Origin of the sequence: Aliiruegeria lutimaris (assembly GCF_900099935.1) — a bacterium.
GTDB lineage: Bacteria > Pseudomonadota > Alphaproteobacteria > Rhodobacterales > Rhodobacteraceae > Tropicimonas > Tropicimonas lutimaris.
Genome location: NZ_FNEK01000001.1, coordinates 166,385 through 254,497 on the forward strand (window position 1 = coordinate 166,385; position 88,113 = coordinate 254,497).

The window sequence follows — 88,113 nt, forward strand, 5'->3', positions numbered from 1 at the left end:
GCCGCCGATATCCGGCTGGCACTGAACCTGATCCGCGTCTACGCGGTGATCTCCGCGCCCTTCCTGCCGGATGCCTCGGCGACATTACTCGAAGCGCTCAGAACGGATGCAACCGACTGGCCAAAAGACATGGAAACCGCGCTGTCCACCCTGCCCGCGGGCCATGGCTTCGCCGTCCCGGACACCCTCTTCGCCAAGATCTCGGATGAGGATCGCGAAGCCTGGGCCGAGAAATTCTCGGGCGTTCGCACCTGAAGTCTGGCGGTTTTGCGCCGCCACTGACGTTCAAGGGGGGCTTTGCCCCCTGCGCTCTTGCGAGCGCTCCCCCCAGGATATTACTGGAAAGATGATAAAGGTGCTGCATGCATTCATCTTTCCAGCAAATATCCCCGCCGGAGGCACGATCCGCAGGATCGTTCAAGCGCGCGGAGCGCGCGCCCTCGAATGGCCGCTTTGCTTGCAATTCCTTCCGCTGCGCCCTCCGCTCTTTTACTCCCGTCGCCACCGGGCTAGGTCTTGCCTCGCGCAACCCGGCGAGGCCCCATGCTCATCGACGCCCGTGACCTGACCAAGACATTCACAACTGCCGACGGCAAACTGCCCGTGCTGAACGGTATTTCACTGCAACTCCAACCTGGAGAAACACTCGCACTGACAGGCGAGTCTGGCTCCGGCAAATCCACGCTGCTGCACCTTCTGGCCGCATTGGATACGCCGGACTCGGGAACGATCCGACATCAGGACGACGACATCACATCGGGAAATGATACAAGCCGTGCGGCGGTCCGACGCAACCGCATCGGGCTGGTTTTCCAGCAGTTCAACCTCATCCCGTCACTCGATATCGCCGCCAATCTCGCATTCCAGGCGCGGCTGGCCGGACGCTATGACGCTGACTGGTGCGCAGTCCTGAGCCAGCGCCTCGGCCTCTCCGAACTTCTGTCGCGTTACCCCGAGCAACTTTCCGGCGGACAACAGCAGCGCGTCGCCATCGGCCGTGCTCTGGCACCACGCCCGCCCGTCCTGCTGGCCGATGAACCGACCGGCAATCTCGACGAGGCCACCGCCGACAGCGTGCTGGAAATGATGCTGGAACTGGTGGACGAAACCGGCGCGGGGCTGCTGATGGTGACACATTCGACAAGGCTGGCCGGGCGCCTCTCCCGGCGTCTGCATCTGAGCCAGGGCCGGGTGGCATGAGGCGGGCCGCCCTTGCCGCGCTGGTCTCGCATTGGCGCCGCCAACCGCTGCAATTCTTCACCCTGATTGCCGGGCTGGCGCTGGCAACGGCGCTCTGGTCCGCGGTGCAGGCAATCAATGCCGAGGCGCGCCGCTCCTATGCCGCCGCCGAGGGTATGCTGGGTCTAGGAAGTTACGAGACCCTGGCCGATCCCGCCGGGCGCATGCCGCTGGAGACATTCGCCAGGCTGCGCCGGGCCGGCTGGCAGGTCTCGCCGGTGCTGGAGGGGCGTGCTCTGCTCGGCAACCAGCGGATCGAGCTGCTCGGGCTGGATTTCATCTCCGCGCCGCAAGCGAACCTGCCGGGAAACCCGCAATTGCGGGAGACGCTTTCCCCAAACGAGATATTCCTGCCGCCCGGCATCGCCTTTGTTGCCCCCGACACCCAGCGCGCATTACGCGACATTGCGGGCCTGCCGCACCTGATAGCGGATACGTCCCTTCCGCCGGGGCGTCTTGTCACCGATATCGCCGTCGCGGACCGCATCCTGGAGGCGGGCGGCGGGATCGACAGCTTGATCCTTCTGAAAGGCGCGCCGGATGGAACGCCCGGAGCGCTGGCGCCACAATTGCAACGTTTCGACCGGCAATCGCAGGGAGAAATCTCCCGCCTGACCGACAGTTTCCACCTCAACCTAACGGCTTTCGGCCTGCTCAGCTTCGCGGTCGGGCTCTTCATCGTCCATGGCACGATCGGGCTCGCCTTCGAACAGCGGCGTCCCGTCTTCCGCACCCTGCGCGCGGTTGGGCTGCCACTGCGCGAACTGCTGGGCCTTCTGATGGCCGAAATCATATTGCTGGCGCTTCTGGCCGGCGGTCTCGGGATCCTGCTCGGCTATCTGATCGCCGCAGCCTTGCTGCCCGATGTGGCCGCAACCCTGCGCGGCCTCTACGGGGCATCCATTCCCGGCAGCCTTGCCTTCGACCCGGGCTGGGCCGCCTCCGGGCTAGGTGTGGCCCTGATCGGGGCCTTGGTCGCCGCGACCCACGGGCTGAACTCCATCCGCAAGATGCCGCTTCTGGCCAGCGCACGCCCCCGCGCCTGGGCGGTCGCCTCGACGGCCTCGCTGCGCCGGCAGGCGCTGGCCGGGCTGGTGTTGCTCCTCGCCGGCATCGCCGCCCCCATCCTTGCCGACGGACTGCTTGCCGGGTTCGCGTTGATGGGCGGGCTGCTACTGGGTGCCGCGCTGCTCTTGCCGCTCGTGCTCGGCGCGGCGCTCTCCGCTGGCGCCGCCCTGGCACGCGGCCCGGTCGCGCAATGGTTCTGGGCCGACACCCGCCAGCAACTCCCCGGCCTGTCACTGGCCCTGATGTCGCTCCTGCTGGCGCTGGCAACCAATGTCGGGGTCTCGACCATGGTCTCCTCCTTCCGGCTGACCTTCACCGGCTGGCTCGATCAGCGGCTGGTCTCCCAGCTCTACGTTACCGCCCCGAGCGAGGCCGAAGGCGAACGCCTGCGCGCATGGCTCGCGCCACGGGCCGAGGCCATCCTGCCGATCTGGAAGGTGGACACCCCCCTCTATGGCACACCGGGCGAGATCTACGGCATCGTCGATCACCAGGTCTACCGTTCGCACTGGCCGCTCCTGGCGTCCAGCGACACCCCGTGGGAAGATTTCTATGCCGGCCGCGGCACGCTCATCAACGAACAGCTGGCCTATCGGGAGGATCTCTCGCCCGGCGATTCGGTCACGCTCGGCCCCGGTTGGACACTTCCGGTCAGCGCAATCTATTCCGATTACGGCAATCCCGCAGGACAGGCGATCGTGCATCTGCCGCTTCTGTTGACCCAGCACCCCGAGGTACCCCGCCTCCGCCATGGCATCCTGACAGAGGATCCCGAGGGCCTCGCCCGCGCCCTTCACGAGGAGTTCGGCCTGCCCCGCGCCAACCTGATTGACAATGGCAGCCTCAAGGCGATATCGCTCCAGATCTTTGAACGCACCTTCACGGTCACAGGCGCGCTCAACGTGCTGACGCTCTCGGTCGCCGGCTTCGCGATCCTCACCGCGCTGCTGACGCTGTCCAGCATGCGCCTGCCGCAACTCGCTCCGCCATGGGCGCTCGGGCTGACGCGGGCACAATTGGCGCGTCTGGAAACCCTGCGCTCGCTTGCGCTCGCCGCTCTGACCTTCGCGCTGGCGCTGCCAACCGGGCTGGTGCTGGCATGGTCCCTGCTCGCGGTGGTCAATGTCGAGGCCTTTGGCTGGCGGCTGCCCATGTTCCTCTTCCCGGCCCAGTGGCTCTGGCTGCTGGCGCTTTCGCTCATCGCCGCGCTTCTCGCCGCCTACCTGCCGGTGCGCCGCCTGGCTCGCACCGATCCGTCGCAATTCCTCAAGGTCTTTGCCGATGAACGCTGACCGCCTCGCCCTCCTCCTCTGGCTCGCCGCCAGCGCCGCCAGCGCACAGGGCTTTGCCGGCCTCGGCACGGAGGCCGAGGGCTTCGCCATCCCATCCCCGGAAGCCGCCCTCACCTTCCCCGCCGATCACGGGCCGCACCCGGATTTCCGCATCGAGTGGTGGTACCTGACCGCCAACCTCTCCGATGCGAACGGCACCGATTACGGCATCCAGTGGACGCTCTTCCGCTCCGCCCTCGCCCCGTTTGAGGCCGATGGCTGGGACTCGCCGCAGATCTGGCTCGGCAATGCCGGGCTGACGACGCCGGAAGCCCATTTCGCCGCCGAACGCCTCGCCCGTGGCGGCATTGGACAAGCCGGCGTGACCACGGCGCCCTTCGAGGCCTGGATCGACGACTGGCACATGACCAGCACTGCCCCCTCCGGCGACCCGCTCGACAGCCTCAGCCTCGCCGCCAATGGCGAGGGCTTCGCTTATGACCTGACCTTGCAGGCAACCCGCCCGCTCGTGCCTCAAGGCATCGATGGCTATTCGGTCAAATCCCCCGAAGGCCAGGCCAGCTATTACTACTCCCAACCGTTCTACGAGATCGAAGGCACGCTTTCCCTGCCTTCCGGCCCGGTCGAGGTCACCGGGCAAGGTTGGCTCGACCGCGAGTATTCCTCCCAACCGCTCTCGGAAACGCAGGACGGCTGGGACTGGATCTCGCTCCACCTCGACGGAGGCGAGAAGCTCATGGGCTTCCGCCTGCGGGACCGCGAAGGCGCGCCCTTCACCTCCGCCACATGGATCGCCGCCGACGGCACGCCCACGCCCTACCCGAACGGCGCGCTCACCATGACCCCGCTCGAAACGACCGATGTGAACGGCGCCCCCATCCCTACCCAATGGCAGATCGACCTGCCTGCGCAGTCTCTCTCCCTCCGCCTCGACGCGCTCAACCCGAATTCCTGGATGGACCTCACCTTTCCCTACTGGGAAGGCCCAGTTACCATTTCCGGCAGTCACACGGGCAAGGGCTACCTCGAAATGACCGGCTACACCGCTCCTTGATGTATCCGCTTGGGTGGGTCCGTGTCCTCACCGCGCGAAGCGCTGAAAGACAACGCGCCGAAGGCGCACAACTGAATAGCCGCTCCCACACCCTTCCCCTTCGCTTCCCGCTTCTGTAAACGATCCCCCGACCCGTTCGAGGACCGTGACACATGCCAATGGAAAAGACATTCGACGCCCAAGAGGCCGAATCCCACATCTACGCCGCCTGGGAACAGGCCGGCGCCTTCAAGGCCGGCGCCAATGCCAGCCGCGATGAAAGCTTCTGCATCATGATCCCGCCGCCCAACGTGACGGGCGTCCTCCACATGGGGCACGCCTTCAACAACACGCTGCAGGACATCCTGATCCGCTGGCACCGCATGCGCGGCTTCGACACGCTCTGGCAGCCCGGGCAGGACCATGCCGGTATCGCCACGCAAATGGTCGTCGAACGCCAGCTTGCCGCCGAAGGCCTGCCCTCGCGCCGCGAACTCGGCCGCGAGAAATTCCTCGAAAAAGTCTGGGACTGGAAAGGCAAGTCCGGCGGCACGATCATCGAACAGCTGAAGCGCCTCGGATCCTCCTGCGACTGGGACCGCAACGCCTTCACCATGGCCGGCGCCCCGAACGACCCGCGCACCGGCCACGAGAACAGCCCCGATTTCCACGAAGCCGTCATCAAGGTCTTCGTCGACATGTATGAAAAGAGCCTGATCTATCGCGGCAAGCGGCTGGTCAACTGGGACCCGCATTTCGAAACCGCTATTTCCGACCTCGAAGTCGAGCAGATCGAGGTCAACGGCAACATGTGGCGTCTGCGCTACCCGCTGGAAGGCGGCGAGAGCTACGAGCATGTTGAAAAGGACGAGGACGGCAACGAGATCTTCCGCGAGACGCGGAACTACCTCGTCGTCGCCACCACCCGGCCCGAGACGATGCTGGGCGATACCGGCGTCGCCGTTCACCCCGAGGATGAACGCTACAAGGGCCTGCTGGAACGCGGCGCCCGCGTGAAGCTGCCGCTCTGCGGCCGTTCGATCCCGGTTGTCGCCGATGAGTATGCCGACCCGACCAAGGGCACCGGCGCGGTGAAGATCACCCCTGCGCATGATTTCAACGATTGGCAGGTCGGCCAGCGGGCCGGGCTCGACGTGATCAACGTCATGTCCACCACTGCGACCATGTTCCTCAAGGGCAACGCCGAGTTCGAAGCCGGCTGCGACCCCGAAATGCTCGCCAAGACCATCGAGCGGCTCGACGGTCAGGACCGTTACGAGGCGCGCGACGCCATCGTCACCGAGGCGCAGGACAATGGCTGGCTCGACGGTATCGACCCGGACCGCCACATGGTCCCGCATGGCGACCGCTCCAAGGTCGTCATCGAGCCCTACCTGACGGACCAGTGGTTCGTCGACACCGACAAGATCGTCGGCCCTGCGCTCGACGCCGTCCGCAACGGCACGGTCAAGATCATGCCGGAGAGCGGCGAGAAGACCTATTACCACTGGCTGGAGAATATCGAGCCCTGGTGCATCTCGCGCCAGCTCTGGTGGGGGCATCAGGTCCCGGTCTGGTACGCGCCGGCGCTCATGGACCACGAAGGCGAGCCGGAGGCGGTCTGGCGCCCCTTCTGTGCCGCCAACCAGGAAGAGGCCTTCGCAAAAATGGCCGACTACTATGGCCATAGCGACTTCAAGATCGTCACCGAACGCGCAGAAGCCGAACAAATGCTGAAAGCCGCCGTGGGCCGCACCCGCACCGAGGGCCGCATCCGCTCGCCGCAAGAGCCTTCGGCCCTGCCGGTCTATCGCGACCCCGACGTGCTCGACACCTGGTTCTCTTCCGGTCTCTGGCCCATCGGCACGCTGGGCTGGCCGAACTGGACCGAGGAAACGCAGAAATACTTCCCGACCAATGTGCTCGTTACCGGTCAGGACATTCTCTTCTTCTGGGTTGCCCGGATGATGATGATGCAGCTTGCCGTCGTCGATCAGATCCCCTTCGACACCGTCTATCTCCACGGCCTCGTCCGCGACGCCAAGGGCAAGAAGATGTCGAAATCGACTGGCAACGTGGTCGACCCGCTGGAGATCATCGACGAATACGGCGCCGACGCGCTGCGCTTCACCAATGCCGCCATGGCCTCGCTCGGCGGCGTGTTGAAACTCGACATGCAACGCATCGCCGGCTACCGGAATTTTGGCACCAAGATCTGGAACGCCGCGCGTTTCGCCGAGATGAACGGCGTGTTCGAGCCGTCAGTCACACCCATCGACCCCGCTTCCAAGCCCTCCGCCACCGTCAACCGCTGGATCATCGGCGAGACGGCCAAGGTGCGCGAAGACGTGGACAAGGCGCTCAATGCCTATCTCTTCAACGACGCCGCCAACGCGCTTTACGCCTTCACCTGGGGCAAGGTCTGCGACTGGTACGTCGAGTTCGCCAAGCCGCTGCTGCAAGGCGACGACGAGGCGCTGAAGGCCGAGACCCGCGCCACCATGCGGTGGGTGCTGGAGCAGGCCTTTACCCTGCTGCACCCGATCATGCCCTTCATCACCGAAGAGCTTTGGCAGGTACTGGGCAACGAAGGCATGATCGTCCATGCCGACTGGCCGAGCTATACCGCCGCCGATCTGGTCGATCCGGAGGCCGATGCCGAGATGAACTGGGTCATCACGCTCATCGACGGCGTCCGCTCCGCCCGCGCGCAGGTCCGCGTGCCGGCCGGCCTGCAGGTGCCGATGGTCCATACCGGCCTCGAGGCCAATGCGCAGGCTGCCTGGGACAATAACGAGGCGCTGATCACGCGCATCGCCCGCATCGCCTCCCTGCAAGGTTTCGACGACATGCCCAAGGGCTGCATCACGGTGCCGGTTCCGGGCGCAACCTTCGGGCTGCCGGTGGCCGATATCATCGACGTTGGCGAGGAGAAGGCGCGGCTGGAGAAATCCATCGCCAAGCTCGACAAGGAAATCGGTGGCCTCAGCAAGCGGCTGAACAACCCCAAATTCGTCGCCTCCGCGCCCGAAGACGTTGTCGAGGAAGTGCGCGACAACCTCGCCGAGCGGACCTCGGAGCAGGACCGCCTGAAAGAGGCGCTGCAACGTCTGGCCGAGATCGGCTGACACGCGCAGTCGGAACGCCGCCTGACAGGGCGGCGTTTCCTCTCAAATGATTAGGTATCCGTTCCGGGCCGCGTTAGCCTCATGGCACCGACTCGCCGGAGGAGATGCCATGTTTCGTTCGACCGCCCTCGCTTCTGCCGCGCTACTGGCCCTGATGGCTCCGCCTGCGCAAACGCAGACCGCCGACACGCCCCCGCCCGATGCCACCGAAACCGCGGCGCAGCCCGCTGATGTCGCTTCGGTCGATATGGACGCGATGCAGACCGAAGACGGACTGCTGACGCCGGCACAATTGCAGACGCTCGTGGCCCCCATCGCCCTCTACCCGGATTCGCTGCTGGTGCAGCTACTGGTGGCATCGACCTATCCGCTCGAAGTGGTCAAGGCCGACCGGGTCGTGCAGCATAACGCCGAACTGGAACAGGACGCACTCCAGGCCGAGATCGAGGCGCAGGGTTTCGACCCGTCGGTCGAGGTGCTGGCCATGGCCTTTCCCACCGTTCTGGCCGGCATGGCCGAGCATATCGAATGGACCGAGATCACCGGCAACGCCATGCTCGCCCAGAGCGACGACGTGATGGACGCCGTGCAGGTCATGCGCAAGCAGGCGATCAATACCGGCGCGCTGGTCACTTCCGAGGAACAGACGGTCACGGTGGTCGAGGAGGAGCTGGACGCGACGCTCTCCACCCAGAACCCGGAAACCGTCATCATCCAGCCCACCAACCCGCAGCAGGTCTACGTGCCCACCTATGACCCGAACGCGGTCTATGGCGGCAATTACTATTCGCCCTATTACGCGGGCTCGGGCTTCCGCTGGCAGGATGCGGCAGTGGGCGCGGCGGTGGTCTATGGCACCGTGGCGCTGATCGACGCCATTTTCGACAATGACGACGACTGGAACGATTACTGGGGCTGCCGCTATTGCGGCGGCTGGAACGGACGGCCGATCATCCGCGACCCGAACATCAAGTTCGACGGCAACATCATCATCGGCAACGACATCAATATCGACCGCGACACGATCCGCAAGGGCATCGAGGCCGGCGATATCCAGATCGACCGGGACAAGATCAAGAATATCGACCGCGGCCAGTTCGACCCGGCCAAGCGCGACGAGATGCGGACGAACCTTGAGAACAAGGGCTGGAAGCCCGATGCCGGGCGCCAGCAGGAAGCACGCAACAAGATCTCCGAGAAACGCCAGGCCGGCGGCGCCACCACCCTGCCCGCCCAGGCGCGGCCCGATCGCGGCGACGAGTTGCGCCAGCAGGTCTCCAAGGGCTTGGGCACCGGCGACATCTCCCGTCCGGGCAATAACGACGCGCTGCGCGATGCGGCCATTGCCGCGGGTGCGGCCGGTGGTGCGCTGGCCGGGCGCGAGGCGCTCAAACGCTCGGGCGAGCGGCCCGATGTGAAGGTCAACCGCCCCGCCACCACGCAGAAGCCCGCCCAGCGCCCGCAGACCGGACAGGGGCAGGTCAAGCAGCAGGTCCAGCAGAAGAAGGAAACCCGGCCGGCGACCGCCAACACCGCGCGCCAGCAGATCCAGCAGAAAAGCGCCGGACAGAAGATCCAGCGCCCCACGAGCGGCACCTCCCGGCCCGCGATCCAGAAGCAATCCAGCGGCGCCCGCACCAAGGCAGCTTCGCAACGCGGCCACAGTGGCGCCAAACTGAAAGGGCGGAGGTAATTCCATGAAACGCATGTCTCATTATGCCGCCGTTGCGGCTTTCGCGGCCCTTCCCCTTGGCGCCCACGCACAGGAGGCAATGTTCTACCCCTCGCCGCAGGACGCACTCGAAGCGCTCGTTGCGGCGCTGGATGCCGGCACCGCCGATGCGGTCATCGCGGCGCTCGGACCGGACTCCGCCGCGCTCATCCGCGACGACCAGTCCCCCGAACGGGCCGAGAACTGGGCAACGATCGTCGCCGTCTACAAGCAAGGCTACCGTTTCGTGCCGGTGGAAGACGGCCGGGTGTCCATCGAACTCGGCTCCGATAGCTGGCCCTTCCCGTTCGAGCTCGCGCGGGGCGATGCGGGATGGGCCTTCGATATCGTCTCCGGCAAAGAGGAGATCGTCGCCCGTCTGATCGGGCTGAACGAGCTCGACGTGATCGATATCCTGCAGGCCTATGTCGAGATCCAGCGCGAATTCCGCGAGGTGGACCATGACGGCGACGGGGTGCTGGAATTCGCCTCCTACCTGATCTCTTCCGCCGAGGCGCGGGACGGGCTCCACTGGCCCGGCGACGACAGCCCCGTCGGCGCGGCGGCGGCGCGCGCAAACCTCGACGGTTTCTCCGAAAACGGTTCGGATATACCGGCGGAACCGTTTTTCGGCTATTACTTCCGGCTGCTGAACGCGCAGGGACCCGACGCGCCGGGCGGCGCGCTGGACTACGTGATCAACGGCAACCAGCTAGCCGGCCATGCCCTGCTGGCGGTCCCCGCAATCTACGGCGAAACAGGGACTTACAGTTTCCTCGTCGGAGAGAACGGCCTTGTCTACGAGGCCGATCTCGGAGAGGACACATTGGAATCGGCGTTGGAAATCACCACATATAACCCCGATGCCCGATGGAGGGCGATGGAGTAGAAAGATGCTTCGCTGGGACCGTTTTGCCGAACGCCGCATGCGCAAGGCCGAGTTGGACGGAACGCTGCGCGGGCTCGCCGGGGAGGGTGAACCGCTTCCCGAGCACCCCGAGCACGCCCATATAGACCCCGGAACCGCTATCGCCTACCGGATCATGGCCGAATCTGGCGCGCTGCCGCGCGAGGTTGCGCTGCACAAACGCATTGCCGAACTGCACGAGATCTATGCCGCGGAGACGAACCCCGAGCGCCGCCGGGAGATCATGGCAGAGCTCGCCGACGTCGAAATGCGCCACGCGATGGAGCAGGAGGCGCGCAAACGCTTCATTGGATAGGCAGCACCGGCCCGGACATCGCCAAATGGCCGGAAAATCTGGCGAGCCCGCGCATTAGCGGCTAAGGGGCACGGGCAACTCCTCCCGAGGCCCGCTCCATGCCCCAGCCGAACTCATCGCCCTTTTCACGCACCGACGCGGTCATCTTCATGGGTGGCATCACCGCGCTCACGGCGATGTCCGTCGACGTGGTCCTGCCCGCGACCGGCGTCGTCGCCCGCGCCTTCGGACTGGAAGAACGGCTTGGCGCGATGCTGGTCGGCGTCTATTTCCTCGCCTTTGCGGTGGGGCAGCTTTTCTGGGGGCTGTTCTCGGACGCATTCGGACGCAAGCTGGCGCTGAAACTGACGCTGACCGGCTTCACGCTGGCCAGCCTTGCCTGTGCGCTTGCCCCGAGTTTCCAGTTCCTGATCGTGGCGCGTTTCGCCCAAGGCTTGATGGGCGGTACCCCGGTCATTGCCCGCGCGATGGTGCGCGACGTTTCTTCCGGCAACGAAGCGGCACGCATGATGACCGTTCTGGGCGCGATCCTGACGGTGGCCACGATGATCGCGCCAGTCGTCGGCTCCGGCATGCTGGTGCTGTTTTCCTGGCGCGCGATCTTCGGCGTGCTCGCCCTGCTTGGGCTATGCTTCCTGGCCTACACATTTCTTGTGCTCGGGCAGAGCGACAGCAACCGCCGTCCCGAGCGTTTCAGCCTGCATTTCCTGCGCGGCGCGGTGCGGATCTTGTTCTCGACCCGCGACTTCCTGGCGCCGATGGCCTGCGGCAGCCTGACATTCGCCGGCTATGTCGCGCTCGGCGCGGTGGGCGCGATCACGGTCGAGGCCAATTTCGGCGTCGGCCCGGAGGCTTTCGGCCCGCTCTTCGCCATTGCCGCGCTGATCAATACCGTCGGCGCATTGCTCGCCGGGCAAATGCTCAAGCGCCACAGTCTCGAATTCGTCGGTATCATCGGCTTTTCCACCCTCGCCCTCGCAGGGCTCGTCAATCTGTTCATGGCCTTCTCGATGCCGGGCCTGCAGCTTTTCTGGGGCGCGATCTGCCTCTATGTTCTGGCCTTCGGCATGATCTACCCGACCGCCATCGCCGCCGCGATGGAACCCGCCGCCGACATGCCCGGCTTTGCCGCCTCGCTGATGGGCGCGATCCAGATGGTCGCGGGCGCGCTCGGCGTCTGGGTCGCCTCCACGCTCTTCGACGGATCGACCTCGGCCATCAACCTGAACATGGCGCTGTTCGGCATTGCCACGGCACTGCTCTACCTGCTGCACCGGATCTTCCCGCAAAAGCCCTGACTGGCCAGTGGGGAGCCGACATCGCCACTTCTTCTGACCCAAAATACCCTCGCCGAAGGCACGGTCCGCAGGACCGTCCCCGCTCAGCGCGCGCGCCAAAAGAGCCGCACGCCTCTTCACCCTTCCGCCCTTGACTTCGGACAAAGCCAGGGGCATGCAGCCCCCGCAAACCATATCCTGCAACCGGGCGTTCCGTGGGCGCCAAACCGACGAGGAGAGCCAAGATGGCCGATATTTCCCTCACATTCCCCGATGGCGCGAGCCGGGATTTCCCGCAGGGCACAACACCCGCCGAAGTCGCCGCCGCCATCTCCACCTCCTTCGGCAAGAAGGCGATCTCCGCTCTGGTCAACGGCCAGCACTGGGACCTGCAATGGCCAATCGAAGCCTCGTCGAGCATCGCCATCAACACGATGAAGGACGAGGCGCCGGCGCTGGAACTGATCCGGCACGACCTCGCCCATATCATGGCCCGCGCCGTCCAGGAGATCTGGCCGGAGATCAAGGTCACGATCGGACCGGTCATCAAGGATGGCTGGTACTACGATTTCGACCGCAACGAACCCTTTACCCCCGAGGATCTCGGCCAGATCGAGACCAGGATGAAGGAGATCATCAACCGCCGCGACCCGGTGACCACCGAGGTCTGGGAGCGCGAGCGGGCGATCAAGTATTACAAGGCCAATAACGAGCCCTACAAGGTCGAGCTGATCGAGAGCATCCCGGGCAACGAGCCGATCCGGATGTATTGGCACGGCCACTGGCAGGATCTCTGCCGCGGCCCGCACCTGCAGCATACCGGGCAGGTGCCCGCGGACAGCTTCAAGCTGATGAAGGTGGCCGGGGCCTATTGGCGTGGCGACAGCAACCGAGAGCAGCTTCAGCGGATCTATGGCGTTGCTTTCCAGAACCGCCAACAGCTCAAGGACTACCTGCATTTTCTCGAAGAAGCCGAGAAGCGCGACCACCGCCGCCTCGGCAAGGAGATGGAGCTCTTCCACTTCCAGGAGGAAGCGCCGGGCATGGTGTTCTGGCACCCCAACGGCTGGACCATCTATCGCGAGATGGAAGACTACATGCGCCGCAAGCTCGGCAATGCCGGCTATCGCGAGATCAAGACGCCGCAGGTTGTCGACCGCAAGCTCTGGGAGGCCTCCGGACACTGGGACAAGTATCGCGAGAACATGTTCATCACCGAGATCGATGAGGAACATGCCAACGAGAAGCGGATGAACGCGCTCAAACCCATGAACTGCCCTTGCCACGTGCAGGTATTCAACCAGGGCATCAAGAGCTACCGCGACCTGCCGCTAAGGCTGGCCGAATTCGGCTCCTGCCACCGCTACGAGGCGCATGGCGCACTGCATGGTCTGATGCGGGTGCGCGGCTTCACGCAGGACGACGCGCATATCTTCTGTACCGAGGACCAGATCGAGGCGGAATGCGCGGCCTTCATCGACCTGTTGTCGGATATCTACCGCGACACGGGTTTCACCAAGTTCGACATCAAGCTCTCCACCCGTCCGGAGGTCCGCGTGGGCTCGGACGAGGTCTGGGACAAGGCAGAAGCGGCGCTCGAACAGGCCGTGCTCAAGGTCCGGAACGATTTCGAACTCGATCCCGGCGAAGGCGCTTTCTACGGCCCGAAGCTTGACTTCAAACTTACCGACGCGATTGGCCGCGAATGGCAATGCGGCACCTTCCAGGCCGATTTCAACCTGCCTGAGCGGCTGGATGCAAACTATGTCGGCCAGGACGGCGAGAAGCACCGCCCCGTGATGCTGCACCGCGCGATCCTCGGTTCCTTCGAGCGGTTCATCGGCATCCTGATCGAGAACTATGCCGGCCGAATGCCGATGTGGCTGGCGCCACGGCAGGTCGTGGTGGCGTCGATCGTCTCGGATGCGGATGAATTCGTGCTGGAAGCGGTCAAGATCCTGCAGGAGGCCGGCCTGCGCGCGGAAGCCGATATTCGCAACGAGAAAATCAACTACAAGGTGCGTGAGCACTCGGTCGGCAAGGTTCCGGTGATCCTTGCCATCGGCCAGCGCGAGGTTGAGAACCGCACCGTGACCGTGCGCCGCCTGGGCGAGAAGAAGACTGAAACGGTAGCACTCGACGAAATCGTGGCGAGCCTTGCCAAGGAGGCGCTGCCGCCCGATCTCGCCTGACGACGACAGCCTGGGGGGAGCCCAAGGCTCTCTCCACAGCAGTTGGTTTGGGCTGAGGGCTTTGGCCGCGGTGGTGGGGGCTTTGCCCCCCGCGCTCTTGCGAGCGCTCACCCCAGGATATTTGAGGAAAGAGGAAGTGGCAGCTTCCGCATTCATCTTTCCCAAAATACCTCCGCCGGAAGCACGATCCACAGGATCGTTCACGCGCGCGAAGCGCGCGCCCTCGAATGGCAGCTCGCTCTGCAAGATGGAGCAGACATACTGCACCAGCTCCTGTTCGAGAGGTGCCGCATGACATCCTGCCCTGTTTCGCGTTGCCATGTCGGGGCGTATCGGGGGGCGTTCCCGGGCGAAGACCTGTAACATTCTGTGAGCAACGGTCGTTCCGGCGTAATATCCCCTCCTTTGCTGCACCTTCCTTGAAACATTGATACCGGCCATGCCGCAACGCAGCTTGCAACATTTGCGGACAACTTATTGAAATTATGCCCTGATCGCCTCACGGAACCGTCATCTTGCGGCCCGTTGTTCAAGGTATCTGACGCACGCGTGAATGACGCCCGTGTGAATGGCAATTTATCCTTCCACCCACCTAGATTTGGCTCATGCCCCGCAAGACAGCGGAGGCAAAGCGAACATGAGACCAGGAAAAGGGAAACCCATGTCCAAGCAAATCAAGACTCTCGCCCTTGTCGGTGCCGTAGCCGCGGCGATTTCCGGCGCTGCCGCGACGACCGCCAGCGCTGACAATCATCAGGAAAAATGTTTCGGCGTCGCGATGGCTGGCCAGAATGACTGCGCCGCCGGCCCCGGCACCACCTGTGCCGGCACCGCCTCCGTCGATTACCAGGGCAATGCCTGGAAGCTCGTCGAAGTCGGCACCTGCGAGCAGATGGAACTGCCCGAGGGCCGCATGGGCTCGCTTGAAGCGCTCGACCGCGACCTGCCGGCGTAAACCGCCGCAAGGCAGCGCCCGGTGGGATTTCTCACTTGAGGACACCCGGAGGAGGCTCCCGGCGCGCTCTCCGCTTTACCCAGTCATTTCAAACCTTCAGATCAAGGAAGCAAATTACATGTCCAGAAATGTAAAAACTCTCGCCCTCATCGGTGCCGTCGCAGCAGCGGTCTCCGCGACCGGCATGGCCACCACCGCCGCCGCCGATAACCACAAGGAAAAGTGCTTCGGCGTCGCGATGGCTGGCAAGAACGACTGCGCCGCCGGTCCCGGCACCACCTGCGCCGGCACGTCCACCGTCGACTACCAGGGCAATGCCTGGTCGCTGGTCGATGCCGGCACCTGCGCAACGATGGAACTGCCCGACGGCCGCATGGGTGCGCTTGAGGCGCTCGACCGCGACCTTCCCGTCTAATCATTCCGTCCCGGACCAACGCGCCCTGCGGACCCTCCGCCGGGCGCGAATTATCCACGAAGGAGGCCAGGATGCTCGACGCCACGTCCCAACGATCCCTTCCGCTTGCGCCCGGTATTGGCTACAAGCCGCAGCATTTTGCCGAGATCCTGCGGGATTCCGGCCCGGTTCGCTGGCTGGAGATCCATGCCGAGAACTACATGGGCGATGGCGGACGTCCGATCGCGCAGCTGCGTCACTTGGTCGAGCGTTTTCCCATCTCCGTGCATGGCGTGGGCTTGTCCATTGGCGGCGAGGCGCCGCTGGATGCCGAACACCTCGCGCGGCTGCGCCACCTCGTCGACTGGCTGAACCCCGCGAGCTTCTCGGAGCATCTCGCCTGGTCTAGCCACGAGGCAGCCTTTCTCAACGACTTGCTCCCCCTGCCCTACACGCAAGCCACGCTGACCCGTGTCGCCGATCATATCGACCAGCTGCAGGAAGCGCTTGGCCGCCAGATGCTGCTGGAAAACCCCTCCACCTACCTAGCCTTTGCCGAGAGCGAGATGGAAGAGACCGATTTCCTGCGCGAGATCGCGCAACGCACCGGTTGCGGGCTGCTGCTCGACATCAACAATGTCTTCGTCTCCTGCACGAACCAGAAGCTCGACCCGCGCGGCTATATCGCCGATTTTCCGCTGGACCTCGTGGGCGAGGTGCATCTGGGCGGCCATGACGAGCAGGAAGACGAGCACGGCGCGCCGCTGCTGATCGACAGCCACGGCGCCGAAGTGGTGGACCCGGTCTGGACACTTTATGCCGAGACCATCGCCGCCATGGGCCCGCGCCCCTCGCTGATCGAATGGGACACGGATGTGCCCGAATGGCCGGTGCTGGCCGCCGAGGCCGAACGCGCGGCCCACATCCTTGCGCAGGTCGCGCCATGAGCGTCGGGCAGGCAGAATTTCGCGCGGCGATCTTCGACCCCGCCCGCGACGTGCCCGACGGGCTGGTCGACCCCGAGGGGCGGCCTGCCGGCAAGCGCTTCGATGTCTATCGCAACAATGTGGTCGTGAGCCTGTGCAACGCGCTGGCCGAGGCGTTCCCGGTGATCCAAAAGCTGCTGGGCGCGCATAATTTCGGCATCCTCGCCGGGCATTTCGTTCGCCAGCACCCGCCGAGTTCGCCGTTGATCGCACATTACGGCTCGGCGCTGCCGGGGTTCCTCGAAGGCTTTGCGCCGGTGCAGAACCTTGGCTACCTGCCCGATATCGCGCGGCTGGAGCTTGCCCTGCGCCGTGCATATCATGCAGCCAACAGCACGCCGGCGGATGCAACGGCGCTTCAGGCAATGCCCCCCGAGCGGCTGCTGGTCACGCGCTTTACCCTCGCGCCCTCGGTTCAACTGGTAGCGTCGGACTGGCCCATCGCCGCGATCTGGCGGTTCAATGCCGAAGACGGCCCGAAACCGGAGATGCGTGCTGAAACCGCCCTGCTCACCCGTCCGGAATTCGACCCGGTGCTGACCGCGCTGACACCGGCCGGGGGCGTCTTCGTCGAAGCCCTTCGCAACGGTCAGAGCCTTGGCGAGGCGCTGGAAGCCGCAGCCGCGATCGAGCCGGAATTCGACCTTTCCCCGGCGTTTTCCGCCCTTGTCTCGGGCGGCGCCATCACAGAAATTTCCGAGGATCCGCTCCCATGACCGATCTTTCCGCTTCAACCGAACACGGCTCTGCCCGTGGCAAGGCGTTCGGCGCCATCATCTCGATCCACAACGCTATCTTCTCCCGTATTGACGCAGCGCTCTCCTCCTTGGCCATCCCGACGCTGGCGCGCTTCGCCTTTGCCGCCGTGCTGCTGATGTATTTCTGGGGCTCGGCCATGACCAAGTTGGGCGACGGTATTTTCGGCCTGTTCTCGCCCTCGGTGGGTGCCTATGCGCAGATCTTCCCGCAAAAGGCCGAAGCCGTCGTCTATGACACGACACAGTTCTCGATCTTCGAGAAGCTCATTATCCTCGCGGGCACCTGGGCCGAGTTCATCCTGCCCCTCCTCATCGTTATCGGCCTGTTCACCCGTCTGGCCGCGCTCGGCATGATCGGCTTCGTCACCGTGCAGTCGCTCACCGACATTCACGGCCACCACGCCGATGCCACCACGGTAGGTGCCTGGTTCGATCGTGCCTCCGACAGCCTGATCATGGACCAGCGCGCCTTCTGGATGTTCGTGCTCATAACGTTGGTTTTGCGCGGCGCCGGACCGTTTTCCGTGGACAAATTGCTCGGAATTGATCGCCAAAACAGCAAGTGACAGATTGTCAGGGGTTGTTTTGTCACAAAACTCCGGCACCATTAGTGCCGTGACGATGCCACACACGACTCACTGGCCCTGCCTCGAATGAAGTCCGGCGACGTGACCACGCCGCCGCAATTCTGCGGGCGGAACAGAGACCAGACGAAGGAGACGCGGGATATGCCGACCGGCACCGTGAAGTGGTTCAATACAACCAAAGGTTATGGGTTTATCGCCCCCGATGAGGGCGGAAAAGACGTTTTTGTTCATATTTCCGCCGTGGAACGCGCAGGAATGACCGGCTTGGCCGACAACATGAAGATCGAATACGAGATTCGTGAAGGTCGCGATGGTCGGGCGTCGGCGATAGAGTTGAAGGTAATCTGATTACAGATCAGTTCCAGGATCGCAGCCGTCCGCATTTCCGGGCGGCTGCGTGATTCTCGGCCACGCACATCCTCCAGCCGCCCTTTTTTCGATCTTTTCCGCCCATTTTGGTAGCGCCGCCGCCCCCTGACAGCGGGTTCACGGCGTGGCCGGGCGCCAGAGTTTCTGCGACGGAGCATCTGAAGCTTATCCTTGGGACGGGCAGTGCAGTCGCTCTGCCGAAAACAGGGAGGCAGGACCGTTACCGCGCGGTCGCCCTCCTGTCGCGCGGAGCTCCTTTTTCGGATCGGCTCTGTCTCCTCCCCAAGATGGGAGCAAAGAATGACGGAATTTCTGACGGTCCTCGCCTTTACCTACCTGTGCAACAGCACCGCCGAGCTTCGGGTGGTCAGCTATGACGAGGCGAGCGACTGCACCTTCGCCTATGAACAGGTCAAACGGCATTTCCATCCCGAATTCGGGATCGCCCCCGCCGGGACCCGGCATCGGCAGGAACAGAACATCGTTGCCTATTTGGCTTTCAAGCAGTGGGAAAAGGACAATGCGGAGTTCGTGACCGGAATGAAAACCGAAGCGGCCCGACTGGCGCGAGAAGCGATGTTGCCCAACAGGTGAGGCTCAGCTTTCACTTTTGTCGATGATGGGTTGCCAATGCTCGCCCATGGCAACGATACAGCTGCGCCCCGAGGCACAGGTCATCATCAGCGTCCAGTCGCCCCGCTCGCCGGCCCACAGTTCCATGATTTGATCGGGACCGCGAAACCCGGTGCGGCCTGTAGCAGAATGGCACTGGCAAGAAGTAGCGGGCGGAAAGGAACATGGCCTCTGAACTGTTGAACCAAAATCAGTGTAACAGATCCATGCCCCCTCCAAAAAAACCTGAATTTATAGGTGGCGTATCGCTTCCTAGCCGATCCAAGCTGATTGCGCCTTGGAGTCCCAACCGAGGGTCAGCTGGGCTCCATCGCTGAGAACCGGTCGTTTCATAAGGGTCGGATGCGCCGCCAGAAGGCCGTCCACCTCCCCTTCCCGTTCGTCCTCAGAGAGCTGACGCCAAGTCGTTGACCGACGATTCAGAAGCCCGTCGCCAAAAGCCTCGATGAAACGCGCGCGTTCCTCTGCCGTGAGCGGCTCGGCGCGGACATCGCGAAATCGCACATCCTGCCCCGCCGCTTCCAACGCCTTGCGCGCCTTGCGGCAGGTATCACAGGTGGGAATGCCGTAGAGGATCATGGCCGGTCTCCAATGCAGATTTGCGTTGCCGACCGAGATGGCACGGCCTGCCCGCGGCGGCAAGGCCCGGGCTCAGGTGCCGCGGGTGCAGTCGGCGCAACGGGCAATTGCCGGGTCCGTGGCCAGACGCGCGGCGGCAATCTCTTCGCCGCAATCGGTACAGAAGCCGTATTCGCCCTCCGCCAGCCGCTCCAGCGCCGCGCGAATGCGCAACCGCTCGGCTGCACGGCGACGCTGCTGCGCCTGTGCCATCGCCTGGTGCTGAAGCGCATCCATCCGCGACAGCCGTCCCGTCGCGCTCTGATCCAGCTCGACGACAGATCGTGCGCCGGCACTGGCCGCATCCTCTGCGTCAAGCTCGACCAGCAGATCGTTCAATCTTCTATGAATATCGGCCTCCGTCATCCCGCAACCCTGTCAGAGCCACCGCGCAACGGCAAGCGCAACGGCGCAACGTTCGCTCAAACGCCCCATTGCGCAACACCGACCGCACGCATGGCATAGTCTCCCTGCAGCGAGGCGCGAAATGATGCAGCTGGCTCCTTCACCGTGTCGCGTCTCGCCTGCTCTTCCCACAAAACCCGACCCAACGTGGACCACGGCACGCTGAGCCGGTGACACTCGTGGCGCAAAGGATCCATGCAGCGCGCACTTGCAGCCGCGCCCCACCGGCCCTAGTTTCTTGACGAGACCAGAAAACAGGAATTTGCCCATGGCCATCGAGGCCCAGGAAATCGAGACCCTCCTTCGAGAGGCCTTCCCCGACGCCGTCATTATCGTCAATGACATAGCCGGCGATGGCGCGCATTTCGCCGCCGAAGTGATCGACGAGAGCTTCCGCGGCATGAACCGCGTGCAGCAGCAGCGTTCCGTCTATGCCGCGCTAAAGGGCAAGATGGATGGCACGAACGCCGATCTCCATGCACTGGCATTAACCACGAAAGCACCGGAATAACCCGGCAAGACCCTCCGGGCGGTTGACCTCGCACGTCCCCAAGTGCAGATGACCGCAGTTTCGCCAAAGAGCGCGGCCCCTTGAAGAGGCCGACCCAAGGAATGAAAAGGAATTCGCCATGTCTGCGAAGGACAATATCAAGCAAACCGTGACTGAAAACGACGTCGTCCTCTACATGAAGGGCACCAAGATGGCGCCACAATGTGGCTTCTCCCAACGGGTGGCCGGCGTTCTGAACTACATGCAGATCGACTACACCGACGTGAATGTGCTGGCAGATGACGAGATCCGCCAGGGCATCAAGGAGTATTCCGACTGGCCGACCATCCCGCAACTCTACGTGAAGGGCGAGTTCGTCGGCGGTTGCGATATCATCACCGAGATGACGCTTTCGGGCGAGTTGGACAAGCTGCTGGAAGAGAGCGGCGTTTGCTTCGACAAGGCCGCAGCCGAGAAGATCCGCGAAGCCAACGGCTGACGCCAAGGGGCGGCCGGTCGGAAACCCGCTTGCGCGAACCGGCCCGCCGTCGATCCAGTGCGCTCCCTGCAACAGGTGCGTCCGGCAATGGTCAGGCGATAAAGATCTCCTGATTCCGGGAAAGTATGCGTTTAAAGGGGGCGCGCTTCGGGCGCTTGAACGATCCTTCGGATCGTGCCTCCGGCGGGCGTATTTCTTCCAACAAGAAATTGCGCGTGGCGATCTGTCTTCTTCTGACTTCAAATATCCTGGGGGGAGCGCTCGGATGAGCGCGGGGGGCAAAGCCCCCTTTTCCAGAAGCGACAAGTGGCTTACCGTGCCGATCTTTCCTCGGCCAGCGCCGCGAGCGCCTCGGCCCGGGCGGCCAGTTCCGCAAGCGTATCCGTCACTTGCGACGGGATCACGGCGACTTCCACCCGCTCCGGCTCCGGCGCGGGCATTGCCTCCATCTCCTCGATAAGCCGCTCTTGACGGGCCAGTTTTTCCTCGGCCGCAGCGGCTTTCTGCTCATACGCCGCCGTCCGGTCCGCCAGCATCAGCCCGGCCATCAGCAACATGCGCGATTCCGGCATCCGGCCGATCTGGCTCACCAGCCCACGCGCCTCGCGATCCAGCATCGCGGCCGCATCGCGCAGGTATTGTTCTTCGCCATCCTGGCAGGCAACGGCGAATTCCTTGCCGCCGATCTCAATCTTCACCTCAGGCATCGGTCTGCTCCCTCACCAGTGGCTCCAGAACGGATATCAACTCGTCAAGCTCGCCGCGGTCGGCACTGCACTGTTCCGCCACCGCCCTCAACTCGGCCTCGAGTTCGGTAATGCGCTCCTGCTGGCGGTCCTTCATCGATTTCAAGGAACCGACCCGTTCGCGCAACTGCGCCCCGGCTGTTGTCTCGGCTTCCAGCGCCTGCTGGAGGCGCAGAACCTCGGCTTCCGCCGTTTCGGCGCGCTGAACTGCCTCGCATGCCGATTTCCGGGCCTGTTCCAGTTCCTCGGCCGACACGGCCGCTTCCGGTTCGCCTGCACTGAACGCTTCGATCGCATTCCCGATCCGCGTCATGGCAGCGGCAAGCCGGCTCTCAAGCTCGGTGATCTCGCTCATCCCGCTCTCCCCGTTCTTGTTGTCCACCTGTCCGGTTCCGGACCAATTGCGGCCGAGCAAGCCGCGAATCGCCCGCCGGGCAGTTGCGGCCAAGTTTACGCAACTGTTTCATGAAATGCGCCCCCTATTGTGCTCAGCCACTTACGCGGCATTCTTCACGTGGCCGACAGTCCTTGACGCTACCGCCCCTCGCTCCTACACCGCCTTGAACGTCAAAAAGACGGCCGTGCAGAGTGCGACCGCCTCCTGCCGCAAAATCGAAAGGAAAGAACCTTGGACATTGCAGCCCTCAGAGACGCCCATCCCGAGCACTGGAAAAAAGCCTGCGCCATCCGCACGCTGACGCTCGATGCGGTCGCTGCCGCCAATTCCGGCCATTCCGGCATGCCGATGGGCATGGCCGATGTCGCCACCGTGCTCTACGAGAAGCACCTCAAGTTCGACGCCTCGAACCCCGAATGGCCCGACCGCGACCGCTTCATCCTGTCGGCCGGCCATGGCTCGATGCTACTGTACTCGCTGCTCTATCTCACCGGCTCGCCGGATATGACGATGGAAGAGGTCAAGAACTTCCGCCAGCTCGGCGCCATCACCGCCGGCCACCCCGAATACGGCCATGCCCGTGGCGTCGAAACCACCGCCGGCCCGCTCGGCCAGGGCATCTCCAACGCCGTCGGCTTCGCCATGGCCGAGGAGCACCTGCGCGCCGTCTGGGGCAAGGGCATCTATGACCACTACACCTATTGCATCGCCGGCGACGGCTGCCTGATGGAAGGTGTAAGCCAGGAGGCGATCGCCCTCGCCGGCAAGCAGAAGCTCGGCCGCCTGATCGTGCTGTGGGACAACAACGGCATCACCATCGACGGCAAGGTCTCGCTCTCCGACATTACCGACCAGAAGAAGCGCTTCATGGCGTCCGGCTGGCAGGTGATCGAATGCGACGGCCACGACCCCGAGGCCATCGACGCCGCCATCGTCAAGGCCAAGACCTCGCGCAAGCCTTCGATGATCGCCTGCAAGACACATATCGCCCTCGGTTCTTCGGCGCAGGACACCTCCAAGGGTCACGGCGCACTGACCGATGCGCAGCTCATCGCCGATACCAAGGCTGCCTATGGCGCGCCCGCCGGCGCCTTCGAGGTTCCCGCCGAGGTCAAATCCGCCTGGGAAGCCATCGGTGCGCGTGGCGTTGCCGAGCGTGAGGCCTGGGAAGGACGCCTGGCCGGCCTGTCCGAGGGCCGCCGCGCCCGTTTCGAGCGTGCTCTCTCCGGCGACATGCCCGAAAAGCTTGGCCGCCAGATGAAGTCCTATCGCAAGCAGCTGGTCGCCGACGCGCCCAAGGTTGCCACGCGCAAGGCTTCCGAGATGGCGCTCAACGTCATCAACAAGATCGTGCCCGAGACCATCGGCGGCTCGGCGGACCTCACCGGCTCGAACAACACCAAGTCGGCCGACATGACCGTGTTCGACGCCTCCAACCGTCGTGGACGCTTCGTGCATTATGGCATCCGCGAACATGGCATGGCGGCAGCGATGAACGGCGTGGCGCTGCATGGCGGCCTGCGCCCCTATAGCGGCACCTTCATGTGCTTCACCGACTATGCCCGGCCCTCGATGCGCCTCTCTGCGCTGATGCGCCTGCCGGTGGTCTACGTCATGACGCATGACTCGATCGGTCTTGGCGAGGACGGCCCGACCCACCAGCCGGTGGAGCACCTGGCCATTTCGCGCGCCACGCCGAACACGCTGGTCTTCCGTCCGGCCGATGCGGTGGAGACCGCTGAAGCCTGGGAGCTGGCCCTGGCACAGAAAGAAACGCCCTCGGTGCTCGCCCTGTCGCGCCAGAACCTGCCGACGGTACGGACCAAGCACAAGAACGACAACCTGTCCGCGCAAGGCGCCTATGTGCTGGCCGAGGCGACCGGCAAATGCCAGGCCATCCTGATGGCCACCGGCTCGGAGATCGAAATCGCTCTCAATGCCCGCGAAGCGCTGGAAGCCGAGGGCATCGGCACCCGCGTCGTCTCAGTGCCCTGCATGGAGCTGTTCGCGGCAGCCGATCCGGAATACCGCGCCAAGGTGCTGCCCGCCGGTCCGGTCCGTGTGGCCATCGAGGCTGGCGTCCGGCAGGGCTGGGATCGCTGGCTCTTTGGCGAGGGCGGCGATGCGGCCAAGGCCGATTTCGTCGGCATGACCGATTTCGGTGCCTCGGCGCCTGCGGAAGTGCTCTACGAGCATTTCGGCATCACCGCCGATGCAGCAGCCGCCAAGGTCAAGGCGCTGCTCTGAAGGCACGTCTCTCAGGATTGAAGAAAAGACCGGCCGTTCCCTCTCGGGGCGGCCGGTTCTCGTTGGAGCCCTGCGATGCAGGCAAGTTTCAGATCACGAACTCGGATGACGCCGCGCCGGCCTTGTAGACATCGTAGAGCCTGCTGCCTAGAGCCGTGACCTTCTTTGACGCGCCCTTGATATCGGAGAGGCGCCCGACGAGGTAGTCGGGCGCACCATTGAACTGGTTGCACGTGATGTCACAGATCACCTTGGTCCCGCCAATGTCGGAAACGACGAAGTAATGATTGCTGCCGGACCCATCACCGTTCCTTTCGGCAAAGAACATATGAGAGTTGAGCGCGTGGTTGCGCAACACGCAAAACTTCGTAGCCACCACGGATGCCCAGATGCAAAGACCACTCATCATGTCACCACCCGGCAACGGTATATTCATAGCGCGGCATTTCGTACGGGTCAGGTCTATCAGGTCGTTCCAGACTACATCGTTGACACCATAATGACCGTTCGCGGCGGGCAGGTCTTCGTTCTTTACCGCGTTGTAAAGCATATAGGAATTCTGAACGAACACAGCATCGGGCTTCTTTATGACAATGGCCATTGGATGATTTGCTTTCTTGGCTGGAATGCACGAAAGGTCCCCGGACCACGCAGCGATCCGGCGATCAAAGGCGAAATTGTAAACCTAAGCTTAGTTTGCCCTCCGGCGCTTTGGCAATCCTCGCGCCCGCAATGCGCTTTATCCCGCCTTGCTCTCCGCCTTCACCTCCCAGCGGCCGCTCTCTTCGGACCAGTATTGCGCCGCCGCCCCCGCGCCTGTCAGCCCCTTCCACTGGCCGCGCGCATGTTGCACCGCCGCCGGGTCGTGGCCGTCAAACAGGATGCAGACCCGTTCCAGCGCCTCGATCTCGGCCGCCGTCACCGCCGCCCCATCGATGGACATCAGAACAGTCGCGCCATTGGGCATCTCTACCCCCGCCGTCAGCAGCACCGGTTGATCGGCATCCTGCGGCCCGCCAGCGAGGCCGTGCGGCAGGAAGCCTTCCTCCGGGCCGAGCCAGAGTTTCTGGTCGAGAAGTTGCAGGCGCCCCGCATCCGACCCACGCACCACGACGCGCCAGTCCCGTTGCAGGGATTTCTCCAGCAGCATCGCAAGCGTCACCTCGAGCGGGTGCCGGGTCAGGTGGTAGAAGAGCGCCTGCCCCATCGGTTCAGCCCGCCTCGTAGCCGTCGCGGATCATCCGGTCGAGCGCCATCACGCCCCAGCCGGACGCGCCCTTGGGCGCCCATGCCGGCGGCTTGGCGGGCTGGGCTACGCCGGCGATATCGAGATGGATCCAGGGCGTACCTTCCTTGACGAAGCGATGCAGGAACTCGGCGGCGGTGATCGAGCCACCGGCGCGCGTGCCCACATTCTTCAGGTCTGCCTTCTCGGATTTCAGAAGTTCGGCGTAGCTCGCCCCGATCGGCATGCGCCATGCGCCCTCGCCCTCGGCCCCGGCCGCATTCAGGAAAGCACCTGCGAAAGCATCGTCATTGGAGAAAACGCCGGCATTGTCATGGCCGAGCGCCAGAATGATCGCGCCGGTCAGCGTGGCCAGATCAATCATGCCGCAGGGGTTGAAGCGTTCCTGCGTGTACCACATCACGTCGCCCAGAACGAGCCTGCCCTCGGCATCGGTGTTAATCACCTCCACCGTGTCGCCCTTCATCGAGGCGACAATATCGCCCGGCCGTTGGGCCTTGCCGTCCGGCATGTTCTCGACAAGCCCGACAACGCCAACGACATTGGCCCTGGCCTTGCGCAGCGCCAGCGTCTTCATCACGCCGGAGACGACACCCGCGCCGCCCATGTCCATCGTCATGTCTTCCATGCCGGCGCCCGGCTTCAGCGAGATGCCACCCGTGTCGAAGACCACACCCTTGCCGATCAACGCCAGCGGGGCTTCCTCGCCGCCGCCATTCCAGCGCATGACGACGACCTTGGAGGGGCTCTCGGAGCCCTGTCCGACGCCGAGCAGCATGGTCATGCCCTGCTTCTCCAGCTCCGCCTCGTCGAGCACCTCGACCTTGACGCCCAGTTCGCCAAGCGCCGCCAGCTTCTCGGCGAAGCTCTCTGTGGTCAGGTAATTCGCCGGCAGGTTGACAAGGTCGCGCGTGAAATAGACGCCCTCGGCCACCGCCTCGACCGCTTCCATCTGTGCATTGAGTCCGTCGGGATCTGTCACCATGAGCGTGAAGGAACCGGCGGCCTGCTCCGCGGCCTCGCCCGTGCGGCACTCCTTGAAGGCGTAGCTGCGCAGTGACGCGCCGAGCGCCAGATCGCCGAGCGCCTTGCGCGCACCGCCCAGGACCAGCACGTCGCCCTTGCCGCGCGCGGCACCGATGGCGGCGCCAGCCTTGCGCAGATCGACCGGCGAGGACTTGGCGTCAAGCCGCACCACCTGCACCGCGCTCGCGGCCATCCCCACGGGCCAGGCCAACTCCACCGCCTCGCCATTGCCGAGCTTGCCGAAGGCGTCGCTCTCGGCGAAACGCGCCAGTGCGCCCTTGGTCAACCGGTTCACCCGCCGCGCTGCCTGATCCAGCTTGCCGCCTTCGGGCAGGAAGACGGTGACGCGCCCCTCGAAGCCGGCAATGGCGTCGAGGTCGAGCGGCAGGATGTCGATGACGGGAGGGGTGGTCATTGGGGCTGTCTCCATAGCTTGTTTGCCTTCCTACCTAAGTGGCGGCGCGGCAATGTACCAGCACCCGCAAGCGCCTTTGGCCCGGATCTGCGGTTTCCCCAAGGACATGGGCGCATTAGGCTGAGGTCGGGCGCCCTGATCAAGAGGCGTCTGCCATGCGCTTTGGGAGGAGCCATGAAAGACGACAGCAAGAACGCCCGCGAGTTCACCGCAGCCGAAATGGGTGCCCTGGCGCATCTTTATCGCGGCGAGGTCTATCGCTCGACCATCTGGCGCACCCGGCTCGACACCACGACCAACTGGTCCATCGTCTCGCTCGGCGCCGCGCTTTCGATCTCCTTCTCCAGCTCCGAAGCATCTTCCTTGCCACTTTTGCTGGTCGGGTTGCTGATTTCGACCATGATGGTGCTGGAAGCCCGCCGCTATCGCTACTTCAATGTCTGGCGCGCGCGGGCCCGTTACCTGGAGGTGCATCTCTATGCGCCCATGCTGCAAGACGGCGACCTGCACACCGAGAAGGACTGGCAGAAGGTCCTGGCGGAGGACTACTGGCGGCCCGATTACCATGTCTCGTTGCTGACCGCGATGGGGCGGCGGATCCGGCGGAATTACCTGTGGATCCTGACCGTGCAGATGGTCGCCTATATCGGGAAACTGGTCATTCATCCGACCTCCGCAACCTCGATCCGCGAAGTGATCGACCGCGCCGATACCGGCCCGATACCCGGCGAATTGATTCTCGGCGTGGGAGTTGCCTATCTCAGTGCCTTCCTCGTTATCGCCCGTGTCACCGGCCGGCGCGACGCTCGCCGTTCCGCCTTGCGCGATCGCGGTCGTTCGCTGGGTTGACCCCGAATCTGATAGGCTTTCCACGCGGACCAAAGCGGCCCGGAACAGAACGAGAGGCGCCTGACGCATGCCGAAACAGAACCGTGTCCTGCCGACGGGCGAGATCGTCGCGCTGACCGAGCGCGGCGGTTTCATGGGCAATCGTGGCGTGCTGCATGACGATGCCGGCAGGCTTGGAACCCGCCGCTGGACGCATCGCCGCTGGATCTGCTGCCGCCTTTCCTTTCGCGGCCGACAGCGGCAGGTCATGGCGCCCGGCGCCTATACCGAGCTGTTCTTCCTCGACGAGGCTGTCGCGCTGGCGGCCGGTCACCGGCCTTGCGCGGAATGCCGTCGCGCCGCCTACGACGCATATCGCGCCGCATGGGAGCGCGCGCATGGCCAAGCTGCCCGGGCGGACGAGATCGACCGCGAGCTCCATCGCGACCGGCTCCTGCCAAACCGCGGCCAACGCCGACTCACCGCCGAAGCAGGCAGGCTGCCCGACGGCACCTTCATTCTGCATTGCGGCCGTCCCGTTTTGCTGACCGCCGGGCGGGCGTATTCTTTTTGCCCGGGCGGCTACGAGGTCACCGAGCGCCCCTCCCCGCGCACGCCCGTTAAAGTGCTCACGCCAGCGTCGAGTCTCGCGGTGCTGGCCGCGGGCTATCATCCAGAACTTCACCGGACTGCGGCGGTGTGACCATTCCACCGGCGACGCCGGCAAGGTAGCCTCGGGTTGGAACGATTGCCGAACCGGAACCGATGGTCGCCTTCAAAACGGAACCGCCCCTTCAGAGTATTCTGCATGCGTTGGCCGACACCATCGGCACACGCGAAAAGGTGCTGCTCGGCGAGTTGACCGATTCTCTCGGACGGCGGGGATTCGGCCCCGTGATACTGCTGGCTTCCGCGATGATGGTTCTGCCGACCGGCATGGTGCCGGGCGTGCCGGCCTTCATGGGGGTTATCCTGCTGCTGGCCGGCGGGCAGATGCTCAGCGGGCGGCACGAGCTCTGGCTGCCGCCGAAGATCTACGGAATCGTTCTGCCCGGACCGGCACTTCGGCGCGGAATCGCACGGGCCGTGCCGCTGGCAGGGCGCTTGTCCCGTTGGCTGCGGCTGCGCTGGCTCTTTCTTGTAAACGGATTTCTCTCGCGCTGGATGATAGCGCTGATCCTGATCCTGACAAGCGGCGTGATCATCGTCATAGGGGCGATTCCCGGCCTGCCATTCCTGCTCGCTCTGCATTTGGTCGCCTTCGGCCTCGGCCTGACCGTCGGCGACGGGGTCTTTGTTGCCGCCGGATATGGAATCTTTCTGCCGGCCGCGACGCTGGCCGCGCACCTTTCGGGCTTTCTATGAGGGGTATTTGCCCCTGATTCTCGAAAAATGTGTGAAATTGCGTGTATTTTGCCCGAGAGATAGCGCTCTCCCCGCCGGTCGCGTTGACCCGGCAGCACCTGTGCGCTAAACGGCCCATGCCCGCGATGCGCGCGAGGCATTCCGCAGGGACGTCCAGATATAACGTCCCAAACATCCGCGACTTCTGCCCGTCGCCAAGATTGGACGTACATGACGAAATTTTCCGACCTGAACCTGGACCCGAAGGTCCTCAAAGCCATCGTGGATACTGGCTACGAAACGCCGACTCCGATTCAGGCCGGGGCGATTCCACCCGCGCTCGAGGGCAAGGACGTGCTGGGCATCGCCCAGACCGGAACAGGCAAGACCGCTTCCTTCACCCTGCCCATGATCACGCTGCTCGGCCGTGGCCGCGCCCGTGCCCGGATGCCGCGCAGCCTCGTGCTGGCGCCGACGCGCGAGCTGGCCGCCCAGGTGGCGGAGAATTTCGACGCATACGCGAAATACACCAAGCTGACCAAAGCGCTGCTGATCGGCGGCGTCTCCTTTGGCGAACAGGACAAGCTGATCGACAAGGGCGTCGATGTGCTCATCGCGACGCCGGGCCGCCTGCTCGACCATTTCGAGCGCGGCAAGCTGCTCTTGACCGGCGTTCAGGTCATGGTGGTGGACGAGGCCGACCGGATGCTCGACATGGGGTTCATCCCCGATATCGAGCGCATCTTCCAGCTCACCCCCTTCACCCGCCAGACACTGTTCTTCTCGGCCACCATGCCGCCCGAGATCGAGCGCATCACCAACACCTTCCTGCATGCGCCGGTCAAGATCGAGGTCGCCCGCCAGGCGACGGCCTCGGAGACGATCACGCAAGGGCTGTGCCAGTTCAAACCCTCGCGCCGGGACCGCACCGCGCAGGAGAAGCGCACCATGCTGCGCGAATTGATCAAGCGCGAAGGCGCGGAATGCCGTAACGCGATCATCTTCTGCAACCGCAAGGTCGACGTGGATATCGTTGCCAAGTCACTGAAAAAGCACGGGCTGAATGCCGAACCGATCCATGGCGACCTCGAACAATCGCACCGCACGCGGACGCTGGACGGTTTCCGCGACGGCTCCATCCTCTTTCTCGTGGCCTCCGACGTGGCCGCGCGTGGCCTCGACATTCCCAATGTGAGCCATGTCTTCAATTTCGACGTGCCGAACCATGCCGAAGACTACGTGCACCGGATCGGCCGGACCGGACGGGCCGGGCGCGAAGGCCGGGCCTTCACCATCGCCACCCCTGCCGACGACAAGCAGCTTGCCGCGGTGGAGAGCCTTCTGGAGCATGAAATCCCGCGCATCGAAGCGCCGGAGCTGCCCAAGCGGGAAATCCGCCCGCGCCGGGGCGAGGAGCCCCGCGCAGAGCCGGAGGCCAAGCCGGTTCAGGCCGAGGCCAAACCGGAACAGGAAACTGGCCGTCCGCGCCGCACCCGTGGCCGTCGCGGCGAGCCGCGCGACAACGGCCAGGTCGTTGGCATGGGCGATCACGTGCCGGACTTTATCCTGCGCTCTTTCTCCTGACCCCGCCTTCTGGGGAAGCAAATCGGCCTGCGCGACGTCTCGCAGGCCGAAATGATGGATTTTCTCACCAATTCGTGCAATCGAATGGTTAATTTGGTGAAAAGATCCAAAATCACATGCAATGGCTCGTCTATCTTAGCGAGGCCCGCGTAGGGCCGAAATCGGCGGACGCGGCGCAGATTTATCTAACGGCCCGGAAACGGAACCGGGAGCTTGGACTGACGGGCTACCTGCACCGGGAAAACGGCTGTTTCCTGCATTATGTCGAGGGGCCTGCAGAGGGGCTCGAGACGCTCTTGGTGAGCCTGCGGCGGGACTGGCGTCATCAGAATATGCAAATTTTCGGACGCGGCCCGCTGAAATCCCGCCGTTTTCCCGACTGGGACATGGCCTTCACAGAAACGCCGGATGCCAGCTTTGCAATGTGGCTTGGCGTCTCGGCCGGAGACGGACCCTGCGCACAAGCGCTTGCCGAAGCCAGCTCCGAAACGGTGCTGGCCTTTTTCGACAGCTTGCGCGATGCGGGCTAGATCTCCGGCCGCGATGTTTTCGACCTCGATCAGGCCAGCCGCGAAATCACCACCGTAACTTCGGGCTTCTTACCGATCTCCTCGACTGAAACCTGGCGCACCACGCGGCGCAGGCCGGATTCGAGCTTCTCGTCATCCGTCAGCAGCTTGTCATTAGCCCGCGCAAGAAACTGCGCCGCCTCGGCCTCGACGAGCTCTACCAGCGGCGCGTTGGAGCGCCCCGTCTCGACAAGGCCCATCGTCTCGGCCCAGGGCTCGCCCAAAGGTTCGTCCTCTTCGTCGAGGATGACGTTCAGCATGACATGGCCGTTGAGCGCCATGCGGATCCGGTCGCGCACGACACCATCCAGCGCACCGACCTTCTGCGCGCCGTCGAGATAAACGCGCCCCGTCTCCACGTGTTCGCAAACAACAGGGTACTCCCCGGTCAGGTCGAGCATCGTGCCATTGGTGGCGACCTTGGAAGTGATCCCCTTGGCCTCGCCCGCCTCGGCATGGCGGCGGAGCATGCGGTGTTCGCCATGCATCGGGATCAGCATCTGCGGCCGCATCAGCTCATGCACCGCCTCAAGGTCCGGCCGATTGGCGTGGCCGGAGACATGGTAGAGCGAGGAGGAATCGTCGACCACGTTCACGCCCATTTCCGAAAACGCATTCACGTTGCGCAGAACGCCCCGCTCGTTGCCGGGAATGGTCTTGGAGGAGAACAGGAACGTATCGCCCTCGGCCAGTTCCAGCCCGAGATATTTCCCCCGCGAGAGCTGCGCGGTGGCCGCGCGGCGTTCGCCCTGGCTACCGGTCACGATCAGCATCAGGTTCTCGCGCGGAATATCCTCGGCCTCTTCGTGGCTGATCACCGGCGGGAAATCGGTCAGCACGCCGGTCTCCACCGACGCCTGCACCATGCGCAGCATCGCACGGCCCATGAGGCAGACCGAGCGCCCCGCCTCTCGGCCCGCTTCGGCCAGCGTCTTCACCCGCGCCACGTTGGAGGCAAAGGTGGTAGCGACGAACATGCCGGAGCTTTGCAACACCAGGTCGCGGATATTGTTGGTCAATGTCGATTCCGAGCGGCCCGGATTTTCGACGTGAACATTGGTCGAGTCGCAGACCAGCGCCTTGATGCCGTCCGCGGCGATGTCATGCCAAAGCTCGGCATCGAAGGGTTCGCCCACGACCGGCGCGCCATCGAGCTTGAAATCGCCGGTATGGACGATGCGGCCCACCGGCGTGTCGATCACCAGCGCCGAGCTTTCCGGGATGGAATGGGAAACCGGCAGGAAGGAAATCTGGAACGGCCCGGCTTCGATCGTCTCCGGGAAGGCCTCGACGACATGGACCTGCTCGGGATCGTTGCCCCGCTCCTCCATCTTGCGTTGAGCCAGATGGCCGGTGAACCGCCGGCAATAGACCGGCGCGCGCAGATCCCGCCAGAAATGGCCAATACCGCCGATATGATCCTCGTGACCATGGGTAATAAGGATGGCTTCCAGCCGGACGGCCCGCTCGATCAGCCAGGACATGTCCGGAAAGATCAGGTCAACGCCGGGGGTTGTCTCCATGTCGGGGAAAGTCACGCCGAGGTCCACCAAAATCAGGCGTTCCTTGCCGGGCTTTCCCCAGCCATAGACATAGGCATTCATGCCCACCTCGCCGGCCCCGCCCAAAGGCAGGTAGATCAGTCGTTCCGCACCGCTCATTTACTGGTTTTCCTTATTGTAGCGATGGATGACCGTCAGGCCGTGCATCGTCAAATCATCTTCAATCACGTCAAACAGTACATCGCCCTGGCTGAACAGAGGTGCAAGCCCCCCGGTGCCGATGATCTTCATCGGACGCTCACGCTCCTCCAGGATCCTGTCACAAACGCCCCGGACAAGCCCGACATACCCCCAGAACACACCGGATTGCATACAGGCGACCGTATTCGTTCCTATCACATGCTCTGGCTTGGTGATATCGACATGCGGCAGCGCCGCGGCCGCAAGGTGCAGCGCCTCCAGCGACAGGTTCACCCCCGGCGCGATGACGCCGCCGATATAGGCCCCGTCCTTGGACACCACGTCGAACGTCGTCGCGGTGCCGAAATCCACCACCACGAGGTCGCCACCATGCCGGTCGAAGGCGCCGGCGGTGTTCACGAGCCTGTCGGGACCGACCTGAGCGGAACGGTCCACCCGCGGCGGGTTCGGCAGCAGGCAGTCTGGCTTGCCGACCACGAGCGGACGACAGTTGAAATAGCGATCCGCCAGGACACGAAGGTTGAAAACCACGCGCGGCACGGTCGAGGAGATGATCACCTCGTCGATTTTTACGTCGAGCCCGTGATGTTGCATGAGCGTCGAGAACCAGACGAAATACTGGTCCGCCGTTCGTTGGTGCTCAGTCGCCGTGCGCAGCATGGTCAGGAATTTCTCACCATCCCAGACGGCGAAGACGGTGTTGGTGTTGCCGGTATCGATGCACAGAAGCATGGGCTGAGCCTATCGAGCTGGGGATGAGTAAGACGAGACGCGGGAAAGCCACGCACCGTTGAAGCGGCCGGACGGGGGGTGCTCCCCCCGGAGTATTTCGACCAGGAAGACGGTGGAGTGCTTTTTGGCACAAATACTGCCGTCGAAGGCGCGACCCGCAGGATCATAACGCCGAATACGCTTCGAATTATCCCTGTTCCTCGGCACGGTTGCCCCTCCTCTCGTCAAAAGAAAATATCTGCTGCGGGTATGGTACGCTGCTCCGTCGCGTTCCGCAGGACGATATTGCCATGATCGTCGATGGTCTCGAAGGTACCAGAGATTTCTTCCGCAGCCGTCCGGGCCGTGACGACCTCACCGAGGCGTGCGGCCCGCGACAGCCAGGCTTCGCGGACCGGTGCGAAACCATAGGTCGATAGTTGAAGTTCGTGGCGTGCATAGGCAGGGGCCAGCGCGTTCAGGAAATCCAACGGGTCAACCGAAAGGCCGGTCTCGGCAGCCAGGGAAACGGGCCGCAAGGCGCGCGTTTCGAGCTGCGCCGCAGCCGGCGCGGCGACGAGATTCACGCCAATGCCAATGGAAAGGAAGGAGACATCCCCCCCCTGGCCGGCGGATTCGAGCAGGATTCCGGCCACCTTGCCGCCATTGAGCAGCACGTCATTGGGCCATTTGAGCGCAAAGGGTTCAGTCCGGCCTGTCGTTGCCACGAAGGCATCGAAGAGGGCCAGCGAGGCGGTGAAGCTCCGCAGCGCGGCAAGACCCGCCCCAAGCGCGGGACGCATCACCAACGTCGCTGCGAAGTTTCCCTTGGGGTTGACCCATTCCCGGCCACGGCGGCCACGTGCGGCGGTCTGGTTGAATGCGAGGATCCAGGTCGGGCCAGAGAGCTCTGGCACCCTGCGTTGTGCCTCGGCCATGGTGCTGTCAGTTTCCGGCAGGATGACGCGATCATAGCCGGTCGGCCAATCCGTCGGGAGGGTAGTGGTCATGGGGCCATCCCCTTCGCTGCGTCGGGAACAGGCGCGGCTGCTCCTAAAGGAACGGCCCGGGCTCAGCGCCCGGGCCGGAATTCGGGGCCTTTGCGCGGATCAGTTGATCACGAGCGAGGCGGCGGCATTGGCGGCCAGACCGTCGATGCCGAAGAGGTTGATCACGCCCAGCACCATGATCGCGGCGCAGGCCATGAGCACGGACCACTGGATCGGGGACATGGTGCCGTCGATCTGATCGGCCTCGTCGGAGCCGAAATACATGTAGTAGACGATCCGCAGGTAGTAGAAGGCCGATATGACGGAGGCGATGGCGCCGGCCACGGCGAGCCAGACCAGGCCCGCGTCCAGCGCGGCCATCAGCACGGCGAACTTGCCGAAGAAGCCCACCAGCGGCGGCACACCGGCCAGCGAGAAGAGCAGCACCAGCATCGCCAGCGCCTTCACCGGCTCTTTCTTGGAGAGCATGTTCAGGCTGTCGATCCGGGTGATGTGCTGCCCGTCGCGTTCCATCGACAGGATGAAGGCGAAGGTACCGATATTCATGGTGACATAGATCGCCATGTAGATCAGCATCGCGCTCACGCCGGTCTGCGTGCCGGCGGCAAGGCCGATCAACGCGAAGCCCATATGCGAGATCGACGAGTAGGCCATCAGCCGCTTGATGTCGCGCTGGCCGATCCCGGCGATGGCGCCGAGGATGACCGAGAGCACCGCCATCAGCGCCACGATCTGCTGCCAGTCGGCGACGGCATTGCCGAAGGCATCGTGCATCGCGCGGGCAAACATCGCCATGGCGGCCATCTTGGGCGCGGAGGCGAAGAAGGCCGTTACCGGGGTCGGCGAACCTTCGTAGACATCGGGTGTCCACATATGGAAGGGGACGGCGGACACCTTGAAGGCGAGGCCCGAGATGATGAAGGTCAGGCCGAGCAGCAGGCCGAAGCCGACATGGCCATCGGTCGCGGCGGCGAAGATATCCTTGAACACGGTCGAGCCGGCATAGCCATAGGCGAGCGAGGAGCCGTAGAGCAGCAGGCCCGAAGAAAGCGCGCCGAGGATGAAGTATTTCATGCCCGCTTCGGTGGAGCGCAGGCTGTCGCGGCGGATCGAGGCGAGCACGTAGAGCGAGAGCGATTGCAACTCGAGGCCCATGTAGAGTGCGATCAGGTCGCCAGCGGAGATCATGACCATCATGCCGACTGTCGAGAGCACGATGAGGATCGGGTATTCGAAGACCAGCGCGCCGCGGCGACTGAAGAAGCCCTCGGAGAGGATCAGCACGAAACCGGAGGCCAGAAGCAACGTCACCTTGGCGAAGCGGCCAAAGGCGTCATCGACGAACATGCCGCTGAAGGCGACGCGGGTTTCGCCGCCCGAGAGCATGATCCAGATCGCCGTGGCGATGACCACCGCCGCCGAGATCCAGGTCAGCAGCGAAGCCACCTTGTCCTTGCCGGTCCAGACCGCCACGAGCAGCGCTACCATGGCATAGAGCGCGAGGAAGATCTCGGGCAGGATGATTGCGAGGTCGGAAGAACTCATCGTCAGTGGTCTCCAGCCGAGGCCAGCTCGGTCGCCGGCGCATAGTCGTTCAGGGCAACTTCGTAGTTACCGATAAGGGCCTCCACGGAGGGGCCGATAATGTCGGTGACCAGCGCCGGGTAGACCCCCAGCAGCAGGGTCATGACCACGAGCGGGGCAAAGATCGCCTTCTCGCGCTTGTCCATGTCCTTTATGGACTTGAGGCTCTCCTTGATCAGCTGGCCCAGCATGACCCGGCGATAGAGCCAGAGCCCGTAGCAGGCCGAGAAGATCACACCCGAGGTCGCTACAACCGCCACCCAGGTATTGACCTGGAAGATGGCCATCAACGTCAGGAACTCGCCGACGAAGCCCGAGGTGCCGGGCAGGCCGACATTGGCCATGGTAAAGAGCATGAAGATCAGCGCGTAGACCGGCATCCGCTCCATCAGGCCGCCATAGGCTGCGATATCGCGGGTATGCATCCGGTCATAGACCACGCCGACAACAAGGAAGAGCGCGGCGGAGACGAAGCCGTGGCTGATCATCTGGAAGATCGCGCCGTCGAGCCCCTGCTGGTTTACCGTGAAGATGCCCATGGTGACATAGCCCATATGGGCGACAGAGCTGTAGGCGATGAGCTTCTTCATGTCCTCCTGCGCCATGGCGACGAGCGAGGCGTAGACGATGGCGATGGCCGACATCCAGAGCACGAAGGTGGACATCACCTCGGATCCGACCGGGAACATCGGCAGGCTGAACCGCAGGAAGCCGTAGCCGCCCATTTTCAACAGCACCGCGGCCAGGATGACCGAACCGGCGGTCGGTGCCTGCACGTGCGCGTCCGGCAACCAGGTATGGACCGGCCACATTGGCATCTTCACCGCGAAGGAGGCGAAGAAGGCGAGGAAGAGGAGCGTCTGAAGCCCGCCGACGACCTGGATCCCGAGGACGGGGAAGGTCTCGGAGGCGAAGGTGTGGTTCATCAGCGTCGGAATGTCGGTCGTGCCGGCATCGACATACATCGCGATCATCGCCACCAGCATCAGCAGCGAGCCGAGGAAGGTGTAGAGGAAGAACTTGAAGGCCGCGTAGATGCGTTCCTTGCCACCCCAGATGCCGATGATAAGGAACATCGGGATCAGGCCTGCCTCGAAGAAGAGATAGAAGAGCACCAGGTCCAGAGCGGTGAAGACGCCGAGCATCAGCGTTTCCAGCATCAGGAAGGCGATCATGTATTCCTTCACCCGCGTGGTGACGCCCCAGCAGGCGCCAATGGTCAGTGGCATCAGGAAGGTCGTCAGCATCACGAAGAGGATCGAGATGCCGTCCACGCCCATCTTGTATTTCAGCCCCAGCAGCCACTCGCGGTCTTCGACGAACTGAAAGCCCGTGTCGGTGGAGTCGAAGCCGAAGAAGAGGAAGAGCGAGATGAAGAGCGTCGCGGAGGTCGCGATCAGTGCCAGCCACTTGGCATTGCGCTGCGCGGCCTCATCCTCGCCGCGCAGGAAGAGCGCGAGGATCAGCGCCGCGATCAGCGGCAGGAAGATGATGATGGAGATCAGGTTCTGCATTGTCTCAGTTCCCCGCAATCGTCATCCAAGAGACAAGGATCACGATGCCTATCACCATGGCGAAGGCGTAGTGGAAGATGTATCCGCTCTGTGCGCGCCCGGCGAGGCGGGTGAACCAGGGGATGATCCCCATTGTCAGCCCGTTGATGGCGCCGTCGATCGTCGCCCCGTCGCCCTTCTTCCACAGGAAGCGGCCGAAGGCACGGGCCGGGTTCACGAAGACCGCGTCATAGATCTCGTCGAAATACCACTTGTTGAGCAGGAAGTTGTAGAGAGGCCGCTGGTTCTCGGCCAGTTTTGCCGGCCAGTCGGGACGGCGGATATACATCTGGTAAGCAAGGCCAAGGCCCAGCAGCATGGCGATGAAGGGCGAGACCTTCACCCAGATCGGCGAAGCGTGCGCATCGTCGAGAACGTGGTTGTTCTCGCCGAAATAGATCGCCCCGTCGCCCGGATTGCCGCCAAAGGCCGCGTGATGCTCGCCCTCGGTCGCATGTTCCTCCGCGGCCTCGGTGGCGTGGGCCGTGGCAGCCTCCTCGCCATGCTCGGCCTCGGCGGTGCCGTCAGCCATGTGCGTGGCATGGGTCTCGTCCGTGTGGCCCTCCACCGAGGCTTCGGCATGAACCTCCTCGCCCTGAAGCGGGATGCCGTAGAAGCTGGCAACCTTGTCTGTATGGCCGAAGAAGGAGCCGTAAAAGAGCATGCCGGACAGGATCGCCCCTGCGGCCAGCACGTAGAGCGGGACCAGCATGGTCATCGGGCTCTCATGGGCGTGCTCATGGGTGTGCTTGTCGCCGCGCGCCTCGCCGTGGAAGGTGAGGAACATCAGGCGCCAGGAGTAGAAGGAGGTCATCAGCGCCGCGATGACCAGCATCACGAAGGCGAAGCCGGAGGCTTGCGTGCCACCCGCCCAGGCGCTCTCGATGATCGCGTCCTTGGAGAGGAAGCCGGCAAAGCCGATCCCCGTCAGCGGGATGCCGACACCGGTGATGGCCAGCGTGCCGATCATCATGATCCAGTAGGTGACCGGGAACTTGCCCTTGAGGGCACCGTAGTTCCGCATGTCCTGCTCGTGATGCATGCCGTGGATCACGGAGCCTGCGCCGAGGAAGAGCATGGCCTTGAAGAAGGCGTGGGTCAGCAGGTGGAACATGGCGGCCGAATACATGCCGACACCGGCGGCGACGAACATGTAGCCGAGCTGCGAACAGGTCGAATAGGCAATAACGCGCTTGATGTCGTTCTGCACCAACCCAACCGTCGCGGCGAAGAAGGCCGTGATCGCACCGATATAGACGATGAAGGTGGTCGCGCCCGGCGCGAATTCGTAAAGCGGCGACATCCGGCAGACGAGGAACACGCCCGCTGTCACCATGGTGGCAGCGTGGATAAGGGCCGAAACCGGGGTCGGACCTTCCATCGCGTCCGGAAGCCAGGTGTGGAGCAGGAACTGGGCCGATTTGCCCATCGCACCAACAAAGAGCAGGAAGCCGAGCAGGTTGGCGGCGTTCCAGTCGGTCCACAGGAAGCTGACCTGCGTTTCCGCCAGCATGGGAGCGGCCGCGAACACGTCGTCCAGCGCGACACTGTCGACCAGGAAGAAGAGTCCAGCGATGCCGAGGGCAAAGCCGAAATCGCCGACACGGTTGACGATGAAGGCCTTCATGGCCGCCTCGCCCGCGCTCTCCTTCTTGTAGTAGAAGCCGATGAGCAGGTAGGAAGCCAGACCCACGCCCTCCCAGCCGAAGAACATCTGAACGAGGTTGTCCGATGTCACCAGCATGAGCATGGCGAAGGTGAAAAGCGACAGAAAGGCGAAGAAACGCGCGCGGTAGGGCTCGTCCTCGGGGAAAGCATGGTCATGCGCCATGTAGCCGAAGCTGTAGAGATGGACGAAGGCCGAGACCGTCGTCACCACCACCAGCATGATCGCGGTCAGCCGGTCCAGGCGGATGGCCCAGTCGGCCACGAGCGAGCCGCTGTCGATCCAGCGCATCAGGTGGATCTGCTCGGTCACGCCGTCATGGGTGAGGAACACGATCCAGCTGAAAAAGAAGGACAGGAACAGCAGGCCCGTCGCGGTGATCTGGCCGGCTTTCTCGCCGATCACCCGCCAGAAGAAGCCGCAGATGATGGCGCCGATAAGCGGGGCGAAGAGGATGATGCTTGCCATGTGCCCTTAGCCCTTCATGTTGGAGACGTCTTCGACCCGGATCGTCCCGCGGTTGCGGAAGAAACAGACCAGGATCGCGAGGCCGATGGCCGCCTCGGCGGCGGCAACGGTCAGGATGAACAGGGTGAAGATCTGCCCCGTGAGATCGCCCAGATAGGCGGAGAAGGCGACGAGGTTGATATTGACCGCCAGCAGCACGAGTTCGATCGACATCAGGATGACGATGACGTTCTTCCGGTTCAGGAAGATGCCGAAAATGCCGATGACGAACAGCGCCGCCGCGACAGCCAGGTAATGTTCCAGTTGAACCATTCCGCGGTCCCTCGATCCTTCTTGGCCCTTTCGGGCTTTGCGTTGCGCGGCAAAGCGCGCTTCGTTCAAACGGGCGCCCCTCCTCCCCGAGGGGCGCTCGGCGGGCAGGTTACTTGAGCCCCTCGCCCGGCTTGATATCGACCAGCTCCAGCGTTTCGGCCGGGTCGCGATACATCTGTACCAGGATGTCCTGGCGCTTGATGTCGCGGCGGTGGCGCATGGTCAGCACGATGGCGCCGATCATGGCGACGAGCAGGATGAGCCCGGCAACCTGGAAGAGCAGGAAATACTTGTCATAGAGCAGCAGTCCGAGCGCGGCAGTGTTGTGCGCGCCAGCGCCCTCCGGCGTGCCCACCGGTGTATCAAGGATCGCAACGCCACCGCCCAGCTCCCAGGAGCCGAAGGCCATGGCGAGCTGCATGATCAGCACCAGCCCGATCACGAGGGCCAGCGGCAGTTGCTTGGCCATTTCGGCGCGCAGCTCGGCAAAATCCACGTCCAGCATCATGACAACGAAGAGGAACAGCACCATGACCGCGCCGACATAGACGATGATCAGCAGCATGGCGACGAATTCCGCGCCCAGAAGCACCATCAGGCCCGCGCCCGACAGGAAGGACAGGATCATCCAGAGCACAGAATGGACCGGTTGCCTGGAGATCACCGTGAAGACAGCGCCCACGAGCAGGCACAAGGAAAACAGGTAGAAGACGAAATCGACGACTGTCACGTTACTTTCCTTCCTCGTGCTCGGCGATCACGGCCTGCGCCAGTTCCATCGCCTTCGTCATCGCGGGCACGCCCCCGAAAACGGACATCTGGCCGATCACCTCGGCGATTTCCTGGGCCGTTGCCCCGACCTCCAGCGCGTGGCGCACCGTGAGCTTGATCTGCGGCTCGAGCTGCGAGCCCTGCGCCACCAGCCCGCCCAACGTCACGAAGAGCCGGGTCTTCGCGTCCAGCCCGCCGGGGTTGAACGTGTTGCCGAAGGCCATCTCCATGGCGTCCTTCGGCATTGTCGGCATCATCGAGGTGAAATCGGGGAACTGGAATTTCTCCAGCGCAGGGTTCATGGCTTTCGCCATCTCCTGCGACTGTTCGATCATCGACTGGAATAGCTTGGTGAAATCACTCATCTGTAAGGTGCATCCAGTTCGATATTGCGGGCAATCTCGGCTTCCCAGCGGTCCCCGTTCTCAAGGAGCTTCTCCTTGTTGTAGTAGAGCTCTTCGCGGGTCTCGGTGGTGAACTCGAAATTCGGGCCCTCGACGATCGCATCCACCGGGCAGGCTTCCTGGCAGAAGCCGCAATAGATGCATTTCGTCATGTCGATGTCGTAGCGGGTCGTCCGCCGGGAGCCGTCCGCGCGCGGCTCGGCGTCGATCACGATGGCCTGTGCGGGGCAGATCGCCTCGCAGAGCTTGCACGCGATGCAGCGCTCTTCCCCGTTGGGATAGCGGCGCAGCGCATGTTCGCCACGGAAGCGCGGGCTCAGCGGGCCCTTTTCATGCGGATAGTTCAGGGTGGCTTTCGGCGCCATGAAATACTTCATGCCGAGCTGAAAGCCCTTCCACATGTCCATCAGCAGGAAATACTTGGTCGCGCGGGTCCAGTCGATTGCCATACCCATCGATCAGCCTCCCATTCCCAGCATTGCCCAGCGAGCCCAGAAGGCGCCGAGGATTTCGAACTTGGCCATAAAGGCGATGAAGACGACCCAGCCCAGCGACAAGGGCAGGAAGACTTTCCAGCCGATGCGCATCAGCTGGTCGTAGCGGTAGCGCGGCACGATGGCCTTTACCATCGCGAAGATGAAGAAGAAGAAGGACATCTTCAGGATCATCCACATGACGCCATCGGGCAGGCCCGGGATCGGCGACAGCCAGCCACCGAAGAACAGGATGGTGACCAGCGCGCACATCAGCACGATCGCGATCAGCTCGCCCATCATGTAGAGCAGGAAGGGCGTCGAGGAATACTCCACCTGGTAACCGGCGACGAGTTCCGATTCCGCTTCCGGAAGGTCGAAGGGCGGGCGGTTGGTCTCCGCCAGTGCCGAGATGAAGAACAGGAACACCATCGGCAGGTGCGGCAGCCAGTACCAGTTGAAGAAGCCGAAATTGCCTTCCTGTGCGCGCACGATATCGGTCAGGTTCATCGAACCGGTGGAGATGATCACACCGATGATGATCAGGCCGATGGAGACCTCGTAGGAGATCATCTGCGCCGCGGAACGCAACGCGCCGAGGAAGGGGTACTTGGAGTTGGAGGCCCAGCCGCCCATGATCACGCCGTAGACCTCGAGCGAGGACATGGCGAAAACATAGAGGATCGCGACGTTCAGCGAAGCGATCTCCCAGCCATCGTTGAAGGGCACGACGACCCAGGCGATGAGCGCGAGCACGAAGGAGAGCATCGGCGCAAGGAAATAGACGAATCGGTCGGCCCCTGCCGGCACGATGATTTCCTTGGCTATGTATTTGACGAAATCCGCGAAGGATTGCAGCAGGCCGTAAATCCCGACGACATTCGGTCCCCTGCGTTGCTGGACCGCGGCCCAGACCTTGCGGTCGGCATACATCAGGAACGCGAGCGCAACGAAGAGGATGATGGTGAACAGGAGACATTGCGCTGCGACCAGCACGACGATCCCAAGGTTGGTTTGCAGAAATCCTGCCAGAAATTCAGCCATGGTGCCTCATCTTCCTCAGACCGTAGGTATGCCCCGCAAGGCGCAATCTTCCACCGTCACTTCGGCGTCGATTGTCTGCGACCCTTGCGGGAGCGCTGGCGAGACCGTGTAAACCGCATCCGCGCGCCAAACGCCAGACTCTAGTGCAACTCTTGTGCGGACATGTCGCGCAAAGCCATATCCGCGTATCAACGTGTATTGGGCAACAGCACATGTGGCATAATCTTCCACATCGATGGCGTCGCGCGCGCCTTCCATCTCGACGATGAAGCCGACAAGGTCATCGCCAAGCAATTGGGTCTCGATTCCCTTGTATACGGGCTCGAATGGCAGATCGTCACGATCCACCGCCTCCTCTGCCGTGCATGCCCCCAGAGTGGCGATCAGCGCTGCCGCCACTCCCTCTCGCGCCGCCACGCGCTTACTCCGCGGCCAGCGGGGTGTTGGCGCGCGCCTTCGCCTGTGCCGACAGTTCGGCCATGAGCGCGCTCGCACGGGCAATCGGGTTGCTCAGGTAGTAATCTTGGATCGCCAAACGGAAATCGGCCTTCCCCAGTTCGCGCGGCTCCAACGCCGCGCCCTCGTTCACGGGCAAGGCATCCAGCGCCCGCATATGCGGCACCTGCTTGATCAGCACCTTGCGCAGCTGAAGCTGGGTGTCCCAGGGCTGCGTCGCGCCAAGCTCGGCCGAGAGCGCCCTCAGGATGGCCCAGTTCTCCTTCGCCTGGCCCGGCGGGAAGGAGGCCCGCATGGCCATCTGCACGCGACCTTCGGTGTTCACGAAGAGCCCCTGCTCTTCCACCCAGGCCGCCGCCGGCAGAATCACGTCGGCGCGGTGCGCGCCGCGGTCGCCATGGCTGCCCTGGTAGATGACGAAGGGACCTGCATCGATCTCCACCTCGTCGGCGCCGAGATTATAGACAACCTCCGCCCCGTCGATAACGGCTTCAAGGCCGCCCTCGGTCACTGCTCCGACATCCATCGCGCCAACGCGGGAGGCTGCCGTGTGCAACACCAGCAGCTTGCTGTCGGTCTGTGCACAGATCTTTTGCGCGGCGGCCAGCACCGCTTCGCCATCAGCTTCGCGAAGGGCACCCTGACCAACGATCACAATGGAAGGCTTGGAGCGAATCTCGTCGGAGCCGCCCATGTCCACCACTTTCTGAAGCGCAGCGCGATCCGTTCCGGCGTGGAAATAGTCGAATGTCAGATCGACCTTTTGTCCAACCAGGGCGACATCCGCCCCCGCGATCCAGGCCTTGCGGATGCGGGCGTTCAGAACCGGTGCTTCGGTACGCGGGTCGGTGCCGATAAGCAGGATTCGCTCGGCGCTGTCGATATCCTCGAGAGCGGCTGTGCCGACATAGGCGGCACGATTCGCAATCGGCAGGCGCGCGTTGTCGGTCCGGCATTCCACCTTGCCGCCCTGCCCTTCGACCAGTTGCTTGAGCGCGAAGGCCGCTTCGACCGGGGCCAGATCGCCCACGAGACCGGCAATCTTCTTGCCCTTCATCGCGGCAGCGGCGGCAGAGAGCGCCTCGGCCCAGCTCGCGGGTTTCAGCTTGCCGTCCACACGCACGTAAGCCCTGTCGAGTCGCTGGCGCTTGAGCCCATCCCAGACGAAGCGCGATTTGTCGGCCAGCCACTCCTCGTTGATGGCGTCGTTGTTGCGCGGCAGGATCCGCTTCACTTCGCGCCCCTTGGTGTCCACGCGGGTATTGGAGCCAAGCGCGTCCATCACGTCGATGGTTTCGGTCTTGGTCAGCTCCCAGGGCCGCGCGGTGAAGGCATAGGGCTTGGAAACCAGCGCACCGACCGGGCAGAGGTCGATGATATTGCCCTGCAGGTTCGAATCGAGCGTCTGGTTGAGGTAGGAGGTGATCTCCGCATCCTCGCCCCGGCCCGTCTGGCCCATCTGGGTGATGCCGGCCACCTCGGTGGTGAAGCGCACGCAGCGGGTGCAGGAGATGCAGCGCGTCATGTGAGTCTCGACAAGCGGACCGAGATCGAGATCTTCGGTCGCCCGCTTGGGCTCGCGGAAACGGCTGAAATCGACGCCATAGGCCACGGCCTGGTCCTGCAGGTCGCATTCGCCGCCCTGGTCGCAGATCGGGCAGTCCAGCGGGTGGTTGATGAGCAGGAATTCCATCACCCCCTCGCGGGCCTTCTTGACCATAGGGGAATTGGTACGCACCTCGGGCGGCTCGCCATTGCGGCCGGGGCGCAAGTCCCTGACCTGCATCGCGCAGGAGGCCGCCGGCTTCGGGGGGCCACCAACCACTTCCACCAGGCACATCCGGCAATTGCCGGCGATCGACAGGCGCTCGTGGTAACAGAATCGCGGAACCTCGATACCAGCCTGTTCGCAGGCCTGAATCAGGGTCATCGCGGGGTCGCATTTCACTTCGATGCCGTCGATGATGATGGTGCGTAGGTCACTCATGCGCTGCCTCCAGCTCCTTCTTGGGGGTACTCCCCTTCAAGACCGGAGGTCTAGGCGCACTCCGGGGTCCCTCTTCGGACCCTCTCTAGCGTCTTCTTTGGCCAAGGCCAATCAGCGATTTCGCCGCGATTTCGGGCGCAGCGCCGCAGGGAGCCGCACTCAATGCAGGGCGAGTCCCTGGCTGGCCGAAACAAGCAAGGTGAAGACAACCAACGTGGCCGTGGCGATGGAAAGAAATCTGAACATGCGCGTTTCCTTCTGAAATGGGGGCGAGAAAATCGCCCTTTCCTTCCAGATGGGGAGGCCGTGGCTTTGTTTTCAACAAGGATCGCGTAATTGCGCGGCCTCTGCTGCGATGCAGCAGTTCTTCGCTCAAATCCTGACCGAGCCCGGCGGCTCTTCGCCCAATCACGGAGCCTTTATTGGACGTGGAGAAGCGATTTGCCGCACGATATTCGGCCTTATCGACCGCAAGGGTTCAAGGGGGGCGTTGCCCCCCGCGCTCTTACGAGCGCTCCCCCCAGGATATTTGGCGAAAGAGGATGGAAAACCCGTTCCGGCTTCCTCTTTCCTGAAATATCCCCTCCGGAGGCACGGTCCGAAGGATCGTTCCTGCGCCTGACGTGACAGGTGGATTGGTTCGCAACGTGTAAGACGGGCAGGTTCAGCCGCCTTGACCGTCCTTTGTGGGGTCCACGGCACCCTCACCGGTGATCTCGGCGAGAAAGGACCCCACCTGCGTGGACTCCTTGATTTCGGCGAAGCCTGCCATGCAGACGCGGATAAAATCCGTTTCGTCCTTGGCCAGCTTGTGCTTTTCACGAAAGGTCGCCTGTTTGCCGCGTACCGCGTCACCCGGGTCGGCCATTGTCCCTTCGAGATTCTCGGCATCGAATCCATCGGCGGCGAGCTTCTCCATAACCTCGGCGGTTGCATCGGACGCCGCGACCGCGTTGAAGGTGAGGTTTGGACAGGCTGTAGCGATGTTTTCTGCGGTGGTGATCGAGACCATGGCATCGACGAAATAACCGGGCGCCGGGCGCAGCTCCTGCGCAGTGGCTCCAGAAGCGGCCATTGAAATCCCCATGGCCGTCAAGGCGAGTATCTTCATCGCGGCGTTCCCCAATGATCTCTATCTGTAGAACATTACAGCCAGACTGGCAGACGAGCCAGACCATCGCCAGAGGCTATTTCCTGCCTGCCTGTTCGCACCCGCCCCCATCCGGAGGAACATGCAAAACAAACCCGCTGCCAGAGGGCGCGCAGACGCCCCTTTAGGCTATTTCGGGTTAACGATAAGCGGCGATTACTCCGCGGCAATCCCCGGCTTGTTCTTAATCCGGTACTCGATCTCGCCACGGAAATGCCGGATCAGGCCCTGGATCGGCCAGGCGGCAGCGTCGCCGAGCGCACAGATCGTGTGGCCCTCGACCTGCTTGGTGACATCCATCAGCATGTCGATCTCTTCGATCTCGGCCTCGCCCTTCACCAGCCGGTCCATGACCCGCATCATCCAGCCCGTGCCTTCACGGCAGGGGGTGCACTGGCCGCAGCTCTCATGCTTGTAGAACTTGCTCAGCCGCCAGATCGCCTTCACGACATCCGTGGACTGGTCCATCACGATCACCGCCGCCGTGCCGAGGCCGGAGCGCTGCTCGCGCAGCCAGTCGAAATCCATGATCGCTTCCCTGGCGATATCGGCGGGCAGCAGCGGCACCGAGGAGCCGCCGGGGATGACGGCCTTGAGGTTCTTCCAGCCGCCGCGAATGCCGCCGCAATGCTTGTCGATCAGTTCCTCGAAGGGGATCGACATGCTCTCCTCGACCACGCAGGGCTTGTTGACGTGACCCGAGATGGCGAAGAGCTTGGTGCCGGTGTTGTTCGGACGGCCGAAGCCCGCGAACCACTCGCCGCCCCGGCGCAGAACGGTCGGCACAACGGCGATGGATTCGACGTTGTTCACCGTGGTCGGGCAGCCATAGAGGCCCGCGCCCGCCGGAAACGGCGGCTTCATGCGTGGCATGCCCTTCTTGCCTTCTAGGCTTTCCAGAAGGGCGGTTTCCTCGCCGCAGATATAGGCGCCGGCGCCGTGATGCACGAAAAGGTCGAAATCCCAGCCGGACCCGGCGGCGTTCTTGCCAAGGAGCCCCGCGTCATAGGCTTCGTCGATGGCGGCCTGCAGCGCCTCGCGTTCGCGGATGAACTCGCCGCGGATATAGATGTAGCTCTCATGCGCGCCCATGGCGAAGGAGGCCAGCAGGCACCCCTCGATCAGGGTATGCGGGTCGTTACGCAGGATCTCACGGTCCTTGCAGGTGCCGGGCTCCGACTCGTCTGCGTTTACCACAAGATAGGACGGACGCCCGTCGCTTTCCTTCGGCATGAACGACCACTTCAGACCGGTCGGGAAGCCTGCCCCGCCACGGCCGCGCAGGCCGGAGGCCTTCATCTCGTCCACGATCCAGTCGCGGCCCTTCTTGATGATGTCTGCGGTGCCATCCCAATGTCCGCGGGCGCGGGCACCGGCGAGCGTACGATCCTTCAGACCGTAGATGTTGGTGAAGATCCTGTCCTTGTCCTGCAGCATCTCTTATCCTCTCATCCCTCGTCGCCGGAGCGGGAGCGCCACATCCGGACCGCCACCACCAGCGCCCAGACAAAGGCCGCCAGCGAGGCGAAATAGAACAACATTTCATAACGCGCGGGAAGCCCCGTAAGGGCCACCAGCGCCGGTGCGAAAATCGCCAGCAAACCGCCAAGCGCGATCACGACAGCCACCACGCGGCCTTGTCGGGCAAAGGCCCGGTCCTGTTCGCTGGGTCGGGTCATTGCCGGCGCCATCCGCTCACTTCTTCTTGGCCGAGAACTCGGTCTCGCCACCATCCGCGAGGATCTTTGCCTGCGCCACCCAGTCGTCGCGGGTCACGCGACCCTTGAAACCCTCGAGGTTCTGGTCGACCCAGGCGACCTCCTCGGCGGTCCAGTTCGCGATCTGGTCGAAATGGTAGAAACCGAGGAAATTGCACATTTCCTCCAGCTTCGGCCCGATGCCCTTGATCTTCTTGAGGTCATCCGCCTTGCCTTCGCGCGGCCCGTCGATCCATTGCGGGCGCGTACCGGAGATCTCGGCCGCGGTTTCCGGATCGGGTTTCGCGGTCGACTTCGCGGGGGCCTCCTGAACGGTCGTACCGGTCTCGTCGACAGGCTGCCCTGCGGCCGGGCGCGGCTCCTTGGCGGGCGCGGCACCAACCGCACGCCCGCCCTGGTCGGTCCAGGGCTTGAGCAGCGGCACCTCGGTGCCGTCGATCCGTTTGACGGTATCTCCGATCGTCACCGCCAGTTCGACCGAGGCGTTGTACTTGGCGGCATTCTCATTGCCATCCGTGAGCGTCGTCGGACCGCCCAGTGGCTCGGCTCCGTAACGGCCGTTCTGCGGGCCCGGCACCGGCACCGTGCCAGCGGCCAGCTCGTCGAGAATCTCGGCGAGGCGCTCGGCGGTGAGGTCTTCGTAGAAATCCTTGCCGATCTGCACCATCGGCGCGTTGCCACAGGCGCCGAGGCATTCGACCTCTTCCCAGGAGAACTTGCCATCAGTCGACAGTTGGTGCGGCTTTTCGGCGATCTTGTCCTTGCAGACCCCGATCAGGTTCTCGGCGCCGCATATCAGGCAGGATGTGGTACCGCAAACCTGGACATGTGCAATGGATCCAACGGGTTGCAGCTGGAACATGAAGTAGAAGGTCGCCACTTCCAGCGCCCGGATATAGGCCATGCCGAGCATGTCGGCGACATGCTCGATGGCCGGACGGCTCAGCCAGCCCTCCTGTTCCTGGGCGCGCCACAGAAGCGGGATGATGGCCGAGGCCTGGCGGCCTTCGGGGTACTTGGTGATCTGCGCCTCGGCCCATTCCCGGTTGGCGGGAGTGAAGGCGAAGCTCTCGGGCTGTTCGGAATGGAGACGGCGGAGCATTACACGCGGTCCTTCGATGGCTGGCCGTGGCTCTTGCGGAAAGCGCGGGAGCCTCCGGCGGGGATATTTTCGGAAAGAGGAAGGGAAGCAGGCGCGTGCCGCATCAGCGGTCGATCTCCCCGAAGACGATGTCGAGCGTCCCGATCACGGCCGGGATATCGGCGAGCTGGTGGCCCTTGCAATAGTACCCCGTGGTCTGCAGATGGGCGAAGCCCGGCGTGCGCAGACGCAGGCGGTAGGGTTTGTTGGAGCCATCGGAGACGATATAGACGGCCATTTCGCCCTTGGGGGCTTCGGTCGCGCAGTAGATTTCGCCGGCCGGGATCTTGAAGCCCTCGGAGTAGAGTTTGAAGTGGTGGATCAGCGCTTCCATCGAGGTCTTCATGTCGGCGCGTTTCGGGGGCGTGAGCTTGCCGCGGGCGAGAACGTCGCCCTGCCCGTCCGGTGCGCGCAGCTTTTCGATGGCTTGCAGGACGATCGAGGTCGACTGGCGCATCTCTTCCATGCGCAGCAGGTAGCGGTCGTAGCAATCGCCGTTCTTGCCCAGCGGGATCTGGAAGTCGAACTCGTCATAGAGATCGTAGGGCTGGGTGCGGCGCAGGTCCCAGGCTAGCCCGGCAGAGCGGGCCATCGGACCGGTCATCGCCCAGTCATAGACATCCTGCTCGGAAACGACGCAGATATCGACGGTGCGCTGCTTGAAGATCCGGTTCTCGGTCAGCAGGCCGTCGAGATCGTCCAGCACCTTGAGAAATTTCGGCGCCCAGGCCTCGATATCGTCGAGCAGATCGGGCGTGACGTCCTGGTGGACGCCGCCGGGGCGGAAATAGTTGCAATGCATTCGGGCGCCGGAGGCGCGCTCGAAGAAGGTATAGACCTCCTCGCGGCCAAGCTCGAAGCCCCAGAGCGGCGGCGTCAGCGCGCCCACGTCCATCGCAGCCGTGGTCACGTTCATCACGTGGTTGCCGATCCGGCTCAGTTCCGCCATCAGCACGCGCAGCAGCTGGCTGCGGCGCGGCGCCTGCACTCCGGTCATCTTCTCGATGGCCAGGCAGAAGCTGTGCTCCTGGTTCATCGGCGCGGAGTAATCCAGCCGGTCCATGTAGGGCGCATTCTGCAGATAGGTGCGGCTCTCCATCAGCTTCTCGGTGCCGCGATGCAGCAGCCCGATATGCGGATCCGCGCGCTCGACGATCTCGCCGTCCAACTCGGTGACAAGACGCAACACGCCGTGGGTCGCCGGGTGCTGCGGGCCCACGTTGAGGTTGAAGTTGCGGATCGTCTGTTCGCCCGTGCGGACGTCTTCGAAACCCTTGGAACCGTCCATCAGCTTTCGGTCCTCTCCAAATGCGCCTTCGCGGCCTTCGCGGCCACCTTGGCGTTGAATTTTTCCCAACGGGTGACGGCGCGTTTATGCGTGCCCTCCCCGATCATGTCCTGTCCGTCATGGCCGCGGACGCGGAAAGTGATGAAACGGCCGTCGATCTCGATGACTTCCGTTTCCACCGTCACGGTCAGGCCCGGGGGCGTGGGCGCGACATGGTTGAGATCGAAACCGATCCCGAGCGAGCCCTCGCCCTGCTCGTAAAACGGGGCGATCTGCTCCACGCAGGCCCATTCGAACATGCCGATCATCATGGCGGAGGCAAAGACCTCTGGCATGTCATCCATGATCCGCGCATCCGGAAACAGCCGGCAGACGACCTCCTCGGGTCGCACCGCGCGGGCGAAACGCGCCTTGTCGCCTATGACAAGACCCGGCTTCACTTGGCTTTTTCCGCTTTCTCATCGCCCGGAAGGATGTATTTGGCGCCTTCCCACGGGGACAGATAGTCATACTGACGATATTCGTGCACGAGCTTCACCGGCTCGTAGACCACGCGTTTCTGCGCGTCGTCATAGCGCAGCTCGACATAGCCCGAGGTCGGGAAATCCTTGCGCAGCGGATGGCCGCGGAAGCCGTAATCGGTGAGGATCCGGCGCAGGTCCGGATGGCCGGAGAAGACGACGCCGAACATGTCGAAGACTTCACGTTCGTACCAGTTGGCCGAGGGGAAGAGACCGGTGAGCGAGGGAGTCGCTTCGTCCTCGCGCACGCCCGACTGCACGCAGATGCGCTGGTTCTGCTTCATCGACAGGAAATGGTAGACGACCACGAAACGCTTCTCACGCTCGGGATAGTCGACCGCCGTGATGTCGACGCACTGGGTGAACTGGCAGGTCGCGTCGGCCTTCAGGAACTCGATGAAGCCAAGCAGGGCCGAGGGCGGCGCTTCCACGGTCAGGTCACCATTGGTGATCCACCACCTGGTCACGCAATCCGGGCGGCGTTCGGCGATATATTCGCCAAGGGTGTGAAGCGCATCGCTCATAGCGGTGTCATCCTTCCTTCAAGCGGCGCGAGGGCGATCAGCGGGTGATCGTGCCCACTCGGCGGATCTTGCGTTGCAACTGCAGCGTGCCATAGAGCAGCGCTTCGGCCGTCGGCGGGCAACCGGGGACGTAGACATCGACCGGAACGATCCGGTCCACGCCGCGGACCACCGAGTAGGAGTAATGGTAATAACCGCCGCCATTGGCGCAGGACCCCATGGAGATCACCCAACGCGGCTCCGGCATCTGGTCATAGACCTTGCGCAGCGCAGGGGCCATCTTGTTGGTCAGCGTGCCGGCAACGATCATCAGGTCCGACTGGCGCGGCGAGGCGCGCGGCGCGGTGCCGAAACGCTCCAGGTCGTAGCGCGGCATGGAGACGTGAATCATCTCGATGGCGCAGCAGGCGAGACCGAACGTCATCCAGTGCAGCGAGCCGGTACGGCCCCAGTTGATGATGTCGGCGGTGGAAGTGACCAGGAACCCCTTGTCGTTGAGGTCCTTGTTCATCTTTGCCACCGTCACGTCCTTGTCGGCGCCCGCGGTGTTAGGCCCGGTCATCACTCCCATTCGAGTGCTCCCTTCTTCCATTCATAGGCAAAGCCGACCGTCAGAACGGCGAGGAAGGCCATCATGGACCAGAATGCCGCCATCGAGATGTCTCCGAAGGCGACCGCCCAGGGGAACAGGAAGGCCACTTCGAGGTCGAAGATGATGAAAAGGATCGAAACCAGGTAGAAGCGGATATCGAACTTCATCCGTGCGTCGTCCATGGCGTTGAAGCCGCATTCATAAGCAGAGTTCTTTTCCGCGTAAGGATCGCTTGGCGCGACCACCCATGCGGCAACAACCATGCCAAGTCCCATCACGATGGCAATGGCGAGGAAAATGAGAATGGGAAGATATTCTCTGAGAAGTCCGTCCAAGTCTGGCTCCTTGTCTGCCCGCGCAACTTATCACACAGGTGGTTTGGGGCTAGTAGGCGGTTTACGCGCGGGCCGGGATGGGGTCAACCGGCGGCGTGTCGCGGGCAAGCGGCCATATGTCCCGCCTGCCGCGCCCCACCTGCCCCGCCCCCGGGACGGCATTCCCGCTTTCATTCCAAGCTGCTTGCAGCCCGCGCATAGGCCGGCGCGAGCGCGTTGACGAGATAGTCGGAGACACAGCCCGACCCGTGCGGCGTCAACTCGGCGATACGTGTCGCCAACAATCGCTGCGTCGGGCTCAACCCGGAAGGAATCTCTGCCGCGAGCGCTGCTTTCTGGAAGAAGGCGGCCGCCGTATCAACGCCCCCCGGCCCTATCCGCCAGCGCAAGCCGCCATCCTGCTCGGCGGCGGTTGCACGATCATAGATCACGACGTCTTCCTTGATCGTCTGCATCACCTGCAGGGAGTCGAGCGTTTCGGGGTCCACGGCGGTCGGGTCCTGCGACAAAATTACCAGGTCGGCCAGTTTGCCGGGCTCCAACGATCCTTTCTCGGCCTCCTCGAAATGCTGCCAGGCCGGCCAGAGGGTCATCGCCTTGAGCGCCGTCATCACGTCCACCCGGTGTTCCGGGCCAATAATGTCGCCCGAGCGCGAGCGGCGCGTCACTGTCGCGTCCAGCACGCGCATGGAATCGGGGAAGGCGACAGGCGCATCGTGATGGGTGGAAAAGCGCATCCCGCGCTGGAGCACCCAGCCGGTGGGCGAGATATTGTTGGAATTGACCGGGCCCACGGTGCGTTCGCGGTGCCAGTCGCCCCAGTAGAAGGTGTGCATCGGGAACAGCGACGGGAACACGTCGAGGCGCTTCAGGCCATCCACCTGGTCCTCGCGCAGGAACTGGCCATGGATCAGCACCGGCCGGCGGTCTTCCATGCCGTATTTCTTCTCCGCCGTCTCGATGGCCGCCAGCAGCAGGTCGCTCGCCGCCTCGCCGTTGGAATGCGTCAGGATCTGGATGCCCTTGCCAAAGGCCCAGTCGATGGCGTCGAAGACATCATCGGGGCTTGCCGCGTGATAGCCCACGTAATCGGCGCGGAGATTTTCGGGCGGGTTGTAATAGGGCCGGTCGCGCCAGGCGGTGAAGCCCTGCGGCGAGCCGTCGATGGTCAACTTGGCGCCGCCGACGCGGAACCGGTCCACATAATCGCGGCTGTGTGTCTCGGCGATATAGTCGCGGTCCACCAGCACATCGGGATAGGCAACCACGCCGATCTCCAGTGCACCGCTCACGGCCACCGCCTCCATGAGCTTGGCTTGCCCGGTGGTCGCCATGCCCTCCTGCGCGGTGGTGTAGCCATAACTAGCGATCAGCTCGGTGCCGGCGCGGAACATCGCCATCATGCCCTCGGCATCGAGATGTTGCAGCACGCTCATGAGGGCCACGAAATGCGGCGTCTCTTCCAGCACGCCGTTGGGACGCGCGCCCCCCGATTCGCGCCGGATCACGCCGCCTTCCATCTCTTGGGTGTCCGGACCGATACCCGCGACTTCGAGCGCCGCCGAGTTGGCCACGCCGAGATGGCCGGACTGGTGCACGATATAGACCGGCACGTCGGTCGACACCGCATCCAGCTCGTCGCGTGTCGGATGGCGAAGCTCGGCCAACTGGGAATCGTCGTAGCCGAAGCCGATCACCGCATCCACGGCGGCGATACGCTCGGGATTGGCGGCGATGTAATCGCGCAGGATCTGCTGGAGATCGGCGACCGAGTTTCCGGTGCCGTCGGGCGCAGGCAGCAGGTTCGCCGCCATCGCCTGCAAACCGATCATCATCACGTGACCATGCGCATCAACGAAACCCGGCAGCATTGCCCGTCCTTCGAGGTCCCTCAGTTCGGACGCATCGCCCTGGTAGGCGAGCATCTCGGCAAGGGAGCCGACGGCAAGGATCCGGCCATCCTTCACTGCCAGCGCCTCGGCGCGGGGGGCGGCATCGTTCATGGTCAGGATCGGACCGCCTTCGTAAATCGTGTCCGCCACCTCCTGCGACTGGGCACTGGCAAGGCTGGCCAACACTGCAAGGGTCGAAAGAATCGTTATTCTACTGGTCATGGCAAATCTCCCTGGCTTCCGGAAGAGTGCCACGACCAGACGACAAGTCCAGCATGACCTTGCCAGACATGACGGTTCTGCCGGACCGCTTGCCGGAACGGACGCGGAACCAGATTTGTCCCTGCAAACGGAGCGTGAACAAAACGATGTATCCACGAATGCCCGAGGGACCGCCCGGTATGGCGAACCGTGATTGCGCGATTACGGAGTAAGATCCATGGCCCGAACGACCCGGTCATACGGCAGGCCCGCGGTATCGTTCAGCCGACGCACCTGATCTTCGCTTTCGCCATCGAACAGGCACATGCACCTCCCATCGTCCGGCGCGAAAGTCGACCGGATGTAGGTGATCTGTTCCCCTTGTTCCGTCATTTGCCTTGCCGTCTCGATAGCCGCCTTTTGCGCACCGCCCAAATCTTCCATGCTGATCCCGGCAAGACTGCGTTCCACCATGTATACAGACATCGGTATCCTCTCCTGATTTCTGCTTGTCCTGTGTGTGAACATTGCAGCGCGAGATGCCCCGAAACGGAACTGCCAATCCCTTATCGGTCCATAACTCGGAGTTTGGATAACCTGGTGTATAGTGACTTGTTGGACCGCATGCCGACAGGGAGGCCCACATGGAAATGTCGCAGATCCGATATGTACTTGCTGCTGCAAAGCATCTCAACTTCACCAAGGCGGCGGCCGAATGCAACGTGACACAGCCAGCCTTGACGAAGGGCATCAAGTCGCTGGAGGGCGAACTTGGGGCGCAGGTATTTCATCGCGAGGGTCGGCGCATCCTGCTCAGCGATTTCGGACGTTCGATGCTGCCCCATCTCCAGCATATAGCCGACGAGGCCGCCGCAGCGCAGGTTCTGGCGCAGAATTTCAGATTGCTGGAGCAGGTCCCGATCAGGCTTGGGATCATGTCGACGGTTGGCCACATGCGCCTTGCGCGTTTTCTGGCGCAGTTCGAGAAGAGCCACAAGGGGATCGAGCTTTCGATAAGCGAGCAAAGCGTGTCGGACTTGAGAGACAAGCTTTCCGATGGCGAGATCGACGTGGCCATCATGACGCTCACTGACGACCTTGAGGAAGAGTTTCGCACCCAACCGCTCTACAAGGAAAGATACGTGGTTGTTTTCCCCCCCGAGCATCGTCTTGCACGGTTGAACGCGGTCGCGTTGCCCGAGTTGTCTGGCGAAAGCTACGTCGACCGGCTCGCCTGCGAAATGCGGGAAATGGTAATGGCCGTTTGTCAGGACACAGGCGTAGAGCTTTATGCCCGCTTCCGTTCGGAGCGAGAGGATTGGGTGCAGGCCATGGTGCTGGCCGGCATCGGTTTCGCCTTCATGCCGGAATACTCCGTGACGTTGCCCGGGTTGTTGCAGAGGCCGCTCGTCGAACCGCCCGTGGAACGAACGATTGGGGCCGTTACGGTGCCCGGCAGACAGTTCTCGCCAGCGGTGAATGCCCTGATGCGCGCGGCGCAGGCTTTCGCCTGGCCCGGTTAGAGGTTGAGACAACCCTGACGTCCGGATGGGGGCAACACCCTGCACCTGTTTTTGACTCAGAATGTTCAGGGCTTAGCTGATCAAATACATGACGCCGAAACAGATACGACAAGATCGAAGGCTACTTTGGTTTCGTCCGCTCAGCTCTTGGGAACCTCACCCCATCGGGCTTTGCGCTTCTCAAAAAAGGCCGCGATTCCCTCAACGGCTTCCGCGCTCTCCCAGCGGCGTGTCAGCGCCGCGATCGTATCGGCGATCGCCGCCTCGTCGATCACGGGCCCCAGCCGTCGCAGCAAAGCCTTGGCTTCGGCCACAGCGCCCGGTGCCGCGGCGAGATAGGGTTTCACCTCGGCCTCCACGGCGGCGTCCAGATCGGCCTCGGGAACAGCGCGCGCCAGCAGGTCAAGCACCACCGCTTCCTGCGCCTCGAAGATCCGCGCCGACATGAAGACCCGCCGCGCCTTGGCCTCGCCCATCTGCGCAGCCACATAGGGGCCGATGGTCGCCGGGATCAGCCCGAGCCGCGTCTCGGTGAGGCCGAATTTCGCCCCATCAGAAGCGATTGCCACGTCGCAAACGGAGATCAAACCGATGCCGCCGCCAAAGGCATTGCCCTGCACCCGTCCGATCACCGGTTTCGGGCAGGTATTGAGCGCCTGCAGCATCGTTGCCAGCTTCATCGCCTCCCGGGCGCGCGTGGGCGCATCCGCGGCCATCTGCTGACGCATCCAGTCCAGATCGCCGCCGGCACAAAAGCTCGCCCCTATGCCGGTCAGCACGACCACGCGAACTGCCGGGTCGTTCCCAAGCTGCCCAACCGCTTCGGTCAGTTCCACCAGCATCTGCGCCGACATCGCATTATGTTTCTCCGGCCGTGCAAGCGAGAGCGTAGCAACGCCACGCGGGTCGGTTTCCACTCGGATCGTATCGTATTCCACCTGCATCATTCCTCCCGGCTGCGCATGTCCCGCGCCATTCCGGCCGCTTGCGCGACGATCTCCGCATCCAGTCCCGTCTCGACACCGAGTTCCGCAAGCCGCGCGATCACCGCCTCGGTCGCCACATTGCCCTCGGCCCCCGGCGCATAGGGGCAGCCGCCCAGACCGCCGACAGCCGCGTCGAAAACCCGGATACCGGCCTCGAGCGACTCGACAATATTGTCGAGCGCCCGGCCACCGGTATCGTGGAAATGACCGGCGAGCAGTTCGGGCGGCAGATCGCCCATGACCGCCTCCAACATTGGCCTCAGCGTCTCGGGCCGGGCCTGTCCAATCGTGTCGCCCAGCGAAACTTCGTAACAGCCCAAGTCCGCCAGCCGTGCCGCCACCCGCGCCACCTGCTCCGGCGACGTCGGGCCGTCAAAGGGACAATCGGTGACGCAGGACACGTAGCCGCGCACCTTGAGCCCCGCCGCCCGCGCCCCGGTCACGACCGGTGCGATCCGCGCGAAACTCTCCTCCACCGAGCAGTTGAGATTGGCTCGGCTGAACCCTTCCGAGGCGCTCACGAAGACTGCCACCTCGTCGGCGCGCGCCTCGATCGCCCGCTCCAACCCTTTCAGGTTTGGCACCAGCGCGGCATAGGACACGCCCTCCGCCCTCGTGATCCGAGACAGGACCTCGGCCGAGTCCGCCATCTGAGGCACCCATTTCGGCGACACGAAGCTCGCCACCTCGATCCGGGCGAACCCTGCGCCACTCAGGCAATCGACCAGCGCGACTTTTTCCATCGTCGGAATGGGGCGGGGCTCGTTCTGCAAGCCGTCGCGCGGGCCTACCTCGAAGATCTCGACCCGCTCCGTCATTCGGCCTCCCCCTCCTCTTCCGGATCGAGCAGGACAAGCGCGTCATGGGCAGCAACCTGCGCGCCCGCCTCCACCAGCACCGCCTCCACGCGCCCGGCGCGCACCGCGCTCAGCGCATGTTCCATCTTCATCGCTTCGAGAATGACAAGCCGGTCGCCGCGTTCGACCATCTGCCCGGACTGAACCAGAACCTCGCGCACCAGCCCCGGCATAGGCGCTTCCACGATGTTGCCGCCCATCGCCTCCGCGCTCTCCCGCGCCAGCGGATCCGGCAGGGCAAATTCCCAGGGCTGCCCGGCAAAAACCAAGACCGCACCATCGAGCAGGCGCGCCGGCCCCGGCGCCCGCGCCTCGCCGATCAACCAGCCCCGCGCGCCACGCCGGCATGGCAAAACCTCTTCCTCGATCTCGATATCGACGCGGTCCGCTCCCCGGATCGCCACGCCGATCCGCCATTGCTGCCCATCCCGCTCCAGAACGACCGTGCGTTGAAGCGGCGCCCAGAGAGAAAAGCCGGTGAAATCGACCGGCGGCGCGTCCATCCCGCTTGCCGCAAGCGCGGCACAGGCCAGCACTGCCGCCGACGGCAATTCCTGACGCACGAGGCTGTCGAGGTCCCGTTCGATCAGGCCGGTATCGACCCGGCCCGCCGCAAAGCCCTCATGCCGCGACAGCGCCTCCAGAAAGGCGATATTGGTGACCGTGCCGCCCACTTCCGTCTGCTCCAGTGCATGTGACAGCCGGGCCAACGCCACTCCACGGCTCGGACCATGGGTGATCACCTTCGCAATCATCGGATCGTACCACGGGCTGATCTCGTCGCCCTCGCGCACGCCACTATCGTTGCGCGCCAGATCGCTGAAGCGCAGATGCGCCAGCCGCCCCGTCGCCGGCAGGAAACCCGCCGGAACGTCCTCGGCATAAAGCCGCGCCTCGAAGGCGTGGCCCTCGCAACGGATCTCCTCCTGCGCCAGCGGCAGCTTCTCGCCCGAGGCGACGCGCAACTGCCATTCCACCAGGTCCAGCCCGGTCACGGCCTCCGTCACCGGATGTTCCACCTGCAACCGCGTGTTCATTTCCATGAACCAGAACCCGTCCGGGCGCAGCACCTCGCCGCCCTCGACGATGAACTCCACTGTGCCCGCGCCAACATATCCAATGGCCTGCGCCGCACGCACCGCCGCCTGCCCCATGGCGGCGCGCATCTCCTCGGTCATGCCCGGCGCGGGCGCCTCTTCGATCACCTTCTGGTGGCGGCGCTGAAGCGAACAATCCCGCTCGAACAGGTGCACCGCGTTGCCATGGACATCGCCGAAAATCTGCAACTCGATATGCCGCGGCTGGCGCACGTAGCGCTCCACCAGCACATCCGCATTTCCGAACGCCGTACGCGCCTCCGCCCGGGCCGAGGCCAGCGAGGTCGCGAAATCTTCCGGGGCATCGACCCGGCGCATCCCCTTGCCGCCACCGCCCGCGACAGCCTTGATCAACACCGGGTAGCCGATCCGATCCGCCTCCTCGGCCAGCCGCTCGGGCGATTGCTCCGCGCCGTGATAGCCCGGCACCACGGGCACGCCGGCCTCTTCCATCAACCGCTTGGCGGCATCCTTCAGCCCCATCTGCCGGATCGCCGATGCGGGCGGGCCGACAAAGATCAGCCCCACCGCCGCGACAGCCTCCACGAAATCGGGGTTCTCCGACAGGAACCCGTAGCCGGGATGCACCGCTTCCGCCCCCGTCCGCCGCGCCGCCGCCAGCAGCGCCTCCGAGTTCAGGTAACTCTCCGCGGGTGCCGATCCGCCCAGATGCACCGCCTCGTCGGCCAGCGCGACGTGCGCCGCCCCCGCATCGGCATCCGAATAGACCGCAACCGTCGATATCCCCATCGACCTTGCGGTCCGGATGATCCGACAGGCAATCTCGCCCCTGTTCGCGATCAGCAATTTGCGGATCATGCGCCTTCCTCCCCTCCTGTTCCGCGCGCCCCAAAGAGCGCGGGGTGGGCGCGTGGGAGCGCTCTTTGGGGCGCGCCTCTCCACCTGCCCGAACACCACTCACATGCGGAACACCCCGAACCGCGTTTCCTCGACCGGCGCATTCAACGCTGCCCGCAAGCTCAACCCCAATACGTCCCGGCTCTTGCGCGGGTCGATGATGCCGTCATCCCAGAGCCGTGCGCTGGCATAGAGCGGGTGGGCCTGCTCCTCGAACATCTCCTCGGTCGGGCGCCGGAACGCGGCCTCTTCCTCGTCCGACCAGCTTCCGCCGGCCTTCTCGATCCCGACCCGCTTCACCTGCGCCAGAACCCCCGCTGCCTGCGCCCCGCCCATCACCGAGATCCGGCTATTGGGCCAGGTCCACAGGAAACGCGGCTGGTATGCGCGGCCCGCCATGCCGTAATTCCCGGCGCCAAAGGAGCCGCCGACCAGCATGGTGATCTTGGGAACCGACGTCGTCGCCACCGCCGTCACCATCTTGGCGCCATGCCGCGCGATCCCCTCGTTCTCGTATTTCTTCCCGACCATGAAGCCGGTGATGTTCTGCAGGAAAACCAGCGGGATTCGCCGCTGTGAACACAGTTCGACGAAATGCGCGCCCTTCTGCGCGGCTTCCGAGAACAGCACGCCGTTATTGGCCACGATGCCCACCGGGCAGCCATGGACATGGGCAAAACCCGTCACCAGCGTCTCGCCGAACCGCGCCTTGAACTCGTCGAAACGCGAGCCATCCACCATCCGCGCGATCACCTCGCGAATGTCGTAGGGCGTGGAGAGCGAGGCCGGCACAACGCCGAGGATCTCCTCCGGGTCATACGCCGGATCTTCCGGGCTGGCCCAATTGGCCGACACATCCGGCACCGGCCCGAGCGAGCCCACCGCGCGCCGCGCGAGCGCCAGCGCGTGGGCGTCATCCTCGGCCAGGTAATCGGCCACGCCAGAAAGGCGCGTATGCACATCGCCGCCGCCCAGTTCTTCCGCCGAGACCACCTCGCCCGTCGCCGCCCTCACCAACGGCGGCCCGGCAAGGAAGATCGTGCCCTGCTCCTTAACGATGATCGTCACATCCGACATCGCCGGAACATAGGCCCCGCCGGCCGTGCACGACCCCATCACCACGGCGATCTGCGCGATCCCCGCCGCGCTCATCCGCGCCTGGTTGTAGAAGATCCGCCCGAAATGATCCCGGTCCGGGAACACCTCGTCCTGCTGCGGCAGGTTCGCGCCACCCGAGTCCACGAGATAGACGCAAGGAAGATGGCATTCGGCGGCGATCTCCTGCGCACGAAGATGCTTCTTTACCGTCATCGGGTAATAGGTGCCGCCCTTTACCGTGGCGTCGTTGCACAGGATCATGACGTCACGCCCCATGACCCGGCCAATGCCCGCCACTGCCCCGGCCGCCGGTGCTGCGCCGCCATACATCCCATGCGCCGCCGTCGCCCCGATCTCGAGGAACGGCGTTCCCGGATCCAGCAAGTTCGCGACACGCTCGCGGGGCAGCATCTTGCCCCGCGCCAAATGCCGCGTGCGCGCCCGCTCGCCGCCACCCGCCGCGGCTTGCGCCGCCGCTTCCTGCACCATATCCAGCGCGGCAAGATGCGCCTTCCTGTTGGCGCGGAACGCGTCCGAGCCTGTCACAGCCTGACTTGTCAGCTTCATTCGGTCCCTCTCTTCGGCGAGCCTCTCAGGCCCGTCGCGCTTTGCCCGCCGGTTGTTCGCGCACCCCGCAGGCGTCCTCCCCTCAATGTTTCCCGCTCAAGCCAGGCGAAGCCCCCTCCGCCGACTCAATTTTCCGCCTCGTTATCTTCCACAGGCCCCTCCAGCATCCGCCGATGCATCAGCCAGCGCATCCGGTAGGCAAAGCGCGCCGCGCGGCTGACATCGGTCTGGAAACTCGCATTCACCGTTGCCGCCACCGCGCCGCCGACAATCGGCACCACGCGCCCGGCCCCGCGACCGGCAAGGCTGAAGCCCAGTTGCCGCGCAATGCGCTCGATCACCTTGTCCGTGACCCATTCGCCGCCCTTTTCCAGCACGATCCGCCCCTCGGGGCTGGCGAGCCACGCCGCCATGTCCGCCAGATGCGCAAGCGTCTCCTCGCGTCCCTTCTCGGCTCCCGCGGTGGCCACCTGCAGGATCAGCAGGCGATAGGTCTGCTCCTCCTCGCTATCATCGCCGAAACCGAACGCCGCGCCCGTCGCCCGAACGTTGCGCGCCGCCAGCGCGATCGTCGCGGGTATGTCGGCAGTCATCCCGATCGCGCCAAAGAATCCGGCCGCGCCGCCCGAGGCAGCATTGGCCCCCACGGCCCAGCCCTGCACCCTCCGCGCCGCGCGTTCGCAGGCTTCCAGATCCTCCACCGAGTGCCGCGTGAACTCCGACGGAATGGTATAGCCCGCCGCCTTGTCGGCCATGGCGAGGCCCTGCCGCACCAGCGCGGGCGGCACGAAGCGGCCCACCAGCGCGCCGAGCGGCGCTGTCAGCCGCTCCGCCCCCTTGCCCAACCGCGTGGGCTTGCGTTCCTCATAGGCCCGTTGCCGCTCCAGCGCCGCGCGCAGGATATCGGCGGCCAGATGCGGCCGCCGGTCGGGAACCGGTGTCATGTCACGTCTCCCTCCAATGCCATCTGCCGCAGCTCGCGGCGGATGATCTTGCCACTGATCGTCATCGGCAGGCTGTCCACGAAATGCACGATCCGCGGATACTCATGCGCGGCCAGCCGCTGGCGCACATGCTGCTGCAAATCGGCCCGCATTGCGTCCGTTGGTTCAAACCCGTCCCGCAGCAGCACGAAGGCGGTCACTGCCTCCGTGCGCTCGGGATCGGGCACGCCAACTACCCCGGCGCTGGCGACAGCCAGGTGGGTCAGCAGGCAGTCCTCAACCTCTCCCGGACCGATCCGGTAACCCGAGGAGGTGATCACGTCATCGTCGCGACCCCGGAAGCGCAGGAACCCGTCCTCGCGCCAGCCGCGATCCCCGGTCAGCATCCACTCGCCGCGGAATTTCGCAAGCGTCTCTTCCGGATTATTCCAATATTCCAACATCATGGATGCCGAACCTCGCCGAACGACAATATCGCCTTCGCCTTCACAGGGGGCGCCATCCGGCCCGATTACCTCCACCTCGTGCCCCGGCACCGGTTTGCCCATCGCCCCCGGCAACGGCTCGAACAGCGCCTCGCAGGCGCTGACGATCATGTTGCATTCCGTTTGACCGTAGAACTCGTTGATATTCAGTCCAAAAGCCTGCCTTCCCCACTCAAGCATCTCGGCCCCAAGCGGCTCCCCACCGCTGGCCACCGAGCGCAGCCCGGGAATTTTCACATCCGCCGCCCGCAGCGCCCGCAACGCAGACGGCGGGAAAAATACATTTTTTACAGATGCTTGCCGAACGATTCTCACGCACTCATCCGCCGTGAATTTCTCCATCCGTGCCGAAACCACCGGAACCCCGTGCCAAAGCCCCGGCATCAACACGTCGAACAGCCCGCCGATCCAGGCCCAGTCCGCCGGCGTCCATAGAACATCACCCGGCAAAGGCATGAGATTGTGAGAAATTTCAACACCGGGCAAATGTCCGCGCAACACCCTGTGGGCATGTAGCGCCCCCTTCGGGTTGCCCGTCGTTCCCGAGGTATAGATCAGGACCGCCGGATCCTCGGCCGCCGTATCAACAGTCGGGAAGATGATACCATCAACCGGAACCCGCTCGACCGGCAGGATCTGCTCCCGCCCCAGGCGCAGATCCCCCGCCTGGCTCCAGCGTACCAGCTTCTCCGCGCCGATACCGTCGGTCACGACCACGCTGGCCTTGGAATCTGCCAGACGCACCGCCATCGCCTCGGGACCGAACAGCGTAAAAAGCGGGATGGAAATCGCCCCCAGCTTCCACGCGGCGATATGGGAAGCGGCGGTCCAGGGCGATTGGCTCAGAAACACCCCGACCCGGTCGCCGCGCCCCACGCCCATGGCCGAAAGCCTGTGCGCAAGCGCGTTTGCCATGTCACGCAACCGGCCATAGCGCGTCTCCCGCAGTCCATCCGGCAGCGGCTCGATCAATGCCACCCGCTCGGGCTCTACTGCCGCCCAACGGTCGCAGACCTCGCTGGCCATGTTGAGCCGTTCAGGGATCCCCCAACCCCGGCCCTGCATGAGCGGCAGATATGTCGGCGTCGAGTTCATGCCCGCCCCTCCCGCGCCGCTGCGCCGAGCGCAGCGGCCACCGCGCGTGGATCTGCGATCCCGCGCAAGCACCCGAGGCAAGGGAACGCCCCTCGGACCGAAAGCGCAACGCCACAACCGGCACCCGCGATATATGCCGACCGAAGCGCCATCAGGGGATCAGGAACCTCGGATCGATCTGGGAGGCCAGCGAGCGAAGCTTGGCGAAACGCAGCGCTTCGGCGCGATAGGCACAGGAGATCTGCCCCGCCTCCGGCACATCGGCACAAAGATCCACCGCACCGGCCTCGATATCGGACAGGATCTCCAGATACCGGTCCTTGGCGAATTCCGGCACCCCCTCAAGCTCCGACGGCATCCGCTCCATCAAACCGTCCGCACGCTCCGCTACCGCCGCCGTCATCTCCTGCTCACACGCCAACACGGCGCCCTGACAGGCCGCGCGCGCTTCGTTGAAACAGATGATCGTCGTGTTGGCGACGTCCCGCCCGGTCGCGCTTTCCACGAGGCACGTGTCCATGCTCGCCAAGGCCTCGGGGCTCACTCCGTCCGAAGCCTCCGCCGCTCCGGCCAACATCATCGCAATCCCGCCGCAGCGCAGAAAATCACTGGTACCCATGGGTCAGTCGAATCTCCAGAATGAGCGCTTGCCGCGCGGTTGCATACATCAGGCAACTGAGCGTGGCCGGCCCGCCACCGGTCCCCCCGCCCCATTGTGCCCGTTCGTAATCGCAGGCGGCATCGCGGAACGGGATCCAGGCCCGCTGCATCTCCCGCAGTGCCTCGGAAAGCGAGGGAACGGTCGCGCCGATCTCCGCCAGTTCGGCATCCTCCGCCTTGTCCCGCAGCATTACCTGCCGGTAAACCGCGTTCAGTCGCGCGTCCCAGAAGGCAAGTTCCTGGTCGAGGCAATAGCCCATGCCGACCGTCGTGTAGCCAAACTCGTTCGATTCCATGCAGGCCGTCGCCGCCGAACCTACACAGGCTTCCATTGCCTGCAGGGTCTCCGTTCCCAGCAGGCAGGACTCGGTCGGCACAGGACTGAAATGCAGTTCCTCCTGCGCCGCCGCGGGGCTGGCGGCAAACGCGGCAAGTGTTGTCAGGATAAGGGCGCTCAGTCTCATAGCTCCGGGTCCTCCTTGATTAGCAGCACTTTCTTGCTCGGGAGACAGGCAACTTCCGGATCGTCGGAATGAAGAAGGCTCGGCATGCCTTCCAAGAATGGACCGGTTCCTGCCACGGCTTACCCCATTGATTGCATCATCTCCCGACCGATGAGCATCCTGCGAATCTCGGAGGTGCCCGCACCGATCTCCATCAGTTTTGCATCCCGGAAGAGCCGGCTGACAGGAGAATCGTTCATGAAGCCTGCGCCCCCCATCGCCTGCACGGCCTGGTGCGCCTGCGTCATGGCGACCTCCGAGGAGTACAGAACACAGGCGGCGGCATCGGCGCGGGTCACCGCGCCCCGGTCACAGGCCTTGGCGACCTCGTAGACATAGGCCCGCGCAGTGTTGAGCGCCGTGTACATGTCGGCGATCTTGGCCTGCATCAGTTGGAAGTTCCCGATCGGCTGGCCGAACTGCTGCCGGTCGCGCATATAGGGCATGATCTCGTCGAGACAGGCCGCGATGATTCCCGTGCCGATCCCTGCGAGCACGACCCTCTCGTAATCGAGGCCGGACATCAGGACGCGCACCCCCTTGCCCTCCTCGCCCAGAACATTCTCGAAAGGCACCTCGACGTCTTCGAAGATCAACTCCGCCGTGTTGGAGCCGCGCATTCCAAGCTTGTCGAAATGCTTGCTGGTCGAGAACCCGGCCATGCTCTTCTCGATGAGAAACGCGGTGATGCCCTTGGCGCCGGCCTCCGGATCGGTCTTGGCATAGACGACCAGCGTATCCGCATCCGGCCCGTTGGTAATCCAGTACTTGGTGCCATTGAGCACGTAGCGGTCGTTGCGCTTCTCGGCGCGCAGCTTCATCGAGACCACATCCGACCCCGCGCCCGCCTCCGACATGGCCAGCGCGCCGACATGCTCGCCCGAGATCAGCCCGGGCAGGTATTTGCGCTTCTGCGCCTCCGTGCCGTTGAGCTTGATCTGGTTCACGCAGAGATTGGAATGCGCGCCATAGGACAGCGAGACCGAGGCTGAAGCCCGCGCAATCTCCTCCACGGCGATCGTATGGGCGAGATAGGACATTCCCGCCCCACCATATTCCTCGGGCACCGTGATCCCAAGCAGACCCAATTCGCCCATCTCGCGCCAGAGATCCGGGGGAAACCGGTTGCTGGAATCGATTTCGGCCGCAAGCGGCTTCACCCGCTCCTGCGCCCAGCGATGGACCATCTCGCGTAGCGCGGACGCCTCTTCGCCGATATCGAACTGTATCGTCGCATTGAACATGCCACAGGGCCTCCCCCTCCCCGTTATTGAACAAGCGTTCAAATAGTAGTCACGGATCGTCCTGCGGGTCAATCACCAATGGAGGCGGCATTTGGATAGTTCTGCGAAGTTCTGGCGCAAGGGTGGTTCGCCGCCTGGCAGAGCCCGAGCGGCGGTGGCGCCGCAGAGGCGGCGCTGGCCGCTTCGCGGCCGTCAGTCGGGGATGAAACGGAGCACACCGGAAACCGGTGCGGCGCCCCCCGCAGGAGGGCCGTCGGAGGGATGGTTCACGCCGTCATTGACGATGATTTCGGGGAAATCGAACGGGCTCACGCCCTCCAGGCAGGCTGCATTGACCCCGTACTGATCCGGGTTCGAGCGCCGTTGATGGTGTGTGTAGATCCCGCAAGTCTTGCAGAAATAGTGCTTCGCCTTTCCGGTATTGAATCGATAGAGCGCCAGGTTTTCCGCGCCAGACAGGATTTCGATCCCATCCAGAGGCGCCGACACGGCCACCGCGCCCCGCATCCGGCAATAGGAACAGGAGCAGCGGCGCGCCGTCGACAGGCCATCGCTCAACCGCACGCGAAACCGCACCGCGCCGCAATGGCAGGCTCCGTTTCGAATCTCTGCACTCTCAGACATGAAACCTCTCTTCCACAAGCTCGGACGTTTAGCATTCCAACGGAAACAGACCTTAACTCCGTCCGCAACCGCCGCGCGCCACAGGCGCGCGGCCTCCCCCAACGGGAGGAGCGCATCCTTGATGCGTCGACGACGGGCGGGAGCCTCCGGCCTATGTGTTCCGGGAACTCCTCATGACACGCGGAAGACTACTCTGCGGCCACCTTGCGCGCCGCCGCAAGCATCGGCTTCAGATAACGCCCGGTATGGCTCTTGGTCTTTTTCGCGATGTCTTCCGGCGTGCCGGTCGCGACCACCCGACCGCCGCCATCGCCGCCTTCGGGACCGATATCGATGATCCAGTCCGCCGTCTTGATGACGTCGAGATTGTGCTCGATCACCACCACAGTGTTTCCCTGCTCCACCAATTCGTGCAGCACTTCCAGCAGCTTGCGAACATCTTCGAAATGCAGCCCCGTGGTCGGTTCGTCCAGGATATAAAGCGTGCGCCCCGTCGAGCGCTTGGCCAGTTCCTTGGAAAGCTTCACGCGTTGAGCCTCGCCGCCCGATAGCGTCGTCGCCTGCTGGCCGACCTTGATATAGCCGAGGCCGACGCGTACCAGCGCGTCCATCTTTTCGCGGATGCTCGGCACCGCCTTGAAGAACTCCTGCGCATCTTCGACCGTCATGTCGAGCACATCGGCGATGGATTTGCCCTTGAACTTGATCTCCAGCGTCTCGCGGTTGTAGCGCGCGCCGCCGCAGGTTTCGCAGGTGACGTAGACATCGGGCAGGAAATGCATCTCGATCTTGATGACGCCATCGCCCTGACAGGCCTCGCAGCGCCCGCCCTTGACGTTGAAGCTGAAGCGACCCGGCTTGTAGCCGCGCGCCTTGGCCTCCGGCAGGCCGGCGAACCAGTCGCGGATCGGGGTGAAGGCGCCGGTATAGGTGGCCGGGTTCGAACGCGGCGTGCGCCCGATGGGCCGCTGGTCGATGTCGATCACCTTGTCGAGATGCTCCAGCCCCTTGATCGTCTCGCAGGGCGCGGGCGTCTGCCGCGCCCCGTTGAGCCGCATGGAAGCTGTCTTGAACAGCGTCTCGATAGTCAGCGTGGACTTGCCGCCGCCCGACACGCCGGTCACGCAGACGAACTTGGCCAGCGGGAATTCGGCGGTGACGCTCTTGAGGTTGTTGCCAGTCGCCTTGACCACCGTCACGGCCTTGCCATTGCCCTCGCGCCGTTTCTGGCTCACCGGGATCTCGCGCTTACCCGAAAGGTAGGCACCGGTAATCGAGCCCTCATGCGCCGCAATTTCTTCCGGCGTACCACAAGCCACCACGGCACCGCCATGCACGCCTGCACCGGGACCGATGTCGAAAACGTAATCGGCCTCCCGGATCGCCTCCTCGTCATGCTCGACAACGATCACCGTGTTGCCCTGATCGCGCAGGTTCTTGAGCGTGCCGAGCAGCCGGTCATTGTCGCGCTGGTGCAGGCCGATGGAGGGCTCGTCCAGCACGTAGAGCACACCCGTCAGGCCGGAGCCGATCTGGCTGGCGAGGCGAATCCGCTGGCTCTCGCCGCCAGAGAGCGTGCCGGCATTGCGCGACAGCGTCAGGTATTCGAGACCGACATTGTTCAGGAAACCGAGCCGCTCGCGGATCTCCTTCAGGATCGCCCGCGCGATCTCGTTCTTCTGCGCCGTGAGCGAGGCGGGCACGGTTTCGCACCAGTCGAAGGCTTCCTTGATCGACATCTGCACGACTTCGCCCACATGAAGGCCCGCAATCTTCACTGCCAGCGCCTCCGCGCGAAGCCGGAATCCACCACAGCCGCCGCAAGGGCGGTTGTTCTGGTAGCGTTCGAATTCCTCGCGAATCCAGTTGGAATCCGTCTCGCGGTAGCGCCGTTCCATGTTCGGTATCACGCCCTCGAAGGTGCGGCTCACCTGGTAGACGCGCCCGCCCTCGTCATAGCGGAAATCGATCTCCTCCTCGCCGGAACCATAGAGAAAGACCTGCTGCACTCTCTCGGGCACGTCCTTCCAGCGGGCGTTCTTGTCGAATTCGTAATGCCTGGCGATGGCCTCGATGGTCTGCAGGAAATAGGGCGACTTGCCCTTGCGCCACGGCGCGAGCGCGCCATCGGCGATCTTTAACGTCGCATCCGGCACCACGAGCCGTTCATCGAAGAACAACTCCACGCCGAGGCCATCACAAGAGGGGCAGGCTCCGAATGGCGCGTTGAACGAGAACAGCCGCGGCTCGATCTCGGGAATGGTGAAGCCACTGACCGGACAGGCGAAATTCTCGGAAAAGGTGATCCGCTCCGGCTCACCCTCGTCCTCGCGCGGTGCAGTTTCCAGGATGGCGATTCCATCGGCCAGATCGAGCGCTGTGCGGAAACTATCCGCCAGCCGTGTCTCCATGCCCTCGCGGACAACGATCCGGTCCACCACCACGTCGATATCGTGGCGGAATTTCTTGTCGAGCTTCGGTGGCTCGTCCAGATCGTAGAAGGCGCCGTCCACCTTGACCCGCTGGAAGCCCTGCTTGCGCAGTTCCAGAAACTCCTTGCGATACTCGCCCTTGCGGTCCCGCACGATGGGCGCGAGCAGGTAGGCGCGGGTGCCCTCCTCCATCTCCATGACACGGTCGACCATGTCCTGCACCTGCTGCGCCTCGATGGGCAGGCCGGTGGCAGGCGAATAGGGCGTGCCGACACGGGCGAAGAGCAGCCGGAGATAATCATAGATCTCGGTCACCGTGCCGACGGTCGAACGCGGGTTCTTGGAGGTCGTCTTCTGCTCGATGGAAATCGCAGGGGAGAGGCCGGAAATATGGTCCACATCCGGCTTTTCCATCATGTCGAGGAATTGACGCGCATAGGCGGAAAGCGATTCCACGTAGCGGCGCTGGCCCTCGGCATAGATCGTGTCAAAGGCGAGCGAGGACTTGCCGGAGCCGGAAAGCCCCGTGATCACAACCAGTTCGTCGCGTGGAATATCCACGTCGATATTCTTCAGGTTGTGCTCGCGCGCGCCGCGCACCTCGATGAACTTCTGCTCTGGCATCTCTCACCCCGTGACCGGATGGTCTTCAGATAGGCGATGGCGGCGGATTCTCCAATCGAAAACTAAGAACAAAAAGTAAACATCGAGAATATGCCTGTTCCGGACCCGACCTGCGACAAGCCGAGTCTTGTCACGAGATGCAGATAGGCGCATATGCGCTTTAAGGCATATGCCAGCAAGGAGACTCACATGCAGGCATTTCTCTCCGCCATTGCCGACCCCATTCGCCTCGCCGCTCTGCGCATCGTCTGGGACGGGGGTGAGCATTGCGTCTGCGAACTCATGGAGAAGCTGGACGCGACCCAGAGCCGGATGTCGCGCCACATGAAGACGCTCAAGCTGGCCGGCATCATCGTCGACAGGCGCGACGCGCAATGGGTGCGCTACCGCCGCAACCCGGATCTCGCCCCGGAAATGGCCGCCGTGATCGACGCCGTCCTCGCTGCCGAGAGCCTCTCGGAAAGGACAGCCGCATGAGCTCCGAAACCCACCCTGCCCTGCTCCACAGGGAATGGCCGCCTATCGTCTGGCACCTCGCCGTCGCGGTGCTGGTCGGCGTCTGGTACGCGGTCTACAAGCAACTCATGCCGCTCTCTGAGTGGCTCGTCTCGCTGCTGCCGGTGGACCGGAACAGCCATCCCGGCGATGCGCTCGCCTTCTTCTTCTACGACGTACCCAAGGTGTTGATGCTGCTGACGCTGATCGTCTTTGCCATGGGCGTCGTGCGCAGCTTCTTCAGCCCGGAAAAGACCCGTGCGGCGCTCTCGGGCAAGCGTGAGGGGATCGGCAATGCCATGGCGGCGGGGCTCGGCGTGCTGACGCCCTTCTGTTCCTGCTCCGCCGTGCCACTCTTCATCGGCTTCGTCTCGGCAGGCGTGCCGCTCGGGGTGACCTTCTCGTTCCTGATCGCCGCTCCGATGGTCAACGAGGTGGCGCTGATCCTGCTCATCGGGCTGGTCGGCTGGCAAGTGGCGGTCACCTATCTCGTCTTCGGCCTCGGCATTGCCATTCTCGCCGGTTTCGTGATCGGCAAGCTCAAACTGGAAGGCTGGCTGCAAGACTGGGTGCAGGAAATCCATTTAGGCGCCGTGTCGCAGAACGGCCTGGACGACGAACCGCTCACCATGGTCGACCGCTACCGGCTCGGGATCGCAGCCGTGCGCGAGATCTTCGCCAAGGTCTGGATCTGGATCATCCTCGGCATCGCGCTCGGCGCGTTGATCCACGGTTATGTGCCCGAGGACCTCATGGTCCGAATCATGGGCGCGGATGCGTGGTGGTCCGTTCCGGCGGCCGTCGTCATGGGCATCCCGATGTACACCAACGCCGCTGGTATCATCCCCATCGTCGAGGCGCTGCTCGGCAAGGGCGCGGCGCTTGGCACGGTATTGGCCTTCATGATGAGCGTCATCGCGCTCTCGCTCCCCGAGATGATCATCCTGCGCCAGGTGCTGACGCTGCGGTTGATCGCGGTCTTCATCGGCGTTGTCGGAACCGGCATCCTTATGGTGGGCTTCCTGTTCAACATCCTGTTCTGAGGTAAGAAAATGAAATCGATCAAGGTCTATGGCCCCGGCTGCAAACGCTGCGAGACCACCGCGGAAATGGTTCGGAACGCCGCGAATGCGCTCGGTCTCGATGTCGAGGTGGAAAAGGTGACGGACCCGCGCGAGATAGCCATGGCGGGGGTCATTTCCACTCCCGGCATCAGCGTGGACGGCAAACTGGTTCATGCCGGCGGGTTGCCGGATGCAAGCAAGCTCGAAGGATGGCTGAAAAGCTGACCAGAGCGATCTTCAGCCACGATATCAAGAACAATCGGAAGCCCGTGAGCCGAAACCGGCTCACGGGCATCTGTTCAGTTGGTGGCGTTGGCACCCACGGCGGCACCGGCTGCCGCGCCGGCGACGGTCATGGCGGTCTTGCCCTGGCCGGAACCGAACTGGTTGCCGATCACGCCGCCAACGGCGGCACCGGTCGCCGCATTCATGGCTGTATTGTCCGTGCAGCCAGCAACCGAAAGCATCAGCGCGCCCGCAAGCGCAACAATGGTAAGACGAGTTTTCATGATTTCACTCCTGTATGATAGGGAAAGCTGTAACCCTTCGGAATCGAAGAACAAGCCCTTATGGCATCCATTCGTTCCCGCGCGCGGGAACCCGCCGTTTTCTCAACCGGCGCCCTCATGCACGATGACGAATTGCGGCGTGCCGCCCCAGCCATAGACCTGCACCCGGACATAGCGCTGTTCACCGCGCAGGATGGCAGAAGGAATATATTCCGAACCCGCTCCGACCCGGCAATCGGCCGAGATCTTCTGGCGACTGGCCAGCGTCGTGAACCAGGGATCGTACTCGTCATATTCATGGACGATCCCGAATTTATGCACGTTCGCCCGGTCCTGCTGGATGATGGCGCAGAAATTCCGCAAGGGCGCACCCTTGGAATTTCGCATGTCCTCATAGCCGATCATAGCGAAATAGCCCCCCAGGAGCTGCTGTGCCGCGGCGGGGGCCGCAAAGGCCAGGGTGAACACAAGGGCGGCGGAGAGTCTCAACATGGCATGTCTCCCAAAACAATGGCCGCAGCCTGCGCTTAATGCAGACTGCGGCCAATGCCGCAAATTGCCTCTATCCGCCTGTTACATATGGATAACCCGATCGAACGCGTCGAGAACGCTTTCATGCATCATCTCGCTGAGAGTCGGATGCGGGAAGACGGTCTCCATCAGGTCCTGCTCGGTGGTCTCCAGCTTGCGGCCAATGACATAGCCCTGGATCATCTCGGTCACCTCGGCGCCGACCATATGAGCCCCCAGAAGCTCGCCAGTCTTGGCGTCGAACACGGTCTTGACCAGGCCCTGCGGCTCGCCGAGCGCAATCGCCTTGCCATTCCCGACGAAGGAGAAGCGGCCGACCTTCACGTCGTAGCCGGCTTCCTTGGCCTTGGCCTCGGTCAGGCCCACACTGGCCACCTGCGGATGGCAATAGGTGCAGCCAGCGATGCTCTCGGGCTTGACCGGGTGGGCATGCAACCCCTTGATCAACTCCGCCACCATAACGCCCTCGTGGCTGGCCTTGTGCGCGAGCCACGGCGCGCCGGCGATATCGCCGATGGCATAGAGCCCCTCGACCCCGGTGCGGCAGAACTCGTCGGTCACGACATGGGTGCGGTCGATTTTGACGCCGAGCGCTTCGAGGCCAAGATTCTCCACGTTGCCGACAATGCCGACAGCCGAGATCACCGTGTCAAATTCCTGCTTCTCGACCTTGCCGCCCACCTCGATATGGGCAACCACCTTGGAGGCGGAGCGGTCGAGTTGCTTGACCATGGCTTTCTCCATGATCTTCATGCCCTGCTTGACGAACTGCTTCTTGGCGAAGGCCGAGATCTCGGCATCCTCGACCGGCAACACCCGGTCCATGACCTCGACAACCGTCGTGTCGGCACCCAGCGTGTTGTAGAAGCTGGCAAACTCGATGCCGATGGCGCCGGAGCCGATCACCAGCAGCTTCTTGGGCATGTGCGGGGGCTGCAGCGCGTGTTTGTAGGTCCAGACGCGCTTGCCATCGGCTTCCAGCCCGGGCAGTTCACGCGCCCGCGCACCGGTGGCGACAACGATATTTTTCGCGCTCAGCTCCTCGGTGCCCTTGTCGGTCTTGACCGAAACCTTGCCCTTTCCGGTGAGCTTTGCCTCGCCCATGATCGTGGTCACCTTGTTCTTCTTGAACAGATGCCCGATGCCGCCCGAAAGCTGCGCGGCCACGCCGCGGGAGCGCTTGACCACGGCGTCGATGTCATAGCCGAGCTTCTCGACCTTCAGGCCGAATTCTCCGGCCCGCTCCATCAGGTGGAAGACTTCGGAGGAACGCAGCAGCGCCTTGGTCGGGATACAGCCCCAGTTCAGGCAGATGCCGCCCAGATGCTCGCGCTCGACGCAGGCGACCTTCAGGCCCAGCTGCGCGCCGCGGATCGCGGCTACGTAGCCGCCCGGACCGGCGCCGATCACGATCATGTCGAAAGTCTGTGCAGCCATTTCCGGCCCTCCAAATCCAAAAACTGGTTTAGCATTAAACTATTTTTAGCTCGCCGCGAAGCCCCGGACTTCATCGATTCGAACGAAAGCCACGAATGGCTGGCATACGCTGCGCGCATATCTAAGGGTCGAACGCCGCCTTCCCCGAACCGGCCCTGCGCAAGCTTCGGCTGCGCCGGAACGATCCTGTCAGGATCGTGCCTCCGGCGGGGATATTTCCTGGAAAGATGATTGGAATAAACGCACCGGACATCCTCTTTCTCCAAATATCCCCGGGGGGGCGCGCTCGCCGGAGCGCGGGGGCAACGCCCCCTGAGGCACAAACTGCGGATCGCATCACCCAGCCGCTTTGGCCTGAAATCCTCTCAGGATACCGGCATAGCCTTCGCCGTCGAGAAACTCCTGCTCGACCGGAAGCGTCATCCGGCCAAATGCCGCGTTGCGATAGGGAAAGCGTCCGAAACGCCGGACGATTTCGCGATGCGCCCTCGCATGCAGCAGGTTGGAGGCTCCGGTCTCGGTCATCCTTTCGCTCATCAGCCGGATGCAGGCATCCTGGTCACCCAGTGCCTCAGAATGCATCAGCGGCAGGTAGAAGAACTGCCGCTCCGGCTCTGGTACCATCAGGTCCCAACGGCGATCGATCGCCTTCCACGCTGCAGCACGCGCCAGACTATCGGTCGCGAAGGAGCGCGCGTCGCCCCGGAACATGTTTCGCGGCAACTGGTCTGTCAGGATGAGGAAGCCAAGGACCCCCGGCCCGTCGTCGCACCATGCATCCTTCTCGCCATCCAGGGCGGCCTGCCAGCAGGCCTGGAAACGCTGCCGGATTTCCGTATCCAACGTCTCGTCCTGAATGTACCACTTCTGGGGGCCGACCTCGTCGATCCAGAAACGCGTTAATTCGGCTGCGGTAATCTCCGCCATAGGGATGTCCTTCAATTCGGCGGGGAGCCGCTTCCGATCAGCCTACCCCGCCAGTTCCTGTTCAGCATCGGCCTCGGCCTCCGCTTCCTGCGCGGCTTCTATGAATACTTCCTGTGCGACCCCGACCGCAACCGGAGATGCTGTCGGCAGGACCGGCGCGTAGGAACCCGTCTCGTCCACCGGCACCGCGTCGCTCTGTGTCATGCGATACGCCGCGTAGATCGCCAAGGTAGCGCTGAGCACTGTCAGGAACAGGAAAAAGCCTTCCGGACCAACCGCGCCCATCATCCAGCCGGTCACGAGCGGGCCGGAAATGGCACCGACCCCGTTGATGAAGATCAGCCCGCCCGAGGCAGCGGCCATGTCTTCATATTCCAGGTGGTCGTTCACATAGGCAAGCACGAGCGCGTAGAGCGGGTTTGCCGTGCCGCCAATGATGAAGGCGGCGGCAAGCAAGGTCGCAAAATCTTCGGCCATATACATGGCAAGGGCGGCGCCGACCGCACCAACCGCAGCAAGAACCAGGATCAACTGGCGGCGGTCCATCCGGTCCGACATCCAGCCGATGGGATATTGCATGATCATGCCGCCGAGATAGATCGTGGCAATGAAGCCCGAGATCTCGGGCACGCTCAGCCCGGCTTCCGACCCGTAGACCGAGGCCATGCCGAACAGCGCCGAAAAGACTCCGCCGAGCAGGAAGAAACCCACGCAGCCCAGCTGCGACGCCTTCCAGAGCTTGCGCAGGCTCATTGGCTGCGTTGTCTCGAAAGCCGGGGTCGGCTGGACGGCCAGCAGAATCGGCGCGAAGGAGACCGAGACCAGCACCGACGGGATGACGAAGAGCACGAAGCCCGAGGGGTCGCCCACCAGCAGCAGCCCCTGTGCCGCCACCACGCCGGCCATCTGCACGATCACGTAGAGCGAGAGCGCCTGTCCCCGCCGCTCATTGGTCACCGCGTTGTTCAGCCAGCTTTCGGCGGTCACGTAAACGCCGGAGAGGCAGAACCCCATCACCACACGGCCAAGCGCCCATGCCACCGGATGGGCAAAAAGCGGGTAGAGGATGAGAATGGCCGAGACGAACGAACCGAGCGCGGCAAAGACACGGATATGCCCGACACGGCGGATCATCTCCGGCGCCAGTCGGGAGCCCCCCAAAAAGCCGAGGAAATAGGCCGACATGACGATCGACATCTCGAATGTCGAGAATCCTTCGATGCCGCCGCGAATGCCGAGCAACGTGCCCTGCACGCCGTTGCCGACCATCAGCAGCAGAATTCCGAATAGAAGGGCCCAGCTGGCCGAAATCACTTGCAGCACGACGTGTGTCCTCTTGCCATGAGAGTTGCCCCGGGCGCCCTGCGAGACGAGTCGGCACATCAGGAGCGGGCTTTAGAACGACACCACGATGGCGGCAATGATTCATCTCACTGGGCGAACTCCCTCAGCTGACGGGTTGCTGAAGCATTTCCGCGATCCGCCGGCGCACCAGCTCGACATGCAGCCGCGCATTATAGGCCCCCGCACGGAAGGGAGGTGGAAGGCGCATGCCTGCAAGCTCATGCTCTATCGCGGCAAGCCGTGTTTCGAGAGCATGCAACTCGTCAGAAGACGTGGTGTCGTCCAGCTCCAGTTCGATCTCGCGTATTACGGTATAGTGACGCCAGACGCGCCGGTGCATGCTCCACCGATAGACGCCGGGCAGGATACGAACCAGCGGAACGACGATAAACAACAGCGGAAGCAAGATGAGCAAGACCCGACGAATCTGGGCCGCTATCCAATAGGGCAACCAGTCATGAAAGGTGCTCTGCCCCTCGGCCAGCAGTTTCAGAGCGCCAAGATCAAGCGGCATATCGGCCCCCTCCGCGGTCGGAAACTGCCCCTGTTTCGAGAAGATGCCGCTATTGCCGTGGATCTTGCGCGCGGCGAGGACAAGGCGGTCGACCACTGCCGGGTGCAGGTCCTCCAAACCGGCCAGCCGCGCCATGAGCGTGATCATCGGCACTTCGACCAAAGGCACCACCGGGTGGAGCGACACCGCCCCGGAGGGCACATTCACGACCCGGCTGTTGGGCAGGCGCAACGAGATCGCGTCGGCATGCTGGAAACGGACAAGGTCTACCGTCTCGTTGCCCATCAAGGGGACGAAATAATCCGCCGAAAGTGGCGCGACGAAAATCGCCAGGTCGACCTCGCCGGCCAGCAGCGCTTCGGCTGCGGCAGTGCCGCCCAGATCGCTGAGCGTATTGAGCTGGGTGATCTCCAACGCATCGAGCAGCCTGTCCGCCGCCACCCGCGTTCCCGACCCCGCGCCGCCGCGCGCGATGGTCAGCCCCTCCCAAGTGCCAGGGTTGGCGGACACCTCGCGATCCGCCCGGGCAAAGACGATGATCGGCTCGAAGAACACCGTTCCCAAGGCCTCGATATCCAGCCCCTCGGTGGAAATGCCGCCCTGCAACAGCCCGACATCGGCCTCCCCTGAGCTCAGCAGACCGAGGTTCTCGAGCGAGCCGGCCGTTTCCAGGATCTCGACCTCGATTCCGTCCCGGGCCAGTTCCGATCGGTACCTTTCGGCCACATTCCAGTAACCGCCATCCTGGGAACCGGCGGCAAAGGTGATCCGGCTCGGTGGCGGCAAGTCGCGCAAGAGATAGATCGCAAAGGCAACCGTCAACGCGGCGGCCAGCAGAACGGCAATCAGGCGCATGACACTCTCCGGATTCGGCTTCAAGGGAAGCCTGCCACAGGCGCCATCGTCGCTCCAAGCACGCATTGCGTTCTAGACGCACCGCGCACGGTGGCGCATGAGACGTGCATGAACCGTTTCGTCGCCTCCCGATTTTATTGGTCGCGTTCCACATAGGAGCGGCCGGACGGATTCATCAAATCTTAAAAGGCCGCCACGGGCGGCTTTTTTAATGACTTTCGGCCTCTCGTGGCGGCAACAGCCAGGAACCGAAACATGCAGATGCAGGAAATTTCAACGGATACGCTCGCGGTGCGGGTCAGACGGGCCGAACGGCGAGACATTCAACGCCTTTTGGAAATGGCCACCGCGCTTGCGGCCCATCACGGGGACGTTGCCACGACGTCGGCGCGGGCAATCGAGCGCGATCTCTTCGGCACGCAGGCCTGCGCGAAAGCGCTCGTGGCCGAGCGGGACGGCGAGCTTGCAGGTTACGCGCTATTGCATAGCTTCCCTCAGATGCAATGGGGTCTCAGGATTCTCGAGATCAACCATCTCTTCGTGGAAGACGGCCAGCGCGGCCATGGGATCGGGCGGCTGCTGGTGGCAGCCTGCGTGTCCGAGGCGCGCCGGCAGGAATGCGGGCAGATGGCCGTGAGCACGCATCCCGACAATGCCCGTGCGACGGAGTTGTACCTTTCACTGGGCTTCCAGCCTCGCGAAACCGGCGGGACACGTTTCCGGCTGGAATTGCCTTCCAACGGCGCGCTGCCGGAGGGGTGGATCTGACGCTTAATCTTCGGGAAGGAAGTCTTCGTCCAATTCCAGTTCGAGGTCTGCTTCCCAGTCGGCGGTGTTGTAGAGCGGGCGGTAATAGTCGATCAGCGCCCGCTCCAGCATGAAGGCATATTCGCGTGCGTTGGCCGCCTCGCCGCCCGAGAAATCGAGCGGCACGGGTGCCCAGCTGACATGAATGAAACGGTCATTTCGAATCGTGTTGGCCGTCGCGCTGCCAGTGCCGGTTACGCCCTTGATCCGGGCAAAGGAAATCAGCCGTTTTCCGCGATGCTTCATTACCGCGGCCTTGCTCTCGGTGACCTTTGCCCGCAGATAGGAACTCAGTCGCCCGCGCAGCCCGCGTTTGCCTACGGCGATGCCGACATACAGACACCTGTCCGGAGAGGGCAGGCCCGCGCCCTTGCAGAAGGCATAGAAGCCTTTTTCCGTAGGGATCACACCGCGTGCCCCGCGTTCCGCCGTCAATTGGTGGATGGTGTGGGCATTGCTCCATTGAATCGCTTGCAACCAGTTCAAGACGTATCCCCCTCAAAACCGGACTCTCGAATTCCAACGTCAGCCTAGCGCATCAATGCCCTGTCTGAGGAGACCGTTTGTTCCTGCCCGAACGCACCGGCGGCGAAGAATGCAGGGGGGCGATGCCCCCCGCGCTCTTGCGAGCGCTCCCCCCAGGATATTTCCGGTCAGAAGAAGGCAGATCGTTTCCCTTCATCTTTCCCCAAATACCTCCGCCGGAAGCACGATCCGAAGGATCGTTCCTTCAAACGGGTCGTGCGAGCAGTTTTATCCCTTTGGCAAGAGAAGCGACGCGTCGCCATAGCTGAAGAAACGGTACCGCTCGGCAATGGCATGTTCATAGAGCGCCATCATCCGATCGCGCCCCATCAGCGCCGAGACCAGCATCATCAGCGTCGATTTGGGCAGGTGGAAATTGGTCATCAACCCGTCCGCGATGCGGAACTCATAGCCCGGACGGATGAAGATATCCGTCTCGCCGCTCCATGGGTGGATACCATCCGCCCCGGCCGCGCTCTCGATCAGCCGGCAGGCCGTGGTGCCGACCGGGATGATCCGCCCGCCCGCGGCGCGGGTGGCGTTGATCTCGGCGGCGGCCGCGTCCGGGACCTCGCCCCATTCCGAATGCATCTTGTGTTCGCGCACGTCATCGACCTTGACAGGCAGGAACGTGCCAGCGCCGACATGCAGGGTAACCTCGGTGAAGTCCACGCCCATCGCGGCGATGCGTTCCAGCAGCGGGCGGTCGAAATGCAGCGAGGCCGTCGGCGCGGCAACGGCACCCGAATGGCGGGCAAAGACGGTCTGGTAGTCGGTGCGGTCCTGCGCATCGGCCGCGCGGCGCGCGGCGATATAGGGCGGCAGGGGCATGAAGCCCGCCGCATCCAGCGCGGCGTCGAAATCATCGCCCTCCAGCGAGAAGGCGAGGTTCAGCTGGCCCTCGACCCGCCCGGTCACCCGTGCCGAGAAGCCGGGGGCGAAATGGATCTCCTCGCCGTCGCGGACCTTCTTGGCGGGTTTGGCCAATACGTTCCAGGACCCGTCTCCCTGCGGCTCCAGCAGCGTCACCTCGATGCGCGCCTCGGTCGGGCCCTGCTCGCCATCGCGGCGCCGAACGCCGGAGAGCCGCGCCGGGATCACGCGCGTGTTGTTGAGCACCAGCCGGTCGCCGGGCCGCAGGAAATCCGGCAGGTCATGAACATGCGAATCCACCGTTCTCTCGCCCTGCGCCACCAGCAGCCGTGCGGAGCTGCGCGGGGTGGCCGGGCGGGTGGCGATCAGCTCCTCGGGCAGCTCGAAATCGAAATCCGACAGTTTCATGTTCACCCTCCGCCGCGCGGCTGCGGGGGCGGCGCGCGAAAGATGTCCCGGAACATGCCCGGCGTCAGCGCCGAGAGCGGGTTAACTTCCACCGACGGGTTGGAGGAGCTGCCACGCATCCGATAGGTAAAGCCGATCAGCCCCTCTCCCTTGCGCGTAAAGATCCGGCCGATGGAATTGACCATGTAGACCGGGGAAAACACGCCCTGCATGTTCAGCCTGTCCCGGTTCATGTCATAGACCCCTTCCATCGAAATGCCGAGCGATGGCCCGACGCCGGAAGAGCGTGTGACGTGCACGAAGCTGGGCGTCAAGCGGAAGACCGCCTCGACATCGGAGAAGAGAAGCCCCGCGCCGTTCAACTCGTCGATCAGGCCGACAACGGTGATCGCGTTGAGCAGCGCTGTCAGCCCCGAGGAGCTGCGCACCCGCACATCCTCGACCTGAAGCTGGCCGTCATATTCACCGGGCGCGCCGCGCGGCTGCAGGATCAGGGACATCGAGCCGCCATTAGCCTGCTGGAACATCCCCGCCGCCTTGAAAACCGCACCGGCGTTGTCGGACCGAATGCGCACCGCCGTGCCGCCCCCTTTCGCGGGAACAAGCGTGCCATCGACCCGCACCTGTCCGTTCACCGAACCGGTGAAGTTGCCCGAATAGCCGGCCGTCTTGGTCAGCTCGCCTCGGAAACCGGTGAGAGCGATTCCATCGGAAATGGTCAGCCTGTCGAGCGTCAGCGTCACGGGCGGACCGGCGCTGGACGCGCCGCTGCTGCTCGCGCCGCCAATGCTCGTCTTGCGGATATCGATGCGCCCGCCGCGCAGCTCGATTGCCGGCTCCCGGCCAAGACCGCGCCCCTTGAGCACCACCGGCGCGTCGAGCCAGTCCCCGACGGAGACCCGCGTGAACAGCGCTTCCTGCAACCCACCCTCCGGCGAGGTCGTCACACTCCCCTCGGCGTTCAGTCCCGCGGCCTTCAGCGACAACGCCTCCACGTTCGGCCGCGCGCCGAGCCGTCCCGACAATTGCAGCCGGCCCTCGCTTTTTGCAGCCTTGTTCCATCCCAATGGCGGCAGGGAGAGACCGACCCCGCGCAGGTCCGATTTCAGCGAATAGCGAATGTCGCCCTCGCGCGGCAGTTCCAGCGCGAAATTCGCGGGTCCCGCGCCGGTCACTGCCCCTTTCGGCAGGCCAATCCCGAAGGTCTGCACGAAGCCCTCGCCGATTTCGACCTCGCCTTCGACCGTGGGCGCGGCGGCATCTTCACCAAAGGGAATCTGCACCGTCGCCCCGGCGAAGGGCACCCCGTCCAGCGCGCCATCCCCGGTGATCACCAACCCCTCGCGCCGGGCCGTCAACCGACCACGCTTGCCCTCGAGAACACGGTTCGGCACGAGCACTTCGGAGCGCAGGTCTTCCGCGTAGGCGGTGACCTCGAAATCGACGTCGCGCCCCTGGAGGCCGCGCTTGAGCGGAAAGACGATCCGACCCTCGGCGCGCCCCTCTCCCGTGGCAAGATCCACCGGCTGGCCCGCCTTGGTCAGGAAATTGAACGGCTCCTCGTCCAGCACGGAAAGCGCCGCGGTAACGGGCGCGCGTGCCTTGAGCAGAAGCTCAACATTGGCCGGTTTCTGCCGCATGTCGGCCACCCGGAGCGTGGTGCCCGTGGCGTCGATCACGCCGCCCCGCGGCGCACGCATCTGCCCTTCTTCCAGCGTCAGCGCGAAACGATTCCCGCCGACAGAGGCGTAACCGCGCGCGCCGGTAACCGGGGGCAAGGTCTTCATCGCCTGGACCTCGGCATCGCTGAATTCGAAGCTGAGCGCGAGTTGCGGCTTCGTGCCCTGGTCGATCCGCAAACCGCCACGCGCGTCGTGGACGCGACCGGAGAGCAGGTTGTCCTCGATCCAGCTGCGCGTTCCCGGAACGAGGTTCAATGGCCAGAGGGCTGCCAGCATCGGCGCCCGGATCTGGTCGAAGCCCAGCTGCAGCGACACGTGCCAGCCGGCGTCATCGGCCGTGACGAGACCGGCTGCGCGCAGGTCGGTCTGCCCGCGCGTGCCGTCCGGATCGGACGTGGTCATGACAAGCTGCCCGATCTCCGCCCGGAACGGATCGAGCGAAACCTTCAGGTCGAGCGCGCCGCTACCGAACAGCGCGGGTTCGCGCAGCAGCCCGGGCGGGTCCAGCCGCAGCTCCGAAAAGGCGAACTGGCCAACAAGGGCGGTTGGCCAGCCGGTCTCGAGCCCCTCGAAATAGACCTGCCCCGTTGCGGAGAGCGTCCCGTCATGCGCGTGGATATCCAACTCCTCGAAGCTGATCCGTCCCTGTTCCGGGCGATAGCCAAAATAGGTGCGCGCGCCGTCAAAGGGGATCGGGCGGGCACCGGTTTCGGGCTGGAACAGGCCGGGGCCGATTTCGAGCGTACCGTTGAGCGACCCCATCGCTCCCTGGTCCGTCCGGCCGACGATCATCGCCCCCGAGACCCGCGCCTTGAGCGGCTCAAGCCAGCTCAGCACCGGGCTGTGCGCGGCGATGTCGATGGCGCGAACGTTCTGAACCAGCACCGAGGCCTCCGCTTCCGCGCCCGTCTTGCCCATGCTGAGCCGCAGCGCCACGGTGGAGGGCTCTGCGTCTTCGCCATCCTCCACCGGCATTTCGAGCGCGACCGAGAGCGACAGCGCATCGCCCTGGTGGGTCAAAAGCATGGTGCCGTCGCTGACGCGCCAGGCACGCTCCGCGCGGGCGTCTTCGTAAAAGACCTCCAGTTCCCGCACTTCCAGCTTTTCCACCGGCGCAAGGGCGGGAAGCTCGAAAAGCTGCTGCACCGCGTCGATGGCGCTGTCGAGCGACTCGAAGGCGGCCGGCCTTTCTCCACTGCCGAAACCCAGATCGAACGTGCCGTCCGCCTTGCGGCGCAGTTCAAGTTTCGCTCCAACAACCTCGAGCGCCCTCGGTTGCAGCTTGCCCTGCCAGATCGCCCGCTTGTCGACCGAAAGCTGCAAGGCGGGCACATTCAGCAATTCGGACCCGTCCGGCGCCGTCACCGTCACATCGCGAAACACCACCTCTGGCAGCGCTTTCTGAGCCATGCGAATGGTGATCTCGCCCACATCGGTTTGCCCCCCCTCGAGGCCGCGCGACAGGATATCGCCGGCCTTTTCCGCCGCCCAATCCGGCGTCGGCAGGTCGCGCCCCTCTATGGTCAGGCTGGCCAGGAACAGCCCCACCCCTAGCACCACGACGATATCGAACAGGATGAACAGGCTCCAGGACAGCACGCGCCAGCGCTTGCGCCGCCGCTGTCGCGGCGCGCGTTCCGGATCGACCTGCGGTCGATCGTCACCGGTTTCGCTGTTCTGGCTTTCCTCCACGTTCCGTCCGCCGCTCTGCCGGGCCAATGGCCCTGCCTCTTTAACTTCGCGCAAGCCGCACTACTAAATAGATACAGCTCTCACCCTGAAGGATGACAATTACATGATCGATACCCCGACCGGAACCACCCTCACCGAGGGCGACGTCGCCCCCGATTTCACCTTGCCCCGCGATGGCGGCACGGATGTGACCCTCTCGGCGCTCAGGCCAAGTCCCGTCATTCTCTATTTCTATCCGCGTGACGATACGCCGGGATGCACGAAACAGGCCATAGGCTTCACCTGCCGCCAACAGGAATTTGAAGAGGCCGGCGCGACGATCCTCGGCGTTTCCAAGGACACCGTCGCCAAGCACGAGAAGTTCCGCGACAAGCACGAGCTTGGCGTGGCGCTGCTGTCGGATGCCGAAGGCGATATCTGTGAGCGCTACGGCGTCTACGGCGAGAAGAAGATGTACGGCAAGACCTTCATGGGGATCGAGCGCGCCACCTTCCTGATTGACGGCGACGGCGTGATCCGCCGCATCTGGCGCAAGGTGAAGGTTGACGGCCATATCGACGAAGTACTGGAGGCGGTGAAGGCCCTGGGCTGACCTTGCCCGTCGGAGACCCCGTGTCTTCCCGAAACCGGGCTTGCTAGCGGCATGGGCGGCGAACGCCCTTGCCCTTATTGGCGCGCACGTGACACAGACACCCGCATGAGACTTTGGGGAGCGGATCGTGCCTGAGCAGAAAACCCTGACCGAGATGGCCTGCGAGGTGCTGTGCACCGCCGATGGCCGCGAAAAGACAGCGCTGTCGCGTCGCTACGCGGAGCGCTGGCGCGAGGCGCGCGCGGCGGGTGCGCCGATCCCCGTTGGCACCGCAAACCCGCCCCTGCGCCCTGCCCGGCCCGAGAAGCCCGAACTGCTGGATCCGCGCGACGTGCCGCGCCGCCGGCCTGGCTCGCCGCAGGGACAGGCCGCAATTCTGCATGCGGTGGCCCATATCGAGCTCAACGCGGTGGACCTGCATTGGGACATCATCGCCCGTTTCGGCCATGTGCCCATGCCGATGGGGTTCTATGACGACTGGGTGAAGTCGGCCGACGAGGAAGCCAAGCATTTCAACCTGATCTGCGATTGCCTCGAAGCGCGCGACAGCCATTACGGCGCTCTGCCCGCCCATGCCGGCATGTGGCGCGCGGCCGAGGACACCGCCGAAGACCTGATGGGCCGGCTGGCCGTGGTGCCGATGGTGCTGGAGGCGCGCGGGCTCGACGTGACACCTGGCATGATCGAGATCTTCCGCAAGGCCGGGGACAAACAGACCGTGGCGGCCCTCGACGTGATCTATGCCGAGGAGGTCCACCACGTCGCCTATGGCTCCAAGTGGTTCCATTTCCTGTGCGGCCGCGAGGACCGCGACCCGGTCACCGTGTTCCACGATCTCGTCCGCCGCTACTTCCACGGTCCGCTCAAACCGCCCTTCAACGAGGAGAAACGCGCGGAGGCCGGATTGCCGCCGGATTTCTATTGGCCACTTGCAGATCGGTCCGGAACGGTCTGAAATCACGTCTCAAATCGGCGATTTTTCGCCGATATCTCCATATTGCGTGTCTGCGGCACCACATATTCCCCAAAATTCTTGCACGATTTATGAGCAGGCCGTAATCCCCCGTTAACGGGGTGCCGTTGGGGACGGTCAAAACCCGGGAAAAACAAGAACGATCCAAGGGACGGGACGGGCCTTGCGTACGCGACTGAGTGACCGCATTCACAACATTCTTGAACCATGGTTTCCGGAGCAGCGCCTATTCCTGCGCTCGGAGAATGACAGCACCCGCTTTATCAGGCTGCGCCCGGGCACACAGGCGCTGATCCTGTTCGGCTCGGCGGCCACGGTTGCCTGGGCCATCATCGCCTCCTCGGTGCTGCTCATGGAGAGCATCGGCGCCGACAATGTGCGCGAACAGGCCAGCCGCGACCGCGCGCTTTACGAAGAACGGCTGAACGAGTTGTCCGATGCCCGCGACGTGGCGGAAGCGGAGGCACTCGCCGCGCATATGCGTTTCAACGCGGCCCTCGGCCAGATCTCCACGATGCAATCGCAATTGCTTCAGTCGGAGGATCTCCGCCGCGAGCTGGAAACCGGGATCGACGTGATCCAGACCACCCTGCGCCGGACCATGAACGAACGCGACGCCGCTCGCGAAAAGACCGAGGAAGTGGTCGCCATTCTGGAAGGCCGCGCCGAGCAGGAAGCCGAACGCAATTCGCTCACCGAGGTGGATGCCACGCTGGCCTTCCTCAACGACGCGCTGGAGCGCACCGCCTCGGAACGCGACGACATGGAGCGCGAGGCGGAACTGGCCCTGGAGGAAGCGGAAGAGGCGAAATTCGAACGCGACCTGATCCTGGACCGCAACGACAAGATCTTTACCCAGCTCGAAGAGGCACTGACCGTCTCGGTCGAGCCGCTGGAGAAGATGTTCTCGAAGGCCGGCCTGCCGCCCTCGCGGCTGCTCGATGCCGTCCGGCGCGGCTATTCCGGCCAGGGCGGCCCGCTCACCCCGATCACTTTCTCGACCAAGGGTGTCGAGCCCTCCCCCGACGAAGCGCGGGCGAACGACCTTCTCAAGGGGCTGGACCAGATGAATCTCTATCGGATCGCGGCGGAAAAGGCGCCCTTTGCCATGCCGCTGCGCGACAGCTTCCGGTTTACCTCGCCCTACGGTCCGCGTTGGGGCCGCATGCATAACGGAACTGATTTCGCCTCCGGCCACGGCACGCCGATCTATTCCACCGCCGATGGCGTGGTGATCAAGGCCGGCTGGCATTCGGGCTTCGGCCGGATGGTCAAGATCCGGCACGAATTCGGAATCGAAACCTGGTACGGTCATATGTCCCGCCTTCGCGTCTCCGAAGGTCAAAGGGTCTCGAAAGGCCAGCGGATCGGTGATATGGGAAACACCGGACGGTCGACCGGCACGCATCTGCACTATGAGGTGCATGTGAACGGGAAGCCCGTGAACCCGATGAACTTTATCAAGGCAGCCAAAGATGTTTTCTAAGAGCCGAATCAACGAGCCCGGCCCGGCAAAGGAACCCGAAACCTCCAAGGCGCCCGAGGCCGCCAAGAAACCGGCAGTGCCCGGTCTCGACAGCAAACCCGCGCCCAAGGCCAAACCTCCGGCATCGGTTCTGTCATCCGACCTGACGATCGTGGGCAACCTCAAGACCTCCGGCGACATCCAGGTCGAAGGCACGGTCGAGGGCGATATCCGCGCCCATCTGCTGACCATTGGCGAGAACGCGACGATTCGCGGCGAATGCGTCGCCGATGACGTCGTCATCAACGGCCATATCGCCGGCCGCGTACGCGGTCTCAAAGTGCGCCTGACCTCGACCGCAAAGGTCGAAGGCGACATTATCCACAAGACCATCGCCATCGAGAGCGGCGCCCATTTCGAAGGCTCCGTGCAGCGCCAGGACGACCCGCTCAGCGGCAACTCCACGCGCACGCCCGTGAAGCCGGCAGCCAAGCCCGAAGAATAATCCGGATCGTTTTCCGGATGGCAGTGTTATTGCGGACGGCACGGAAGCGTGTCGTCCGTTTTCGTTAACAGGGGGGCGATCGCTGCAATACGCAACTCTCGACCGGCCCCAAGCAGAGACCCGAACGATCCTTCGGATCGTGCCTCCGGCTGAGGTATTTGGGGAAAGATGAAAACGGAACACGCGTTCATTCCTCTTTCGTGAAATATTCTAGTCACCCGAATCTAAAGTTCGCCGCATAGGGTTTGGGTTCGCTGGCAGAACCGCTTGACCGATGCGAGGATTTCATCGGCGGACTTGACCCATCTGTATGGTTTGGGGTTCTCGTTGTGTGCTTCGATGAAGGCGGCAATGTCGGCCTCCAGTTCGGCAGTCGAACGATGGACCCCGCGCTGCAACTGCTTGCGGGTCAATTCAGCGAACCAGCGTTCGACCTGATTGATCCATGATGCCGAGGTGGGCGTGAAGTGGACATGCCAGTGCGGACGGCGGGCGAGCCATGCCTTGATCCTGGGCGTCTTGTGCGTGGCGTAGTTGTCCATCACCAGGTGAACG

87 protein-coding genes (1 of these 87 running past the window's edge) are annotated in these 88,113 nt (G+C 63.7%); 34 read left to right on the forward strand and 53 right to left on the reverse strand.

The window, feature by feature from the left end:
* The 17 genes from metG to BLR85_RS00930 form a co-directional block, all read left to right on the forward strand.
* On the forward strand, nt 1–255 hold the end of the coding sequence (gene metG, locus BLR85_RS00850; RefSeq protein ID WP_093147518.1) for a methionine--tRNA ligase. It extends 1,464 nt beyond the left edge of the window; the window shows 255 of its 1,719 coding nt (coding positions 1,465–1,719); its start codon lies off the left edge, out of view; the stop codon is at nt 253–255.
* A gap of 288 nt (nt 256–543) precedes the next feature.
* Nucleotides 544–1,200 (forward strand): ABC transporter ATP-binding protein, encoded by a 657-nt coding sequence (locus BLR85_RS00855; protein ID WP_093147524.1) that lies wholly within the window; start codon nt 544–546, stop codon nt 1,198–1,200.
* Nucleotides 1,197–3,599 (forward strand): FtsX-like permease family protein, encoded by a 2,403-nt coding sequence (locus BLR85_RS00860; RefSeq protein ID WP_093147527.1) that lies wholly within the window; start codon nt 1,197–1,199, stop codon nt 3,597–3,599. Before BLR85_RS00855 ends, BLR85_RS00860 begins: the two co-directional genes overlap by 4 nt.
* Nucleotides 3,589–4,653, forward strand: coding sequence for a lipocalin-like domain-containing protein (locus tag BLR85_RS00865; protein ID WP_093147531.1), 1,065 nt, complete (start codon nt 3,589–3,591; stop codon nt 4,651–4,653). Before BLR85_RS00860 ends, BLR85_RS00865 begins: the two co-directional genes overlap by 11 nt.
* A gap of 152 nt (nt 4,654–4,805) precedes the next feature.
* Nucleotides 4,806–7,760, forward strand: a complete 2,955-nt coding sequence (locus BLR85_RS00870) for a valine--tRNA ligase (RefSeq protein WP_093147535.1) — start codon at nt 4,806–4,808, stop codon at nt 7,758–7,760.
* Between the two features lie 109 nt (nt 7,761–7,869).
* Entirely contained in the window at nt 7,870–9,453 is a 1,584-nt protein-coding gene (locus BLR85_RS00875) for a DUF3300 domain-containing protein (protein WP_170844415.1), read from the forward strand.
* Nucleotides 9,454–9,457: 4 nt separating this feature from the next.
* The gene (locus BLR85_RS00880; protein ID WP_093147544.1) at nt 9,458–10,360 is read left to right on the forward strand and encodes a DUF2950 family protein; all 903 of its coding nucleotides are present in this window, start codon (nt 9,458–9,460) and stop codon (nt 10,358–10,360) included.
* Between the two features lie 4 nt (nt 10,361–10,364).
* On the forward strand, nt 10,365–10,694 hold the full coding sequence (locus tag BLR85_RS00885; protein ID WP_093147546.1) for a DnaJ family domain-containing protein: 330 nt from the start codon (nt 10,365–10,367) through the stop codon (nt 10,692–10,694).
* A gap of 98 nt (nt 10,695–10,792) precedes the next feature.
* Entirely contained in the window at nt 10,793–11,992 is a 1,200-nt protein-coding gene (locus BLR85_RS00890) for an MFS transporter (protein ID WP_093147550.1), read from the forward strand.
* Between the two features lie 224 nt (nt 11,993–12,216).
* Nucleotides 12,217–14,163 carry a threonine--tRNA ligase gene (gene thrS / locus BLR85_RS00895; RefSeq protein WP_093147554.1) on the forward strand — a complete coding sequence of 649 codons (1,947 nt, stop codon included), beginning with the start codon at nt 12,217–12,219 and terminating at the stop codon, nt 14,161–14,163.
* 661 nt (nt 14,164–14,824) lie between these two features.
* Nucleotides 14,825–15,118 carry a BufA1 family periplasmic bufferin-type metallophore gene (locus tag BLR85_RS00900; protein WP_093147558.1) on the forward strand — a complete coding sequence of 98 codons (294 nt, stop codon included), beginning with the start codon at nt 14,825–14,827 and terminating at the stop codon, nt 15,116–15,118.
* A 118-nt stretch (nt 15,119–15,236) separates the two neighbouring features.
* The gene (locus BLR85_RS00905) at nt 15,237–15,533 is read left to right on the forward strand and encodes a BufA1 family periplasmic bufferin-type metallophore (protein WP_093147560.1); all 297 of its coding nucleotides are present in this window, start codon (nt 15,237–15,239) and stop codon (nt 15,531–15,533) included.
* A 71-nt stretch (nt 15,534–15,604) separates the two neighbouring features.
* Complete coding sequence (bufB, locus tag BLR85_RS00910) at nt 15,605–16,459, forward strand: MNIO family bufferin maturase (RefSeq protein WP_093147564.1); 855 nt, start codon at nt 15,605–15,607, stop codon at nt 16,457–16,459.
* Nucleotides 16,456–17,214 (forward strand): HvfC/BufC N-terminal domain-containing protein, encoded by a 759-nt coding sequence (locus tag BLR85_RS00915; RefSeq protein WP_093147567.1) that lies wholly within the window; start codon nt 16,456–16,458, stop codon nt 17,212–17,214. The genes bufB and BLR85_RS00915 overlap by 4 nt, the downstream gene beginning before the upstream one ends.
* Nucleotides 17,211–17,822, forward strand: coding sequence for a DoxX family protein (locus BLR85_RS00920; protein WP_093147570.1), 612 nt, complete (start codon nt 17,211–17,213; stop codon nt 17,820–17,822). The genes BLR85_RS00915 and BLR85_RS00920 overlap by 4 nt, the downstream gene beginning before the upstream one ends.
* A gap of 162 nt (nt 17,823–17,984) precedes the next feature.
* The gene (locus BLR85_RS00925; RefSeq protein WP_093147885.1) at nt 17,985–18,191 is read left to right on the forward strand and encodes a cold-shock protein; all 207 of its coding nucleotides are present in this window, start codon (nt 17,985–17,987) and stop codon (nt 18,189–18,191) included.
* A gap of 321 nt (nt 18,192–18,512) precedes the next feature.
* Entirely contained in the window at nt 18,513–18,806 is a 294-nt protein-coding gene (locus BLR85_RS00930) for a hypothetical protein (protein ID WP_093147574.1), read from the forward strand.
* Between the two features lie 3 nt (nt 18,807–18,809).
* Here BLR85_RS00930 and BLR85_RS30195 read toward each other — a convergent pair whose 3' ends face one another.
* From BLR85_RS30195 to BLR85_RS00940, 3 genes are all read right to left on the reverse strand, one after another.
* A complete protein-coding gene (locus tag BLR85_RS30195) occupies nt 18,810–18,932 on the reverse strand; it encodes a hypothetical protein (RefSeq protein ID WP_280138457.1) in 123 nt (40 codons plus the stop codon).
* A 165-nt stretch (nt 18,933–19,097) separates the two neighbouring features.
* Nucleotides 19,098–19,424: an arsenate reductase family protein gene (locus BLR85_RS00935; RefSeq protein WP_093147579.1), complete on the reverse strand. Its 327-nt coding sequence runs from the start codon at nt 19,422–19,424 to the stop codon at nt 19,098–19,100.
* 72 nt (nt 19,425–19,496) lie between these two features.
* Nucleotides 19,497–19,829 carry a TraR/DksA family transcriptional regulator gene (locus tag BLR85_RS00940; RefSeq protein ID WP_093147582.1) on the reverse strand — a complete coding sequence of 111 codons (333 nt, stop codon included), beginning with the start codon at nt 19,827–19,829 and terminating at the stop codon, nt 19,497–19,499.
* Nucleotides 19,830–20,136: 307 nt separating this feature from the next.
* Between BLR85_RS00940 and BLR85_RS00945 the strand changes: the two genes are divergently transcribed.
* Both BLR85_RS00945 and grxD read left to right on the forward strand, forming a co-directional pair.
* A complete protein-coding gene (locus BLR85_RS00945; RefSeq protein ID WP_068310582.1) occupies nt 20,137–20,379 on the forward strand; it encodes a BolA/IbaG family iron-sulfur metabolism protein in 243 nt (80 codons plus the stop codon).
* A 118-nt stretch (nt 20,380–20,497) separates the two neighbouring features.
* Nucleotides 20,498–20,857 (forward strand): Grx4 family monothiol glutaredoxin, encoded by a 360-nt coding sequence (grxD, locus tag BLR85_RS00950; RefSeq protein WP_093147586.1) that lies wholly within the window; start codon nt 20,498–20,500, stop codon nt 20,855–20,857.
* A 311-nt stretch (nt 20,858–21,168) separates the two neighbouring features.
* Here grxD and BLR85_RS00955 read toward each other — a convergent pair whose 3' ends face one another.
* Together BLR85_RS00955 and BLR85_RS00960 are read right to left on the reverse strand one after the other, a co-directional pair.
* A complete protein-coding gene (locus BLR85_RS00955; protein ID WP_093147590.1) occupies nt 21,169–21,564 on the reverse strand; it encodes a cell division protein ZapA in 396 nt (131 codons plus the stop codon).
* On the reverse strand, nt 21,557–21,958 hold the full coding sequence (locus BLR85_RS00960; protein ID WP_139188279.1) for a hypothetical protein: 402 nt from the start codon (nt 21,956–21,958) through the stop codon (nt 21,557–21,559). The genes BLR85_RS00955 and BLR85_RS00960 overlap by 8 nt, the downstream gene beginning before the upstream one ends.
* 273 nt (nt 21,959–22,231) lie before the next feature.
* On the opposite strand from BLR85_RS00960, the gene tkt reads away from it, so the two are divergent.
* Nucleotides 22,232–24,247, forward strand: a complete 2,016-nt coding sequence (gene tkt, locus BLR85_RS00965) for a transketolase (protein ID WP_093147596.1) — start codon at nt 22,232–22,234, stop codon at nt 24,245–24,247.
* A gap of 88 nt (nt 24,248–24,335) precedes the next feature.
* On the opposite strand, the gene BLR85_RS00970 is transcribed toward tkt, so the two are convergent.
* The 3 genes from BLR85_RS00970 to BLR85_RS00980 all read right to left on the reverse strand — a co-directional run bounded on the left by BLR85_RS00970 (nt 24,336) and on the right by BLR85_RS00980 (nt 26,934).
* Nucleotides 24,336–24,848, reverse strand: a complete 513-nt coding sequence (locus tag BLR85_RS00970) for a hypothetical protein (RefSeq protein ID WP_093147600.1) — start codon at nt 24,846–24,848, stop codon at nt 24,336–24,338.
* 138 nt (nt 24,849–24,986) lie between these two features.
* Nucleotides 24,987–25,454, reverse strand: a complete 468-nt coding sequence (locus tag BLR85_RS00975; RefSeq protein ID WP_093147604.1) for a DNA polymerase III subunit chi — start codon at nt 25,452–25,454, stop codon at nt 24,987–24,989.
* A gap of 4 nt (nt 25,455–25,458) precedes the next feature.
* Complete coding sequence (locus BLR85_RS00980; protein WP_093147607.1) at nt 25,459–26,934, reverse strand: leucyl aminopeptidase; 1,476 nt, start codon at nt 26,932–26,934, stop codon at nt 25,459–25,461.
* A 174-nt stretch (nt 26,935–27,108) separates the two neighbouring features.
* Here BLR85_RS00980 and BLR85_RS00985 point away from each other — a divergent pair, with 174 nt between their 5' ends.
* The 5 genes from BLR85_RS00985 to BLR85_RS01005 all read left to right on the forward strand — a co-directional run bounded on the left by BLR85_RS00985 (nt 27,109) and on the right by BLR85_RS01005 (nt 31,220).
* Entirely contained in the window at nt 27,109–27,783 is a 675-nt protein-coding gene (locus tag BLR85_RS00985; protein ID WP_244520566.1) for a DUF2270 domain-containing protein, read from the forward strand.
* Nucleotides 27,784–27,850: 67 nt separating this feature from the next.
* Nucleotides 27,851–28,465 (forward strand): hypothetical protein, encoded by a 615-nt coding sequence (locus BLR85_RS00990; RefSeq protein WP_093147611.1) that lies wholly within the window; start codon nt 27,851–27,853, stop codon nt 28,463–28,465.
* 62 nt (nt 28,466–28,527) lie between these two features.
* A complete protein-coding gene (locus tag BLR85_RS00995; protein ID WP_093147615.1) occupies nt 28,528–29,127 on the forward strand; it encodes an exopolysaccharide biosynthesis protein in 600 nt (199 codons plus the stop codon).
* 210 nt (nt 29,128–29,337) lie between these two features.
* Nucleotides 29,338–30,690, forward strand: coding sequence for a DEAD/DEAH box helicase (locus BLR85_RS01000; RefSeq protein ID WP_093147619.1), 1,353 nt, complete (start codon nt 29,338–29,340; stop codon nt 30,688–30,690).
* Nucleotides 30,691–30,806: 116 nt separating this feature from the next.
* On the forward strand, nt 30,807–31,220 hold the full coding sequence (locus BLR85_RS01005) for a BLUF domain-containing protein (RefSeq protein ID WP_093147624.1): 414 nt from the start codon (nt 30,807–30,809) through the stop codon (nt 31,218–31,220).
* 29 nt (nt 31,221–31,249) lie between these two features.
* Here the strand turns inward: BLR85_RS01005 and BLR85_RS01010 are convergent, their stop codons facing one another.
* The 24 genes from BLR85_RS01010 to BLR85_RS01125 form a co-directional block, all read right to left on the reverse strand.
* Nucleotides 31,250–32,920 (reverse strand): ribonuclease J, encoded by a 1,671-nt coding sequence (locus BLR85_RS01010; protein ID WP_093147629.1) that lies wholly within the window; start codon nt 32,918–32,920, stop codon nt 31,250–31,252.
* A complete protein-coding gene (locus tag BLR85_RS01015; RefSeq protein WP_093147633.1) occupies nt 32,921–33,694 on the reverse strand; it encodes a type III pantothenate kinase in 774 nt (257 codons plus the stop codon).
* A 224-nt stretch (nt 33,695–33,918) separates the two neighbouring features.
* Nucleotides 33,919–34,683, reverse strand: a complete 765-nt coding sequence (locus BLR85_RS01020) for a biotin--[acetyl-CoA-carboxylase] ligase (RefSeq protein ID WP_093147636.1) — start codon at nt 34,681–34,683, stop codon at nt 33,919–33,921.
* 99 nt (nt 34,684–34,782) lie between these two features.
* Nucleotides 34,783–36,228 (reverse strand): NADH-quinone oxidoreductase subunit NuoN, encoded by a 1,446-nt coding sequence (gene nuoN / locus BLR85_RS01025; RefSeq protein WP_093147639.1) that lies wholly within the window; start codon nt 36,226–36,228, stop codon nt 34,783–34,785.
* Nucleotides 36,229–36,230: 2 nt separating this feature from the next.
* Complete coding sequence (locus tag BLR85_RS01030; protein WP_093147642.1) at nt 36,231–37,781, reverse strand: NADH-quinone oxidoreductase subunit M; 1,551 nt, start codon at nt 37,779–37,781, stop codon at nt 36,231–36,233.
* A 4-nt stretch (nt 37,782–37,785) separates the two neighbouring features.
* Complete coding sequence (gene nuoL, locus BLR85_RS01035; RefSeq protein ID WP_093147646.1) at nt 37,786–39,954, reverse strand: NADH-quinone oxidoreductase subunit L; 2,169 nt, start codon at nt 39,952–39,954, stop codon at nt 37,786–37,788.
* Nucleotides 39,955–39,960: 6 nt separating this feature from the next.
* Nucleotides 39,961–40,266, reverse strand: coding sequence for an NADH-quinone oxidoreductase subunit NuoK (gene nuoK / locus BLR85_RS01040; protein ID WP_093147892.1), 306 nt, complete (start codon nt 40,264–40,266; stop codon nt 39,961–39,963).
* Between the two features lie 109 nt (nt 40,267–40,375).
* Nucleotides 40,376–40,996, reverse strand: coding sequence for an NADH-quinone oxidoreductase subunit J (locus tag BLR85_RS01045; protein ID WP_093147650.1), 621 nt, complete (start codon nt 40,994–40,996; stop codon nt 40,376–40,378).
* A 1-nt stretch (nt 40,997) separates the two neighbouring features.
* Nucleotides 40,998–41,402 (reverse strand): carboxymuconolactone decarboxylase family protein, encoded by a 405-nt coding sequence (locus BLR85_RS01050; protein ID WP_093147654.1) that lies wholly within the window; start codon nt 41,400–41,402, stop codon nt 40,998–41,000.
* Complete coding sequence (gene nuoI / locus BLR85_RS01055; RefSeq protein WP_068310635.1) at nt 41,399–41,890, reverse strand: NADH-quinone oxidoreductase subunit NuoI; 492 nt, start codon at nt 41,888–41,890, stop codon at nt 41,399–41,401. Before nuoI ends, BLR85_RS01050 begins: the two co-directional genes overlap by 4 nt.
* Nucleotides 41,891–41,899: 9 nt before the next feature.
* The gene (gene nuoH, locus BLR85_RS01060; protein ID WP_093147659.1) at nt 41,900–42,958 is read right to left on the reverse strand and encodes an NADH-quinone oxidoreductase subunit NuoH; all 1,059 of its coding nucleotides are present in this window, start codon (nt 42,956–42,958) and stop codon (nt 41,900–41,902) included.
* Nucleotides 42,959–42,973: 15 nt separating this feature from the next.
* Entirely contained in the window at nt 42,974–43,375 is a 402-nt protein-coding gene (locus BLR85_RS01065) for a hypothetical protein (RefSeq protein ID WP_093147664.1), read from the reverse strand.
* Between the two features lie 4 nt (nt 43,376–43,379).
* Nucleotides 43,380–45,401, reverse strand: coding sequence for an NADH-quinone oxidoreductase subunit NuoG (gene nuoG / locus BLR85_RS01070; protein WP_093147669.1), 2,022 nt, complete (start codon nt 45,399–45,401; stop codon nt 43,380–43,382).
* A gap of 664 nt (nt 45,402–46,065) precedes the next feature.
* The gene (locus BLR85_RS01075) at nt 46,066–46,512 is read right to left on the reverse strand and encodes a DUF5333 family protein (RefSeq protein ID WP_093147672.1); all 447 of its coding nucleotides are present in this window, start codon (nt 46,510–46,512) and stop codon (nt 46,066–46,068) included.
* A 195-nt stretch (nt 46,513–46,707) separates the two neighbouring features.
* Complete coding sequence (nuoF, locus tag BLR85_RS01080) at nt 46,708–47,988, reverse strand: NADH-quinone oxidoreductase subunit NuoF (RefSeq protein WP_093147676.1); 1,281 nt, start codon at nt 47,986–47,988, stop codon at nt 46,708–46,710.
* Between the two features lie 11 nt (nt 47,989–47,999).
* The gene (locus BLR85_RS01085; protein ID WP_093147895.1) at nt 48,000–48,230 is read right to left on the reverse strand and encodes a DUF5337 domain-containing protein; all 231 of its coding nucleotides are present in this window, start codon (nt 48,228–48,230) and stop codon (nt 48,000–48,002) included.
* A gap of 16 nt (nt 48,231–48,246) precedes the next feature.
* Nucleotides 48,247–49,371: an NADH-quinone oxidoreductase subunit E gene (locus BLR85_RS01090; protein WP_093147681.1), complete on the reverse strand. Its 1,125-nt coding sequence runs from the start codon at nt 49,369–49,371 to the stop codon at nt 48,247–48,249.
* Between the two features lie 103 nt (nt 49,372–49,474).
* Nucleotides 49,475–50,698, reverse strand: a complete 1,224-nt coding sequence (locus BLR85_RS01095; RefSeq protein WP_093147684.1) for an NADH-quinone oxidoreductase subunit D — start codon at nt 50,696–50,698, stop codon at nt 49,475–49,477.
* Complete coding sequence (locus BLR85_RS01100) at nt 50,698–51,138, reverse strand: thioesterase family protein (RefSeq protein ID WP_244520567.1); 441 nt, start codon at nt 51,136–51,138, stop codon at nt 50,698–50,700. Before BLR85_RS01100 ends, BLR85_RS01095 begins: the two co-directional genes overlap by 1 nt.
* Nucleotides 51,135–51,743: an NADH-quinone oxidoreductase subunit C gene (locus BLR85_RS01105; protein WP_093147689.1), complete on the reverse strand. Its 609-nt coding sequence runs from the start codon at nt 51,741–51,743 to the stop codon at nt 51,135–51,137. Before BLR85_RS01105 ends, BLR85_RS01100 begins: the two co-directional genes overlap by 4 nt.
* A gap of 37 nt (nt 51,744–51,780) precedes the next feature.
* Entirely contained in the window at nt 51,781–52,305 is a 525-nt protein-coding gene (locus tag BLR85_RS01110) for a NuoB/complex I 20 kDa subunit family protein (protein WP_093147694.1), read from the reverse strand.
* Entirely contained in the window at nt 52,305–52,670 is a 366-nt protein-coding gene (locus tag BLR85_RS01115) for an NADH-quinone oxidoreductase subunit A (RefSeq protein ID WP_093147698.1), read from the reverse strand. The genes BLR85_RS01110 and BLR85_RS01115 overlap by 1 nt, the downstream gene beginning before the upstream one ends.
* Nucleotides 52,671–52,840: 170 nt before the next feature.
* Nucleotides 52,841–54,784, reverse strand: coding sequence for an amidohydrolase (locus BLR85_RS01120; protein WP_093147702.1), 1,944 nt, complete (start codon nt 54,782–54,784; stop codon nt 52,841–52,843).
* 201 nt (nt 54,785–54,985) lie between these two features.
* Nucleotides 54,986–55,249, reverse strand: a complete 264-nt coding sequence (locus BLR85_RS01125; RefSeq protein ID WP_093147705.1) for a DUF4242 domain-containing protein — start codon at nt 55,247–55,249, stop codon at nt 54,986–54,988.
* A gap of 158 nt (nt 55,250–55,407) precedes the next feature.
* Between BLR85_RS01125 and BLR85_RS01130 the strand changes: the two genes are divergently transcribed.
* Nucleotides 55,408–56,286, forward strand: coding sequence for a LysR family transcriptional regulator (locus tag BLR85_RS01130; protein WP_093147709.1), 879 nt, complete (start codon nt 55,408–55,410; stop codon nt 56,284–56,286).
* A 140-nt stretch (nt 56,287–56,426) separates the two neighbouring features.
* On the opposite strand, the gene BLR85_RS01135 is transcribed toward BLR85_RS01130, so the two are convergent.
* The 11 genes from BLR85_RS01135 to uvrA form a co-directional block, all read right to left on the reverse strand.
* Nucleotides 56,427–57,233, reverse strand: coding sequence for a crotonase/enoyl-CoA hydratase family protein (locus BLR85_RS01135; RefSeq protein WP_244520568.1), 807 nt, complete (start codon nt 57,231–57,233; stop codon nt 56,427–56,429).
* Nucleotides 57,230–58,090: a hydroxymethylglutaryl-CoA lyase gene (locus BLR85_RS01140; protein ID WP_093147716.1), complete on the reverse strand. Its 861-nt coding sequence runs from the start codon at nt 58,088–58,090 to the stop codon at nt 57,230–57,232. The genes BLR85_RS01135 and BLR85_RS01140 overlap by 4 nt, the downstream gene beginning before the upstream one ends.
* Nucleotides 58,087–60,045, reverse strand: a complete 1,959-nt coding sequence (locus BLR85_RS01145; RefSeq protein WP_093147721.1) for an acetyl/propionyl/methylcrotonyl-CoA carboxylase subunit alpha — start codon at nt 60,043–60,045, stop codon at nt 58,087–58,089. The genes BLR85_RS01140 and BLR85_RS01145 overlap by 4 nt, the downstream gene beginning before the upstream one ends.
* 99 nt (nt 60,046–60,144) lie before the next feature.
* The gene (locus BLR85_RS01150; RefSeq protein ID WP_093147725.1) at nt 60,145–61,749 is read right to left on the reverse strand and encodes a carboxyl transferase domain-containing protein; all 1,605 of its coding nucleotides are present in this window, start codon (nt 61,747–61,749) and stop codon (nt 60,145–60,147) included.
* A gap of 125 nt (nt 61,750–61,874) precedes the next feature.
* Nucleotides 61,875–62,693 carry an EcsC family protein gene (locus tag BLR85_RS01155; protein ID WP_093147729.1) on the reverse strand — a complete coding sequence of 273 codons (819 nt, stop codon included), beginning with the start codon at nt 62,691–62,693 and terminating at the stop codon, nt 61,875–61,877.
* Entirely contained in the window at nt 62,690–64,273 is a 1,584-nt protein-coding gene (locus BLR85_RS01160; protein ID WP_093147732.1) for an AMP-binding protein, read from the reverse strand. Before BLR85_RS01160 ends, BLR85_RS01155 begins: the two co-directional genes overlap by 4 nt.
* Nucleotides 64,274–64,424: 151 nt before the next feature.
* On the reverse strand, nt 64,425–64,892 hold the full coding sequence (locus BLR85_RS01165; protein WP_093147735.1) for a hypothetical protein: 468 nt from the start codon (nt 64,890–64,892) through the stop codon (nt 64,425–64,427).
* The gene (locus BLR85_RS01170) at nt 64,879–65,397 is read right to left on the reverse strand and encodes a lysozyme inhibitor LprI family protein (protein ID WP_093147740.1); all 519 of its coding nucleotides are present in this window, start codon (nt 65,395–65,397) and stop codon (nt 64,879–64,881) included. Before BLR85_RS01170 ends, BLR85_RS01165 begins: the two co-directional genes overlap by 14 nt.
* 119 nt (nt 65,398–65,516) lie before the next feature.
* Entirely contained in the window at nt 65,517–66,680 is a 1,164-nt protein-coding gene (locus BLR85_RS01175; RefSeq protein ID WP_093147745.1) for an isovaleryl-CoA dehydrogenase, read from the reverse strand.
* 192 nt (nt 66,681–66,872) lie between these two features.
* Nucleotides 66,873–67,304: a GFA family protein gene (locus BLR85_RS01180; protein ID WP_093147749.1), complete on the reverse strand. Its 432-nt coding sequence runs from the start codon at nt 67,302–67,304 to the stop codon at nt 66,873–66,875.
* Between the two features lie 188 nt (nt 67,305–67,492).
* The gene (gene uvrA / locus BLR85_RS01185; protein WP_093147753.1) at nt 67,493–70,360 is read right to left on the reverse strand and encodes an excinuclease ABC subunit UvrA; all 2,868 of its coding nucleotides are present in this window, start codon (nt 70,358–70,360) and stop codon (nt 67,493–67,495) included.
* A gap of 189 nt (nt 70,361–70,549) precedes the next feature.
* Between uvrA and BLR85_RS01190 the strand changes: the two genes are divergently transcribed.
* Genes BLR85_RS01190 through BLR85_RS01200 form a run of 3 tightly spaced genes read left to right on the forward strand, consistent with a single transcriptional unit; the run spans nt 70,550 to nt 72,144 of the window.
* Complete coding sequence (locus tag BLR85_RS01190; protein ID WP_093147757.1) at nt 70,550–70,837, forward strand: ArsR/SmtB family transcription factor; 288 nt, start codon at nt 70,550–70,552, stop codon at nt 70,835–70,837.
* Nucleotides 70,834–71,898 carry a permease gene (locus BLR85_RS01195; RefSeq protein ID WP_093147761.1) on the forward strand — a complete coding sequence of 355 codons (1,065 nt, stop codon included), beginning with the start codon at nt 70,834–70,836 and terminating at the stop codon, nt 71,896–71,898. Before BLR85_RS01190 ends, BLR85_RS01195 begins: the two co-directional genes overlap by 4 nt.
* 9 nt (nt 71,899–71,907) lie before the next feature.
* Entirely contained in the window at nt 71,908–72,144 is a 237-nt protein-coding gene (locus tag BLR85_RS01200) for a thioredoxin family protein (RefSeq protein ID WP_093147765.1), read from the forward strand.
* A gap of 74 nt (nt 72,145–72,218) precedes the next feature.
* On the opposite strand, the gene BLR85_RS01205 is transcribed toward BLR85_RS01200, so the two are convergent.
* From BLR85_RS01205 to BLR85_RS01230, 6 genes are all read right to left on the reverse strand, one after another.
* Nucleotides 72,219–72,428 carry a glycine zipper 2TM domain-containing protein gene (locus tag BLR85_RS01205; RefSeq protein ID WP_068310484.1) on the reverse strand — a complete coding sequence of 70 codons (210 nt, stop codon included), beginning with the start codon at nt 72,426–72,428 and terminating at the stop codon, nt 72,219–72,221.
* Nucleotides 72,429–72,530: 102 nt separating this feature from the next.
* Complete coding sequence (locus BLR85_RS01210) at nt 72,531–72,920, reverse strand: hypothetical protein (RefSeq protein ID WP_093147768.1); 390 nt, start codon at nt 72,918–72,920, stop codon at nt 72,531–72,533.
* An 81-nt stretch (nt 72,921–73,001) separates the two neighbouring features.
* Entirely contained in the window at nt 73,002–74,396 is a 1,395-nt protein-coding gene (lpdA, locus tag BLR85_RS01215) for a dihydrolipoyl dehydrogenase (RefSeq protein ID WP_093147771.1), read from the reverse strand.
* A gap of 336 nt (nt 74,397–74,732) precedes the next feature.
* Nucleotides 74,733–75,323 (reverse strand): DUF924 family protein, encoded by a 591-nt coding sequence (locus tag BLR85_RS01220; RefSeq protein WP_093147775.1) that lies wholly within the window; start codon nt 75,321–75,323, stop codon nt 74,733–74,735.
* A gap of 42 nt (nt 75,324–75,365) precedes the next feature.
* Nucleotides 75,366–76,646 carry an MFS transporter gene (locus BLR85_RS01225; RefSeq protein ID WP_093147779.1) on the reverse strand — a complete coding sequence of 427 codons (1,281 nt, stop codon included), beginning with the start codon at nt 76,644–76,646 and terminating at the stop codon, nt 75,366–75,368.
* A gap of 124 nt (nt 76,647–76,770) precedes the next feature.
* Nucleotides 76,771–78,036: a TAXI family TRAP transporter solute-binding subunit gene (locus BLR85_RS01230; protein ID WP_170844416.1), complete on the reverse strand. Its 1,266-nt coding sequence runs from the start codon at nt 78,034–78,036 to the stop codon at nt 76,771–76,773.
* 255 nt (nt 78,037–78,291) lie between these two features.
* Between BLR85_RS01230 and BLR85_RS01235 the strand changes: the two genes are divergently transcribed.
* The gene (locus tag BLR85_RS01235; protein ID WP_093147787.1) at nt 78,292–78,804 is read left to right on the forward strand and encodes a GNAT family N-acetyltransferase; all 513 of its coding nucleotides are present in this window, start codon (nt 78,292–78,294) and stop codon (nt 78,802–78,804) included.
* Between the two features lie 3 nt (nt 78,805–78,807).
* Here BLR85_RS01235 and BLR85_RS01240 read toward each other — a convergent pair whose 3' ends face one another.
* The 3 genes from BLR85_RS01240 to BLR85_RS01250 form a co-directional block, all read right to left on the reverse strand.
* Nucleotides 78,808–79,329, reverse strand: coding sequence for a GIY-YIG nuclease family protein (locus tag BLR85_RS01240; protein ID WP_093147790.1), 522 nt, complete (start codon nt 79,327–79,329; stop codon nt 78,808–78,810).
* 267 nt (nt 79,330–79,596) lie between these two features.
* Entirely contained in the window at nt 79,597–80,649 is a 1,053-nt protein-coding gene (gene queA / locus BLR85_RS01245) for a tRNA preQ1(34) S-adenosylmethionine ribosyltransferase-isomerase QueA (protein WP_093147798.1), read from the reverse strand.
* Between the two features lie 2 nt (nt 80,650–80,651).
* Nucleotides 80,652–84,050, reverse strand: coding sequence for a YhdP family protein (locus tag BLR85_RS01250; RefSeq protein ID WP_139188280.1), 3,399 nt, complete (start codon nt 84,048–84,050; stop codon nt 80,652–80,654).
* Between the two features lie 76 nt (nt 84,051–84,126).
* On the opposite strand from BLR85_RS01250, the gene bcp reads away from it, so the two are divergent.
* The 4 genes from bcp to BLR85_RS01270 all read left to right on the forward strand — a co-directional run bounded on the left by bcp (nt 84,127) and on the right by BLR85_RS01270 (nt 87,558).
* On the forward strand, nt 84,127–84,615 hold the full coding sequence (bcp, locus tag BLR85_RS01255; protein WP_093147808.1) for a thioredoxin-dependent thiol peroxidase: 489 nt from the start codon (nt 84,127–84,129) through the stop codon (nt 84,613–84,615).
* Between the two features lie 154 nt (nt 84,616–84,769).
* Nucleotides 84,770–85,570, forward strand: a complete 801-nt coding sequence (locus BLR85_RS01260; protein WP_093147904.1) for a ferritin-like domain-containing protein — start codon at nt 84,770–84,772, stop codon at nt 85,568–85,570.
* 181 nt (nt 85,571–85,751) lie between these two features.
* Nucleotides 85,752–87,074, forward strand: coding sequence for a M23 family metallopeptidase (locus BLR85_RS01265; RefSeq protein WP_093147812.1), 1,323 nt, complete (start codon nt 85,752–85,754; stop codon nt 87,072–87,074).
* Entirely contained in the window at nt 87,064–87,558 is a 495-nt protein-coding gene (locus BLR85_RS01270; protein ID WP_093147816.1) for a bactofilin family protein, read from the forward strand. Before BLR85_RS01265 ends, BLR85_RS01270 begins: the two co-directional genes overlap by 11 nt.
* Before the next feature lie 224 nt (nt 87,559–87,782).
* On the opposite strand, the gene BLR85_RS01275 is transcribed toward BLR85_RS01270, so the two are convergent.
* A partial coding sequence (locus BLR85_RS01275; protein WP_170844417.1) for a transposase occupies nt 87,783–88,113 on the reverse strand: 331 nt, incomplete at its 5' end.

What these genes read in the sequence shown, in the direction of transcription:
- bufB (WP_093147564.1), top strand. Translation starts at nt 15,605, where the DNA reads ATGCTCGACGCCACGTCCCAACGATCCCTTCCGCTTGCGCCCGGTATT.
- thrS (WP_093147554.1), top strand. Translation starts at nt 12,217, where the DNA reads ATGGCCGATATTTCCCTCACATTCCCCGATGGCGCGAGCCGGGATTTC.
- BLR85_RS01195 (WP_093147761.1), top strand. Translation starts at nt 70,834, where the DNA reads ATGAGCTCCGAAACCCACCCTGCCCTGCTCCACAGGGAATGGCCGCCT.
- BLR85_RS01230 (WP_170844416.1), bottom strand. Translation starts at nt 78,036, where the DNA reads ATGCGCCTGATTGCCGTTCTGCTGGCCGCCGCGTTGACGGTTGCCTTT.
- BLR85_RS00995 (WP_093147615.1), top strand. Translation starts at nt 28,528, where the DNA reads ATGGTCGCCTTCAAAACGGAACCGCCCCTTCAGAGTATTCTGCATGCG.
- BLR85_RS00890 (WP_093147550.1), top strand. Translation starts at nt 10,793, where the DNA reads ATGCCCCAGCCGAACTCATCGCCCTTTTCACGCACCGACGCGGTCATC.
- BLR85_RS01190 (WP_093147757.1), top strand. Translation starts at nt 70,550, where the DNA reads ATGCAGGCATTTCTCTCCGCCATTGCCGACCCCATTCGCCTCGCCGCT.
- BLR85_RS00945 (WP_068310582.1), top strand. Translation starts at nt 20,137, where the DNA reads ATGGCCATCGAGGCCCAGGAAATCGAGACCCTCCTTCGAGAGGCCTTC.
- BLR85_RS01155 (WP_093147729.1), bottom strand. Translation starts at nt 62,693, where the DNA reads ATGACACCGGTTCCCGACCGGCGGCCGCATCTGGCCGCCGATATCCTG.
- BLR85_RS01120 (WP_093147702.1), bottom strand. Translation starts at nt 54,784, where the DNA reads ATGACCAGTAGAATAACGATTCTTTCGACCCTTGCAGTGTTGGCCAGC.
- BLR85_RS01270 (WP_093147816.1), top strand. Translation starts at nt 87,064, where the DNA reads ATGTTTTCTAAGAGCCGAATCAACGAGCCCGGCCCGGCAAAGGAACCC.
- BLR85_RS00880 (WP_093147544.1), top strand. Translation starts at nt 9,458, where the DNA reads ATGAAACGCATGTCTCATTATGCCGCCGTTGCGGCTTTCGCGGCCCTT.
- nuoN (WP_093147639.1), bottom strand. Translation starts at nt 36,228, where the DNA reads ATGAGTTCTTCCGACCTCGCAATCATCCTGCCCGAGATCTTCCTCGCG.
- BLR85_RS01205 (WP_068310484.1), bottom strand. Translation starts at nt 72,428, where the DNA reads ATGAAAACTCGTCTTACCATTGTTGCGCTTGCGGGCGCGCTGATGCTT.
- BLR85_RS01125 (WP_093147705.1), bottom strand. Translation starts at nt 55,249, where the DNA reads ATGTCTGTATACATGGTGGAACGCAGTCTTGCCGGGATCAGCATGGAA.
- BLR85_RS00875 (WP_170844415.1), top strand. Translation starts at nt 7,870, where the DNA reads ATGTTTCGTTCGACCGCCCTCGCTTCTGCCGCGCTACTGGCCCTGATG.
- BLR85_RS01140 (WP_093147716.1), bottom strand. Translation starts at nt 58,090, where the DNA reads ATGACGGAGCGGGTCGAGATCTTCGAGGTAGGCCCGCGCGACGGCTTG.
- nuoH (WP_093147659.1), bottom strand. Translation starts at nt 42,958, where the DNA reads ATGGCTGAATTTCTGGCAGGATTTCTGCAAACCAACCTTGGGATCGTC.
- BLR85_RS00935 (WP_093147579.1), bottom strand. Translation starts at nt 19,424, where the DNA reads ATGATCCTCTACGGCATTCCCACCTGTGATACCTGCCGCAAGGCGCGC.
- BLR85_RS01000 (WP_093147619.1), top strand. Translation starts at nt 29,338, where the DNA reads ATGACGAAATTTTCCGACCTGAACCTGGACCCGAAGGTCCTCAAAGCC.
- nuoK (WP_093147892.1), bottom strand. Translation starts at nt 40,266, where the DNA reads ATGGTTCAACTGGAACATTACCTGGCTGTCGCGGCGGCGCTGTTCGTC.
- BLR85_RS01030 (WP_093147642.1), bottom strand. Translation starts at nt 37,781, where the DNA reads ATGCAGAACCTGATCTCCATCATCATCTTCCTGCCGCTGATCGCGGCG.
- BLR85_RS01015 (WP_093147633.1), bottom strand. Translation starts at nt 33,694, where the DNA reads ATGCTTCTGTGCATCGATACCGGCAACACCAACACCGTCTTCGCCGTC.
- BLR85_RS01075 (WP_093147672.1), bottom strand. Translation starts at nt 46,512, where the DNA reads ATGAAGATACTCGCCTTGACGGCCATGGGGATTTCAATGGCCGCTTCT.
- BLR85_RS01105 (WP_093147689.1), bottom strand. Translation starts at nt 51,743, where the DNA reads ATGAGCGATGCGCTTCACACCCTTGGCGAATATATCGCCGAACGCCGC.
- BLR85_RS00960 (WP_139188279.1), bottom strand. Translation starts at nt 21,958, where the DNA reads ATGAGCGAGATCACCGAGCTTGAGAGCCGGCTTGCCGCTGCCATGACG.
- BLR85_RS01150 (WP_093147725.1), bottom strand. Translation starts at nt 61,749, where the DNA reads ATGAAGCTGACAAGTCAGGCTGTGACAGGCTCGGACGCGTTCCGCGCC.
- BLR85_RS01130 (WP_093147709.1), top strand. Translation starts at nt 55,408, where the DNA reads ATGGAAATGTCGCAGATCCGATATGTACTTGCTGCTGCAAAGCATCTC.
- BLR85_RS01210 (WP_093147768.1), bottom strand. Translation starts at nt 72,920, where the DNA reads ATGTTGAGACTCTCCGCCGCCCTTGTGTTCACCCTGGCCTTTGCGGCC.
- nuoF (WP_093147676.1), bottom strand. Translation starts at nt 47,988, where the DNA reads ATGCTGCAGGACAAGGACAGGATCTTCACCAACATCTACGGTCTGAAG.
- BLR85_RS00930 (WP_093147574.1), top strand. Translation starts at nt 18,513, where the DNA reads ATGACGGAATTTCTGACGGTCCTCGCCTTTACCTACCTGTGCAACAGC.
- BLR85_RS00855 (WP_093147524.1), top strand. Translation starts at nt 544, where the DNA reads ATGCTCATCGACGCCCGTGACCTGACCAAGACATTCACAACTGCCGAC.
- uvrA (WP_093147753.1), bottom strand. Translation starts at nt 70,360, where the DNA reads ATGCCAGAGCAGAAGTTCATCGAGGTGCGCGGCGCGCGCGAGCACAAC.
- BLR85_RS01180 (WP_093147749.1), bottom strand. Translation starts at nt 67,304, where the DNA reads ATGTCTGAGAGTGCAGAGATTCGAAACGGAGCCTGCCATTGCGGCGCG.
- BLR85_RS00900 (WP_093147558.1), top strand. Translation starts at nt 14,825, where the DNA reads ATGTCCAAGCAAATCAAGACTCTCGCCCTTGTCGGTGCCGTAGCCGCG.
- bcp (WP_093147808.1), top strand. Translation starts at nt 84,127, where the DNA reads ATGATCGATACCCCGACCGGAACCACCCTCACCGAGGGCGACGTCGCC.
- BLR85_RS01200 (WP_093147765.1), top strand. Translation starts at nt 71,908, where the DNA reads ATGAAATCGATCAAGGTCTATGGCCCCGGCTGCAAACGCTGCGAGACC.
- BLR85_RS01145 (WP_093147721.1), bottom strand. Translation starts at nt 60,045, where the DNA reads ATGATCCGCAAATTGCTGATCGCGAACAGGGGCGAGATTGCCTGTCGG.
- BLR85_RS00885 (WP_093147546.1), top strand. Translation starts at nt 10,365, where the DNA reads ATGCTTCGCTGGGACCGTTTTGCCGAACGCCGCATGCGCAAGGCCGAG.
- BLR85_RS01085 (WP_093147895.1), bottom strand. Translation starts at nt 48,230, where the DNA reads ATGACCCGACCCAGCGAACAGGACCGGGCCTTTGCCCGACAAGGCCGC.
- BLR85_RS01135 (WP_244520568.1), bottom strand. Translation starts at nt 57,233, where the DNA reads ATGATGCAGGTGGAATACGATACGATCCGAGTGGAAACCGACCCGCGT.
- BLR85_RS01235 (WP_093147787.1), top strand. Translation starts at nt 78,292, where the DNA reads ATGCAGATGCAGGAAATTTCAACGGATACGCTCGCGGTGCGGGTCAGA.
- BLR85_RS00915 (WP_093147567.1), top strand. Translation starts at nt 16,456, where the DNA reads ATGAGCGTCGGGCAGGCAGAATTTCGCGCGGCGATCTTCGACCCCGCC.
- lpdA (WP_093147771.1), bottom strand. Translation starts at nt 74,396, where the DNA reads ATGGCTGCACAGACTTTCGACATGATCGTGATCGGCGCCGGTCCGGGC.
- BLR85_RS01020 (WP_093147636.1), bottom strand. Translation starts at nt 34,683, where the DNA reads ATGACCACTACCCTCCCGACGGATTGGCCGACCGGCTATGATCGCGTC.
- BLR85_RS01175 (WP_093147745.1), bottom strand. Translation starts at nt 66,680, where the DNA reads ATGTTCAATGCGACGATACAGTTCGATATCGGCGAAGAGGCGTCCGCG.
- BLR85_RS01010 (WP_093147629.1), bottom strand. Translation starts at nt 32,920, where the DNA reads ATGAGCGGTGCGGAACGACTGATCTACCTGCCTTTGGGCGGGGCCGGC.
- BLR85_RS00970 (WP_093147600.1), bottom strand. Translation starts at nt 24,848, where the DNA reads ATGGCCATTGTCATAAAGAAGCCCGATGCTGTGTTCGTTCAGAATTCC.
- BLR85_RS30195 (WP_280138457.1), bottom strand. Translation starts at nt 18,932, where the DNA reads ATGGAACTGTGGGCCGGCGAGCGGGGCGACTGGACGCTGATGATGACC.
- BLR85_RS00865 (WP_093147531.1), top strand. Translation starts at nt 3,589, where the DNA reads ATGAACGCTGACCGCCTCGCCCTCCTCCTCTGGCTCGCCGCCAGCGCC.
- BLR85_RS01050 (WP_093147654.1), bottom strand. Translation starts at nt 41,402, where the DNA reads ATGAGTGATTTCACCAAGCTATTCCAGTCGATGATCGAACAGTCGCAG.
- BLR85_RS01220 (WP_093147775.1), bottom strand. Translation starts at nt 75,323, where the DNA reads ATGGCGGAGATTACCGCAGCCGAATTAACGCGTTTCTGGATCGACGAG.
- BLR85_RS01170 (WP_093147740.1), bottom strand. Translation starts at nt 65,397, where the DNA reads ATGAGACTGAGCGCCCTTATCCTGACAACACTTGCCGCGTTTGCCGCC.
- nuoG (WP_093147669.1), bottom strand. Translation starts at nt 45,401, where the DNA reads ATGAGTGACCTACGCACCATCATCATCGACGGCATCGAAGTGAAATGC.
- BLR85_RS01165 (WP_093147735.1), bottom strand. Translation starts at nt 64,892, where the DNA reads ATGGGTACCAGTGATTTTCTGCGCTGCGGCGGGATTGCGATGATGTTG.
- BLR85_RS00870 (WP_093147535.1), top strand. Translation starts at nt 4,806, where the DNA reads ATGCCAATGGAAAAGACATTCGACGCCCAAGAGGCCGAATCCCACATC.
- BLR85_RS00925 (WP_093147885.1), top strand. Translation starts at nt 17,985, where the DNA reads ATGCCGACCGGCACCGTGAAGTGGTTCAATACAACCAAAGGTTATGGG.
- BLR85_RS01260 (WP_093147904.1), top strand. Translation starts at nt 84,770, where the DNA reads ATGGCCTGCGAGGTGCTGTGCACCGCCGATGGCCGCGAAAAGACAGCG.
- BLR85_RS01110 (WP_093147694.1), bottom strand. Translation starts at nt 52,305, where the DNA reads ATGACCGGGCCTAACACCGCGGGCGCCGACAAGGACGTGACGGTGGCA.
- BLR85_RS00905 (WP_093147560.1), top strand. Translation starts at nt 15,237, where the DNA reads ATGTCCAGAAATGTAAAAACTCTCGCCCTCATCGGTGCCGTCGCAGCA.
- BLR85_RS00940 (WP_093147582.1), bottom strand. Translation starts at nt 19,829, where the DNA reads ATGACGGAGGCCGATATTCATAGAAGATTGAACGATCTGCTGGTCGAG.
- queA (WP_093147798.1), bottom strand. Translation starts at nt 80,649, where the DNA reads ATGAAACTGTCGGATTTCGATTTCGAGCTGCCCGAGGAGCTGATCGCC.
- nuoL (WP_093147646.1), bottom strand. Translation starts at nt 39,954, where the DNA reads ATGGCAAGCATCATCCTCTTCGCCCCGCTTATCGGCGCCATCATCTGC.
- grxD (WP_093147586.1), top strand. Translation starts at nt 20,498, where the DNA reads ATGTCTGCGAAGGACAATATCAAGCAAACCGTGACTGAAAACGACGTC.
- BLR85_RS00920 (WP_093147570.1), top strand. Translation starts at nt 17,211, where the DNA reads ATGACCGATCTTTCCGCTTCAACCGAACACGGCTCTGCCCGTGGCAAG.
- nuoI (WP_068310635.1), bottom strand. Translation starts at nt 41,890, where the DNA reads ATGGCAATCGACTGGACCCGCGCGACCAAGTATTTCCTGCTGATGGAC.
- BLR85_RS01090 (WP_093147681.1), bottom strand. Translation starts at nt 49,371, where the DNA reads ATGCTCCGCCGTCTCCATTCCGAACAGCCCGAGAGCTTCGCCTTCACT.
- BLR85_RS00860 (WP_093147527.1), top strand. Translation starts at nt 1,197, where the DNA reads ATGAGGCGGGCCGCCCTTGCCGCGCTGGTCTCGCATTGGCGCCGCCAA.
- BLR85_RS00975 (WP_093147604.1), bottom strand. Translation starts at nt 25,454, where the DNA reads ATGGGGCAGGCGCTCTTCTACCACCTGACCCGGCACCCGCTCGAGGTG.
- BLR85_RS01160 (WP_093147732.1), bottom strand. Translation starts at nt 64,273, where the DNA reads ATGAACTCGACGCCGACATATCTGCCGCTCATGCAGGGCCGGGGTTGG.
- BLR85_RS00955 (WP_093147590.1), bottom strand. Translation starts at nt 21,564, where the DNA reads ATGCCTGAGGTGAAGATTGAGATCGGCGGCAAGGAATTCGCCGTTGCC.
- BLR85_RS01005 (WP_093147624.1), top strand. Translation starts at nt 30,807, where the DNA reads ATGCAATGGCTCGTCTATCTTAGCGAGGCCCGCGTAGGGCCGAAATCG.
- BLR85_RS01095 (WP_093147684.1), bottom strand. Translation starts at nt 50,698, where the DNA reads ATGGACGGTTCCAAGGGTTTCGAAGACGTCCGCACGGGCGAACAGACG.
- BLR85_RS00990 (WP_093147611.1), top strand. Translation starts at nt 27,851, where the DNA reads ATGCCGAAACAGAACCGTGTCCTGCCGACGGGCGAGATCGTCGCGCTG.
- BLR85_RS00980 (WP_093147607.1), bottom strand. Translation starts at nt 26,934, where the DNA reads ATGACCACCCCTCCCGTCATCGACATCCTGCCGCTCGACCTCGACGCC.
- BLR85_RS00985 (WP_244520566.1), top strand. Translation starts at nt 27,109, where the DNA reads ATGAAAGACGACAGCAAGAACGCCCGCGAGTTCACCGCAGCCGAAATG.